Source organism: Streptomyces sp. SYSU D01066-1 (assembly GCF_054956795.1).
In genome coordinates this window covers 33,751-145,380 of the sequence record NZ_JBUDHV010000003.1, presented here as the reverse complement: position 1 = coordinate 145,380, position 111,630 = coordinate 33,751, and the positions used below count along the sequence as shown (strand labels likewise).

Here is a 111,630-nt window from a genome sequence, read left to right as displayed (position 1 = left end):
CGGTCTCCCCCGCCCAGCTCGCCACGGTCTCGCGGACGGTGACGACGTCCGGTACGGGAGCGGTGAAACGCGCCCCCCGCGAGCGGACCCTGCCGGTGATCCGCGACAGCCGGAAGACCCGCTCGGCACCGCGGTCCCGGTCGAAGCCCGCCAGGTACCAGTGGCCGCGCCAGCACTCCAGCGCCCACGGTTCGACATGCCGGGTCTCGGGGCGGGCGGCGGTGGCCTTGCGGTAGTCGAAGACGACCGGACGGCGGTCCCGGCAGGCCAGCATCAGCGGCTCGAACGCGGCCTCGTGCACGGGGATGCGCGGCTCCAGCGCGCTGTGCGCCTCATAGGGGTCGACGTCCTCCGGCAGCCCGGCGGCGCGCAGCTTCTGCAGGGCGCCGCTGGCCGCGCCGGCCAGCCGGGCCTGCTGCCAGACCTTGGCGGCCAGCCCCAGGGCGGCGGCCTCCTCGGCGTCCAGGGTGATGGCCGGCAGACGGTTGCTGTCGCGGCGGGCGAGGTAGCCGATCTCGCCGTCCAGGCTCTCGACGGTCTCGATGACCAGCCCCAGCTCGCGCAGGTCGTCCTTGTCCCGCTCGAACATGCGGTTGAAGGCGTCGTCGGAGCCCGGCGTGGTGTGCTCGGGTCCGAACGCCTCGACGTAGGCCTCGATGGACTCGCGCAGCTCGCGCTTGCTGAGCGGCCGGCGGGTGCCGAGCAGACACAGCGCCAGGTTCATCAGCCGCTCGGCCTTGGCAATGGCCATCGACGCCCTTCGCCTCCTTGTGATGCCTACGCCGATGACCGTACCGCCCCGCGGTGGCCTGGCAAAAGCCGAGGGCCCACGCCCACACGGGCGTGGGCCCCGAAGCGGTCGCGTCCGGTCGGATCCGTGCCGGCCCGGCCTCGACGAGGTCGGATCAGACGCCGAGCAGGTCGACGACGAAGATCAGCGTCTCGCCGGGCTTGATCGCCGGGGTCGGGCTCTGGTTGCCGTAGGCGAGGTGGGCCGGGATGGTCAGCTGGCGGCGGCCGCCGACCTTCATGCCCTGCACGCCCTGGTCCCAGCCCTTGATGACCCGGCCGCCGCCCAGCGGGAAGCGGAACGGGGCGCCGCGGTTCCAGCTGGCGTCGAACTCCTCGCCGGTGGAGAAGGCGACACCCACGTAGTGCACGGTGACGGTCTGGCCCGCCTGCGCAACGGGTCCGTCGCCCTCCCAGATGTCCTTGATCTCGAGGTCCGCCGGGGGCTCGCCGCCGGGGAAGTCGATCTCGGGCTTGTCGATGCTCACGTCTCTAGCTCCTGCTTGTCTGCGGAAAGGCAACGGTCCCAGTGTTTCATCCCCGCCGCGTCAGAGCTTCGCGAGGATGTCGACCGAGAAGACCAGCGTCGAGTCCTTCTTGATGCCGCTGCCCTCCGGGGGGTTGTCGCCGTACCCCAGGTCCGGCGGGACGACGATGAGGACGCGGCTGCCGACCTTCTTGCCGGTCAGCCCCTGCGACCAGCCCTTGACGACCTGCTGGAGGCCGAAGGAGGTCAGCTGCCCCCGCTTGTACGTCGAGTCGAACTCCTTGCCCCCGTCCCACAGCACGCCCTTGTACTGCACCAGGACGCTGTCCTCGGCCGCCACCTCGGCGCCGTCGCCCTCGATGACGTAGTTCGCCACGAGCTTCTCCGGCGCGTCGGCGGCGGGCACCTCGATGGAAGGCGCCTTGCCGTCGGTGTTGGTGCCCACCTTCGGCAGCGCGGTGTCGCCCTGGGCGACCTCCTCGCCCCTGGCCGACGACTTGGCGTTGTAGCTGTCCTTGAGGTCGAAGACGAACACCAGGGTGTCGTCCTTCTCCACCCCGAGCTGCTCGTTGCCCTGGTCGCCGTAGGCCCAGGCCGGCGGGACGGCGAAGAGGACGCGGCTGCCGGTCTTCCTGCCCGCGAGGGCGTACCGCCAGCCGTCGATGACGCTGCCCTGGGCGAGCTGGAAGACCAGCGGGCTCTTGGTGTCGTAGGAGTTGCCGAGCACCTTGGCGGAGGACCAGATCTGGCCCAGGTAGTCCGCGACCACGAAGTCGTTCTCGGCGACCGTCTTGCCGCTGCCCGCGACGGCCGTCTTGACCGCGAGCTGTCCGGACGGGTCGCCGCTGCCCTTGGCGACCGTCGGCTTCTCGCCGAACTCCGTGCCCGCCGTGATCGCCGGCAGCGGACCGTCGACGATCTTGGGGGCCGGCGCCGACGACGTGGCCGACGCCGAGGGCGTCTCACCGGCGTCGCCCGATTCGCCCCCGTCGTCGCCGCACGCGGCGAGGGTGGTCAGTCCAACGGGTACGGCGATGAGAAGTGAGCGTCGGCGCACGGTGAGGGCCTCGTAATCGGTCGATCATGGTTGATGGCGTGCGCGCAACTCTACGGCGTGAGAAGGGCGCCGTACGGAAAACGTACGGCGCCCGTGTGGCGTTCCGGTCATGTATTCGGAGCGCTACATGCCCGCGATCAGCTTCTCCACCCGGTCGTCGACGGAACGGAACGGGTCCTTGCACAACACGGTGCGCTGCGCCTGGTCGTTGAGCTTGAGGTGGACCCAGTCGACCGTGAAATCACGGCGCTGTTCCTGGGCCCGCCGGATGAAGTCGCCGCGCAGCCGGGCCCGAGTCGTCTGCGGGGGAACGGACTTGCCCTCGAAGATCTTCAAGTCGTTGCAGACCCGGGCGGCCTGGCCCTTCTTCTCCAGCAGGTAGTACAGGCCACGACGGCGGTGGATGTCGTGGTAGGCGAGGTCTATCTGCGCGACCCGCGGATGCGACATGGTCATGTTGTGCTTGGTCCGGTACCGCTCGATGAGCTTGTACTTCATGACCCAGTCGATCTCGGTGCCGATGCGGTCGAGGTCCTCGGCCTCGATCGCGTCCAGGGTGCGGCCCCACAGCTCCAGCACCCGCTCGACGGTGCCGGTGCGGATGCCGCGCCGCTCGCAGAAGTCCACGGCCTTCTCGTAGTACTCCCGCTGCACCTCCAGCGCGGACGCCTCCCGGCCGCTGGCCAGGCGCACCTTCCGCCGTCCGGTGATGTCGTGGCTGACCTCGCGGATCGCCCGGATGGGGTTCTCCAGGGTCAGGTCGCGCATCACCGTGCCGGCCTCGATCATGCGCAGCACCAGGTCGGTGGCGCCGACCTTGAGCAGCATGGTCGTCTCCGACATGTTCGAGTCGCCCACGATGACGTGCAGCCGGCGGTAGCGCTCGGCGTCGGCGTGCGGCTCGTCGCGGGTGTTGATGATCGGCCGGGACCGGGTCGTCGCCGAGGAGACGCCCTCCCAGATGTGCTCGGCGCGCTGGCTGACGCAGTACACGGCACCGCGCGGCGTCTGCAGCACCTTGCCGGCCCCGCACAGCAGCTGCCTCGTCACCAGGAACGGGATGAGGATGTCCGCGAGCCGGGAGAACTCCCCGTGCCGGGCCACCAGGTAGTTCTCGTGACAGCCGTAGGAGTTGCCCGCCGAATCGGTGTTGTTCTTGAAGAGGTAGACGTCGCCCGCGATTCCCTCCTCGTGCAGGCGTCGTTCGGCGTCCACCAGGAGTCCTTCGAGAATGCGCTCGCCCGCCTTGTCGTGCGTGACGAGCTCGGTGACGTTGTCACATTCGGGTGTCGCGTATTCCGGGTGCGACCCGACATCGAGATAGAGGCGGGCGCCGTTGCGCAGAAACACATTGCTGCTGCGGCCCCATGACACGACACGGCGGAAGAGGTACCGCGCCACCTCGTCAGGCGACAGGCGGCGCTGTCCCCTGAACGTGCACGTGACGCCGTACTCGTTCTCCAGCCCGAAAATGCGGCGGTCCATGACTGAACATTACGCCCGATCCCCTGAACTGAAACGGGGTTCGACGGCACGGTTTGGATCATTTTCCGATGAAGCCGCGACCACCGCCTGTCCGGCGGGAACCGCGAGGACCCGCCCGGTCGCCGTCAGCACCAGCAGGGAGACCGCTCCCGCGGCGCCCGGCAGGGCGAAGCCCCACAGCGCCCCGCCGGCCTCGACGACCGGCCCGGCGAGCCCCGTTCCGACCGACGCTCCCACGGTGAACGTGGTCACGAGCCAGGAGAACGCTTCGGTCACGGTCCCCCTGGGAGCGTGCCGGTCGACGAGCACGAAAGCACAGGCGATGGCCGGCGCCAGGAAGATCCCGGCCACCACGGCGAGCAGCACCATGCCGACCGCGCCCGGCATCGACATCAGCGGCAGGTAGCACACCGCCAGGAGCGCCACCAGCACCCGTAGTCTCCGCGCCGGATCACCGGCCCACCGCCGCGCCCCGTACACCGCGCCGCCCACCAGCGCCCCGAGTCCCAGCGCGGCCATCAGCCAGCCGTACACGGCGTCGCCGCCGTGCTCGTCGGCGTACGACACGGCCGCGACCGTGATCGACCCGAGCGCCGTCCCGACGAACAGGAAGGCGGCGAGCAGCGCCAGCAGCCCGGGCGAGCGCAGCGCGCCCAGCCAGTGCGCCTCGCGCGGAGCCGACCGCCACGCGCGCGAGGGAGGCGACACGACGACCGACAGCGCCCCGAGCACCCCGAGCACGTTGAGGACGAGCAGCGCGGCCTGCGCCGACCACAGGGACGCGCACAGCGTCACCAGCAGCGGCCCGACGGTGAACATCACCTCCTGCGCCACGGCGTCCATCGCGTACGCCGTGTGCACCTGCCCCTCCTCGCCCAGCACACCGGGCCACAGGGCCCGCAGACCGCCCTCCAGCGGCGGCGTGAACAGCCCCGCGCCCGCCACCGCCACGTAGGCGACCACGGCCGCGTCCGTGCCGGCGAAGGCGAAGACGGCCATCGCCAGACCCGACAGAACGGCCGCCGGAAGCTGCACCCGCGGCTGCCCGAACAGGTCCACGAGCCGCCCCAGCACAGGCTGTCCCACGGCGTTGGCGACCCCGTAGACGGCCGCCAGCGCCCCCGCGAGGCTGTAGGAACCGCCCTCGGCCCGCACGAACAGCACGACGGCGATCGCCGCGGTGGCGTTGGGCAGCCGCCCCACGAGCGTGCCGGCCAGCAACCGCGCGGCATGCCGCGCACGAAGAATCTCCAGATACCCCGCGGCCACGGCCGGCTCCCTTCCCCGCCATCGGACGTTTTACGTATAACTTGAGCGCGCTCATACGTACCATGACCGCTGTTCGGGAGTCCAGACGAAGGAGCGGGCCCACGGTGGCACGAGGCAGCACACGTCCGACGAGCCGGGACGTCGCCCGGGCCGCCGGCGTCTCCCAGGCCGCGGTCTCCCTGGTCCTGGGCGACAAGTGGCGCGGACGCGTATCGGAGACGACGGCCGAACGCGTACGCCGGGCCGCGCACGACCTCGGCTACCGCCCCAACCTGGCGGCCCGCAACCTCCGCCTCGGCCGCACCCGCACGGTCCTCCTCGTCGTACCGGCCCTGACCACGGAGTTCTTCGCGGGCGTCTACACGGGCGCCGCCCGCGTCGCCGCCGAACACGGTTTCGGCGTGGTCCTCTACCCCTCCCCCGAGGGCATCGGCCCGGCGAGGGACCCGTTCGCCTCCGCCCAGGCGGCCCTGGACGGCGTCATCGCCTCCTCCATGGCCGCCGACGCCCTCACCGCCATCCGGGGCGACCAGCTCCCGCTCGTGATGCTGGACAGCGACCCGGAGAGCAGCACGGGCGCGGCGACGGTCAACCTGGACATCTCCGACGGCGTCCGCCAGGTCGCGGACCACCTGCTGGCCCTGGGCCACCGCCGCTTCCTGCACCTCGCCGCGGACGTGGCCTCCTGGACCTTCGAGGTACGGGCCCGGGAACTGGCGGCACGGCTGGGCGCGGTGCCCGGCACCGAACTGCGCACCGCCCACACGCCCATCTCCATCGAGGACGCCCTGACCGCCACGGAGGCGGCCCTCTCCGCCCCCGGACCGCGCCCCACCGCCCTGGTCTGCGACGACGACAAACTCGCCGCCGGCGCCTACAAGGCGCTGCGCCGCCTGGGCCTGCGCGTCCCCGAGGACCTCTCCGTCACCGGCCTGGACGACCTCGCCCTCGCCACGGCGATCGACCCCGAGCTCACGACGGTCCGCCTCGACGCGGAGCTCTTCGGCGAACGGGGCATGCGGGCGCTGCTGGACGTCCTGGAGGACCGGGCGCCCCAGGGCGGCGACATCCCCGTACAGCTGATCGTCCGAGGCTCGACGGCACCGCCCCGCTGAGGCGAGCCGAGGAGGGCTGGGTGGCGCGACCCGGCGCTGATCCGTTGGCCGCGCCCACCATCCCCCACTCTCGGCTTCGCTCGAGCGGGGGACCCCCATCGCCCCTGGGGGTATCTCCCAGGCCGTTCAGGCACTGGGGGAGGCACGCCTGCCCGCGGTTGCGCGGCCTGGGCCGCCTGCGCGGCCCGCGGCGTCCGCGGTTGGACGGGATACGGACCCGCACCCGCGTACGGCGGGAAGGGGACGGGGCGGGGGTGTCCGCCCGCAGCGGTTGGCGCGTCAACCCGGGTAAGCCCCGTAGGAGACCGATTCCGCGCCGTTCCGAGGACGGACACCCCCCCACCCCGGCCCCGGCCATGAACCGCACCGTGGGCGCTGCGCGCACCCCCAGCGAACCCGCACAGGCGCCGCAGGCACCCCCCACTCAGCCGCTGCTGCTACTCCTCCTCGGCGCCCCCCGCACCACCGGACGCCGAGGACGCGTCCAGCAGCCTCGACAGCTGGCCCCCCGCGATGCGCCGGAACTTCCGCTTCTGCGGCCGCGTACGGTCCAGCACCGCCACCTCCAGCCGCTCCGCCGGAATCTCCCGCTCGCTGCCGTTGGTGTCCCGCGACAGCGCCTGCACCGCCAGCCGCAGCGCCTCCGCCAGCGTCATCCCGTCCCGGTGCCGCTGGTCCAGGTACGAGCTGATCTGCTCCGCGTTGCCGCCGACCGCCACCGAGCCGTGCTCGTCCACGATCGACCCGTCGTGCGGCAGCCGGTAGATCTGGTCGCCCTCGGGCGTCTCCCCGACCTCCGCGACGACCAGCTCCACCTCGTACGGCTTCTCCGCCGCGCTCGAGAAGATCGTGCCGAGCGTCTGGGCGTAGACGTTGGCCAGGCCCCGGGCCGTCACATCGTCCCGGTCGTAGGTGTAACCCCGCAGGTCGGCGTAGCGCACACCACCGATCCGCAGGTTCTCGTACTCGTTGTACTTGCCGGCGGCCGCGAAACCGATCCGGTCGTAGATCTCGCTGAACTTGTGCAGCGCACGGGACGGGTTCTCACCGACGAACACGATGCCGTCGGCATACTGCAGCACGACCAGGCTGCGACCGCGGGCGATGCCCTTGCGGGCGTACTCGGCCCGGTCGGCCATGGCCTGCTGGGGGGAGACATAGAACGGCGTCGACACCGGTCAACCGTCCCTTTCTGTCGAAGTCACTGGATCACCTGACAACAAAGCAACCGTGCCCGCCGCTACAGCAGCGCCGCCCGCGGACCGTCGGGCCGCTCCAGCCGCCGCTCCAGCACCGAGCGGGCGATCTCGGACGACTCGTCCTCGGTCAGCCGGCGGAAGCCGTCCTCGGTGATCACGGTGACGATCGGGAAGATCCGCCGGGCGACGTCGGGCCCGCCGGTCGCCGAGTCGTCGTCGGCCGCGTCGTACAGCGCCTGCACCACCAGCGTGGTGGCGTCGTCCTCGCTCAGGTCATCCCGGAAGAGCTTCTTCATCGCGCCGCGCGCGAACACCGACCCCGATCCCGTGGCGGCGAAGTTGCGCTCCTCGGACCGCCCGCCCGTCACGTCGTACGAGAAGATGCGGCCCTTGCCGCGGTCGACGTCGTACCCGGCGAACAGCGGGACGACCGCCAGCCCCTGCATCGCCATGCCGAGGTTGGAACGGATCATCGTCGACAGCCGGTTGGCCTTGCCCTCCAGGGACAGCTGCGCGCCCTCGACCTTCTCGAAGTGCTCCAGTTCCAGCTGGAAGAGCTTCACCATCTCCACGGCCAGCCCCGCCGTACCGGCGATGCCCACCGCCGAGTACTCGTCGGCGGGGAACACCTTCTCGATGTCCCGCTGCGCGATGACGTTGCCCATGGTGGCCCGGCGGTCACCGGCCAGCACGACACCGCCGTCGAACGTCACGGCCACGATCGTCGTGCCGTGCGGGGCCTCGATGACACCCTGGGTCGGCGGCAGCTGCCGGTTGCCCGGAAGGATCTCCGGCTGGTGTTCCGACAGGAAGTCCATGAAGGAGGACGATCCAGGTGTCAGGAAGGCAGCCGGCAGACGCCCGGTGCTACGAGTGTTGGCTTCCACGCGATTCCTTCCACATAAGCGGCAGCCCGCCTTATGGCATCGGGCCGGTCCTTGAACTGCCCCAGCGCCGCGTTGCAGCTGAAGCACAGTACGCCACGGACCCTACCTGTCTCGTGGCAGTGATCCACATGCTCAGCGGGGGCCGCGAGACAGATGCAGCAGACGCCCTGCTGCTCGGCGATCAGCCCGTCCAGTCCAGCCGGAGTCAGGCCGTACTTGCGCCGGAAGTAACTGATCCGGTTGCGCCCCGCACGGCATTCACGGCAGTAGCTGGACCAGCCGTCCGAGGACGACTTGTTCCGCTCCCACTCCGCGTACGGCTTCACCTGCTCGCACTGCGGACAGCGCTTGTGCCCTCCTGGTACCGGCACCTTGGCCCGAACCTTCTTGCCCTTGGCCTCCTGGCGCTGCCGGTAGTACTCAGCGGAGCACTCCCGGCAGTATGCCTGGAGACCGTCCGGCGCGGACTTGTTGCTCGCGAACGCCGATCGCGGCTTGCGTTCGGCGCAACGCGAGCACCGCCGCGGAGCCGTCTCTTCCTTCACCAACCCCCGCCTTCGTTTCGAAGGTCAAGCGACCTACTGGCCACCCTTCTGAACGAACGACCTCACGAAATCCTCAGCATTCTCTTCGAGCACATCATCGATCTCGTCCAGCACCGAGTCGACGTCGTCGCTCAGCTTCTCCTGCCGTTCCTTGAGGTCCTCCGACGCCTGCGCGTCCTGCGCCTGCTCCTCGACCTCCTCGGTGGAACGCGTGGCCTTCTGCTGCCCGCCGCCGGTGTCCTTGGTCGCCATAACCCTCACCCCGCTCGGTTCGCCCGACACAGTTCGCTCGTCAAGATCCGACCCTACAAGCCGGCTCTGACATCGGCCCCGCGGAATACAGAACGCGCGGGGACCACCTCGTTGATTCCCGGGCCGGGGGTTTTCACCCCGGCCCGGCTGACTTCGGCCGGGTACCCACTGCCCCGGATCATGCCTGGATCATGCCCGGAACACGCCCGGTTCACCCCCCGGCCAACACCCTGACCAGGTCTTCCGCGGTCCGGCAGCGGTCCAGCAGCTCCTTGACGTGATTACGCGTTCCGCGAAGCGGTTCCAGGGTCGGCACGCGCTGCAGCGAATCGCGCCCCGGCAGATCGAAGATCACCGAGTCCCAGGAGGCCGCCGCCACGTCGTCCGCGTACTGCTCCAGACAGCGCCCGCGGAAGTACGCGCGGGTGTCCTCGGGCGGCTTCGTACGGGCCCGCTCGACCTCCGCGTCGTCCAGCAGCCGCTTCATGCGGCCGCGGGCCGCCAGGCGGTTGTACAGGCCCTTCTCGGGACGTACGTCCGCGTACTGGAGGTCGACCAGGTGCAGCCGGGGGGCGTCCCAGTCGACCGCGTCGCGCCGCCGGTAGCCCTCCATGAGTTCCCGTTTGGCGACCCAGTCCAGCTCGCCGGCCAGGCTCATCGGATCGTTCTCCAGGCGGTTGAGGGTGTCCTCCCAGCGGGCCAGGACGTCCTTGGTCTGGTCGTCCGCGTCGGCGCCGTACCGCTCCTCCACGTATTTGCGGGACAGCTCGAAGTACTCCATCTGGAGCTGTACCGCCGTGAGCGTCCGTCCGCTGCGGAGGGTGACGAGCTGCTTGAGCGAGGGGTCGTGCGAGACCTGGTGGAGGGTGCGTACCGGCTGGTCGACCGCCAGGTCCACGGCGATGAAGCCGTCCTCGATCATCGACAGCACCAGGGCGGTCGTGCCCAGTTTCAGGTACGTCGAGATCTCCGACAGGTTCGCGTCACCGATGATCACGTGCAGCCGGCGGTACTTCTCCGCGTCCGCGTGCGGTTCGTCGCGCGTGTTGATGATCGGGCGCTTCAGGGTCGTCTCCAGGCCGACCTCGACCTCGAAGTAGTCCGCGCGCTGGCTGAGCTGGAAGCCGTGTTCGTGGCCGTCCTGGCCGATGCCGACGCGGCCGGCGCCGGTGACGACCTGGCGGGAGACGAAGAACGGCGTCAGGTGGCGCACGATGTCCGAGAAGGCGGTCTCCCGCTTCATCAGGTAGTTCTCGTGCGTGCCGTAGGACGCGCCCTTGTTGTCGGTGTTGTTCTTGTACAGGTGGATCGGCTGGGCCCCGGGCAGCTGGGCGGCCCGCTCGGCCGCCTCGGCCATGATGCGCTCGCCCGCCTTGTCCCAGAGCACGGCGTCCCGCGGGTTGGTGACCTCGGGCGCGCTGTACTCGGGGTGCGCGTGGTCGACGTAGAGCCGGGCACCGTTGGTGAGGATCACGTTGGCCAGGCCGATGTCCTCGTCGGTGAGCTGGCTGGAGTCGGCGGCCTCCCGGGCGAGGTCGAAGCCTCGCGCGTCCCGCAGCGGGTTCTCCTCCTCGAAGTCCCAGCGGGCCCGGCGGGCCCGGTGCATCGCCGCCGCGTAGGCGTTGACGATCTGGGACGAGGTGAGCATGGCATTGGCGTTGGGGTGACCGGGGACGGAGATCCCGTACTCCGTCTCGATGCCCATTACTCGCCGTACGGTCATGCGGCCCTCCTTGCCCGGCGGTGCCCACGGTCGTGGACGCCGCTCACGTACCGCTGGCGCTCCGGTGCGTGTGCGGTGCCCGTCCCCGCACTGCGCGACTCGGCGGTATGGAAGAGCCTAGAACGCCTTTGCGCTGGTGGGGAGATCATTTGCGTCATTGCCTTGCTCCAGCCGTGGCCCTGGAAAGCAGTCGGCTGCGGGTACCCGCTGAGGGACACCCGCAGCCGTCCGGTTTCTTACAGGTACTGACCGGTGTTCGCCACCGTGTCGATGGAGCGTCCGGTGTCCGCGCCCTGCTTTCCGGTGACGAGCGTACGGATGTACACGATCCGCTCGCCCTTCTTCCCGGAGATGCGGGCCCAGTCGTCCGGGTTGGTGGTGTTGGGCAGGTCCTCGTTCTCCTTGAACTCGTCCACACACGCCTGGAGGAGGTGGGAGACGCGCAGACCCTTCTGGTTCTTCTCCAGGAAGTCCTTGATCGCCATTTTCTTGGCGCGGCCCACGATGTTCTCGATCATGGCGCCGGAATTGAAGTCCTTGAAGTAGAGGACTTCCTTGTCGCCATTGGCGTAGGTGACCTCCAGGAAGCGGTTCTCCTCGGATTCGGCGTACATCTGTTCCACCGCCGTCTGGATCATGCTCTGGACGGTGGCCGCCTTGTCCTTGTCGTGCTCCTTCAGATCGTCCTCGTGGAGCGGGAGGCGCTCGGTGAGGTACTTGCCGAAGATGTCCTTGGCCGCCTCGGCGTCCGGACGCTCGATCTTGATCTTCACATCGAGCCGGCCGGGCCGCAGGATGGCGGGGTCGATCATGTCCTCACGGTTGGAGGCGCCGATCACGACCACGTTCTGCAGGCCCTCCACGCCGTCGATCTCGGCGAGCAGCTGGGGGACGATGGTGTTCTCCACGTCCGAGCTGACACCGGAGCCGCGGGTGCGGAAGAGGGACTCCATCTCGTCGAAGAAGACGATGACGGGGGTGCCCTCGCTGGCCTTCTCCCGGGCCCGCTGGAAGACCAGGCGGATCTGCCGCTCGGTCTCGCCGACGTACTTGTTCAGCAGCTCGGGGCCCTTGATGTTCAGGAAGAAGCTCTTGCCGGCGGCCTGGCCGGTGACCTCGGCGACCTTCTTGGCCAGCGAGTTCGCGACCGCCTTGGCGATGAGCGTCTTGCCGCAGCCGGGCGGGCCGTAGAGCAGCACGCCCTTGGGCGGACGCAGCTCGTGCTCCTTGAACAGGTCGGGATAGAGATACGGGAGCTCGACCGCGTCGCGGATCATCTCGATCTGTCCGCCGAGGCCGCCGATCTGCTCGTAGCCGATGTCGGGGACCTCTTCGAGGACGAGTTCCTCGACCTCGCTCTTGGGGACGACCTCGTAGACGTAACCCGAGCGGGGTTCGAGCAGGAGGGCGTCACCGGCGCGGATGGTGATGCCGCGCAATGGCTCGGCGAGCCGGACCACGCGCTCCTCGTCGGTGTGCCCCAGCACCAGGGCGCGCTCGCCGTCCTCCAGGACCTCCTTGAGGGTGACGATGTCGCCGACGCTCTCGAACGCCATGGCCTCGACCACGTTGAGCGCCTCGTTGAGCATGACTTCCTGGCCTCGGCGCAGGTCGTCCAGCTCGACGCTGGGGCTGACGTTCACCCGGAGCTTGCGGCCCCCGGTGAAGATGTCGGCCGTGCCGTCCTCGTTCGCCTGCAGGAAGACACCGAAGCCGGCCGGCGGCTGCGCCAACCGGTCGACCTCCTCCTTGAGGGCCACGATCTGGTCGCGGGCCTCGCGGAGTGTATTGGCCAGTCGCTCGTTCTGCGCGGATACGCCGGCCAGATTGGTCTGCAGCTCGACGATCCGCTCTTCGAGGATTCTCGTGTGCCGCGGAGAGTCGGCGAGCTTGCGTCGCAGGACGGCGATCTCCTGCTCAAGATAGGCGATCTGTCCGGTCGGGTCGTCGGACCCGTGTCCCGGGCGGATGCCGCGGTTCATGTCGTCGTCGTGGGCTGCCACGGTCCTCACCTCCTCCAAGGGGAGCTGGACGCTTCCAGACCCTACCTGGGTGGGTGTCGATTGAAACCCCTAGATCACAAAGACGGTCGGGGTGTGTCCGATCTTCACCCTTGCGCTCTCCCTCACGCCAGGGGAATACCCACGGAACACGTCGGGAAAGCAGGCGGCGGTAGGCTCGAAGTGTTCAACACCCGTCAGAGCTGGCCGGATTCCCGCCGCTCGGCGCAGAAACGGCAGGAGAGACGATCGTGCAACAGGAGGCCGGGGCCACCGCTGAGGCGCTGGAGGTCTGGATCGATCAGGACCTGTGTACCGGCGACGGCATCTGCGCGCAGTACGCGCCCGAGGTGTTCGAGCTGGACATCGACGGTCTCGCCTACGTCAAGGGCGGGGACGACGAGCTGCTGCGGGCCAAGGGGGCGACCACGCCGGTGCCGTTGCCGCTCCTGACCGACGTGGTCGACTCGGCGAAGGAGTGTCCGGGCGAGTGCATCCACGTACGTCGGGTTTCGGACAGCGTCGAGGTCTACGGACCGGACGCAGAGTGACCAAATCGCAACCTATTGCGTACAGTCCGTGACCGATGTCTGATGTCTCACCTTCGGACGGCGCCGTTCCCGCTCACACCGCGTGGGCCTCGGCGGGCGTGGAGCGGACGAACGCGCCGTTGTTCCAGCGCCACTTCGCGTCTTCCTCGACGTCCGGGCAGCAACTGGGTACGTCGGCCGACGAGTAGCCGAGGTACGTGGCGAGGACGGCGCCGCCGGTGACGGAGAGGTCGGTGACGGTCCGGCGCTCCTCGGGGCCGACCAGCGTCGCGACCACCCGGGGTTCGCCGTCGCCGCCCGAGGTGAGGACGTAGACGCCGTCGGGCGGGGTGCCCATGGGGGCGTCGCAGTGCACCACGGCGACCGTCTCCGGGCGGCCGTCGCCGTCCAGGTCGCCGGACGCCTTCTTCTGGACGACGGCCTTCACCGGGCCGCAGTCCAGGGGGAACGTGACGTCCGCGGGATCGGGCGGCGCGGCCTGGCTCCGGGCCTGCTGGGCCTTGGGGCGCGCCGCCTGGGCCGCTGTCGCGGCGTCGGGCTGCAGGACCGAGGAGAGGGCCACCACGGCGGCGACGGCGGTTGCGGTGGCGACCCAGTGGATCGGGCGGGTACGCGTGTGTGCCAGTTCCGGGACGGCGGGGTGCTGCACGAGGAGCGTCTCCTGTGAGGGCTGTGCCGGTGGGGTGTCCAGCATCGTGCCACACGTCACAGTGCGGGGGAACGGCGGGGTGGGTACCCGGGCGCGTCCCGGCCCGGCCGGTTCGTGATGGTGCCCTGTCAACGCGGCGACGCCGTGGTCGAGTTCCCGGACGGATCCGGGAACTCGACCACGGCGTCGCCGCGTTGGTACGGGTGGCGGGCCGGGTCAGCGACCGGTGCCCCCGTCGGCGTTGGGGCCGGTGTAGTCCTCGCCGTAGGCGCCCTTCGCGGGCCGGCGGCGGCGCATGGGCGGTTCCACGCCGTCGGCGAGGCGGCGGGCGGTGAGCAGGAAACCGGTGTGGCCGATCATCCGGTGGTCCGGGCGGACGGCCAGGCCCTCGACGTGCCAGTTGCGGATCATGGTCTCCCAGGAGGTCGGCTCGTTGAAGCAGCCGATCTCCCGGATGGACTCGACGGTCCGGGCGAGCTGGGTGGTGGTCGCCACGTAGCAGCACAGGATGCCGCCGGGGACGAGTGCCTTGGAGACGGCCTCCAGGCACTCCCAGGGGGCGAGCATGTCGAGGATGACGCGGTCGACGTCGGTGTCGGACAGGTTGTCCTGGAGGTCGCCGACGGTGAGCTGCCAGGCGGGGTGCGGGCCGCCGAAGTACCGCTCCACGTTGCCGCGCGCGATGTCGGCGAAGTCCTCGCGGCGCTCGTAGGAGTGCAGCATGCCCTGGTCGCCGATGGCGCGCAGCAGGAAGCTGCTCAGCGAGCCGGAGCCGACCCCGGCCTCCACGACGCGCGCGCCGGGGAAGATGTCGGCGAAGGCGAGGATCTGCCCCGCGTCCTTGGGGTAGACCACGGCGGCGCCGCGGGGCATGGACAGGACGTAGTCGGGGAGCAGGGGGCGCAGCGCGAGGTAGGCGACGTTCCCGGTGGTACGGACAACGCTGCCCTCGGGAGCGCCGATCAGCTCGTCGTGGGGGAAGGAACCCTTGTGGGTGTGGAAGTTCTTCCCGGCCTCGAGCGTGAACGTGTAGTGGCGGCCCTTGGGGTCGGTCAGCTGAACCTGGTCCCCGACCTTGAAGGGCCCGCGCCTGCGGGCGGCACCGGTCGGTTCGGACATGTGACCAGCCTACCGGTTGTCTGCCGGGGGCTTTACCGGCGAAGGGGGCGGGGGCGGGAGCGCACCGGGCGGCGCGGGCCGTGCGCGGTCGCTCGCGCGGTTCCCCGTGCCGCTCCGGGACGGGTTCAGCTCGGCCGGGCCATGGCCTTGACGAAGGCCCGTTCGACGTCGGCGGCGGACAGGACGCCGTAGATCTCGCCGGTCTCCTCGGTCACCAGGTACTCGGTGGCGGGGGTGGCGCGCAGGGCGTCCAGCAGTTCCTCGCCGGCCAGCTCGGCCGAGACGCGCATGCCCTCGGTGAGGTCCTGGGCGAGGCCGCTGACCGCGACCCAGGGGCGGCGGTGTTCGGGTACGCCGACGATGGCGGCCTCGCGGACCAGGGAGAGCGGGGCGCCCTCGGCGTCGACGACGACCAGGGCGCGGGCACCGGCCGCGTTGGCGCGGCGCAGCGCCTCGGAGAGGGGGGTGTCGGTCTCGACGGGGACCGCGCGCCGGGTGAGGTTGCGGGCGCGCAGCTCGGGGAGGTGTTCGCGCAGGCGGGCCATGCGCAGGCTGTTGCCGGCGCCGGTCCAGATGATCGCGGCGAGGATGGCGGCCAGCAGGGCGTCCATGACGGTGTCCATGCCGACGTTGTCCACGGCGTCGGAGCCGAGGGCGCCGGCCTGGGTGAGCAGGGGAAGGCCGATCAGGACGGAGACGGCGAGGAAGCGGCCCACCCAGGCGGCGGCGACCGTGCCGCTCATCGGTTTGCCGGTGATCTTCCAGACGACGGCGCGGAGCATGCGGCCGCCGTCCAGGGGGAGGCCGGGGAGGAGGTTGAAGACGGCCACGATGAGGTTGGAGATCATCAGACCGGCCAGCAGGACGCCGGGCACGGTACCGGGCTCGACGGGCAGCAGGGCGAGGTAGAAGACGCCGGCGAGGACGAGGGAGAGCAGCGGGCCGACGAAGGCCAGGACGAATTCGCGGCCGGGGGTCTCGGCCTCCTTCTCGATCTCGGAGACGCCGCCGAAGAACTGGAGCTGGATGCGGCGGACCGGGAGCTTGAAGCGGAGGGCGGCGACGGTGTGGGCGAGTTCGTGAACGAGGACGGAGGCGTAGAAGGCGACCGCGAAGAAGAGGGAGACCAGGTACCGGGCGGCGCCCAGCTCGGGCAGGACGCGGTCGAGCTGGCCGCCGAACACCCAGGTGATCAGGGCGGCGACCAGGAACCAGCTGGGAGCGACGTAGACCGGGACGCCGAACGGGCGGCCCATCAGCAGGCCGCCGCCGGGTTCGCGGGGGCGGCGCGGGGGGCGGGGGCCGGCCGGGGCCGCCGGGGTCTGTGGAGCCGCGGTTCCCGGTGCGCCGCCGGGCGGGGACGGGGCGGGGCGGTCGCCGGGAGCCGTACGGCCGGACCGGCCGCCGGGGCCGTCCCGGCGCGTGCCGTCCTCCTCCGCGCCCCCGCCGGGACCGTCCGGGTCCTGTGCCGCCGGGGCCCCCTCGGCGGAGGCGGGGCCGGGAGGAGGGGCGTCGGGGCGGTCGGGGCCGCCGTCCTGGGGCCGGCCGGGGCGCGCGGAGCCGGGGGACGGGGCCGTAGACCCCGGGTGGTGCTCGGCCGGCTCGTCGCTGCCGGACCGCGGCTGCCCGCTCCCGCCGCTCACGTCCACGGTTTCCCCTCGTTCGAAGCGTCTTCCGCTCCTGCCGGGCGGAAGGGTCTCATGTCGATGGTATGCGGCCCGCTCGCCCCCTTCCGCCCCGGCACCCCTGTGCTCCGCCTGCTCTCCTCCGCTCTCCACCGCTCCCGCGCGTCACGGGCGTCACCGGCGTGGCTGGGCCGGTGTCAGTGGCGGGCCGTAGGGTCTGTCGCATGGAGACGAGCATCGAGGGCGCGGTGGGAGGTCCCGCCGGTACCGCCGGTCCCACCGGTCCCGCACCGACGGTGGACCCGCCGGTACCGGCCGGACCGGCGGCGCCGGGGGTGGCAGCGGCGCCGGAGGCGGGGGCGGGCGAGGGAGTGGTGGCAGCGGCGCCGGAGGCGGGCGAGGGAGCGGCGGTCGCGGCGGCCTCGGCAGCCGCCGTGACCTCCGTGGCCTCCGTGGTGGAGCCCGCCGCCCCCTCCCCCCGGTCCGTCGCCGCACCTCCCGTCTCGCTCTCGCCCTCGCGGGCCGGCGACTTCATGCAGTGCCCGCTGCTGTACCGGTTCCGGGTGATCGACCGGCTCCCGGAGAAGCCGAGCGAGGCGGCGACCCGGGGCACGCTGGTGCACGCGGTGCTGGAGCGGCTCTTCGACGCCCCGGCGGCCGAGCGCACCCCGCCGCGTGCGAAGGCCCTGGTGCCCGGCCAGTGGGACCGGCTGCGGGAGACCAGGCCCGAGGTGGGGGAGCTGTTCGCCGACGACCCGGACGGCGAGCGGCTGGCGCGCTGGCTGGCCGAGGCGGAGCGGCTCGTGGAGCGCTGGTTCACGCTGGAGGACCCGAGCCGGCTGGAGCCGGCCGAGCGGGAGCTGTTCGTCGAGACGGAGCTGGAGTCCGGACTGCGGCTGCGCGGCATCATCGACCGGGTCGACGTGGCGCCCACCGGCGAGGTGCGGATCGTCGACTACAAGACGGGCAGGGCGCCCCGGCCGGAGTACTCCGAGGGCGCGCTGTTCCAGATGAAGTTCTACGCGCTGGTGGTGTGGCGGCTGAAGAAGGTCGTCCCCCGCCGGCTGCAGCTGGTCTACCTGGGCAGCGGTGACGTGCTGACGTACGACCCGGTCGTCGCCGACCTGGAGCGGGTCGAGCGCAAGCTGCTGGCGCTGTGGGACGCGATCCGGCTGGCGACCGAGACGGGCGAGTGGCGGCCGCGTCCCACCAAGCTGTGCGGCTGGTGCGACCACCGGGCGCACTGTCCGGAGTTCGGCGGCACTCCCCCGCCGTATCCGCTGCCGGTGGTGGCGGCCGGGCCGGGAGGGGGCGGCCGGGCGTAGCGCCCCGGCCGGGTCCGGCGCCTCGGCCGCAGGGCAGAATGGGGCCGGACTAGCGAAGGAGACTTACGTGGCCATCCGCGTCCTACTGGTCGACGACCAGCCGCTGCTGCGTACGGGCTTCCGGATGATCCTGGAAGCGGAGCAGGACATCGCGGTCGTCGGCGAGGCCGGGGACGGCCTCCAAGCTCTGGACCAGGTGCGGGCGTTGCAGCCCGATGTGGTCCTGATGGACATCCGTATGCCGCGGATGGACGGCGTGGAGGCGACCCGGCAGATCACCGGCCCCGGTCGGGACGGCCCGGCGAAGGTGCTGGTGCTGACCACCTTCGACCTCGACGAGTACGTGGTGGAGGCGCTGCGGGCCGGGGCCAGCGGCTTCCTGTTGAAGGACGCCCCGGCCAACGAGCTGGTACAGGCGATCCGGGTGGTGGCGGCCGGTGAGGCGATGCTCGCGCCGAGCATCACCAAGCGGCTGCTCGACAAGTACGCGACCCATCTGCCCTCGGGCGAGGAGCCGGTGCCGGACACCCTGCACACGCTGACCGAGCGTGAGGTGGAGGTGCTGAAGCTGGTGGCGCGCGGCCTGTCCAACGCGGAGATCGCCGCCGATCTGTTCGTCAGCGAGACGACCGTCAAGACGCATGTCGGGCACGTCCTGACCAAGCTGGGGCTGCGCGACCGGGTGCAGGCCGCGGTGTACGCGTACGAGAGCGGACTGGTGCGCCCCGGCGCGCAGTAGCCCGTTCGCGGCGGCACGGCGACACGAAGGGCGCCCCTCCCCGGAAGAGGAGGGGCGCCCTTTCGGTGTGCGGGTGGGCCCGCTCAGTCGCTGACGCCGCGGCCCAGCTCCCAGAGCTGGAGCGAGGAGGCGGAGTTGAGCAGGTAGGCGGTGCCGGTGATGTCGTCGCGGGTGGCGACGTACTGCTTGCCCTGCCACAGCGGCAGCAGTGGTACGTCCTCGGCGACGCGGTCCTGGATCTTCGTCAGGCTGTCGGTGGCGGACAGCCGGTCGGCCTCGCGGCGGGACTCCGGGATCAGCTTGTCGATGATCTCGCTGTTGGCGTACGGCAGGTACAGGGTGTTGTTCTTGTCGAGGAACGGCGCGATGAAGCTGTCGGCGTCCGGGAAGTCGGGGAACCAGCCCATGCCGAAGACGTCGTACTCGTGCTCCTTCTGCCCCTCCCGGTACTTGTCCCAGACGGTGCCCTTGATGTCGACGTCGAAGAGACCGCTGTCGTTGAGCTGCTTCTGCAGCTCCTCGAACTCCGTCTTGGCGGCCGCGCCGTAGTGGTCGGTGGTGTAGTGCAGCGTCAGCTTCACCGGCGTGCTGATGCCGGCCTGTGCCAGCTTCGCCTTCGCCTTGTCGACGCTCGGGTCGCCGTACGTGTTGAAGAACGAGTTGGAGTGGCCGGTGATGGTCGCCGGGACCATCGAGTACAGCGGCTCGGCCTGGGAGCCGTAGACCTTGGAAACCAGTTCGCTGCGGTTGATCAGCTGGGCCATCGCCTGGCGGACGGCCTTGTTCTTGACGGTCTCGGCCTCGGTGTTGAAGGCGAGGTAGCGGATCTCCAGGCCGGACACCTCGACCAGGTCGACGGCGCCGCCGGAGGCCTTGGACAGCGTGTCGATCTGGTCGGGCGTCATCGCACGCGTCATCACGTCGATGTCGCCGTTCTCGAGGTCGGTCCCCATCGTCTCGGCGTCGGCGTACGAGACCATCTCGACCTTGTCGTTGTTCACCGTCAGACTCCCCTTGTAGTTGGGGTTCTTGGTGAACACGGCCTTGGTCAGCTCGTCGCCCTCGGTCTCCGCCTTGAAGGTGTAGGGGCCGGAGCCGGAGATCTCGAAGCCCTCGCGCAGCTCGTCCTTGGCGTAGTCGTCGGAGTCGACGATGCCGGCGACGGGGGTCGACAGCTTGTACGGGAAGGTGGCGTCGGCGGTGTTGAGGTGGAAGATCACCTCGCGGTCGCCCTGCGTCTCGACGGTGTCGACGGTGGACAGCAGCGAGGAGACACCGGTGTCGGCCTGGATGGCGATGGCCCGCTCGATGGAGTACTTCACGTCGGCGGCGGTGATGGCGTCACCGTCGGCGAACTTCAGGCCGTCCCGCAGGGTGCAGGAGTACCGCTCGTTGCCCGTGTCGGTGAAGCCGCACTGCTCGGCGGCCTCGGGCACCGGCTCGCCGTCACCACGCGGCTGGATCATGAGCGTCTGCTGGGTCTGGCGCAGGATGTTCCAGAGACCGACGTCGTACGCCCACGCCGGGTCGAGGGGCGCGGGGGCCTCCTTCGTGGCGGTGAACCGGTCCGTGGTGCCGACGACGATCGCGTCTCCGCCGCCACTGCCGCTGTCGGAGCCGCCGCACGCGGCGAGCACCGGCGCGAGCAGGCCGACCACGGCCGGCAGCACCAAAGTCTTACGGTTCATGCTCGGGATTCTCCAGGGCTGTCGATTCCGTGCATCCGGCTTGCAGGGGTGTCGCGGCCGATCACGGGGGTAAGGGCTGGGGTTCTCGCGATGAGATTAGTCCGCGTCCGCACGGCAGTTCGCAGCCGCCGGAGCTGAGCCCCCATCACGCAGCGAAACCGGGCGTGGACACACCGAAAACCCGACAGTGGAAGGATTAGTGCAGGGTTTCACCAATCAGGACACATGGTCACCACGACATCCCGGGCCGTACGGCGGACAGCACAGGCACAGCCTTCTGTCGACCCCCGGGAGCGTGGGGAACGTCACACGGACAGGAGGGTTCCCGAGGCATTGAATTCAGCCGTCCGCAGACCGGGAATTACCCTTCGAAACCCCTCCGCCACGCTTCTTCTCGACCCTCCGGCGGGTGTTCCGCCAATTACCCCTCTTTCGCCGACGCACGCTGGGTGAACGCCTGGCGCGTGTGCGTCATCGACTCGCGTAGAAATGCCAGGTCGACCTGTTCCAGCGAGGACACGACAGTGCGCCGGGGGGCCGGTGCGATGGGGGCGACGGACGGAACCGCGACGACATGGCAGCCCGCGGCCTCGGCGGCGGCGACGCCGGTCGCGGTGTCCTCGATGACGGCGCATCTGTGGGGATCCGCGCCGAGTCCGGCGGCGGCGGTCAGGTACGGATCCGGGTACGGCTTGGTGCGCGGCACCTCGTCGCCCGCGACCGTCAGGGCGAAGTGGTGGGCGCCGAGCGAGGTGAGCACCCGGTCGATGATGCGCCGGTGGGAGGCGGAGACCAGGGCGGTGGGGATCTCGTGCTCGGTCAGCTCGGACAGCAGCCGCCGGGCGCCCGGCATGAGAGGCAGCGCCCGGTCGATGCGCTTCTCGAAGCCGTCGTTGAGCAGCACGGTGAGCTCGGCCAGCGGGATGTCGGCGCCGGTGGCCTCGATCAGGAAGCCCGCGCTGCGGGTCATGGGGCCGCCGACCACGACATGGCGCCAGGAGTCGTCCAGGGCGTACCCGAGCCCGGCGAAGACCTCCCGCTCCACGTCCCACCAGAAGCCCTCGGTGTCCACCAGGGTTCCGTCCATGTCCAGGAGCACGGCCTGGAGCGCGGGTCCTCCGGCCGTCGGGGTGTCCCCCGGCCGGACGGAGCCGAGAACGTGCGGAGGGGTACCCAGCGAGCGGGCCGTACTGGTCATCCACTTACCTCCTTGAGGGGCGATCAGGCCGGTTCCCGGGAGGGAACCGGCCTGCGGTGGACCGACCAGTGTACGTCGCCCGGGAGCCAAGCGCCCGACGGTGCCTCAGCGGGCGTTGAAGTACTTGGCCTCGGGGTGGTGGATCACGATGGCGTCGGTGGACTGTTCGGGGTGGAGCTGGAACTCCTCCGACAGGTGGACGCCGATCCGCTCCGGCTCCAGCAGGGCGGCGATCTTCGCCCGGTCCTCCAGGTCCGGGCAGGCGCCGTAGCCCAGGGAGAAGCGGGCGCCCCGGTACTTCAGCTCGAACATGCCCTGCATCTCGTCGGGGTCCTCGCCGGCGAAGCCCAGTTCGGAGCGGACGCGGGCGTGCCAGTACTCGGCGAGGGCCTCGGCGAGCTGGACCGACAGGCCGTGCAGTTCGAGGTAGTCGCGGTAGGCGTTGGCCTCGAACATGCGGGCGGTCTCCTCGCCGATGCGGGAGCCGACGGTGACGACCTGGAAGCCGACGACGTCCTTCTCGCCGGACTCCTCCGGGCGGAAGAAGTCGGCCAGGCACAGGCGCCGGCCGCGCCGCTGGCGGGGGAAGGTGAAGCGGGTGCGCTCGTTGCCGTCGTCGTCGAGGACGATGAGGTCGTCGTCCTTGGAGACGCACGGGAAGTAGCCGTAGACCACGGCCGCTTCCAGCAGGTTCTCCGTCTGGAGCCGGTCCAGCAGGCCGCGCAGCCGGGGCCGTCCCTCGCTCTCGACCAGTTCCTCGTACGACGGTCCGTCCCCGGTGCGGGCCTGCTTCAGCCCCCACTGGCCCTTGAACAGGGCGCCTTCGTCCAGCCAGGAGGCGTACTCCTTGAGCTGGATGCCCTTGATGACGCGGGTGCCCCAGAAGGGGGGCTCGGGGACCGGGTTGTCGACGGCGACGTCGGAGCGGACGTGTCCGGCCTCCGGGCGCTCCTCGACCTCCGCGGTCGCGGCCCGCACCCGGCGCCGGCGCAGCTCGGGGAGCTTGGCGCCGGGCACGCCGCGCTTGATGCCGATGAGCGCGTCCATCAGCCGCAGCCCCTCGAACGCGTCCCGCGCGTAGCGGACTTCGCCCTCGTAGATCTCGTGGAGGTCCTGCTCGACGTAGGCGCGGGTGAGGGCGGCGCCGCCGAGGATGACGGGGAAGTCGGCGGCCATGCCCCGCTGGTTGAGCTCCTCCAGGTTCTCCTTCATGATCACCGTGGACTTCACCAGCAGCCCGGACATGCCGATCACATCGGCCTTGTGCTCCTCGGCCGCCTCCAGGATCGCCGACACCGGCTGCTTGATCCCGAGGTTGACGACGTTGTAGCCGTTGTTGGACAGGATGATGTCGACCAGGTTCTTGCCGATGTCGTGCACGTCGCCGCGCACCGTGGCCAGCACGATCGTGCCCTTGCCCGCCTCGTCGGTCTTCTCCATGTGCGGTTCCAGGTACGCGACCGCGGTCTTCATCACCTCCGCGGACTGGAGGACGAACGGCAGCTGCATCTGGCCGGAGCCGAACAGCTCACCGACCACCTTCATGCCCTCCAGCAGCACCTCGTTGACGATCTCCAGCGCCGGGCGGGCCGCCAGCGCCGCGTCCAGGTCCGCCTCCAGACCGTTGCGCTCGCCGTCGATGATCCGCCGCTGGAGGCGCTCCTCCAGCGGCAGCGCGGCCAGTTCCTCGGCCTTGGACGCCTTCAGCGACTTGGCCGTGGCGCCCTCGAACAGCTGCATGAGCTTCTGCAGCGGGTCGTAGCCCTCGCGGCGCCGGTCGTAGATCAGGTCCAGGGCGGTGGTGACCTGCTCCTCGTCGAACCGCGCGATCGGCAGGATCTTCGAGGCGTGCACGATCGCGGAGTCCAGACCCGCCTTCACGCACTCGTCCAGGAAGACCGAGTTCAGCAGGATCCGGGCGGCCGGGTTGAGACCGAAGGAGATGTTCGACAGGCCGAGGGTGGTCTGCACCCGCGGGTGACGGCGCTTCAGCTCGCGGATGCCCTCGATGGTGGCCACCCCGTCCCGGCGGGACTCCTCCTGACCGGTGCAGATGGTGAAGGTCAGGCAGTCCACCAGGATGTCCTCCTCGCGGATGCCCCAGTTCCCGGTCAGGTCCGCGATCAGCCGTTCGGCGATCTCGACCTTCTTCTCCGCGGTGCGGGCCTGCCCCTCCTCGTCGATGGTCAGCGCGATCAGCGCCGCCCCGTGCTCCCGGGCGAGCGCGGTCACCTTCGCGAACCGGGACTCGGGGCCGTCGCCGTCCTCGTAGTTCACCGAGTTGATCACCGCCCGGCCGCCCAGCTTCTCCAGCCCGGCGCGGATGACGGGGACCTCGGTGGAGTCCAGCACGATGGGGAGGGTGGAGGCGGTGGCGAAGCGGCCGGCCAGCTCCTCCATGTCGGCGACGCCGTCCCGGCCGACGTAGTCCACGCACAGGTCCAGCATGTGCGCGCCCTCGCGGATCTGGTCCCGGGCCATCTCCACGCAGTCGTCCCAGCGGCCCTCCAGCATGGCCTCGCGGAACTTCCTCGACCCGTTGGCGTTGGTCCGCTCGCCGATGGCCAGGTAGGAGGTGTCCTGGCGGAACGGCACCGACTGGTACAGGGAGGCGGCGCCCGGCTCGGGGCGCGGATCGCGCTCGGCCGGGGCGAGCCCCCGGACCCGCTCCACGACCTGGCGCAGGTGCTCCGGCGTGGTCCCGCAGCAGCCGCCCACCAGCGACAGGCCGTACTCGCGCACGAACGTCTCCTGCGCGTCCGCCAGCTCGACGGCACCCAGCGGGTAGTGGGCGCCGTCCTTGCCCAGGACCGGCAGGCCGGCGTTGGGCATGCAGGACAGCGGGACGCGCGAGTGCCGGGCCAGGAAGCGCAGGTGCTCGCTCATCTCGGCCGGGCCGGTGGCGCAGTTCAGGCCGATCATGTCGATGCCCAGCGGCTCCAGCGCGGTCAGCGCCGCGCCGATCTCCGAGCCGAGCAGCATCGTGCCGGTGGTCTCGACGGTCACCGACACGATCACCGGCAGGTCGACGCCGAGGGCGTCCAGGGCGCGGCGGGCGCCGAGCACGGCGGACTTGGTCTGGAGCAGGTCCTGCGTGGTCTCCACCAGCAGGGCGTCGGCGCCGCCGGCGACCAGGCCCTCGGCGTTGCGCTGGTAGGCGTCGCGCAGTACTCCGTACGGGGCGTGCCCGAGGGTGGGGAGCTTGGTGCCGGGGCCCATGGAGCCCAGGACCCAGCGCTGCCGGCCGTCCCTCGCGGCGAACTCGTCGGCCACCTCGCGGGCCACCCGGGCGCCGGCCTCGGACAGCTCGTGGACCCGGTGCGCGATGTCGTACTCGCCGAGGGCTGAGTGGTTGGCGCCGAAGGTGTTGGTCTCCACGCAGTCCACGCCGACCGCGAAGTACTCCTCGTGGACCGAGCGGACGATGTCCGGCCGGGTCAGGTTCAGCACCTCGTTGCAGCCCTCCAGCTGCTGGAAGTCGTCCAGCGTGGGGTTCTGCGCCTGCAGCATGGTGCCCATCGCGCCGTCGGCGACCACCACGCGGGTGGCGAGCGCCTCGCGCAGGGCGGTGACACGGGTCCGGGTGTCGGCGGACGGGGTGGACGGCGACGAGGCCATGGACGGGCTCCCTAGGGTGCGACGGCTGTCGGCTTTGCGGCTTCCCGGGGGCATCGGTACACAACACACCGGGAGGGCGCACCTCGCCAGGGTAGCCGGGAGGCGGAGCCGGCGGTCGGGGCGTCCATGGGACGGACGAGGACGAGACGCGGCGCCGGGTCGGGGGCGTGCGCATCGCGGGGGCGGGGCGCCGGGCACCGAGGTGCCGGGATGCCGTAGTGCGAGGCGCCGGAGCGCCGCAGTGCGCGGGGCCGGGGCGTCGGGGCACCGCGCAGTGCGCGGGGCCGGGATTCCGAGGTGCCGGGGCGCCGCGGTGTGCGGGGGGCGGTGGCCGAAGGGCGCCGTGCGCGGCCGCGGTGGCGCGGACGCCCCTGGGGCGCCGCGGTGGGTGCCCACGTGGCCGAGGAGTGCCACAGTTGCGCACCGACCATTGGCGAGAGGTCAGCATGGACCGGTAGTGTTCGGCATTGCCGAACAGTGGAAGCGACGTCGCACGTCGACGGCAGGACGGGACGGAGGCGGGACGGCGATGGCACGGAACATCCAGTCGCTCGAACGGGCGGCCGCGATGCTGCGGCTGCTCGCGGGCGGCGAGCGGCGGCTCGGCCTGTCGGACATCGCCTCGTCACTGGGTCTGGCCAAGGGCACCGCCCACGGCATACTGCGCACTCTCCAGCAGGAGGGCTTCGTCGAGCAGGACCCCGCCTCCGGGCGCTACCAGCTGGGGGCGGAGCTGCTGCGCCTGGGCACCACCTACCTGGACGTGCACGAGCTGCGGGCGCGCGCCCTGGTGTGGGCGGACGACCTGGCCCGCTCCAGCGGCGAGAGCGTCCACCTGGGCGTGCTGCACCAGCGGGGCGTGCTGATCGTGCACCACGTCTTCCGGCCCGACGACAGCCGGCAGGTGCTGGAGATCGGCGCCATGCAGCCGCTGCACTCCACCGCGCTGGGCAAGGTGCTCTCCGCCTACGACCCGGTCGCGCACAGCGAGGCGCTGGACACCGAGCGCAAGGCGTTCACCGACCGGACGATCTGCGAGCCGGACGCCTTCGAGCACGTGCTGGACCTCACGCGCGCGCGTGGCTACGCGGCGGACATCGAGGAGACCTGGGAGGGCGTCGCCTCGATCGCCGCCCCCATCCACGACCGCCGGCGCATGCCGGTCGGCTCGGTCGGCATCACGGGCGCCGTGGAGCGGATCTGCCACGAGGGCGAGCTGCGCCCGGAGCTGATCGCGGCGGTGCGGGACTGCGCCCGCGCGGTCTCCCGGGACCTGGGCGCCGGGCGTTTCTGACGCTTGTCCGGACCGGCGGCGACCGGGGCGCCGAGGTGGCGCCCCGGCTGTTCGCCCACCCCTGAGACCGGGCAAATTTTGTCAAACTGCCCATATGGCGACACCTCCACCCGAAAGATCACCGAGAAGAACCGATCAATAACGATCGTGTTTTCGACAACAGGACTCTTGACGGGCGTGCGATGTCGGGATGAGACTCCGTCCATCGGTCGGCATTGTCGAACACCTACCGGCAATAAGCGTTAGAGTGGACGACGCCAAGGGCCGGCAACGCTCTCATTCCCATGAGGGCGCCAGAACACCCGGACGGACCCGGGGGTTCGGCTTCCCTGGACGAAGGACAAAGGAGTCGCGGGTGTCCAGCTCCGACATCTTCATCGGCGAGACCATCGGTACCGCCATACTCATCCTGCTCGGCGGCGGGGTCTGCGCCGCCGTCACGCTCAAGGCCTCCAAGGCGCTGAACGCCGGCTGGGTGGCCATCGCCCTCGGCTGGGGCTTCGCGGTCATGATGGGCGCCTACATCTCCGCCCCGCTCTCCGCCGCCCACCTGAACCCGGCGCTCACGCTGGCCCTGGCGATCAAGGACGGCAACTGGGGCGACGTCCCCGTCTACTGGGCCGGCCAGCTCCTCGGCGCCATGATCGGGGCGACCCTGGTGTGGCTCGCCTACTACGGCCAGTTCCACGCCCACCTCACCGACAAGGAGGTCGTCGGCGGCCCCGGCGCCCAGACCACCTCGGCCAAGTCGGTGGAGGCCCGGGAGAAGGGCGCGGGCCCGGTGCTCGGCATCTTCTCCACCGGCCCCGAGATCCGCAACACGTGGCAGAACATGACCACGGAGATCATCGGCACGTTCGTCCTGGTCCTCGCCATCATGACCCAGGGTCTGAACCAGAACGGCGACGGCCTCGGCGCGCTCGGCATCCTGATCACCTCGTTCGTGGTGGTCGGCATCGGCCTCTCCCTCGGCGGCCCGACCGGTTACGCGATCAACCCGGCCCGCGACCTCGGCCCGCGCATCGTGCACGCCCTCCTGCCGCTGCCCAACAAGGGCGGCTCCGACTGGGGCTACGCCTGGATCCCGGTGGCCGGTCCGCTGATCGGCGCCGCGATCGCCGCGGGCGTGTACAACGTCGCCTTCGCGTGAACCGCGCCGAACCCCACCGCCACCACCACGGACCCCAGGAGCACACAGTGACCGACACCCACACCGCCGGCCCCTTCATCGCCGCGATCGACCAGGGCACCACCTCCTCGCGCTGCATCGTCTTCGACCGCGACGGACGCATCGTCTCCGTCGACCAGAAGGAGCACGAGCAGATCTTCCCCAAGCCGGGCTGGGTCGAGCACGACGCCACCGAGATCTGGACCAACGTCCAGCAGGTCGTCGCCTCGGCCGTCGAGAAGGCCGGCATCACCCGCGACGACATCAAGGCCATCGGCATCACCAACCAGCGCGAGACCACGCTGATCTGGGACAAGAACACCGGCGAGCCCGTCCACAACGCCATCGTCTGGCAGGACACCCGCACCGACGCCCTCTGCCGGGAGCTGGGCCGCAACGTCGGCCAGGACCGCTTCCGCCGCGAGACCGGCCTCCCGCTGGCCTCCTACTTCGCCGGCCCCAAGGCCCGCTGGCTGCTGGACAACGTCGACGGCCTGCGTGAGCGCGCCGAGGCGGGCGACCTGCTCTTCGGCACCATGGACAGCTGGGTCGTCTGGAACCTGACCGGCGGCGTGGACGGCGGCCGGCACGTCACCGACGTCACCAACGCCTCCCGCACCCTGCTGATGAGCCTGCGCACCCTGGAGTGGGACGAGAGGATCTGCGAGTCGATCGGCGTGCCGACGCGGATGCTCCCCGAGATCCGCTCCTCCGCCGAGGTGTACGGCGAGATCAAGGGCGGCGCGCTGGGTGAGCTGCTCGGCGGCGTCCCGGTCGCCTCCGCGCTCGGCGACCAGCAGGCCGCCCTGTTCGGCCAGACCTGCTTCGCCGAGGGCGAGACCAAGTCGACGTACGGCACCGGCACCTTCATGCTGATGAACACCGGTGACAAGGTCATCAACTCCTACAGCGGCCTGGTGACCACCGTCGGCTACCAGATCGGCGACCAGAAGCCGGTCTACGCCCTGGAGGGCTCGATCGCCGTCACCGGTTCGCTGGTGCAGTGGATGCGCGACCAGATGGGCCTGATCTCCACCGCCGCCGAGATCGAGACCCTGGCGATGCAGGTCGAGGACAACGGCGGCGCCTACTTCGTCCCGGCCTTCTCCGGCCTGTTCGCCCCGTACTGGCGCTCCGACGCCCGCGGGGTGATCGCCGGCCTGACCCGGTACGTCACCAAGGCGCACCTCGCGCGCGCCGTGCTGGAGGCCACCGCCTGGCAGACGCGGGAGATCGCGGACGCCATGACGAAGGACTCCGGTGTGGAGCTGACCACCCTCAAGGTCGACGGTGGCATGACCTCCAACAACCTGCTGATGCAGACCCTCGCCGACTTCCTGGACGCGCCCGTGGTGCGCCCGATGGTCGCCGAGACCACCTGCCTCGGCGCCGCCTACGCCGCCGGCCTGGCCGTCGGCTTCTGGAACAGCACCGACGACCTGCGCGCCAACTGGCGGCGGGCCGCCGAGTGGACCCCCCGCATGGACGCGGACACCCGCGACCGCGAGTACAAGAGCTGGCTCAAGGCCGTCGAGCGGACCATGGGCTGGCTTGAGGACGAGGAGTAAGAACCACCATGACCACTCAGTCCACCCTGCAGTCCGTACCTGCCCTGGGCACGCACCCGGCGTCCGGCTCGAACCCGAGCCGCGCCGAGACCCGGGAGCAGCTCTCCCAGGCGTCGTACGACCTCCTCGTGATCGGCGGCGGCATCCTCGGCATCTCCACCGCCTGGCACGCCGCGCAGTCCGGCCTCAGGGTGGCTCTGGTCGACGCCGGTGACTTCGCCGGTGCCACCTCCTCCGCCTCCTCCAAGCTGCTCCACGGCGGCCTGCGCTACCTGCAGACCGGCGCGGTGAAGCTGGTGGCGGAGAACCACTTCGAGCGCCGTGCGGTCTCCCGCCAGGTCGCCCCGCACCTGGCCAACCCGCTCACCTTCTACCTCCCGGTGTACAAGGGCGGGCCGCACGGCGCGGCGAAGCTGGGTGCCGGTGTCTTCGCGTACTCGGCGCTCTCCGCGTTCGGCGACGGCGTCGGCCACCTGCTCTCCCCCGCCAGGGCCCAGCAGGACGTGCCCGAGCTGCGCACCGAGAACCTCAAGGCCGTGGCCGTCTACGGCGACGACCAGATGAACGACGCGCGCATGGCGCTGATGACCGTCCGCGCGGCCGTCGAGGCGGGCGCCGTGGTCCTCAACCACGCCGCGGTCACCGGACTGCGCTTCACCAGGGGCCGGGTCACCGGTGCCGAGCTGAAGGACCGGCTGACCGGCGAGGAGTTCGGCGTCGACGCCCGCCTGGTGCTCAACGCCACCGGCCCCTGGGTCGACCACCTGCGCAAGATGGAGGACCCGGGCGCGGCCCCCTCCATCCGGCTGTCCAAGGGCGCGCACCTGGTCCTGAAGCGCACCTCGCACTGGAAGGCCGCGCTGGCCACCCCGATCGACAAGTACCGCATCACCTTCGCCCTCCCCTGGGAGGACATGCTGCTGCTGGGCACCACCGACGAGGAGTACGAGGGCGACCCGGCCGACGTCGCCGTCAACGACAAGGACATAGCCCAGATCCTGGACGAGGCCGCGTTCTCCGTCCGGGACCAGCAGCTCGACCGTGACCTCATCACGTACGCCTTCGCGGGGCTGCGCGTCCTGCCGGGCGGGCCCGGGAGCACGGCGAAGGCCAAGCGCGAGACGGTCGTCACCGAGGGCCGGGGCGGCATGCTGTCCGTCGCGGGCGGCAAGTGGACCACCTTCCGGCACATCGGCCGCACCGTGATGCAGAAGCTCCAGGCGCTGCCGGGCCGCCCCCTCGGCGACGGCTTCGAGCCGGTCTCCTCGCTGCCGAAGAAGCTGCCGCTGCCCGGTGTCGCCAACCCCCGCGCCATCGCCCACCGGCTGCTGGTGGACGGTCCGGCGCCCGGCCCGCGGATGGCCGCCGACACCGCCAAGCACCTGGCGACGCACTACGGTTCGCTGGCCCTGGACATCGCCCGGCTCGCCAACGAGAGCCCGGAGCTGGCCGAGCGGATCCACCCCGACGCGCCGGAGATCTGGGCGCAGGTCGTCTGGGCCCGCGACCACGAGTGGGCCCAGACCCCGGACGACGTGCTGCGCCGCCGGACCACGCTGACCATCCGCGGCCTGGCCACGGACGAGGTGCGCGGCAAGGTGCAGGACCTGCTCGACAAGAAGTAGGCACGCGGCGGGAGGTGGTCCGCCCCGCCTCCATAATGGCCTGATACATCGGATGTCTGGGCGGCATCCGGCCGAAGGCAGCAGGAGGCCGAGCGTGGCAGTCACCGACGAGGCGATCGAGAAGATCAAGGGCATGATCGTCTCCGGCGCGCTGCGCCCCGGCGACCGGCTGCCCAAGGAGAGCCGGCTCGCCGACGAACTCGGCCTGTCCCGCAACTCGCTGCGCGAGGCCGTCCGCGCCCTGTCCCTGATCCGCATCCTGGACGTGCGCCAGGGCGACGGCACCTATGTCACCAGCCTGGACCCGCAGCTCCTGCTGGAGGCGCTGAGCTTCGTGGTCGACTTCCACCGCGACGACACGGTGCTGGAGTTCCTGGCCGTACGCCGCATCCTGGAACCGGCCGCGACCGCGATGGCGGCGGCGGCGATCAGCGAGCGGGAACTGGACGAGCTGAACGCCCAGTTGGACGCGCTCGGCGACGAACCGTCGGTGGAGCGCCTGGTCGCCTGTGATCTGGAGTTCCACCGGGGCATCGTGCGGGCGTCGGGCAACACCGTGCTGTGTTCGCTGCTGGACGGTCTGTCCGGGCCGACCACCCGGGCCCGGGTCTGGCGCGGTCTGACCCAGGAGGACGCGGTCGGCCGCACCCTGCGCGAACACCGCGCGATCCTCGCCGCGCTGCGCGACCGGGACGCGGAGGCGGCCCGCTCCTGGGCGACCGTGCACATCGCGTCGGTGGAGCAGTGGCTGCGCTCCACCTTGTGACCCCGCCCCGCCCTGTGACCCCACCGCGTGGCTCCGCCTCATGACTCCCCCTTGGGTTGCGCCCCATGGCTCCCCCCTGGGCTCCGCTCCGTGACTCCACCCCGGGCTCCGTCCCGCGTGGCCCCGCCCCGGACTCCACCCCGTGCTCCGTGCCGGGTGTTCGACCGTGGGGAACGGGGCAGTGATCCGTTCACTCCCCCGCGCAGGGGGCTGCGGACGCCCCCGCCGCACGCCGTAAGGTTGGGTCGTTAAGCGAGGGCACGTCGGAAGGAGGCGCTGGGTGATCGAGCTCGAGGGGGTTCCCGAGCTGATCGACCCGGTCATGGTGGCCGCGTTCGAGGGCTGGAACGACGCCGGTGACGCCGCCTCCACCGCGGTCGCGCATCTGGACCGGGAATGGAAGGGCGAGGTCTTCGCGGCACTGGACGCCGAGGACTACTACGACTTCCAGGTGAACCGGCCCACGGTGTTCATGGAGGCCGGGGTCCGCAAGATCACCTGGCCCACGACGCGGCTGTCCGTGGTCCGGGTCGGTGGCGACAAGCCGCGTGACCTGGTCCTGGTCCGCGGCATCGAACCGTCCATGCGCTGGCGCTCGTTCTGCAACGAGCTGCTGGGCTTCGCCCACGAGCTGGGCGTCGAGCTGGTGGTCATCCTGGGCGCCCTGCTCGGTGACACCCCGCACACCCGTCCGGTCCCGATCAGCGGTACCACGTCCGACGCCGACCTGGCCCGCCGCATGGACCTGGAGGAGACCAAGTACGAGGGGCCCACGGGCATCGTCGGCGTCCTCCAGGAGGCGTGCACCCACGCGGGCGTGCCGGCCGTGTCGCTGTGGGCGGCGGTGCCGCACTACGTGTCGCAGCCGCCCAACCCGAAGGCCACGCTGGCCCTCCTGAACCGTCTGGAGGACCTGATCGACGTACGCATCCCGCTGGGCGAGCTGGCCGAGGACGCGCGGGCCTGGCAGGTCGGCGTGGACCAGCTGGCCGCCGAGGACAGCGAGGTCGCGGAGTACGTCCAGACGCTGGAGGAGGCGCGGGACACCGCGGAGCTGCCGGAGGCGTCGGGCGAGGCGATCGCCCGCGAGTTCGAGCGGTACCTGCGGCGCCGGGACGGCGGCGGACCGGGCGGGCACGCGACGGCGGACGGCGGCGAGGCACCGCCCGGCCCGCCGTTCCTGCGGGACGGCCGGGACAGCCCCAGCGGGCGTCCCCGGCCGCCGAAGCCGCCGAAGGCCGGCGGCGACGACGAGGATTCCTCGGAGGAGTGACGGGGGCGGAGCGGTGCTCCGCGTCGCCACGCCCCCTGGCTCCCCGGCCCGGTCCACCGCTGCCGCGGCGGACTCGGCGCCGGGCCGCGGCGGGCCGGACGTCGAAGCGCGCGTCGGACGGATAGGGACGGCCCTCCCGGGCGGCGACCGTCGTCAAGGTGCGAAACCGCGGACCGGTGGTGCGGGTGACCGCGGCGCCCCGGATCCCGGCCGCGTCCAGCCGGAACACGTCGACGGCGTCCGGCCACCGCCGGCCGCGGCGGCCCCGGTGAGCGGGGTGCGACGCGCGAAGGGGCGTTCGACGGGTGCTTCGTCGAGTGCCACGGTGCGTCCTTCCGCGAAGGGACCGGCCGGCGTGGGGCCGGCCACCGGCCGAGGAGCACGACCCGGCACACGGAGGAGGGCCTCCGCGGCGGGTTGACCGCGGAAGCCCTCCGGTCGCTTCACCGGGGTGCGGGCACTACAGGGCGACGCCCAGCAGCGCGTCCACCGCGCGGGAGACCACACCGGGGGCACCGGTGTCCGTGCCGCCCGACTCCTGCTGGAGCGCGGCCCAGCGGTCGACCGCGGCGAGCGCGGCCGGGGCGTCCAGGTCGTTGGCGAGGGCCTCGCGCAACTCCTCGACCAGCGCCTCGGCGGGCGGGCCGTCGGGCCGGGAGACGGCGGCCCGCCAGCGCTCCAGCCGGGCCTGGGCGTCCCGCAGCACCTGGTCGGTCCACTCCCAGTCGGAGCGGTAGTGGTGGGCGAGCAGCGTGAGACGGATGGCGGCCGGGTCGACACCGGCGCGGCGCAGCTGGGAGACGAAGACCAGGTTGCCCCTGGACTTGGACATCTTCTCGCCGTCCAGGCCGACCATGCCGGCGTGGACGTACGCCTTGGCCATCGGGAACTCGCCGGTGAGCACCTGGGCGTGCGAGGCACCCATCTCGTGGTGCGGGAAGACGAGGTCGGAGCCGCCGCCCTGGACGTCGAAGCCCATGCCGAGGTGGTCCAGGGCGATGGCGACGCACTCGATGTGCCAGCCGGGCCGGCCGCGGCCCAGCGAGCCGCCGTCCCAGCTGGGCTCGCCCTCGCGGGCCGCCATCCACAGCATCGGGTCGAGGGGGTTCTTCTTGCCCGGCCGGTCCGGGTCGCCGCCGCGCTCGGCGGAGAGCAGCCGCATCGCCTCGGCGTCCAGGTTCGACACCTGGCCGAAGCGCGGGTCGGACTCGACGGAGAAGTAGACGTCCCCTTCCAGCTCGTAGGCGGCGCCCGCGTCGCGGAGCCGCTCGACCAGCGGGACGATGCCCGGTATGGCCTCCACGGCTCCTATGTAGTGCTTCGGCGGGAGCATCCGCAGCGCCGTCATGTCCTCCCGGAACAGGGCGGTCTCCCGCTCGGCGAGGGCGGTCCAGTCGACGCCGTCCCGGACGGCCCGCTCCAGGAGGGGGTCGTCCACGTCGGTGACGTTCTGGACGTAGTGGACCTGGCGCTTGGTGTCGAGCCACACGCGCTGTACGAGGTCGAACGCGTTGTACGTCGCCGCGTGCCCCATGTGGGTCGCGTCGTACGGCGTGATGCCGCAGACGTAGATACGGGCGACGGGACCGGGGTCGAGGGTGACCGGACCGCCGGTCGCGGTGTCGTGGATCCTCAGGTCGCGGCCCTGACCAGGCAGGGCGGGGACCTCGGAAGCGGGCCAGGCATGCATGACACGAGCGTAACCGGACCGATGTTCCGTACACGAACCGGACGACGGCGGATGACCGGTCAGGCGTTCTTGCCGATCGTCGCGGAGTGTGCTGCTCAGACCGGCGGCCAGGGGATGGCCGGCCACTCGCCGCCCGGCTCCGGATGGGTACCGGAGGCCAGCAAGGCGTCGACACGCGCGCGCGTGGCCTCCGTCTCGGCCGGGGCGATCAGCTCGCCCAGCCGGGTGGCCAGGCTCCCGCCGTCCTTCAGCGCCTCCCGCAGCGCCCCGAGCACCTCCAGGGCCTCCGCGGTGAGCGGCTCCCCCGCCCAGCCCCACAGCAGCGTGCGCAGCTTGTCCTCGGCGTGGAAGGTGACGCCGTGGTCGATGCCGTAGAGCCGGTCGCCGGCGGGCAGCAGGTGGCCGCCCTTGCGGTCGGCGTTGTTGATGACCGCGTCCAGGACGGCGAGGCGCCGCAGCCGCGCGTCGTCGGCGTGCACCAGGAGGGCGGTCTTCCCGTCCCCGGCCTCGGCGAAGCCGATCGCCTTCCAGCCGGGCTCCGGTTCCTCGCCGTCCACCAGGGCGAGGAGGTCGGCCTCTGGGGTGACGTCGATCCATTGCTGGACCATTCCCCGGCCGTAGGGCCCGTCGCGCAGCACGGTCACCGGCACCAGGCCCCAGCCGGTCGCCTCGGAGACCTCGTACGCGGCGACCTCCCGCTGGGCGAGGGTGCCGTCGGGGAAGTCCCACAGGGGCCGTTCACCGGCCACCGGCTTGTAGACGCAGGCGGCCTCACGGCCCTGGTGGGAGACGGTGCAGTACAGCGCCGCGTTGGAGGCGTCGCGGATACGGCCGCGGACCGTCAGCTCGCCCTCGGTGAGCAGGGTGGCGAGGGACGGTCCGGCGGACGCCGTGGCGGGCGGTCCGGCGGGCCTCTGCGCGGACGATGCGTCGGACGGCCCGCCGGGCGTCACGTCGGACGACCCGCCGGGCGTCAGGCCCCGCGGCGGTATCCGTTCTGGCGCGGACATACGTGTCCTTCCGGGTCGAGCGGGAGGCTGCACAGCGGGCACGGCGGCCGGCCCGCGTTGACGACGTCGAGGGCGCGTTTGGCGAAGGCCCTGGCCTGCGCGCCGGTGAGCCGGACCCGCAGCATCGGGGGGCCGTTCTCCTCGTCCTGGAGGAGCCGCTCCTCGGCCTCGGCGAGGTCCTCCTCGGAGTCGGCGTCCAGCTCCACCAGGGCCTGGGCCTCGACGATCATGCGCTGTTCGTCGCCGTCCCAGGCCAGCGCCATGGTGCCGACCCGGAACTCCTCCTCCACGGGGGCTTCCAGCGGGGCGGTGTCGGCGGGCTCGGTGGGGGCCATGGCGGGGACGGCGGCGCTGCCGCCGCTGCGCCGCACCACCTCGTCGAGCAGCTCGTCCATGCGTTCGGCGAGCGCGGCGACCTGTGTCTTCTCCAGGGCCACGCTGGTCACCCGGGGGCCGGCGGTGGCCTGGAGGAAGAACGTACGGCGCCCGGGCAGTCCGACCGTGCCGGCCACGAAGCGGTCCGGCTGGTCGTAGAGGAACACCTGACGGGACACGTCCTGTCTCCATTGGAAGTCGGGGTGGCTACTGCTGGGACCGCTTCACCCTACTGCGGCCGACGATCACGGTGCGCCCGCGCCGCCCCCGACCGTGGCGTCGTCGCCCTGCGGCTGCTCGGGAGGCGCGAGCGAACCGAGGTCGCCGGTGTCGCCGAGGCGGACCAGGAAGGGCCGCAGCCGGGTGTAGCGGATCGCCGTGACGGAGCACGGGTCGACGTGGATCCGCTGGAAGAGGTCGAGGTGGAGGCCGAGGGCGTCCGCGACGAGCGACTTGATGATGTCGCCGTGGGAGCACATGAGGTAGACGGCCTCGCCGCCGTGGTCGCGCTCCACGCGCGCGTTCCACTCGCGTACCGCCTCGGCGGCGCGGGTCTGCATGGCGCGCATGGACTCGCCGCCGGGGAAGGCCGCCGCGGACGGGTGCGCCTGCACGACCTCCATCAGCGGCTCGTCCTTCAGCTCGGCGAGCTTGCGGCCGGACCAGTCGCCGTAGTGGCACTCCCCGATCCGCTCGTCGGTGTGGACGCGCAGTTCGGGCCGGGCCTCCAGCAGCGGCCGGACCGTCTCCTGGCAGCGTTGGAGCGGACTGGCGACGACCTCGGCGATCGGCAGCGCGGCGAGCCGCGCGGGCAGGGCGGCGGCCTGGGCGGCACCGCGTTCGTCGAGGGCGACGCCGGGCGTCCAGCCGGCGAGCAGCCCCTCGGTGTTGGCGGTGGAACGTCCGTGCCTGACCAGGATCAGCGTGGGCATGCGCCAAGGGTAGGCGTACAGGACCGGGCACCGGCGTCCGGGCGAGGGGAGAATGGGTTCGTTGATCGTCGACTGTGCCATCTACCGGGAAGGGCACCGCACCGAGGGCCCGGAGGACTTCTCCGACGCGCTGGATCAGGCGCGGTCCGCGGGCGGTTTCGTGTGGATCGGGCTGCACGAGCCGACGGAGGAGGAGTTCGAGCACGTCACCCAGGAGTTCGGGCTGCATCCGCTGGCCGTGGAGGACGCCCTGAAGGCGCACCAGCGGCCCAAGCTGGAGGTGTACGACGACTCGCTCTTCGTGGTCGTCAAACCGGTGGTCTACGAGCCGCGCAGCGACACCGTCTCCTCCGGCGAGGTCATGGTCTTCCTCGGCGACGCCTTCGTGGTGGTCGTCCGGCACGGCGAGGGCGCCCCGCTCAAGGCGGTGCGGCAGCGGCTGGAACACGAGCCGGACCTGCTCGGCAAGGGCCCCACCTCGGTGCTGTACGCGATCGCCGACGCCGCCGTGGACCACTACCTGGAGGTGGCCACGGAGCTCCAGACCGACCTGGAGGAGCTGGAGGCGGAGGTGTTCTCCCCGGACGGCGGCGGCTCGCGGAACACGGCCTCGCGGATCTACACCTTCAAACGGCAGGTCCTGGAGTTCCGCCGGGCGACCGGACCGCTGGCGCTGCCGCTGGCGCGGCTGGCCGGCAACGGCGCGTTCGGCGGGGCCGTGCCGTTCGTGAACGACCGGGCCCGCCCGTTCTTCCGGGACGTGCACGACCACATCACGCGCGTGAACGATTCCGTGGAGGGCCTGGACCGGCTGGTCTCGGACATCCTGTCGGCGCACCTGGCGCAGATGAGCGTCCGGCAGAACGACGACATGCGGAAGATCTCCGCGTGGGCGGCCATGGCCGCGGTCCCCACCATGATCGCCGGGGTCTACGGCATGAACTTCGAGCACATGCCCGAACTGCGCTGGGTGTGGGCGTACCCGGCCGTGATCGTGCTCATGGCCGTCCTGGAGGTGCTGCTGTACCGGACGTTCAAACGCAGGGGCTGGCTGTGAACGCAGGGGGTGGCCGTAGTCGTCCGTCTCCCGCTCAGGCGGGCTCGGGGGCCGCGGAGGCTGCCGGGCCGCCGAGGACGTCGCGGCGTTCGGGCATCCTGAGGGTCACCATGCGGCGCCAGCCGACGAGCCGCTCGTAGGCGTACATCGCGCGGATGCCCGCCGCGAGCGCCGCCGACTTGGCGCGGGGCCAGCCGAGGACGCGGCCCATGTGCGCCATCACGGCGAGGCTGACGTCCCGGTAGACGGCGGTCTCGGCGAGCGCGCACTCGCGCAGGGTGCGCCGGATCAGCCGGCCGTGTCCGGCGGCGGCGAGGCGGAGCAGTTCCTCGTGGGAGTAGGCGAGGTGGTTGTCCTCGTCGTTCGAGATCACGCGGACCGCGTTGCCGACGTCCGGGTGGGAGGCGAAGTGCTTGCGGAGCATGAGCATCTGGTCGGCGGCCCGCTGCTCGGTGACCCTGCTGTGCGCCAGGTACGTGATGACGTCCCCGACGGTGAGCGGCCGGTCGGCCTTGAGCTTCTCGTGGGCCAGACCGATGCCGCGCTTCTCCAGGAGGGCGGTGTAGTCGGTCTCCGGGGGGACGCGCACGGGCTCCAGGCCGCGTTTCCTGAGCAGCGCGCGGAAGATGCGGCCGTGCTTGTCCTCGTCCGCACCGTGCCGGGTGATCTTGGGGGCGAGGGCGCGTTCGCTCGCCGGCACCAGCGCCGCGATCCGCGCGTTCTCCCAGCCGCCCTGGGACTCACCGCTGGCCGCGATGGAGCAGAACAGCCGGAACGACTCGTCGTGGTCGAGGATCTCCTGGAACAGACTCCTGGCCGACAGCATCACCGGTCACCTCTCCGCCTCCGCGCGGTTCCGAAGGTCCCGCGGAATTCCGCGCATACCGAGTCAAGTGCGGCACGCGAGGAACGGCAACAGGTGTGTCCGACAAATCAGCCGAACGAAGGACAGGCGAGCCCGTGAGCCGGCGTAACCACGCCCGCGTGGCCGCGTTGTTCCCCGTGACGGCCGTGGCGGGGAAGACCCCCGAGCCCCCACCACGGCCGTGAGACCTCTCCTCAGCCGAGCCCGGCGCGCTCGAGTGCCTCCGTGCCGGCCCGCAGTGAGGCGATCCGCTCCTCCAGGGTGAGGCCCGCCGGGGCCAGGGTCAGGGTGGTGACGCCGGCCGCGGCGTAGGCCCGCATCCGGTCGGCGATCCGGTCGACGGAGCCCAGCAGGGTGGTCTTGTCGATCAGGTCGTGCGGTACGGCGGCCGCGGCGCCGCGCTTGTCGCCTTCCAGGTACTTGTCCTGGATCTCGGCGGCCTCCTTCTCGTACCCCATGCGCCGGGCGAGCCGGTTGTAGAAGTTCTGCTTGCGGCTGCCCATGCCGCCGACGTACAGCGCGGTGTACGGGCGGAAGGTGTCGGCGAGCGCGGTGACGTCCTTGTCGTCGCCGACGGCGAGCGGGACGGTCGGGCAGACGTCGAAGCCGTCGAGGGCCTTGCCCGCCTTCTCGCGTCCGGCGCGCAGGTGCCGGATCGCGGTCTCCTCCAGGTGCTCGGCGGACGGGAAGATCAGCAGGGCGCCGTCGGCGATCTCCCCGGTCTGCTCCAGGTTCTTGGGGCCGATCGCGGCGATGTAGAGCGGGATGTGCTCGCGCTGGGGGTGGACGGTGAGCTTGATGGGCTTGCCGGGGCCGCCGGGGAGGGGGAGCGTCCAGTGCTCGCCGTCGTGGGTCAGGCGCTCGCGGGACATGGCCTTGCGGACGATCTCGACGTACTCGCGGGTCCGGGCGAGCGGCTTGTCGAACCTCACGCCGTACCAGCCCTCGGAGACCTGCGGGCCGGAGACCCCGAGGCCCAGGCGGAAGCGGCCGCCGGAGAGGGAGTCGAGCGTGGCGGCGGTCATCGCGGTCATCGCCGGCTGGCGGGCCGGGATCTGGAAGATGGCCGAGCCGACGTCGATGCGCCCGGTCTGCGCGGCGACCCAGGTGAGCACCGTGGCCGCGTCGGAGCCGTAGGCCTCGGCGGCCCAGCAGACGGCGTAGCCGAGGCGGTCGGCCTCCTGGGCGACGGCCAGATTGTCCGCGTCCATTCCGGCGCCCCAGTAACCGAGGTTGATCCCGAGCTGCATGGCCGATTCCCCTTACCGATCAGTAACGTCCCTGGCGCACCGACCTTAGCGGGCGGATCCGGTTGTCCGCAGGCCCCCACAGGCGAAGCCGTGGCCAGTAATCTCGGCGTTCATGGAGCAGAGGCATCTCGGCCGCACCGGCCTGCGCGTGTCCCGCATCGGCCTGGGCACCCTGACCTGGGGCCGGGACACGGACGAGCACGACGCGGCGGAGTGCCTGAAAACGTTCTGGGAAGCGGGCGGGACACTGGTCGACACCGCCGACGTCTACGGTGACGGCGAGGCCGAATACCTGCTGGGCCGGCTGATGGAGGGCCTGGTGCCGCGCCGGGATCTGGTGATCTCGACCAAGGCGGGCAGCGTTCCCGATCCCGACCGCCGCTTCGACGGCTCGCGCGGGCACCTGCTCTCCGCGCTGGACGCCTCGCTCTCCCGGCTCGGCACCGACCACGTCGACGTGTGGCACGTGCACGCCTACGACCCGCGCACCCCGCTGGAGGAGACGCTGCACGCCCTGGACCTGGCGGTGAGCAGCGGACGCGCCCGCTACGCCGGGGTCGCCAACTTCTGCGGCTGGCAGCTGGCCAAGGCCGCGACCTGGCAGCTGGCGGCGCCGGGCGTGCGCAACCGGCTGGCGAGCACGCAGCTGGAGTACTCGCTGGTCCAGCGCGGCGTCGAGCGGGAGGTGCTGCCGGCCGCCCTCGACCTGGGGATCGGGCTGCTGCCCTCCTCGCCGCTCGGGCGCGGGGTGCTCACCGGGAAGTACCGCGGCGGGGTGACTCCGGGCGACTCGCGCGGGGCCTCGGAGCACATGGCGCCGTTCGTCGCGCCCTACCTCGACGACGCGGCCGGGCGCATCGTGGACGCGGTCAGCACGGCGGCCGACGGGCTCGCGGTGACGCCGCTCCAGGTGGCCCTCGCCTGGGTCCGGGACCGGCCGGGGGTGGCCGCGCCGATCGTGGGCGCGCGCAACGCGCGGCAGCTCGCGGCGGCGTTGTCAGTGGAGGCGCTTAGTCTTCCTGACGAGATCTGCCGGGCGCTCGACGACGTGTCGGAGCCTGTGCACCGCTACCCCGATCACGACTGGAGCACGCTGTGAGCACGGAGCCCGAGCCGGCCGAGAACACCGGGGACGCCGTGGACGCCGGGCCGACGGCGCCGGGCGCCGCCGAGGGGGACGGCACCGCGGCGACGGGGGGCGGTTCCGACGGGGACGGGGGCGCTCCACAGGGGCCGGGCGGAGACGCGCAGAGGCCGGGCGGAGACGCGCCGGGCGCCGCCGAGGGGAACGGCACCGCAGCGACGGGGGGCGGTTCCGACGGGGACGGGGGCGCTCCACAGGGGCCGGGCGGAGACGCGCAGAGGCCGGGCGGAGACGCGCCGGGCGTCGAGGAGGGCGCTCCGGCGGCAGAGATCGACGACGAGGCACCGGCCGGGGCCGACGACGGTGGCGCCGGGGACGGCGGGACCGACGACGGTGGCTCCGGGGACGGCGGCACCGGGGACAGTGGCACCGGGGACAGTGGCACCGACGACGGCGGAGCCGGGGCCGTGGCCGAGGGGTTGTCCGAGGCCGAGGCCGAGCTGGCGGCCCAGCGGATCGAGCGGGAGCGGATCGAGCGGCGGAAGGCGGAGCGGAAGGCACCGGTGGCCGCCGGGGCCAAGCTCAGCGGCACGGCGGCCGACCTGCTCGCCGCCGTCCGGGCCGTGGAGAGCGGCGCGAAGCCGGTGGCGACGGTCTTCGCCGACCCGGAGCCCGCGCCCCGCCGCCCGTCGCCCGAGGCCGAGCCGGTACACCGTCCCCAGCCGGTGCCCGACCCGGTGCCCGACGCGGCCCCGCCGCCCCCGCCGGAGACGGTCCAGGCCGTGCGCCAGGTGCTGGCCCGGGGCGGCGCCCCCGAGACGCTCGCCGCGCCAGCCGCCACGCTCCTCGGCGAGGGGGCGGACGCCGCCCTGCGCGCGGACCCGTGGCAGTTGCTGCGGATCGCCGGGGTGCGGCCGGAGCAGGCCGACGGCTTCGCCCGGGCGCTGCTCGGGGCCGAGTGCCGCCCGGACGACGAGCGGCGCGGCCGGGCGGTCACCGTCTGGCTCCTGGAGCAGGCGGCGCTCGCCGGGCACACGGCGCTGGAGCTGCCCAGGCTCACCGCGGCCCTTGCCCAGCGGGGCGTGCCGGACCCGGACGCCGCCGTACAGAGCACGCTCGCCGAGGGCGAGGCCCTGGCCTTCCAGGACGCCCTGGAGGAAACCGGGGCCCCGGCCGCGCCACGGGCCGGGGCCGAGGAGGACGGGGACGAGACCGAGGAGCCTCCCGTCCGGATGCTGATCGGCCTGGAGCGGTACGCGCTCGCCGAGGAGAGCCTCGCCGACGGTCTGGCCAGGCTGGCCGGCTCGGTCCCGAAGGAGAGCGGTTCCCCGGCGGACTGGGAGCGGGCCGCCGCCTCGGCGCGGGGCTCGGCGGCCGAGCTGATCCGCGCGGCCGGGAGCCACGGTCTGGTCCTGCACACCGGTGGCGAGGCCTCCCTGGCCGAACCGGCGGCGCTGCTGCGCGCGGCGCACGGGCTGGGCCTGCGCGCGTGGGCGGCCACGCCCAGCCCGTCCGGCCGCGACCGCTTCCTCGCCCTGCTCGCGGCGGACGGCGCCCCACCGGTCACGACCGTCGCCGGTCTGCTGGCCGGGACGGAGGGCCCCGGCCGGGACGCGGAGGGCGCCCTCGACCTCGATCTGCTGGTCGTGTTCGACGCCCCGCAGGTGGACGTGGAGTCGGCCGCCCTGCTGACCGAGTCCCTGCCGGACGGGGCGCGGCTGGTGCTGGCCGGTGACCCCGCGGTGCTGTGGTCCGTGGGCCCGGGGCGGGTCTTCGCCGATCTGCTGGCGGCCCGGATCTGCCCGCAGATCGCTTCCCGGCGGCCGGACCCCGGCCCCCTGGGCGAACTGGTCTCCGGCATCGGCGTCGGCGAGTTGCAGCAGGTGCCGGCGCCGGGCAAGGAGATCGTGATCGTGCCGGTGCGGGACCCGGGCGAGGCCGTGCACCGCACCGTGCAACTGGTCTCGGACTCGGTGCCGCGGGCGATCGGCGTGCCCGCCGAGGAGACCCAGGTGATCACGCCGGGGCACGGCGGACCGGCCGGCACGCGCGCGCTCAACGCGGCGCTGAAGGAGCGGCTCAACCCGGGTCCGGGCCGCTTCGGCGGCTTCGACCCGGGCGACCGGGTCGCCTACACGCCCGTGCCCGGCCGTACGCTGCCGGGCCGCGTGGTCGGCGCCGGCGCCGACGGACTGCGCCTGTCCTGCGCGGGCGAGACCGTGGTCGTACCGAGGCAGTGGGTGGAGAGCCGGGTACGGCACGGGTGGGCGCTGACCGCGCACCAGGCGGCGGGCGGGCGGTGGCCCGCGGTGGTGGTGGTCCTGCCCGGTGACGCGGCGCAGGCGCTCAGCCGTCCCTGGGTGTACACGGCGTTCGGCCGGGCCGGGCGCCATCTGTCCGTCGTCCACGGCGTGGACCAGGCGCTTCCCCGGGCCGTGGCCGAGGTCCCGGCGGGGCCCCGGACGACCCGGCTGCCGGTGCTGCTCGCTCCGCGGGAGCCGGCGGCGGACTGACCGCACGGCCCTGACGGCGACGGCGGTGGCCCGGGAGGACAGCCCCGGGGCCACCGCCGTACGGCCCGTTCAGCGACGATCCGCGTCCAGTGGCTCCGGATCCTCGTCGTCCTCGTCCAGCCCCTCGTCGTCGGTGTCGGTCTCGATGTCGATGTCCTCGTCCACGATCCCGTCGACGTCCTCGTCCAGTTCCTCCGGGTCGAGGTCGTCGTCGATATCGTCGTCGGGCTCGTCGTCGAAGACCGAGCTGACGTCGAACCGGCACACCACCCGCTGCGGATCGACGTGTTCGAACGGCGCCTCCAGCCACTCACCGGCCTCGGCGGGTTCGTCCGCGGCCGTGACCCAGAGCGTGGAGTCGCCCTCCTCCAGACCGAACTCCTTGTGCCGGGAGGCGATCTCGTCGGGTTCGAACTCGCCGAAGAGCAGCCCCAGCGCCCCGTGCACCGTGCCGGAGGCGCCCGTGCCGGAGCCGCGCTCGCCGTCCGCGTCCTCGACCCGCCGGGCCTGTGCCAGCAGCCGATGCGGCTCCGCCACGGCGTAGTCACGGCGGATCAGTACGCTCACCGCGTTCGGTTCCTCGGGACCCGTGTACGGCGGCAGCGCGTCCTCCGCCGCGGGGATCTCGAAGGGAGTGACCTCGTCGTACCGGTCGTAGAGCAGCTCGTCATACGCCTCGGCGGCCGCTGCCACCTCGTTGAACGCCTCGTAGACGGCCGGGTCGTCGTCACCCGACCGTCGTTCGACCGCGGCCAGGTGACGGTCGAGCGCGGCCTTGACCGCCTCGGCGGCGGCGCGTACCTCGGCAGCGGTGGGCTGCACAGCATCAGACATACAGCAGACGCTATCCGTACCGGGCCCCAGCCCGCACAATAGATGCGATGCCGGAATACGAATTTGTCGACGTGTACGTACCGCGCGGGGTCTCCCGCAAGGAGACGGCACGTCTGCTGACGGACCACGCAGAGTACGGACACTGGGAGTTGTACCGCCTGAGCCTGCTGCGCGACGGCAGCCGCAGGGTGCGGCTGCGCCGCCGGATCATCCGACAGGTGCGCGCCACTTGGTGAGACGCGGCGGGCCGGTGGCGGTGGAGACGGAGCGGGCCCCGCCGGTGCGGCGGGCCCGCTCCGTCTCCACCGTGGGGAGCGTCACACCGAGGCGCGCGCCTTGCGGTACAGGACCGCGCCCGTGAGCAGCACACCCGCGCCCATCGGCAGGGCGAGGCCCAGCGGCAGGTCACTGCCGGTGGCCGCGAGCTGCGCCTCGGAGGCGGGCTGGGTGACGGACGGGCTGTCCGCGGTGCCGCCGCTCCGGCCGGTCGGGGTGCTCGGCCCACCCTGGTCGCCGGGGTCACCGGGGTCGCCCGGCTCCTTCGGGCCACCGGGGCTGTCCGGCTTTTCCGGGTCGCCGGGGTCACCCGGCTTCCCGGGGCCGCCGGGGTGGCCCGGATCACCCGGCTTCCCGGGGCCGCCGGGGTCACCGGGAGGCGTCTCCGTCCCGCCGCCCGGCGGGACGGTGGGGTGACCGCCGCCGTCCTGGCCGCAGCCGTTGCCGGTGGCCGGGTTGGCGACGCCGATGACGCTCACGTTGTTGCCGCAGACGTTCACCGGTGCGTGGACCGGCGCCTGGACATGGTTGCCGGAGCCGACGCCTGGTGAGTCGGTGGCGTGTCCGCCGGCGTGCGCGCCGCCACCGTGCGCCCCGTGGCCGCCGGACGCCCCGCCGGAGTGCCCGCCCTCTCCGTTGGCGCACGCGTTGCCCACCGCCGCGTTGAGGCCGCCGATGACGGTGACCGTGTTGCCGCAGATGTTCACCGGCGCGTGCACCGGAGCCTGCACCGAGTTGCCGCTGAGTACGCCCGGCGATCCGGAGGCGGCGCCCTGGGCGCCGGAGCCCGTCGCGTGGGCGGCGCCGCCGGCGGCGGCGAGCACGCCGGTGGCCGCCGCCATCGTCATCAGGCCCTTGCGGGTGACCTGTCGCATGTGCTGAATTCCCTGCCTTCGACCTTGTGCCGACGTTCCACGTTGTCCCACGTTCCGCGGTCCGCAGTTCGCGTCCCGCGTTCGTGTTCCGCGGTCCGTGTTTCGCGGTTCGCTTTTCACGTTCCGAAAGGCCGGTCGGCCCCGGAGCACACGGCGTGCGCTTCGGGGCCGACGGGCTCAAGCCCTCACCGGGCGAGGCACAACGTCACTTGTTGACGCAGGTGTTGCCGAAGGCGGGGTTCAGCAGGCCGATCACGTTGATCGTGTTGCCGCAGACGTTCACGGGGACGTGAATCGGCGCCTGGATGACGTTGCCGGAGAGCACACCCGGGGAGTGCGCGGCGGCACCCTGGGCGCCGGAGTCGGCGACGGCCAGACCCGCACCCGCCAGAACCAGTCCGCCGGTGGCAGCGGCAGCGGCGACGACCTTCTTGATCATTATTCCTCCTAGTTGGCAAGCGCGATCCAAATTGCGGATCACATGACCAGTAACGAGGAGGGAGTAATCGGGCTACGAGCTTATGGTCGCATTCACTCGTCCCGGTCGGCCCCCGCACACCCGGCCGATTAACGGAGTGTCGTTTCAGCGGCCCAATTCAGGACGCATCGATGAAGCGGTCCAGCACCCGCACCCCGAACTTCAGGCCGTCCACCGGCACCCGCTCGTCGACGCCGTGGAACATCCCGGCGAAGTCCAGCTCCGGCGGCAGCTTCAGCGGGGCGAAGCCGAAGCCGCGGATGCCGAGGTCGTCGAAGGACTTGGCGTCCGTGCCGCCGGAGAGCATGTACGGGATCGCCTTCGCGGCCGGGTCCTCCGCCACCAGCGCGGACTGCATCGCGGCCACCAGCGCCCCGTCGAAGGTGGTCTCCACGGCCTTGTCGGAGTGGACGTCCTCGCGCCGCACCCTCGGGCCGAGGATGCGGTCGAGGTCGGCGAGGAACTCCTCCTCGTGCCCGGGCAGGAACCGCCCGTCGACGTGCGCGGTGGCCTCGCCGGGGATGACGTTGACCTTGTAACCGGCCCCCAGCTGCGTGGGATTGGCGGTGTTGCGCAGGGTGGCGCCGATGAGCTTGGCGATGCCGCCGAGCTTGGCGAGGGTGCCCTCCATGTCCTCCGCGTCGAGTTCGACGCCCATCGCGTCGCCGAGTTCGTCGAGGAAGGCCCGGGTCGTCTTGGTGACCCGGATCGGGAACTGGTGCCGCCCCAGGCGCGCGACGGCCTCGGACAGCTCGGTGATGGCGTTGTCCCGGTGGATCATCGAGCCGTGCCCGGCGGTGCCGGCCACCGTCAGCTTCATCCAGTGCATGCCCTTCTCGGCCGTCTGGATCAGGTAGAGCCGGCGCTGCTCGCTCACCGTGAAGGAGAAGCCGCCGACCTCGCTGATGGCCTCGGTGACGCCCTCGAAGAGGTCCGGGTGGTGGTCGACGAGGTACCGGGCGCCGTACGTGCCGCCCGCCTCCTCGTCGGCGAGGAAGGCCAGGACGATGTCGCGGGGCGGCTTTCGCCCGCCGCGCAGCCGGTCGCGGACGACCGCGAGGGTCATCGCGTCCATGTCCTTCATGTCGACGGCGCCGCGGCCCCACACGCACCCGTCCGCGATCTCGCCGGAGAAGGGTCCGTGGGTCCAGTCGCCGGCGTTGGCCGGGACGACGTCGGTGTGGCCGTGGATGAGCAGCGCGGGCCGGGACGGGTCCTCGCCCTCGATCCGGGCCACGGTGGAGGCGCGCCCCGGGTGGGACTCGAAGATCCTCGGTTCGAGTCCCACCTCGGCGAGCTTCTCCGCGACGTACTCGGCCGCCTTGCGCTCGCCCGGTCCCGAGTGGTCGCCGTAGTTGCTGGTGTCGATCCGGATCAGGTCGCGGCAGAGGTCGACGACCTCGTCCTCGCCGGTGACGCTTCCGGTCGTGCCCGAGTCGCTCACGTGCTTCCTCCCGCTGTCACTGCTGGTGGGTCCCCCTCATCCTCCTCCCCCGGCGGACGGCGCCCAAGACGGGTCCCGGCCCGTCACACGCCGTTCACGCGGGAGCGGGGTGATCGGGCACCCCTGGAAGCCTGGTAATGTTTACGTCGTCGCCGCGGGAGAAACCCCGCACGACAGACACCTTGTCCGGGTGGCGGAATGGCAGACGCGCTAGCTTGAGGTGCTAGTGCCCTTTATCGGGCGTGGGGGTTCAAGTCCCCCCTCGGACACCAGATGAGACCCCTGCTCGCCAGGGGTCTTCTGCTTTCCCCCCTCGTCGGCGGGCGGCCGGGACCCGGCACAATGGCCGTCATGACCACGCGTACCTGCCCCTGTGGACTGCCCGAGGCGTACGAGAAGTGCTGCGGCCGGTTCCACGCGGGAGCCGCCGCGCCGACCGCCGAGGCCCTGATGCGCTCGCGCTACAGCGCCTTCACCCGGCTGGACGCGGGCCATCTGCTGCGCACCTGGCATCCGCGCACCCGCCCCGCCCGGCTCGACCTCGACCCGGGGACGCGGTGGACCGGGCTGGAGGTCCTGGACACCACGGGCGGTTCCGCCTTCCACTCCACCGGCACGGTGACGTTCCGGGCCTCCTACCGGGGCGGCTCGCTGCACGAGCGCAGCCGCTTCCAGCGGATCGACGGGGCGTGGGTGTACGTGGACGGTGAGTTCCCGGCCTGAGGGCAGCGCTACGGCGCCAGGACGTCCAGCTCCCGGAGGGCGCCGGCCGTGATCTCGCGGGTGAGCGCCTCCGCGCGCTCGGCGTCGCGCTCGCGCACGGCCTGTGCGAGGCGGACGTGGAGGGTGACGGCGGCCGGGTCGGGGTCCTCGAACATCACGGCGTGGTGGGTGCGGCCGGTGAGGACCTCGGCGACCACGTCACCGAGGCGGGCGAACATCTCGTTGCCCGAGGCGTCGAGGATGACGCGGTGGAAGGCCACGTCGTGGAGGAGGTACCGCTCCAGCCGGTGGCCGCTGGAGTTGGCGACCATGCCGAGGGCGCACTCGGTCAGCTCCGCGCACTGGCCCGGCGTGGCGTTGCGCGCGGCGAGGCCCGCGGCCACCGGCTCCACCGCCGAGCGCAGCACGGTCAGCGAACGCAGCTGCCGGGGCCGGTCGGCGCCCGCCAGGCGCCAGCGGATGACCTGGGGGTCGTAGACGTTCCACTCGCGCTCGGGCAGGACGGTCACGCCCACTCGGCGGCGGGACTCGACGAGGTGCATGGACTCCAGGACCCGTACCGCCTCGCGCATCACGGAGCGTGAGACGTCGAAGCGCTGCGCCAGTTCCTCGGTGCGCAGGACACTGCCCGGAGGGTACTCGCCGGCGGTGACGGCGGGGCCGAGGGTGTCCAGTACACGGCCGTGCAGGCCCCGGCCCGGTGTGCTCATGCACTCAGCGTACGCGCCGCATCACACCGGAAAAAGTCAGACTTATGCATCGCGAACTCTTGAATTCGTCATACCTAATGGGGTTCAGTTGCGTCGACACCACATGTCGGCGAAGACAGCAGACAGCGAGAGCACGATGCAGCAGCCGCAGATCCCCCCCGTCGTCGTGGTCATGGGCGTGGCGGGCACCGGGAAGACCACCGTCGGTCGCCTGCTCGCCGCCCGCCTCGGCGTTCCCTACGCCGAGGGCGACGACTTCCACCCGCCGGCCAACATCGCCAAGATGACGGCCGGCACCCCGCTCGACGACGACGACCGGTGGCCCTGGCTGGACGCCATCGGCGGCTGGGCGCACCAGCGGGCCGGGCTCGGCGGGGCGGTGAGCTGCTCGGCGCTGAAGCGGTCGTACCGCGACCGGCTGCGGGCCGCCGCGCCCGGTCTCGTCTTCGTCCACCTCACGGGCAGCCGCGAGCTGATCGAGGACCGGATGTCGCGCCGCGAGGGGCACTTCATGCCGACGGCGCTGCTCGACTCCCAGTTCGCCACGCTCCAGCCGCTCCAGCCGGACGAGGCCGGGGTCGCCGTGGACGTCTCCGGCGGCCCCGGGGAGATCGCCGGACGGGCCCTCGCCGCCCTCCGGGCCCTTGCCGGGCCCGCGTAGTCCTCTCCGGTCCCGGGCCCGGCCCTCCCGCGGTTCCGTCACCGCGGAGGAACCGCCGTGACCGGCGTCAGCGCCGAGACGCCGGCAGCGGACGCCGCCCGGCCGGCCGCGCCCGGCCGGGCGGCGCCGTGCCGCCGGGCGTCGCCGTCACCGCCCTGCTCCCGCGCCCGGCAGACGGCCCGAGTACCCCGGTGTCCGCCGGGTGCCCGGGCCGTCCTGCTTGGATGGACCCATGAGCGCCGCAGACGAGATCCTCGACGTCGTCGACGAGCACGACCGGGTCGTCGGCCGGTCCCCGCGCGGTGAGGTGTACGCCAAGGGGCTGCGCCACCGCTGCGTGTTCGTCCAGGCCCGGGACGCGCGGGGACGGGTCTTCGTCCACCGGCGCACCCCGCAGAAGCTGGTCTTCCCCTCCCTCTACGACATGTTCGTCGGCGGGGTGGTCGGCGCGGGCGAGTCCTACGACGACGCGGCGCTGCGCGAGGCGGAGGAGGAACTGGGGGTGAGCGGACTGCCGCGCCCCCGGCACCTGTTCACGTTCCTGTACGACGACGGGGGCGGGCGGAGCTGGTGGTCGGCGGTGTACGAGGTGCGCTGCGAGTCGGCCGTACGACCGCAGGCGGAGGAGGTGGCCTGGTACGGCTTCCTGCCGGAGGAGGAGGTGGTGCGTCGGCTGGACGAGTGGGAGTGGGTGCCCGACGGGCTGGCGGCGTACCGGCGGCTCACCGGGCGGGAAGGGGGAGCGGCGGCCCGATAGGGTCCCGCTCGTGATCGACTTCGCACGCAACGTCCGCCTGTGGTTCGCGCCCGACGCGGTCCGGCGGGAGGGGGGCACCCCCGACTACCGTTTCTCGCTGGCGAACGAGCGCACCTTCCTGGCCTGGCTGCGCACGGCTCTCGCCCTGATCGGCGGCGGGTTCGCGGTGGACCAGTTCCTCCCCGGCCTGCGCTGGGGCTGGCGCGTCGGCCTCGCGCTCGCGCTGCTGGCGTCGGGGGTGCTGTGCTCCTTGCGCGCCGTCAACCACTGGGTCCGCTGCGAGCGGGCGATGCGGCGCGGCGAGGACCTCCCGGTCTCCCGTTTCCCCGCGCTGCTCGGCGTCGTCGTCGCCGTGGTCGCCGTCGCCATGGTCGTGTTGGTCCTGGTCGGGTGGGAGGGGTGAGCGACGCCCGGCCGCCGGGGTGCGCCCCGGACGGCGCCGGCCCGCGCGAAGACCACGAACCGGACGCGCTCGGCCCGCCGGAAGACCACGCGCCGGGCACCGCCGGCCCTGTCCCGGCCCGGGACCGTGACCCGGGGCTCCAGCCCGAGCGCACCCGGCTCGCCTGGCGGCGCACCACCCTGGCGGGGGCCGTCGCCGCGGTGCTCGGTGCGAGGACCGCGCTGCGCGGCGGTGCCGCCGCCGTCTCCGTCACCGCCGGCGCCCTGGCCTGTCTGCTGTGGCTGTGCTTGCTGTTGCTCGCCCACCGCCGCGTCGCCGCCGTCGCGTCCTCGGACCGGCCCCCGGCGCTCGGTCCGCCGCACGCCACCGCCGTCGCCCTGTGCACGGTGGCGATGGCGGTGTGCGGGGCCGTCCTGATCGTGGGCTAGCAAACGGGCGTCCCGCTCAGTCCGGGTCGGTCGGACCAGCCGGGCCGACCGGGGCGACCGGGGCGACCGTGACCACGATCTTGCCGCGGGTGCGCCCCTCCTGGCCCTCCCGGTGGGCGTCCGCCGCGCGTTCCAGCGGGTACGTCCGCGCCACGTGCACCGTCACCACGCCCTGCTCGACCAGGTCCGCCAGGTGCCGCAGGTCGTGGGGGTCGGGGCGGACGAAGGCGTAGCGTCCTCCGTAGCCGAGGACGTCCGGGTCGGCGACCGAGGTCAGGCGGCCCTCGGGGGCCAGCAGGTTCGCGGAGACCTTGAGCGTGTCGCCGCCGACCGTGTCGAAGACCGCGTCCACGCCCTCGGGCGCCAGCCCCCGCACCCGTTCGGCCAGGCCCTCGCCGTACGTCACGGGCTCGCCGCCCAGCTCCCGTACGTAGTCGTGGTTGTGTCCGCTCGCCGTGCCGATGACCCGCGCCCCGAGGTGGCGGCCGAGCTGGACGGCGACCGAGCCGACGCCGCCCGCCGCCGCGTGCACGAGGACCGTCTCGCCCCGCTTCACCTGGAGCGACCGCGTCAGCACCTGGTACGCGGTCAGCCCGGCCAGCGGGAGGCCCGCCGCCGCCTCGAAGGACAGGTTGCGGGGCTTGCGGGCCAGGGCGCGCACGGGGGCGGCGACGTACTCGGCGAGGGTGCCGCGGGAGAGGAAGTCCTCGCGGCAGTAGCCGATGACCTCGTCCCCCGCGTCGAACTCCGTGACGGCCGGGCCCGGCCGCACCACGACCCCGGCGACGTCCCATCCCGGCACGACCGGGAAGACGGGTTCGAGGACCGCGTCCAGGTGCCCCTCGCGGCACTTCCAGTCCACGGGGTTGACGCCCGCCGCGCGCACCTTCACCAGGACCGCGTCGGGGCCCACCCTGGGGTCGGGGACCTCGCCCAGCTCCAGTACCTCGGGGCCGCCGTACCGCGCGTAGCTGATCGCCTTCATGGCTTCGACCCTCGGGGGTACCCGTGCGCCACGCAACCCGGAATGTACGGATACGCGCCATCGGCGTGGCAGCCTGGCCGGCGGAGGCCGCCCGCACCGGCCGCCCCGGACCGGCTCCGGTCCTCCTTCCGCCGCCCTTCCGCCGCCCTTCCGCCGCCCTTCCGTCGTCCTTCCCGAAGGTGAGCACCATGAGCACCCCGCACCAGGAACACCCCACCCACGCTCACGCCCACGGCCCGGCCTGCGGACACACCGAGGTGCCGCACGGCGACCACGTCGACTACGCGCACGACGGACACCTGCACCGCGAGCACTCCGGCCACTGGGACGAGTGCGAGACCACCGCGCACACCGCCCACGCGGGGCACGAGCACCGGCACGGCGAGACGTGCGGGCACGCGCGCGTGCGCCACGGCGACCACGTCGACTACCTCCACGACGGCCACCGGCACGCCGCGCACGACGGCCACTGGGACGATCACTGACGGCACGCCCCGCGGCCGGCCGGCGGCTCCCCGCGCACCCGCGCGGGGAGCCGCCGGCACGTGGTGGCGCGGATCACGTTCCGGTCCGCCCCCTGGACGACATACCGACCGGTCGGCATCATGATCTCGCCACTGTCCCCCTCGTCCACCCCGCCAAAGGAGCGCCGATGAGCACCGACCACCCGCCCGGACTCGATCCCGACCGGCTGCGCGGCCTGCTCGACCGGGAGCGGCCCGGCCTGGTGCGCGGCCCGCTGACGGGCCGGCTGATCGAGGGCGGACGGTCCAACCTCACCTACGCGGTCACCGACGGCGTCTCCCGCTGGGTGGTGCGTCGCCCGCCGCTCGGTCATGTGCTGGCCACCGCGCACGACATGCGGCGCGAGCACCGGGTGATCAGCGCCCTGCGCCCGACCGGCGTGCCGGTCCCCGGGGCGGTGCTGCTGTGCGAGGACGAGGAGGTGCTCGGGGCGCCGTTCTACGTGATGGAGTACGTCGAGGGCACGCCGTACCGCACGGCGGACCAGCTCGCCCCGCTGGGCCCCGAGCGCACCCGGGACGCCGTGCTGAACCTGGTGGACACCCTCGTCGAGCTGCACGCGGTGGACCCCGGCGCGGTGGGCCTCGACGGCTTCGGGCGGCCCGAGGGGTTCCTCGACCGCCAGCTGCGCCGCTGGGCCAAGCAGCTCGACGCCTCCCGCGACCGCGACCTGCCCGGCATCGACGAACTGCACGCCGCCCTCGGCCGGGAGCTGCCGCGCTCCCCCGCCCCCGCCGTGGTGCACGGCGACTACCGGCTGGACAACGTCCTGATCGGCGACGACGACCGGATCACGGCGGTGCTCGACTGGGAGATGTCCACGCTCGGTGATCCGCTGACCGACCTCGGACTGCTGGTGATGTACAGCCGGCCGCTCGGGCTGCCCGGCTCCCCCGTCTCCACCACCGCCGAGGCCCCCGGGCACCCCAGTCCCCGGGAGCTGGTCGAGCGGTACGCCGCGCGTTCGGGGCGCGATGTGTCGGCGGTCTCCTGGTACACGGCGTTCGCCTGGTTCAAGCTGGCCGTGATCCTGGAGGGCATCCACTACCGCTACACGCTGGGGCAGACGGTCGGGCGCGGCTTCGACCGCATCGGCGACCTGGTGCCCGTCTTCATCGAGCACGGACTGACCACCCTTCAGGAAGGCTGACCGGCATGGACTTCGCGTTCGACGCCCGCACCGAGGAACTCCGCGCCAGGCTGCTCGCCTTCATGGACGAGTACGTCTATCCGGCCGAGGCGGTGGCCCACGAGCAGCGCGCCCGGCTGGCGTCGCCCTGGCAGACCCCGCAGGTCGTCGAGGACCTCAAGGCCGAGGCCCGCCGCCAGGGCCTGTGGAACCTGTTCCTGCCCGACGCCGGACACGGCGCGGGGCTGACCAACCTCCAGTACGCGCCGCTCGCCGAGATCACCGGCCGCAGCCCGCAGCTGGCGCCGACGGCCACCAACTGCGCGGCGCCGGACACCGGGAACATGGAGGTGCTGGCCCAGTTCGGGAACGAGGCGCAGCGGAAGCAGTGGCTGGAGCCGCTGCTCGCCGGGGAGATCCGTTCCGCGTTCGCGATGACCGAGCCGGAGGTGGCCTCGTCCGACGCCACCAACATCACCACGCACATCCGGCGCGAGGGTGACGAGTACGTCGTCACGGGCCGCAAGTGGTACATCTCCGGGGCGATGAACCCGGACTGCAAGATCTTCATCGTGATGGGCAAGACCGACCCGGACGGCGACGACATCCGCCGCCAGCAGTCGATGGTGCTGGTGCCGCGCGACACCCCGGGTGTCACCGTCGTACGCGGCATGCGGGTCTTCGGCTACGAGGACCACTGGCACGGCGGGCACGCGGAGGTCGTCTTCGACCACGCGCGCGTGCCGGTGTCCAACCTGGTCGGGGAGGAGGGCGGCGGGTTCGCGATCGCCCAGGCGCGGCTCGGGCCCGGCCGCATCCACCACTGCATGCGGCTGATCGGCATGGCCGAGCGGGCGATCGAGCTGATGTGCCGGCGGGCCGCCTCCCGGACCGCGTTCGGCAAGGCGCTGGCCCGGCAGGGCGTCGTACAGAACTGGATCGCGGACGCGCGGGTGGCCGTCGAGCAGCTGCGGCTGCTGGTGCTGAAGACGGCCTGGATGATGGACACCGTGGGCAACCGGGGCGCGCACACGGAGATCCAGGCCATCAAGATCGCGACCCCGCGCACGGTCGTCGGCATCCTCGACCGGGCGATCCAGCTGCACGGCGCGGGCGGGGTGAGCCAGGACTTCCCGCTGGCCGAGCTGTACGCGGGCGCCCGGACCCTGATGCTGGCCGACGGGCCGGACGAGGTGCACCAGCGGTCGCTGGCGCGGCGGGAGCTGAAGAAGTACCTGTGAGGCGTGGTGGTGGGGCGGCACCGGTGGTGCCCGCCCCATCCCGCCGGGATCACCGGAGCGGTTTCCTCCCGCCCAGTCCGCGGGAGCGGTCCGGGCGGTCCCGGGGTGTCACGGTCGCAGCGCCCGCAGCAGCAGGCCGGCGAGGTGGTCGGCGAGTTCCTGGGGGCTGAGCGGGCCGTCGGGCCGGTACCAGGTGGACAGGTGGTGGACGGAGCCGAAGTGGTAGTCCACCACCAGGTCCGCCGGGGTCTCCTTGGAGAAGACCCCGGACCGCTGGCCCTCCTCGACCAGGGCCCGGAACCGTTCGTGGTAGCGGCGGCGCTCCGCCCGCACCTGCCGGTTCTTCTCCGGGCTCAGGTGGTGCATGGAGCGGAAGAAGATCGACGCGTCGTCGAGGTTGTCGATGGTGGTGACGACGACGTCGGCCGCCGCGTCCCGCAGCCGCTTCTCGACCGGTTCGTCGGCGTCCGCGAAGGTGTCCAGGCGTTCCTGCTGGAGGCGCAGCACGCGCGCGTACACCTCGTGCAGCAGGTCGTCCTTGGAACCGAAGTAGTGGTAGAGCGCGCCCTTGGTGACGCCGGCCGCCTCCACGATCTCCTGCACCGAGGTGCGGTCGTAGCCGCGCTCCGCGAAGAGCCGGGTGGCGGCGGCCAGGAGCCGCTGCGGCACCGGGGTGCCGCCCCCGTCCGTCGTCCTGGGCACTGCCGCCACCTGCCTTTCCGTGACACTGTCCTAGTCGTTGCGGGAACGCAGTTCCCGACGGAGGATCTTGCCACTCGCCGTTTTCGGCAGCTCGGGCAGGATCTCCACCTGGCGCGGGTACTTGTAGGCGGCCAGTCTCTCGCCGCAGTACGCGGCCAGCTCGCCGGGGTCCGCCTCCGCCCCCGGACGGAGGCTGATGTACGCCTTGACGGTCTCGCCGCGGTAGCCGTCGGGCACCCCGACAACGGCCGCCTCGCGCACCGCGGGGTGGGTGTAGAGGACGTCCTCGACCTCGCGCGGCCAGACCTTGAAGCCGGCGGCGTTGATCATGTCCTTCTTGCGGTCGACGACGTACAGCCAGCCGCGCGCGTCCATGAAGCCGATGTCGCCGGTGCGCAGCTCACCGCCGGGGAAGGTCTCGGCGGTGGCGTCGGGGCGGCGCCAGTAGCCGGGGACGACCTGAGGGCCGCTGACGACGATCTCGCCCTGTTCGCCGAAGGGCACCTCCTCGCCCCGGTCGTCGAGGACGCGGACGACCGTCTCGGGTCCGGGCACGCCGACCGCGAGGGTCCCGGAGACCGGGTCGACGGGCGCCTCCAGGTGGGGCGGTACGGAGGCGCAGGGGGCGGTGCACTCGGTGAGGCCGTAGCCGTTGCGGATGTACGGCCCGAAGCCGGCCCGGAACTTCTCCACCAGGGCGGGCGGCAGCGGGGCGCCGCCGGAGGAGATCACCGTGAAGGAGGCGAAGTGGTCGCGGGTGACGCCGGGGTGGGCGGCCAGGGCCATGAAGGCGGTGGAGGGGCCGACGGTGTAGTGCGGGCGGTGCTCGGCGAACGCGTCGAGGACGACGCCCGCCTCGAATCGGTAGGCCAGGACCAGCGTGCCCCCGCTGGTCAGACAGGCACCGAACTCGCAGACCAGGCCGGTGATGTGGAACAGCGGCGCCAGCGCGAAGTAGACCGGTGCCTCGGGCAGGCCGAGCCCGGTGCGCTGCCGTTCGGCGTTGTACATGATGTTGTGGTGGGTGTTGGTGGCGCCCTTGGGGGTGCCGCTGGTGCCCGAGGTGTAGCTGATCAGCGCGGTGTCACCGGCGGCCGGGTCGCGATCCGGCGGGGCCGGGTGGCCGGCGCGGGCCACCTCCGTGAGGTCGTCGGCGTCGGTCACGGGCCGGCGTGCGAAGGCCAGCACGCGCGCGTCCCCGCGGGTCTGGAAGTCCAGCTCGCAGGCGGTGAGCGCGATGCGCACCGGGGAGCCGGCGGCCGTGTCGCGCAGATACGCCTCCCAGGCCCGGTCGGAGCAGATCAGCGCACTCGCCCCGGCGTCCCGCAGGACGTGCCCGGTCTCCCCCGACTTGTACATGGGGTTGACGGGAACCACGATCCCGCCCGCCTTCCAGGCGCCGAGGACGGCGAGGACGAAGTGCGGGGAGTTCTGGAGGACGACGGCGACGCGGTCGCCGCGCTCCAGGCCGCGGGCGGCGAGGTGGCCGGCGACGGAGTCGCTCAGCTCGTCCGCCTCGCGGTAGGTGAGGCGGCCGTCGAAGTAGGCGAGGAAGACGCGGTCGGGGGTCGCGGCGACGGCCCGGCGCAGGGCGTGCACCAGGGAGGTGTCCGGGTGCAGCGGGGCCTTCTGGGCGTCGGTGAGCAGCTCCAGCCAGGGCTTGGCCGCGTACCGGGAGCCGGGGGCGGTCATCGGGCGCTCCCCTCCTCCCACTGGCGCTGGAGGCGGTTCATGCCGCGCAGCCAGCGCTCCGGTTCGGCGGCGCGGGCCTGGTAGTACGCGGCGACCCCGGGGTGCGGGAGGATCAGGAAGCGGTCCTCCTCGATGCCCTTGAACAGGGCGTCCGCCACGTCCTGCGGCTCGATCGCGGTCGGCGCGAGGACCAGGTCGCCCGCGCTGCCGCTGGCGGTGAGCATGTCGGTGCGCACGCCCTGCGGGCAGATGGCGTGCACCTTGATCCCGCGGTGGCGGTAGGTCAGCGACAGCCACTCGGCGAAGGCGTGGGCGCCGTGCTTGGTGACGCTGTAGGGGGCGGCGCCGATCATGGTGAGCAGGCCGGCGGCGGAGACGGTGGAGACGAACCGGCCCCGGCCGCGCTCCAGCCAGCCGGGCAGCAGGGCGCGGGCGGCGCGGACATGGGCCATGACGTTGACGTCCCAGGCCAGCGCCCAGACGGACTCGTCGGCGGCCTCGCTGCCGCCGGAGCCGACGCCCGCGTTGGCGCAGTAGACGTCGACCGTGCCGCCGAGCGCCTCGCGGGCCTCGTCGACGACGGCCGAGGCGTCGCCGGGTACCGCGATGCCGCCGATCTCCTCGGCGACCGCCTTCGCCTTGCCGGGGTCCAGGTCGTTGACGACGACGCGGGCGCCCTCGGCGGCGAAGCGGCGGGCCAGCGCGGCCCCGATGCCGCCCCCCGCTCCGGTGACGACGACACCCGCGTCCTGCACGGCTTCCACCATCGGTCTCCTTCGACGCGACGCCAACTGGCGGTGACAGACTAACCAGTCGGTATGTCGTGCGGAAGGGTCTTCCGCGGTCCGCCTCGTTCCGCCGGGCCGGGCCGCGCACTAGCGTGCTTGGGCATGACACTGTCCAGACGGACCTTGCTCACCACGACGACGGCGACGGCGACCGCGACGGCGGTCTCCCCCGGTACCGCGCGGGCGTCCGCCGGTACCGCGCGGGTGTCCGCCGGGCGCCGGACGCGGACCGGCTTCGAGCGCCTGGCCGCCGACGGGTACGCCCTGCTGGCCGGCGCCCGGGTCGGCGTTGTCACCAATCCGACCGGCGTCACCCGGGACGCGCGGCACATCGTCGACGTCATGCACGCCGACGACCGGGTGGACCTGGCCGCCGTCTTCGGCCCCGAGCACGGCTTCCGCGGCACCGCCCAGGCGGGCGGCTCCGAGGGCCGGTACGACGACCCGGCGACCGGGCTGCCGGTCCACGACACGTACCTCAAGAGCGGGCAGCCGCTCGCGGACGTCTTCACCGCGTCCGGCGTGGACACCGTCGTCTTCGACATCCAGGACGTGGGGGCGCGCTTCTACACGTACATCTGGACGCTGTACGACTGCATGGAGGCCGCCGCGCTCGCCGGCAAGCGGTTCGTGGTCCTGGACCGGCCCAACCCGGTGACCGGGCGGGCCGCGCTGGGACCGGTGCTGCACCCGGAGTTCGCCACCTTCGTCGGCCGGCGGCCGATCGCGCAGGCGCACGGCATGACCGTCGTGGAGCTGGCCCGGCTGTTCGACGGGGAGTTCCTGACGACGCCCGTCGCCCTGGAGACCGTGCCGATGACCGGCTGGCGGCGGTCCGACTTCTACGACGCCTCCGGCCTGCCCTGGGTGCCGCCGAGCCCCAACATGCCGACCCCGGAGACGGCGCTGGTGTACTCCGGGACCTGTCTGTTCGAGGGCACCAACCTGTCCGAGGGGCGCGGCACCACCCGCCCGTTCGAACTGCTGGGCGCGGAGGGGATCGACGGGGCGTGGGCCGCCGCAGCGAACGGACTGGGGCTGCCGGGGGTGCGGTTCAGGGAGGCGTACTTCGCGCCCGTCTCCTCCAAGTTCCAGGGCCGGACGGTCGGGGGCGTGCAGCTCCACGTGCACGACCGCGCGGCGTTCGATCCGGTGCGTACGGGGATCGCGCTCCTGGTGACCGCCAAGCGGGTCTGGGACGGGTTCGCCTGGCGGTCCGACCGGTGGATCGACAAGCTGACCGGTTCCGCGCGGGTGCGCACGGTGATCGACGCGGGCGCGGACACCGACGAGGTGGTGGCGGGCTGGCGGGCGGAGCTGGAGGCGTTTTGCCGGGTGCGGGAGCGGTACCTCGTCCACCGCTGACCGCCCGCCGCCCGCCCTGACTCATCTGTGGGACGTGAACTCCACCACCTGCTGGTAGGTGGGGCGGTTCTGCCAGCTGACCGGGCCGTGCTCGATGCCGCCCAGGGTGCGGTGGACGATCGCGTCGGCGCACCACTGGTCGCCCGCCGCGCAGCTGTCGTCGCCGGGGTAAACCTGCGCGGGCGTCTTCGCCGCCGCCTCCTTCAGGGTGGCGACCAGCGTGTTCCGGCAGGCCGCCGGGTCGCCGCCGCCGCAGTAGGTCCGGGCGAGGGGGCCGCGTACGGACTCGCCGAGCACCGCCCGCAGGTCCTTGTCGACAAAGCTCCACCAGCCGTACTGGAAGGCGCTGCCGGCGTGTCCGCCGGTCGGGCCGTGGGCGGCGGACGGGGACTCGTCGACGGGGAGGTTGGCGGTGAAGGCGTCGTACAGGCCGCTGCCGAGGCCGGGTTCGAAGACGGCCCGCACCAGCAGCGGCCACCAGGCGTCCATGGTGCGGACGGCGTCGGCGTGGGCGTACGTCCTCGAACCGGCCGAGGTCTCGGTGCGTTCGCCTCCCGCCGCCAGCCAGGCCCGGAGCCGGTCGACGGCCGTCCTGACGGCGGAGTCGGTCACCGGGGCGGTGTCGATCACCTTGAGCAGGTCCGGCAGGACGTCCTCGGCCCGCAGGTCGGTCAGGCCCGCGTCGGCCATCGCCCGGACGAGCGAGGCGCGCGTGACTCCGCCCTGCTCGACCAGTTTCCGCACCCGGTCGTCGAGCAGGTTCCCGCGGTGGACCGGGCCGTTGCCCCAGGAGGCGACCGAGTAGCCCTTCGCCACCTTGTTGTTCCAGGAGACGTAGTAGTCCTGGTCGGTCGACTGGGGGTGCTCGGAGGCCGGGGTGTAGTCGGCGGTGTTGGCCGCCGGGTCCCAGCCCCGCCACTCCCCTTCCGGGCGGGCCCAGACGGGGAAGTCGGCGTCCACGCCGTCGGCCCGTACCGGGTTGTCGCCGCTGTTGTAGTACGCGGTGTGCTCGGCGTCGGCGTAGAACCAGTTGAAGGTGTAGTTGATGTGCTGGACGGCGCGCTGGAAGTCCTGCGGGCCTCGGACGTAGTCGGGGTCGTTCAGCATCTGGAAGCCGATGATCGAGTCCGCCTCGTGCAGGAAGGACGAGCGCAGGGAGACGTAGGCCACCTTCTTGCCGCCGACGGTCGCGCGGTGCTCCACCGGGCCGTACTCGGTGCGCCAGACCCGCAGGGTGTACGAGCCGGCGGCGGTGGGGTCGGCCGTGGTCGGGGTCCAGGCGTTCTTGCGCTCGACCTTCTCCATGGGGGTGCAGGTGCCCCGGTGGAGGTAGTGGAAGTCGTCCTGGCACAGCTCGACGGCGTACGTGTCGATGATGTCCTGGCCGGACGTGGTCGCGCTCCACGCGTAGTCCTGGCCGCGGCCCAGTTCGACGTACATGCTCAGGCCCGCGAAGGAGGCGCCGCGGGCGCTGAGGCCGGGGCCCTGGATCTCCTGGAGCATCAGGAGCTGGGGCGCGAAGTAGCCGGTCTGCGGCCCGAAGACGGCGACGGGGTGTCCGCTCGCGGTGTGGTCGCCGCTGACGACGAGGGCGTTGGACATGCCGCGCCGGGCGGAGGAGAGGGCGGCGGTGGCGGCGGTGGCCTGCTCGGCCGCGCTGCCCGTGCGGTCGTGCACGAGGGGTTCGGCCGTCACCGAGCCGGCGTCGGGCAGGGCCCGGTGCCGCGGGTCGGCGGGCGGGGTGAGGTACGGGAAGGCGCCGTCCTGGACGGTGAGGGCGGCCTCGGGGTCGTCGCGCCGACGGAAGGACTCCCAGACCTTCGTGCCCTCGGTCACGCCGTACTTCTCCTGGGCGGCGAGCAGGGACAGGGCGTTGTTCACCTCTCCCCCGCCGCCGGAGCCGAACAGGGCGCCGATGACGGAGGCGAGGGCGACCAGGTCGGCGGGTTCGAAGTGCTCGATGGTGCCGGCGTTGGTGAGCGCGTCCTTGTGACCGGTCAGGACGTACTCGCCGGGGAAGGTGCGGGCCTGGTCGGAGGCATCGATGTAGGCGTTGACGCCGGCGACGTAGGCCTCGACGTCGGCCAGGGCCTGCGCGCCGCGTTCGCCGGCCTTCGCGGCGGCGCTGTCGATCTGCGCCTCCAGCTCGGCCTCGGTGTACGGGGCAGCACGCCAGAACTGCTGCTCCAGGCCCTGGTTGGCGGGGGCGCCGCCCGCGAAGGAGGTCAGCTCGCCGCGGCCGACGTGGCGGAAGAGGTCCATCAGCCAGAGGCGGTCCTGGGCGGCGGCGTAACCGGCGCCGAACTCGGTGCCGTAGCGGGTGGTTCCCGTGATGTGCGGCACGCCGGTCCTCTTGTCGCGGACGATCGTCACGTCGGTGCGGCCGGCCGGGCGGACGGTGGAGGCGACCTGGTCGGCGGGGACGCCGAACGAGGCGTCGTTGAAGAAGGTCTCGATCGTGTCGTCGGTGAGGGTGCGGTGGCCGGTGGCGAGGTCCGCGTAGGGGCCGAGCTGGTCCCCGGCGTGCGCGGGCTGGGTGCCGAACGCCTGGTTGAGCAGGATCTGGGCGAGGGTGGCGTTGCCGTTCTGGCCGGGCGGCAGGATGTCGGAACACTGTCCGCCGCAGTGGTCGTCGGCCGCCGCGGTGACGGCCGCGGCGGCCGGGGAAAGCGGTGACAAAAGACCGGCAATGAGGACGCATAGCGACGCGCTCTTCAGGAACCCGTGGATTCCGCGGGGAGTTCTCAGTCTGTCGAAGGCCGTGCGTGGGGTGCGCCGTGACATGGGGCGGCTCCTCCCGACGGGGACGCGCCGGATGTTACCGGCGGTATCCCCGGGATTGAAGATGAACATGCGTCACTTTTCAGCGTCAGCACAGTGGAGCGGCACAGCGGACACACAGGTCACGGGAGTCGACTCGGGAGGCGGTCCGGCCCGCTTATGGGGGCCATCGGAAATCGGATGGAGCCGAATCGTGTGTCGATACGTCTATTCGGCGACGTCCGTACGACGACGCCGAAGTGACCGGAATACAGGTGCAGGTGTGACGGAGGTGCAGGGCGATGGCCGGTTTCCGGAGTCTGGCGAGACAGGTCCGCGATCCGCGGTCCGACCTGGCGCTGCGGCGCTACTCGCTGCGCAAGTGCCTTGAGCGGTTCGCCCCTTACGGACACAGGGCGACCTGGGACCACCTGTGCTCCCGCTGGGGGTTCGGGCCGGAGGACAGGTCCCCGGACCCGGCGCGGCTGGTGGCCGCGCTGGAGGAGCTGGAACAGGCGCGGTCGGTGTGGCTCGCCTACGAGGTGGAGTTCGCCGAGCGCCGCAGGAAGGAGAAGCACGACGGGCTGCGCCGGCCCTGCAGTGTGGACGACTGGCACCGGCTGACCTGGGGCGGTTTCGGTGTGGCGTGGTGCGACGACCCGCGGGTGCATCCCCGTGAGCCGCTGGCCGAGGTACTGCGCCGGCTGATCGCCGCGTTGGAGCGCGAGCCGGGGACGGCGTGCCCGGTGTGCGCGGGCGAGCGGCTCGTCTGGAGGTACGACCTGGACCATGAGCCGTCGGCCGGTCCGGTCTGCGCGGACTGCGGCATCCTGGTGCCGCGGCCCGTACTGACGCCGGAGGCCCTGTCGGCCATCCGGCGGGGGCGGTTGCTGGTCTCGGCCTGAGCCGGCGTGAGGTACGGCGCGATGACGTGCAAGGGGGGTGGTGCGGCACGGCCCGGAGACGCCGGGGCGCCGCACCGCCTGGACCCCTGGCGGGAACATGCGGCGGCATGCGGTCGCCGCCGGTGCCGGTGACAATGACGCGGCGTCACCACGGACGGCCGGAGCCGCTCGCGCCCCCGCCCTGGAGCCAGAGGCTTGCGGAGCGGTCCACGGGCAGCACCGCCTGAGCCCCTGGCGAAAAGCATGGGACGGTGTACGTTCGCCGCCGACGCCGGCGCCGGTGACGATGACGCGGCGTCACCACGGACGGCCGGAGCCGCTCGCGCCCCCGCCCCGGGGACAGGGGCTTGCGGAGCGGTCCACGGGCAGCACCGCCTGGACCCCTGGCGAAAACATGGGGCGGCGTACGTTCGCCGCCGGTCGCCGTCCCGCGGACGGCGCAGCGAGGCCCACGCCGGCCGGCTTCTCGGGCAGACAGCGTCAAGCCCCACGCCGGCCGCCGCCTCACGGACAACAGCCCCACCACACCCACCACCGGCCGCCGCCCCACGGACAACAGCCCGTTAAGCCCCGCGTCCGCCGCCGTCCCGTTCCACCATCAGGCGGGACCCGGCCCGGCTCTCGCCGAAGACGTCGTCCGGGTTGGACAGTACGCAGGTGTCCAGGGACAGGCACCCGCAGCCGATGCAGTCGGTGAGGTGGTCGCGCAGCCGGTTGAGCTGGTTGATGCGCTCGTCCAGCTCGGAGCGCCAGGCCTCGGAGAGGCGGGCCCAGTCGTCCCGCGTGGGCGTGCGCTCCTCGGGCAGTTCGGCGAGCGCCGCGCGGATCGTGGCGAGCGGGATGCCGACCCGCTGGGCGGCCCGGACGAAGGCGACCCGCCGCAGCGTGTCCCGGCTGTAGCGGCGCTGGTTGCCCGGGGTGCGGCGACTGCTGATCAGACCCTTGGACTCGTAGAAGTGGAGGGCGGAGACGGCGACGCCGCTGCGCGCGGCGACCTGGCCGACCGTGAGTTCGTGGATCTTCTCTGGTATCTGGGGCACCCCCCGGAGACTACCCACCCCACGCTCCGCCCGGTCCGTTGACAGGGGCCGCGCCGCCCACCATGCTAAGCAGTTGCTTAGTAGGGACGACACGGCACACGCGGGAGGCCGGGACATGGCAGAGCCGAGGATCTTCACCTCCGCCGACGAACTGAAGGCGGCGGTGGGCGAGCGACTGGGGTACACCGACTGGCTGGAGATCGACCAGAAGCGGATCGACCTGTTCGCGGAGGCGACCGGCGACCACCAGTGGATCCACGTCGATCCGGAGAAGGCCGCCTCCGGTCCGTTCGGCACCACGATCGCGCACGGCTATCTGACCCTGTCGCTGCTGCCCCTGTTCGGGCCGCAGCTCCTCACCGTCGAAGGCGTGAAGATGGGGGTCAACTACGGCACCAACAAGGTCCGTTTCCCCTCCCCCGTACCGGTCGGCTCGCGGCTGCGGGCGACCGGGACCCTCGTGAACGCCGAGGACGTGACCGGGGGCGTCCAGATCACCGTCGCCTTCACCGTGGAGCGCGAGGGCGGGGACAAGCCGGTGTGCGCGGCGGAGTCGGTCTCGCGGTACTACTTCTGACGCTCCTTCGCGCCCACCATCCGCAGCACGAGGTCGGCGTAGAGCGCGCCGACCTCGTCGGGCGTGCGGGCGCCGTCGACGTTGAACCAGCGGGCCACGTCGATGCAGAGGGACAGCACGGCCAGCGTGGTGCCCTTGAGGTCGAGCACCTCGAACTCGCCGGTGGCCACGCCGTCCTCGATGATGCCGCGCACCTCGGCGTCGCACTGGCGGCGCAGCGCGACGATCTCCGCGCGGGCGTCCGGGCCGAGCGCGTCCAGTTCGTACTGGACCACCCGCGCGGTGGTGCGCCGTCCCGCGTGCCAGCGGACGAAGGAGCTGACGGCGTCGGCGAGCCGCTCGGTGGCGCCGCCCTCGCCCCGGGCCGCCGTACGCAGGATGTCCAGCGCCCGGTCGTGGCCGATCCGGCTGATGCGGTGGAGCAGCTCCTCCTTGGTCTTGTAGTGGATGTAGAGCGCGGCCGGGCTCATGCCGGCCCGCCCCGCGATGTCCCGGGTGGTCGTGGCGTGGTAGCCGCGCTCGGCGAAGGCCTCCACGGCGGCCACCAGCAGCCGCCGGGCCGCGTCAGGGGTGACCTCGCCCCAGGGCTCGGTGTCGCCGCCCCTGGTCTCCTCCGCCGTACTCATCGCCTTCTCGCCCCTCTCGGTGACAGGAGGACCACCATACCGCCGAAGCTGAGCGCTCGCTTAGAGCGCTCGCCTCACAGCTTCTGGAAGGGGTCGTGCGCGGCGAGCAGCTGCTCCACCCGCGCCTGGTCGACCCGGCTGACGATCTGCCCGGCCTCCTGCCGGTCGCGGATGATCTTCGCCAGGGTGAAGGACGAGGTGACGAGGTACAGGACGGCGATCCCGAGGAAGGCGCGCACCCAGGCGTCGGCCTCCAGGTTGAGGATGCCGACGGTGGTCGCGGCCATGGCGACCGCGAAGGACGCGACGGCCTGCCCGTAGAAGGCGGCCGTGCTCTGCTGCTTGACCGGTGTGTCGTTCATGGGGACAAGCGTCGGCGGACGTGGCCGCGGCCACATCCGCCGACGTACTCAGTCCGCGCGCCCCGGCGTACTCAGAACGCCGACACGCCCGTCAGCGCCCGCCCGATGACCAGCTTCTGGATCTGGCTGGTGCCCTCGTAGAGGGTCATCACGCGGGCGTCGCGCAGCAGCTTGCCCGCCGGGTACTCGTCGATGTAGCCGTAACCGCCGAAGACCTGCAGGGCGTTGTTGGCGGCGCGGACGGCGGCCTCGGAGGCGAACAGCTTGGCCTTGGAGGACTCGACGGCGAACGGCCGCCCGCGGTCGATCAGGTCGGCGACCCGCCAGGTCAGCAGGCGGGCGGCGTCCACGTCGACGGCGATGTCGCTGATCAGCTCCTGGACGAGCTGGTGGCCGGCGATGGGCTTGCCGAACTGCTCGCGCTCCCCGGCGTACCGCACGGCCGCGTCCAGCGCGGCCTGGGCTATGCCGACGCAGCCGGCCGCGACCGACATCCGGCCCTTGGCCAGCGCCGACATGGCGACCGAGAAGCCCTTGCCCTCGGGGGCCAGCATCGCGGACGCGGGCACGCGGACGTCCTGGAGGACCAGTTCGGCGGTGGCCTGGCCGCGCAGGCCGAGCTTGCCGTGGAGGGTGCGGCGGGACAGGCCCGGGGTGTCGGCGGGGACCAGGAAGGCGGAGACGCCCTGGTGGCCGGGGGCGTCCGTGGAGCGGGCGAAGAGCAGCACGACGTCGGCCCAGGTGCCGTTGGTGATGAACATCTTGGTGCCGTTGATCACGTAGTCCCCGCCGTCGCGGACCGCCCGCGTGGCGAGGCCGCCCGCGTCCGACCCCGTACCGGGCTCGGTCAGGCCGAAGCAGCCGACGTACTCGCCGGAGGTCAGGCCCGGCAGCCAGCGGCGCCTCTGCTCCTCGTCGCCCCAGGCGGCGATCGTCTTGGCGACCAGGCCGAGGGAGACCGACACGATGCCGCGCACGGAGGAGTCGCCGCGCCCCAGCTCCTCCGTGACCAGGCAGTACGCGAGGTGGTCGCCGCCCGAGCCGCCGTACTCCTCGTCGATCGTGAGCCCGAGGAAGCCGACCTCGCCGAGCTTCTTGACGACGGCGCGGTCCACGCCCTCCGCGCGGTCCCAGGCGGCGGCGTACGGGGCGATCTCGCGGTCGACGAAGTCCCGGGCCAGCTGCCGGACGGCACTCTGTTCCTCGCTGAGCTCCAGGTTCACGCCGCGCCACCTCACAGACGGACAGACATTAATTAGCACCGCTAGTTTCTTGTCGCAGCCCTACTATGTGCGCCATGGCCCGACCGCGCAAGCCCCTGCTCAGCACCGAACGGATCGTCACGGCGGCCCGTGCGCTGGTGGACGCGGAGGGCCTCGCGGCCGTCTCCACCCGCCGGCTCGCCGCCGAACTGGGCGTCAGCGGCCCCTCGCTCTACAACCACTTCCGCACCAAGGACGAGATCCTGGAGGCGGTCGCCGACTCGGTGAGCGGACAGGTCGACCTGTCGATGTTCGAGGACGGTCGGCCCTGGCGGACGGCTCTGCACGACTGGGCCGTCTCCTACCGGGCCGCCCTGCGCGACCATCCCAACATCGTCCCGGTCCTCGCCCACGGCCCCGGCCACCGCCCGGCCGCCCTGCGCCTGGCGGACGCCGTCTACGGCGCGATGGTCGAGGCGGGCTGGCCCCCGGCGCAGGCCACCTCGATCGGCGCGCTGATGCGGTACTTCGTGATGGGCTCCGCGCTGGGCTCGTTCGCCGGCGGCTTCCCCGCCGAGCCCGGCGCCTACGACCCCGCCGACTACCCCCACCTCCAGCAGGCCCACCGGCTCGCCGAGCAGCAGGAGAAGATCGACGAGCGGGCCTTCGAGACGGGGCTCGCGGCGCTGCTGGACGGGCTGGCCCTCCAGTACGAGCAGGTCGGGCGGGGCGGCTGAGGGGGTTCGGCGCCCGCCGAAGTGTCCGTGCCGCATGCTGGTGCCATGACCTCCAAGGACCCCGGTGCGGCCGGGCTCGCCCGGCTGGCCGGGCTGATCGCCGACGAGACGCGGGCCACCTGTCTGCTGGCGCTGCTCGACGGGCGGGCGTGGACCGCGGGTGAGCTGGCCCGGCACGCGGGGGTCGCGCCGTCCACGGCCAGCGAGCACCTGGGCAAGCTGGTCGCGGGCGGTCTGCTGGCCGAGGAGCGGCAGGGGCGGCACCGGTACGTACGGCTGGCCGACGACCGGGTGGCGCAGCTCGTCGAGGACCTGACCGCGCAGGTGGCGCCCGAGGCCGCGGCACGGCGTCCGCGCTCGCCGGCCGCGGCGGGCGCCGGGTCGGCGATGGCCCGGGGGCGCACCTGTTACGACCACCTCGCCGGGCGGCTCGGGATCGCGGTGACCGACGCGCTGACCGCCCGGGGGCTGCTGCGGCAGGACACCGGGTTCGCGCTCACGGACGCGGGGCTGGCCTGGTTCGACGCGACCGGCATCGGGCTCGCCCGCACCGGGCGCCGGCCGCTGGCCCGGGCCTGCCTCGACTGGACCGAACGCCGCCCCCATCTCGCCGGTGTCGCGGGCGCCGCGCTGTGCCGGCACGCCCTGGACGCGGGCTGGTGCGTGCGCATCGGCAGCGGACGGGCGGTGAAGGTGACGGCGGCGGGGGCGCGGGCGCTGTCGCGGCTGCTGGGCGTGACGGCGGACGCCTTGCGCTGAGCGCCGATGGCCTGTCCGGCGAACGCCGGCTTCCACCCCGGTCCTTCCCGCCCGCTGCTCCTTCCCGCTCTCTGGTCCCTTCCCGCCCTCCGGTCCGGTCTCCTCTCCGGTCCTTCCTCCTCTCCGGTCCCTCCTCCCCTCCGGTCCTTCCTCCTCTCCGGTCCCTCCTCCCCTCCGGTCCCTCCTCCCCTCCGATCCCTCCTCCCCCCCCTGGAGCATGATGTCCCCCTCCCGGTCGGCGACCGGTGCCGCCGCGGTCACCGTCGTCCTGTGGGCCTCCGCCTTCGTCTCCATCCGCAGTGCGGGTGACGCCTATTCGCCGGGCGCGCTGGCGCTCGGCCGTCTGCTGTCCGGGGCCCTGGTGCTGGGGCTGATCTGCCTGGTGCGGCGGGAGGGGGTGCCGCCCCGGCCGGCCTGGCGGGGCATCGCGCTGTCGGGCGTGCTGTGGTTCGGCTTCTACATGGTCGCCCTCAACTGGGGCGAACAGCGGGTGGACGCCGGTACGGCCGCCCTGGTCGTCAACGTCGGCCCGATCCTCATCGCGCTGCTCGGCGCGCGGCTGCTCGGGGACGCCGTGCCGCCCAGGCTGGTGGCCGGGATGGCGGTGTCGTTCGCCGGGGCGGTGACCGTGGGGCTGTCGATGTCGGGCGAGGGCGGCGCCTCGGTGCTCGGGGTGGTGCTGTGCCTGCTGGCCGCGGTGGCGTACGCGGGCGGGGCCGTCGCCCAGAAACCGGCCCTGGGCCGGGCGAGCGCGCTCCAGGTGACGACGTGGGGGTGCCTGGTCGGGGCCGTGGTCTGCCTGCCGTTCGCGGGGCAGTTGGCCCACGAGGCGGCCGACGCTCCCTTGTCCGCGACCCTCAACATGGTCTACCTGGGCGTCTTCCCGACCGCGCTGGCGTTCACGACCTGGGCGTACGCGCTGGCCCGCACGACCGCCGGCCGGATGGGCGCGACCACCTACGCGGTTCCCGCGCTGGTCGTCCTGCTGTCGTGGCTGGCGCTGGCCGAGGTGCCGGGTCCGCTCACCCTGGTGGGCGGGGCGCTGTGCCTGGGGGGTGTGGCGGTGTCGCGGTCCCGGACGCGGGCCGCCACCGCAAAAAGCGGCGCGGAACGGCGGCCCGGGAGCAGCTCCTCGCGGCCCTAGAAGACCACCAGCGCCCGTCCGCCCTTGCCCGCCAGCATGTTGTCGAAGGCCGCCGGGATGCCGTCCAGGGCGATGCGTTCGGTCACCAGGGCGCCGAGGTCCAGGCGGCCGGCGCGGACGTGTCCGGCGAGGACCGGGAGGTCGCGGGCCGGGTCGCTGTCACCGTAGACGCAGCCGGTCAGGGTGCGGCCCCAGTGGAAGATCTCCAGGGCGTTGAAGGTGACCTGCTGGTCCTTGCCGCCGATGCCGACGACCGTGGTGCGTCCGCCGCGCCGGGTGGACTCCCAGGCGGTGCGGATGGTGACCGCGCGGCCCACGCACTCCACGGCCACGTCGACGCCCTGTCCGCCGGTGCGGGCGCGGATCTCGCGGGCGGTGGTGCCGGAGGCGAGGACGTAGTCGGTGGCGCCGGCGGCGCGGGCCAGTTCCTCCTTCTCCGGGGAGACGTCCACGGCGACGATCTTCGAGGCGCCCGCGATCCGGGCCGCCTGGAGGGTCGCGAGGCCCACTCCCCCGACGCCGAAGACGGCGACCGTCTCGCCCTCCCGCACCCGCGCCGAGTGGTGGACGGCGCCGTAGCCGGTGAGGACGGCGCAGCCGAGCAGGGCGGCGTCGGCGAGCGGAACGCCGTCGGGGGCGGGCAGGACGCAGGCCGCGTCGACGACCGTCTCCTCGGCGAACGCGGCGACGTTCAGCCCGGGGTGCAGTCGGGTGCCGTCGTCGGCGCGGCGGGCGTGCGTGTTCGCGGCGCCGGACAGGGCGTTCGCGCACAGCCAGACCTCACCGAGCGAGCAGGCGTGGCAGGTGCCGCAGGACGGCGCCCAGTTGAGGACGACGGCGTCGCCGGGGGCGAGGCGCTCGACGCCCTCGCCGACGCCGACGACCGTGCCGGCGCCCTCGTGGCCGAGGACGGCGGGCAGCGGCACCCGCATGGTGCCGTTGGACAGGGACAGGTCGGAGTGGCAGACCCCGGCGGCGGCGAGCCGGATCCGGACCTGGCCGGGCCCGGGGTCGGGCAGTTCTATCTCGGTGATCTCCAGCGGAGAACCGACGGCGGGTACTACGGCGGCACGGACGGCCATGGCGGGCGGACTCCCCTGCGACTCGGCGCTCAGCGGCTCGGAACGGGCTCGGAACGGCTCAGAACTGGAGGGACTTGGTCTGGAGGTACTCGGTCAGGCCGTGCCGGCCCAGTTCGCGGCCCACGCCGGACTGCTTGTACCCCCCGAACGGGGCCAGCGGGTTGAACCGGCCGCCGTTGATGTCGACCTGGCCGGTCTCCATCCGGCGGGCGAAGGCGACCGCCTCCGCCTCGTCCCCGGCCCAGACTGCGCCGGCCAGCCCGTAGACCGTGCCGTTGGCGATCCGCAGGGCGTCGTCCTCGTCCTCGTACCGCAGCAGGCACAGCACCGGGCCGAAGATCTCCTCCTGGGCGATGGTCATGCCCTCGGTGACATCGGCGAAGACGGTGGGCCGGACGTAGTAGCCGCGCTCGCGCGGGGCGTCGGGGCCGCCCGCGACCAGCCGGGCGCCCTCGGCGACGCCCTTCTCGATGTAGCCGCGCACCCGCTGGCGCTGCCCGTCGTTGACGAGCGGTCCGATGCGCTCGCCGTACTTGGCGGCGGCGGCCGAGGCCAGCTCGACGGCCTCGTCGTACTGGTCGCGGTGGACCAGCATCCGGGTCCAGGCGCTGCACGTCTGGCCGGAGTTGGACATGACGTTGGCGACCCCGACGTTGACCGCCCTGGCCAGGTCGGCGCTGGGCAGGATCACGTTGGCGGACTTGCCGCCCAGTTCCAGGGCGACGCGCTTGACGGCGGCGCCGGCCGCCGCGCCGATCCGGCGTCCGACGGCGGTGGACCCGGTGAAGGAGACCAGGTCGACACCGGGGTGCTCGGCGAGGGCCTGGCCGGCGACCGGGCCGACCCCGGTGACCAGGTTGAACACGCCCGCCGGGAGACCGGCCTCGTGCACCGCCTCCGCGAAGAGCTGGGCGACCAGCGGGGTGTCCTCGGCGGGCTTGAGCACGACGGTGCAGCCCGCCGCGAGTGCCGGGGCGACCTTGGCGACGACCTGGTGCAGCGGGTAGTTCCAGGGCGTGATGGCGCCGACCACGCCGACCGGCTCCAGGTACACGGTGGAGTTGCCGACCCTCTCCTCGAAGGCGTACGTCGTCGCCAGCTCGGCGTAGGAGCCGGTCACGGCGATCGGGGTGCCCGCGTGCACGGTCTGGGAGAACTTCAGCGGGGACCCCAGCTCGGCGGTGACCGTCTCGGCGATCTCGTCCTTGCGGGCCAGCAGGACGTCCCTGAGCGCGGCCAGCCGGGCGCCGCGCTCGGCCGGCTCGGTGGCGGCCCAGCCCGGCAGGGCGGCGCGGGCGGCCCGCACGGCGGTGTCGACGTCCTGCGCGTCCCCGGCCGGGACCCGGCCGATCACCCGCTCGTCGGCCGGGTTCACGACCGCGATCGTGTCCCGGCTCGCGGCGGGCCGCCAGGCGCCGTCGATGTACATGCCGTCTTGTGCCTTCATCGCGTTCGCGTTCCTTCCGGCCGGGCGGTCTCCGTCGTCCGGAGCCCAAACTAGCGCCGTTAGTTTTCCGGCACCAGGGGCCGCCGCCATGGCACGGCTCACCTTGTCCGGCGACGGGTCAGAAGTCGGCGCCGCCCCGCAGATCGACGCGGCCCACGGACTCCTGGCCGAAGGTCTTCTCGTACGCCCGGCGGATCTCCTCGATCTTGCGGTCGCTCGGGCCCGCCTCGGCGACCGGGTACAGCAGGACCAGCTCGTACGACCGCTCCTTCTCGATGGTGCCGGTCGCGTCCCGCCACTGCCCGTGCCCGCTCTGCACGGTCAGCCCGTCGGGGAAGTCCGGGGTGACCTCGTCGTCGACGAACTCCATGAACTGCCGCTCGGTGACGGCCGGTCCGCCGTCGGGGCGTTCGGTGCCGAAGAAGAGCTGGGTCTCCACGTACGGGGTGCCGCGCGCCGGTGCCGGGGAGGCCGCGGCGAGGGCGGCGGCCCCGGTGCCGCCGGCGCCGCCGGTGTCACCGGGGCCGAAGGCGGCGTACGCGGCGGGCGCGGCGACGGTCAGCAGGAGTCCGGCCGCGGCGAGGGCCGTTCGGCTCCGCAGGGGAGACCGGGTCCGCGTACGGGGGCGGGGGCGGGGGCGGGGGAGGTCCGTGAGGCTCATGGCCCCCTTTCCTACCGGGTCTCACTCCTCCCGGCCGGGCAGCCGCGCCGGGGCGGACGCGCTCGCCCCGTCGGCCCGGCCGACGGGACGAGCCGGGTGCGGGGCGGCGGCCGGGCGGGGGGCGTGCAGGGCCACGCCCGAGGAGAGCAGGAGCAGGGCGCCGAGCATGACGAAGGGAGCGGCCACGCCCGCGACCCCGGCGATCAGGCCGGCCGCGGCGGGGGCGGCGACCTGGCCGAGGCGGTTGCCGGTCAGGCGCAGGGCGAGGGCGGTGGAGCGGGCCTCGGCCGGGGCCGCCTGGACGACGGTCGTCATGGACAGCGGCTGGCCGACGCCCAGGCAGAAGCCGAGGACGACCAGGAGCAGCCCCAGCGCCCACACCGGCAGGGGCAGGGCGACGCCCGCGCAGAGCAGGGCGGCGAGCAGGCAGGTGACGGTGAGCAGCGCGGTGCGGCCCAGCAGCCGCAGCAGCGGCGTCAGCACCAGCCGGCAGGCGATGGTGGCCGCGGCGCGCAGGCTGAGCAGGACGCCGATCACCGAGGGGGCGATGCCCCGGTGCTCGCCGACCACCGGCAGGTAGGCGGTGAGGATGTCGGTCGCGGAGAGCACGGACAGGCTGATCAGCATGCCCGCGGGCACGCCCCGGGCCCGCAGGATGCGGCCCACGGGGACCCGCGCGCCCGGCGCCGCGGCGGACTTCACGGCCGTACGGTGCTCCGTGCGCCACAGCGACGTCAGCGCGACCGCGCCGCCCGCGCCCGCCACCACCAGGGCCACCGCGCTGCTGTGCGCCATGTCGGCCCCGTCGACGACCGCGCCGGCCGCGACCGGGCCGACGAGCTGGCCCAGCGAGGCGCCGATGGTGAAGTGGCCGAAGTTGCGGTCCTGTTCGTGCGGCGCCGACTGGCGGGCCACCAGCGACTGCGACCCGATCACGAAGCACAGGTGTCCCAGGCCCATCACGCCGCTCCACAGTGCCATCGTCCACAGGGACCCGGCGACGCCGCTGAGCGCGCAGCCGCCGGAGATCAGGACGACCCCGAAGGGCAGCAGCGGGGCGCAGCGGCCGTGGTCGGTACGGCGGCCCAGGGGGACGGCGACGAACAGCGGCAACAGCGCGTAGACGCCCGCGATCACACCGACCGCCCGTTCGTCCGCGCCCAGCGCCAGCGCCCGGTACGAGACGGCGGGCCGCGCCATCGACACCGCCGCCTGCGCGAACGAGAGGGCGATGACGAGGCGGAGCAGCCAACCGCGGTTTCCTCCGGCTCTCATGGGCGAATCCTCCACTGCGCGGGTCAGACGATGCCGAACAGGATGCCAGCCGCGAGGACGGCCAGGCAGGTCAGGGCCGCCCACTTCACGACGAACCGGGTGTGGTCGCCGAACTCCACCTTCGCCATGCCGACCAGCACGTACACGGCGGGGACCAGCGGACTGGACATGTGCAGCGGCTGGCCGACGATCGAGGCGCGGGCGATCTCCAGGGTGGACACGCCGTGGGCCTGGCCCGCCTCGGCGAGGACCGGCAGGACACCGAAGTAGAAGCCGTCGTTGGACATGAAGTAGGTGAGCGGCAGGCTCAGCAGACCGGTGACCAGGGCCATGTGCGGGCCCATGCCGTCGGGGATGGCGCCGACCAGCCAGTCGGCCATGTGGTCGACCATGCCGGTGCCGGTGAGGACGCCGGTGAAGACGGCGGCGGCGAAGACCATGCCGGAGACGTTGAGGACGTTGTCGGCGTGGGCGGCGATCCGGGCCTTCTGGTCGGGCATGTGGGGGAAGTTGACGGTCAGCGCGAGCGCGGCGCCGAGCAGGAACAGCACCGGGATCGGCAGCAGCTCCATGATCATGGCGGCGAGCAGGGCGACGGTGAGCAGCGCGTTGAACCAGTAGAGCCCGGGGCGCAGGGTGGGGCGGCGCGGGTCCAGTCCCTGGAAGCCGTCGTCGTCGGCCCGGCCGGCGGCGGCGCTCGGGGCCTTCGCGGCGCCGCCGGTCGAGGCCTTCGCGGCGCCGCCGGTCGCGAACTCCGCGCCGTCGCCTCCGCCCGCGGCGCCCGTGCCGACCAGGACGGTCTCCTTCTCCTCCGCCTTCTCCTCCACCGGCACCTCGTCCAGGGTGAGCGTGCCGACCCGCTTGCGCTCGCGCAGGCCGAGGACGTAGGAGAGGACCAGGACGAAGAGCAGGCCGACGGCGAGGGCCGGGATCATCGGGACGAAGATGTCCGTGGCGTCCACCTTGAGCGCGGTGGCGGCGCGGGCGGTGGGGCCGCCCCAGGGCAGCGTGTTCATCACCCCGTTGGCCATCGCGGCGACGCCGGTCATCACCACCAGGCTCATCTTCAGCCGTTTGTACAGCGGGTACATGGCCGAGACGGTGATCATGAAGGTGGTCGAGCCGTCGCCGTCCAGGGAGACGATCGCGGCGAGCAGCGCGGTGCCGACGACGATCCGCATCGGGTCGGCCTTGCAGAACCTCAGGATCGCCCGGACGACCGGGTCGAAGAGCCCGACGTCGATCATCACGCCGAAGTAGACGATCGCGAACATGAGCATCGCCGCCGTGGGGGCGAGGCTGGAGACGCCGTCGATGACGTAGTCACCGAGGTGGGCGCCCTTACCGACGATGACGCAGAACAGCGCGGGGATCAGCACGAGCGCCGCGATCGGCGACATCTTCTTCATCATGATCAGGACCAGGAAGGTCGCGATCATGGCGAAGCCGAGGATGGTCAGCATGAGTGAGTACCTAACGTTCGCCCTTGAACATCCCACCTGGGACCGGCGGTGCGACGACGTTAGGTGCCGCAGGACGGCGTTAACAAGATGTTGACAGGCGAGCAATAAGCGCAGAACTCCAGGTCACCGCGTGGCGGCGAGGGCGACGGGGACGCCGTTGAGCACCGCGTCGCCGATCACCGGGTCGTCCGCGGCGGCCGGATCGGCGCCACCGGTGCCGCCATCGGTGACGGTGACGGCACCGGTGCCGGTGCCGGCGAGGACCGGCCGGGCCATGATCCCGGTCTCGGCCATGCGGCCGGGCTCCAGGGGGACGGCCGTCGCGGCCGTCCGCTCTGGGGGCCGGGCCGTCGGCGGCCCCGGGCCGGCCGTGGGGCGGGACGCCCGCGCGGGGGTGACTGCCGTCGGAGTCAGTCGAGCACGCGGGCCAGATACGCCCGCAGCAGTTCCCGCGCCTCGTCGATGATCTTCTGGTCGCCGTCCGGCGCGACCCGGAAGGCGAGCTGGACCAGGGTGTCGGCGGTCTCCACGGCGATGAGGAAGACCCGGCGCAGGTCGTCGTCGGGGCGGCGGCCGAGGGAGCCGGCGAGCAGGTCGGTGAGGCGGTCGGCGACGCGGTGGTTGGGCGCGGCCTGGCGGTCGCCGACGGGTATCTGGTTGCCGAAGTCGACCAGGCAGAAGCCGGGCGCGGTCCGCTTCATCGCCAGGTACTCGTCGAGGACCGTGTCCAGCGCCGTGCGCCAGCCGCCGTCGCCGGCCCGTTCCAGGCGCTCGGTCACGCTCTGCGCGAAGCGCTCCAGGTTGCGCTGGGCCAGCGCGTCGGCCATCTGCCGCTTGTTGCCGAAGAAGCGGTACACCGAGCCGATGGGGACGCCGGCCCGCTGGGCGACGGCGCGGGTGCTCAGCTCCTCGTAGCCGACCTCGTCGAGGAGGTCGGCGCAGGCGTCGAGGATCCGGGTCAGCCGTTCGGCACTGCGCCGCTGGACGGGGGCGCGGCGGAGCGAGGTCGCGTGGGGCACGCCGTTCATGATGCCTGCTCGCCCCGCTCCGGTGAACCGGGGCCCGCGGTACGGTGCCGGCCGCCCGGGGAAGCGGTGGCCGCCGCGGAACCCGTGACCGGCGCGGAGGCCGTGGCCGTCGGGTCCGAGGCCGATCCCGTGGCCGTCGGGTCCGAGGCCGTGGTGTCCGCCGTGTTCTCGACGGGTTCGCCGTCCACGGCCCACGCCGTGCCGTCGTCGGCGTGCAGGCGGGCGGTGACGTGGTGGGTGCCGCGGGGGACGGGGCGGGCGGGGAGGCGGTGGCCGGGGGTGCGCAGCCGGCTGACGAGCGCGCCGTCGACGTGGAGGTACGCCAGTCCCCGGCCGGCCACCGCGGTGGCCGGTGTGCCGGCGGGCGAGAGGCGGAGACCGCGGACGGTCAGCCGTACGTCCCAGTCGCCGTCGGCCTCCGGCTGCGCCTCGACGCCGGCCTCCGGGGCGTCCTCGCGGCCGACTTCCCGCAGGCGCCCCTCCCCGTCGGTCCCGTCGAGGAGCCGGCCCGCGGACGCCGACGGCCGGTCCGGCTCGTCCGTCCCCCTGGTACCGCACGCGGATCCGGTCAGCGGCAGGACACAGACCGCGAGCGCGGTGAGACCGCTCCGCGTCCACGACATGTCCGCGAGCGTAGGACAGGAGTCCGGCCCGCCGGATCCCCGGGAGGACGGGTTCCGGTCATCCCGCGGGCCTCTTGCGTGCCCGCGTCCCCAATCCTACGGTTCTGCGGAGGAATCGGTTCGGTTCGTGCCGGGGCCTGGTCTGCGAAGGAGCGATCATGAGCGGGGACGCGCGGAAGACCGCCGCCGGTCTGGACCACCTGTCCGGCTTCGGCAACGAGCACAGTTCCGAGGCCGTGCCGGGCGCCCTGCCGGAAGGCCGGAACTCGCCGCAGCGGGCCCCGCTCGGCCTGTACGCGGAGCAGCTGAGCGGTACGGCGTTCACCGAGCCGAGGGCGCGCAACCGGCGCTCGTGGCTGTACCGCATCCGCCCGTCGGCCGCGCACCCGGCGTTCACCCGCGCGGACAACGGCGCGCTGCGCACCGCGCCGTTCACCGAGTGCGTCCCCGACCCCAACCGGCTGCGCTGGGACCCGCTCCCCGCGCCGCCGGCCGGCACGGACTTCCTCGCGGGCCTGTGGACCCTCGGCGGCAACGGCGACGCGACCCGGCGCACCGGCATGTCCGTGCACCTCTACCACGCGGACGCGGACATGACCCGGGTCTTCGGCGACGCCGACGGCGAGCTGCTGATCGTCCCGGAGCGCGGCGGCCTGCTGCTGCGCACCGAGTTCGGGGTGCTGGCCGCCGAGCCGGGGCACATCGCGCTGGTCCCGCGCGGGGTGCGCTTTTGCGTGGAGCTGCTGGACGCCACCGCCCGCGGCTACGTCTGCGAGAACCACGGCGCCCCCTTCCGCCTCCCCGACCTCGGCCCGATCGGCGCCAACGGGCTCGCGAACCCGAGGGACTTCCACGCCCCGGTGGCGGCGTACGAGGACGTCGAGGGGCCGGTGGAGGTGGTCAACAAGTTCTGCGGCAACCTCTGGACGGCGGTCTACGACCACTCCCCGCTCGACGTCGTCGCCTGGCACGGCAACCTGGTCCCGTACGTCTACGACCTGCGCCGCTTCAACGCCCTCGGGTCGATCTCCTACGACCACCCCGACCCGTCGGTCTTCACCGTGCTGACCTCCCCGTCCGACACCCCCGGCCTCGCGGACGTCGACTTCGTGGCCTTCGTACCGCGCTGGCTGGTGGGCGAGGACACCTTCCGGCCGCCGTACTTCCACCGCAACGTGATGAGCGAGTACATGGGGCTGGTCGAGGGCGCCTACGACGCCAAGGCCGCCGGTGAGGGCGGTTTCGTGCCGGGCGGCGGCTCGCTGCACAACATGATGTCGGCGCACGGTCCGGACCGCGAGACGTTCGACCGGGCGAGCGCGGCCGAGCTGCGTCCGCAGAAGCTCGACGACGGGCTGGCGTTCATGTTCGAGACGCGGTGGCCGGTGACGCTGACGCCCGCCGCGGCCGGGGCGCCGCATCTGCAACGGGGTTACGACGACGTGTGGCGGGGTCTGGAGCGGCACTTCCGCCCATGACGTCCATGTCCACGCCGCCCCCGCCCCCGCCCCCGCCCTCTCCGCCCCCGTCCCCGCCGTCCCCGCCGTCCCTGTCCTCCCCGTCCACGTCTTCGCCGTCCACGTCTTCGCCGTCCCCGCCCCCGTGCTTCGCCCCGGACTCCCTCGTCCTGAACCGCAAGCTGCCGCTGTGGTACCAGGTGTCGCGGTCGCCGCGCGCCTCCCTGCTCGGCCGCGCCCCGCGGGACCCGCTGCGCCTGCCCACCGGGGAACGGCTCGCCGGGCACTACGGCGTCAGCGTGCTCACCATGCGGCAGGCGCTGAAGGAGTTGGAGGAGGAGGGGCTGATCACCCGGCACCGCCGGCGCGGCACCTTCGTCGAGCCGCACGCGGTACGGTCCGCGCCGGTGCGGCTGCTGGGCTGGGTGGACGCGATCGTGGCCCAGCGGCCCGGGACGCGCGGCGAGTTGCTGGCGCACGGGAGCCGCCCGGTGCCCGCCGGGCTCGCCGGCTGCTTCCCGGACCTGGCCGAGGTGACGGCGTACCACCGGCTGCGCCGGGACGCGGGGACCGGCGAGCCGACCGACCACGCCCGCGACCGGGTCCGTCCCGAACTGGCCGCCCGCGTCGCCCCGGACGACCTCGCCCGGCTGCCGATGACGAGGGTGCCGCGGGACGTGGTGGGCGTGGCGATCGGCCGGATCACGGACACGGTGGAGGCGCGGCTCGCGGACCCGGAGACGGCCCGGCTCCTCGGCGTCCCGCTGCTCAGCCCGATCCTGCACCGCACGGGCGTCAAGCGGGACCCGGCGGGACGGGTGCTGGACGTGGCGGTCATCCACTACCGGGGCGACCGCTTCTCGTTCGGCGTCACCCTGGACGCCCCCTGAGCCGGGCGGGGAGCGTCGTACGATGCCCAGCGTGACGCACGACGACGCTCCGCCGCTGGCGGACCTGATGCCGTGGTCCGTCGCACCGCCCCGGCTCGGCCGGGGCTGGCCGACGGCGCCCGACGCGGCGTCCCTGAGGGCCCGTTGGGACGCGCTGATGAAGGCCGACGGGCCGGACCGCGCGGCCCTGTTCGAGCCGACGCGGGCCCGCTCGCCGCGTACCGCGGTCGGGCAGTTGCCGGGCGTCGCCGCGGGCACGGAGCGGCTGGAGCGGGCCTCGGGGCCGTGCCCGGAGCCGGTACGGGTGCTGCGCGCGCCGTTCGACGAGCAGTGGCTGATCCCCGACCACCGGCTGATCGACGCGGCCCGCCCCGAGCTGTGGCGGGTGGCCGACGCCCACCAGGTCTTCGTCGTCGAGTCGCCCGACACCCCGGGCGCGCTGCTGGCCACCTCGCTGCTCCCGCTGTTCGGCCCCGGCCGGGTCCGCCCGCTGCACCGCCGTCCCGGCGGCACGGAACCGAACCTGGCCCCGGGCCTGCTGGAGCACCTGGCGGCCCGGCTGGGCACCCGTCCCGGCCCGCTGGACGTGCTGGCCTGGATACTGACGGCGGTGCGCGCGGACCGGACGGTTCCGCTCACCTCGGACCCCGGCCTGTGGGAGCACGGCGTCCGGCTGGGCCGGCGCGCGCTGTGGCTGCTGCGGCGCGACGGTGAGCGCCCCAGGCTGCCCGGCGGCCGCCGCCCGTACGTCCGTGCCCCGCTGCCGCCGCGCCCGCAGGCCCTGCGCTACGACCGGAACGAGGAGGTCCTCCACCTCGACGAGGGCCGGATCTCCCCGGTGCCGCCGGAGGCCTGGGAGTTCGAGGCGGGCGGGGTACGGGTGCTGGAGCGCTGGTTCGCGGCGCGCGCCGCCGGGGGCGAGCCGGGCACGCTGTCCGCGATCCGCCCGGCCGGCTGGCCGCAGACCTGGACCTCGGAGCTGCTGGAGCTGATCACCGTACTGGCCCTGCTGGCCGAGGTCCGCGCCGAGCGGGCCGGGTTCACGGTGACCGACCCGGTCACCGCGGGCGACCTGCGCGCGGCGGGCGTCCTCCCCGTCCCCCGCCCGGCCCGCGCCCCGGCCTCCGTGCTGGACTCCCGCGAGGAAGGCCCCGAGGGGCAGCTGGCCCTGCTGTGAGCGCGCGCGTCACCCGAACCCGTTCAGCACCCGCCGCAGGGCCTCCTCGAACACCGCCTCCAGATCGATCGGCCCGGCGTCCTCGGCGAAGGCCGCCGCCAGCCGCGGATAGGCGCCGCCGGCGATCCGGGAGCCGAGGTAGGCGATCCGCGCCCGCTGCTCCTCCTCGGGGGACCAGGGCAGGGAACGGGCGCGCTCGGCGGTGGCCAGTTCGTTGCCGACGTAGGTCGTCACCACACCGTTCACCAGCGCGATCAGCTGCATCTTGGTGCCGTAGGACTCCTCCAGCGGGTCCAGGCAGGCCAGGCAGTGCTCCAGGTAGCGCAGGGCGTTGGGGCTGAAGCCGTAGACCGGGGACATCAGGCGCGGCAGCCAGGGGTGGGCGTGCATCAGCGCCCGGGTGTCGCGCGCGACCCGGAACATGTCCGCCCGCCAGTCGCCCGTCGGCTCCCACCGCGCGTGCTCACCGCTGACGGCGTCCACCATCAGCTCGTGGAGGTCCTCCTTGCGGGGGACGTAGTTGTACAGCGACATGGTGCCGCAGCCCAGTTCGGCCGCGACGTGGCGCATGGAGACCGCGTCCAGTCCCCCGGCGTCCGCGAGCCGTACCGCGGCGGACGCGATGTCGGCGCGGGTGTGGCCGGGCCTTGGTCCGCGGCCGGTGCGCTCGGGGCGCGCCCAGATCACTTCGGGTACGGCCGCTCGGCCCGCCATCGGTCATCACCTCGGCCACCATTTTAGTTACGTACACCGTACGTAGTGCGCTATGGTCGCTCCATGACTACTACGTACGCTGTACTTAGTGAGGGGCTGGAGAAGCGCTTCGGCGAGGTACGCGCGCTGCGGGGGCTGGATCTGGCGGTGGCCGAGGGCACGGTGTGCGGGCTGCTCGGGCCCAACGGGGCGGGGAAGACGACGGCGGTGCGGCTGCTGACCACGCTGCTGCGCCCGGACGCGGGGTCGGCGCGGATCGCCGGCCTGGACCTGGTGCGCCAGGCGGCGGCGGTACGCCGCCGGATCGGCGTCACCGGCCAGGACGTGTCGGTCGACGGGGACCTGACCGGGCGGGAGAACCTGCGCCTGTTCGCCCGGCTGCACCGGGTGCGGGACGCGGCGGGCCGGGCGGACGCGCTGCTGGAGCGGTTCGGGCTGTCCAGGGCCGCCGACCGGCCGGTGTCCACCTGGTCGGGCGGCACGCGCCGCCGCCTGGACCTGGCGGCGAGCCTGGTCCGGCGCCCCGACGTCCTGTTCCTGGACGAGCCGACCACCGGCCTCGACCCGGCCGGCCGCAACCGCGTCCGGGAGGCGGTGCGCGAACTGCGGGAGGAGGGCACGACCGTGCTGCTCACCACGCAGTACCTGGAGGAGGCGGACCGGCTCGCCGACGACATCGTCCTGATGGACCGGGGCCGGGCGGCCCGCACCGGGCCGCCCGCCGAACTGAAGGCACTGGTCGGGGCGCGCGCGGAGGCGGTCGTCACGGGCCCCGACGCGATGGCCGGGGCGGCGGCCGTCCTCGACCGCCTCACGGGCCGCGAACCCGTCCTGGACCACGAACGGCTGGCCGTCGCCGCGGTCAGCACCGATCCGACCCTGACCCTGCCCCGCCTGGTGCGGGCGCTGGACGCGGCGGGCGTGCCGCTGGCCGACGTGAGTCTGCGTCCGCCCACCCTGGACGACGTCTTCCTGCGCCTGACCGGCGCCACCGAGAAGGAGTACGCGCCATGAGCACCCTGACGTACGACGGCGCCGCCCTCCTGGGCCGCCACCTGCGCCGGGCCCGGAACAACCCCGGGCTGCTGGTCCTCACCCAGACGATGCCCGTCTCCATGCTGCTGTTCTTCGGCTACGTCTTCGGCAGCGCGCTGGCGGTTCCGGGCGCCGCGTACCGGTCGTTCCTGGTGCCGGGGCTGCTGGCGGCCACGGCGGCGGGCGGGATCATGACGGGCATGTTCCAGGCGGCCCAGGACACCCACCGGGGCGTGACCGACCGGCTGCGCACCCTGCCGGTGAGCCGGGCGGCGGTGCCGCTCGCCCAGGCGGTCGCGGACGTGGCGCTGACGGCCGCGGGGACGGTCCCGTTCCTGCTGGTGGGGCTCGCGGTGGGCTGGCGGGTGGAGGGCGGCGCGCTCGGCGCGGCGGGCGCCCTCGCGCTGCTGCTGCTGTTCCGGTTCGCGTGCGTGTGGGCCGGGATCTTCCTGGGCCTGCTCACCCGGAACGAGGAGGCGGCCGGCCAGCTCGGCGGAGCGACCTTCCTGCTGCCCCTGCTGTCCAGCGCCTACATCCCGGCCGAGGGACTGCCGGACGGACTGCGGACGGTCGCCGAGTGGAACCCGATCAGCGCCGTCACGACCGCCCTGCGGGACCTGTTCGGCAACGCCCCCGTGCCCGAGGGCGCCGCCTGGCCGGTGGCGCACCCGGTCGCGGGGTCGCTGGCGTGGTGCGCGGTGCTGCTGGCCGTCTTCGTGCCGCTCGCCGTACGCCGGCACGCGCACGGGGAGCGCTGAGACCCCGGCGTCGGGGCCGGGGCGAGTTACGGACCCAAGGGGGAAGTTCAGGGGGAGCCTGGGGGGAAAGCCCAGGGAAGGGCTTCTCCTGGGAGACGGCCTTCTCCGGTGGCCGGGTGCTGTTCGCCGGGGGCCGGGAGTGCCCGGTCCGCTTCAGGAGCCGCTGGGGCGGCTCGTACATCGGCGGCTCGCAGCCGTCGGGCGGGGCGGTTCCCCGCCCGGCGCCCTCGGCCCACCCGTCGCCTCCGTCTTGGGATGCCGGGGCGGAGGCGACGGGGAACCCGGCCGTGCCGGACCCGATGCCGAACCGGGCCTTCTCCGGGAAGCCGGTCCGGGTGAGGGAGGAGCCCCCCGCGCGGGACCGGCTCGGCGCGCTCCCGGGTCCCGTCGGCCGAGGCGGCCGGCACGGACGGGCACCGACGGTCAGGGCGGCGGCGCCGGCCGCGCCCGGTGACCGCGTGGTCCGGCACCCGCCGGTGCCGGTGCCGCTCGTGGGCGTCGCCATCCTGGTCGCGCGGGCCGCGCGGACGCGCTTCCGGACGGGACCGGGCGCGGCGGCGGGGCACGGCGGCCGGTCACGGCGGGGACGGTCAGCGGCCCTGAGCCCGGACGATCACCCGGTCGGTGGGCGGGCGCGAAACACGTGTCACCGCGGCGGGGTGGAGCACCGGGGAGGGAAACGGGAGTGCCCGCGCTCGGGAACACACCGGAGCGTCACCGCGGCCGTGGGGATGACGGACGACGGGTGCGCGGCACGACGCCGGACGGTGCGGTCCTTCGAGCGCGGGCCTCAGCTGCCGCCGAACAGCGAACGACGCAGTCGGCGCAGTGGCGCGAAGAGCGAGACCCGGCGGACCCGGGCACGCCTGGCGCTGTGCTCACGCACGGGCTCCCGGGCGATCAGCTCCCGCATCAGCGAGGCCGCCTCCACCGTCTCGCGCCGGGGCACGGCGGGACCGCCGAGCACCGCGAGATGGCGGTCGAGACGCGAACTGGTCGCACTGCTCCCGCAGGTGATCGCAGGGACCCTGGCCCTGCTGCGCACTGTTATCTGTTCCATGTCACTCCCCACCCGTAACGAGTCCACCCGGCCCGGGCAGGCTAACCCTATCTCCCCCGCGCGGCTCCCGCGCATCGCGGTCGCAGGAGTCACCTACCCCGCAAGGGTGTTGTCGATTACTCTGCGAATTCAGCAGTTTTCAGGGCGAGTTGGACAATCGGTCGGCCGGGGGGCGCGGGGAGCCGCCGGTGAATCCCGCGGTCGCGGCCCGTGCTGACGCGGATCGGCCGAGGCCGGGGGCGACGTGGGCGTGTCGCCGTCGAAGAGCCCCGGGGAGCGTGGCCGCGCGCCGGGGAGCGCGGCCACGCCCCGGGGAGCGCGGGCCGCGACCGGTGCACGCGGTCGCCCGGCGAAAGCGTCTCGTCCGCCCGGCGTCACGACCGCGCCCCCTCGCGGACGGGGACGGGCCGGGGGCGAGGGGGCGGCAACGGTGACGACGGCGGTACGCCGTCCCCGACCCCGTCCCCGTCCCCGCCCCCGACCCCGTCCCCGTCGCAGTCGGTCGGGGTCGAGGTCGAGGTGCCGGGCTTGCACACCGAGCACACGGGGGCTTGCCCGCCGCCCGGGGCAGAGGCGCCCGCGTTCACGGCGACGTTCCGGGTGGAGCGGCTGCCGGCCACGGTCGTCTGCCGCCGGGCGACGCCGGACGGCGCGCTGTCCGGGCAGGGCTGGAAGACCCCGTCCTTCCCGGCGGACGGCGGCCGGGAGCGGCAGGACACGGCGGTGGTGACGGCGTACGACGGGAGCGGCACGGCCGAGGGAGAGATCGGGGTGGAGGTGCGGGAGCCGGTGGACGACGCCTCGGCCCCGCTGCCGTTCTCGGTGACGTGCGAGGGGGAGGCCCCGACGCACGGGACCTCCCCCTCGCCTTCCGCTTCCCCGTACGCCCCCTGACGGGGTGCCGGGTCAGGCGGCGCCGTTCAGGGCCGGCAGGTAGCCGCCCGACTGGCCCGCGGCCGTCGGGTGGTAGGACTCGCCGATGTTGAGCCAGTTGACGCTGTGCAGCCAGGAGCTGCCGGAGCAGATCTCGTGGCCGGTGAAGGGGCCGCGGACGTCGGCGAAGGTGAAGCCGTGGGCGGCGGCGCGGCGGGCGACCACCGTGTTGAGCAGGTCGGAGGCGTCGTTGATCGCCTTCCGCTTGGTCTCGGACAGGCCGAGGCAGGTGGTGCCGAGCTGGTAGAAGCGGGGGTAACCGAGCACCACGACGCGGGCGTTGGGGGCCTTGCCGCGGATCCCGGAGTACACGCTGTCCAGGTTGCCGGGCAGCGTGGAGTCGACGTAGGCCCGCGCGGTGGCGATCCGCGAGAGGCAGCCGCTGTCGGACTGGAGCACACAGGTCGTCATGACGTCGGCGAACCCGGCGTCGTTGCCGCCGACGCTGATGGAGACCAGCCCGGTGGAGGAGTCGAGGGGGCCGAGCTGCCCGGCGAGGACATCACCCGTACGGGCACCGGAGCAGGCGGTGAAGTCGAAGGAGGAGGGCGAGTTGGCGTCGGCCCAGAGCTGGGGGTAGGCCAGGGTGCTGCGCTTGCAGTCGCCGCTCTCGGCGGTGTAGCTGCCCGCGCCCACCCCGGAGGAGTAGGAGTCGCCGAGGGCCACGTAGCCGGTGGCGGCGGCCGATCCGGCGGCCTGCGCGGTGGCGGCCCCGGTGAGAGCGGCGCAGGCGGCGAGGAGTGCGGAAGCAAGGAATCCGACAAGTCGGGAACGTCTCATGGAGCCTCCCATTAGCAGGTCCTCGGCAGGTTCTCTGCCACAACCGTGGTAACAGCTACGCGTGTTGACAGGAAGTGCTCATGCCAAAAATGACCCGAACGGCGGGCCAACAGAAGGCCGTCTTGACGGTTTCCGCCGGTCTGCGCGACATTGAGGCCGCTGAATGACAGGCAAACCAACAAAAACGTGAGGGCTCGTTCCAGGCCTTGCCATACGGGTTCAATCGTCAATACCGTCATACATCTCACCCGCATCGGTACCGTCGGCAAGCGGCTCAGGGGAGGGCTCACGACCGCGGCGGTCCGGGCGGGGCGCGGTAGGGGGGTGCCGTGCTCGGTGACCGATCCACCAGCCGAGCCGGTCGTGCCGCGCGGTCGGCTGCCGTTTTCCGGGGTCGGCCAGTTTCGCCAGCTCACTGGCGTGCACGGAGCGTTGTGGACGCCGTGCCGTGGGTGGGACCAACCCCCCTTTCGAACCGGACACACAGCCGGACCGCCCCCGGGGCGGGCGGTCCGCCGGACGAGAGGGACCAGACTCATGAGCTCAGTTCTGCAGCCGCCGGCCACCGGCAACGACCCGTCGGGCGCCGCGACGTACCGGCCGATCTCCTCGCATCTGGCCATCGCGCCGCCGGTGAGCGTGGTCATCCCGGCGATGAACGAGGCGGAGAACCTGCCGTACGTCTTCAAGACGCTGCCCGACTGGATACACGAGGTCGTCCTGGTGGACGGCAACTCCACCGACGACACCGTCGCGGTCGCCCGTGAACTGCGGCCGGACGTCAAGGTGGTGGAGCAGCGCGGCAAGGGCAAGGGGGACGCGCTGATCACCGGTTTCCAGGCGTGCACCGGCGACATCATCGTGATGGTCGACGCCGACGGCTCGGCCGACGGGCAGGAGATCGTGTCGTACGTCTCCGCCCTGGTCTCCGGCGCCGACTTCGCCAAGGGCTCGCGCTTCGCCAACGGCGGCGGCACCGACGACATGACCTTCGTCCGCAAGATGGGCAACGCCGCCCTGTGCGCGGTCGTCAACCGCAAGTTCGGCGCCCGCTACACCGACCTGTGCTACGGCTACAACGCGTTCTGGCGGCACTGCCTGGACAAGATCGAACTGGACTGCACGGGCTTCGAGGTCGAGACCCTGATGAACATCCGGGTCGTCAAGGCCGGCCTGAAGGTCCAGGAGATACCCAGCCACGAGTACCTGCGCATCCACGGCGCCAGCAACCTGCGGGCGGTGCGGGACGGGCTGCGGGTGCTGAGAGTCATCCTCCAGGAGCGCTCCAACCGGCGTGAGCTGCGCGGCAGCCGCGACCGGTCGCCGGTGCTCGGCACGGTTCCCGCCCGTGGCGTCCGGGGGAAGGTGTCTTGAGCGCTCCGGACATCTCCGTGGTGATCTGCGCCTACACCGAGGACCGCTGGGAGGACATCCTCGCGGCGGTCGACTCGGTGCGGGCGCAGTCCCGGCCGGCCCTGGAGACGCTGCTGGTCGTCGACCACAACGAGGCGCTGCGGGACCGGCTCGGCAAGGAGTACGAGGAAGCCGGGGACGTGCGGGTGCTCGCCAACGCGGGCCCCCGCGGGCTGTCCGCGGGCCGCAACACCGGCATCGCCGCCGCGCGCGGCGAGGTGATCGCCTTCCTCGACGACGACGCCGTGGCCGAGCGCGACTGGCTGCTGCACTTCGCCGGGGCGTACGACGATCCGAGCGTCATGGCGGTCGGCGGGCGCACGGTGCCCGTCTGGGCGTCGGGGCGGCGGCCCCTCTGGTTCCCCGAGGAGTTCGACTGGGTGGTGGGCTGCACCTACCGGGGCCTGCCGCCCGGCCGGGTCCGGGTGCGCAACGTGCTCGGCGGCAACGCCTCCTTCCGGCGCGAGGCGTTCGACGCGGCGGGCGGCTTCGCCACCGGCATCGGACGGGACGGCGACAGACGCCCGCTGGGCTGCGAGGAGACGGAGCTGTGCATCCGGCTCGCCCGGGCCCGGCCGGACGCCGTGCTGCTGATCGACGACCGGGCGGTCATCCACCACCGGGTGCCCGGCCCCCGCGAGCACTTCGCCTACTTCCGCACCCGCGCCTACGCCGAGGGCCTGTCCAAGGCGCTGGTGGCGCGCAGCGTCGGCGCGGACAAGGGGCTGGAGTCGGAGCGGCGGTACGCCTCCCGCGTGCTGCCCGCCGGGGTGGCGCGCGGGCTGCGGGACGCGGTGCTGGCCCGGCCGGGCGGCGCGGGCCGGGCGGGCGCGATCGTCGCCGGGGCGCTCACGGCGGCGGGCGGCTACGTGGTGGGCAGCCTGCGGGCGCGGCGGGGCGCGGTGACGTTCTCGTCGGCGCCGATCGGGGGTGACGGCCGTGACTGACGCGCGGGTGCCGGACGGAGGCGGCGCACATGGCTGATCCACGCGTGCCGATCCTCATGTACCACGCCGTCGCCGCCGAACCGAACGACGCGACCCGCGCGCTGTCGGTGACCCCGGAGGCGTTCGCGGAGCAGATGGCGGTGGTGGCGGACCGCGGGTTCACCCCCCTGACCACCGCCGAGCTGGCCGCGGCCTGGCGCTCGGGCCGCCCGCTGCCCGCCCGGCCGGTGCTCGTCACCTTCGACGACGGCTACGAGGGCGTGCACCGCCACGCCCTGCCGGTCCTGGCCGAGCACGGCTTCCCGGCCACGCTGTTCGTCTCCACCGGCTGGCTGCGCGGCCCGTACGACACCGGGGGCGCCCTGGACACCATGCTCGACTGGGACCAGGTGCGCGAACTGGCGGGCGCCGGCGTGGAGATCGGCGGGCACAGCCACACCCACCCGCAGCTCGACCAGTTGCGCGCCGGGGACCTGCGGCACGAGCTGATCCACTGCAAGGAGATCGTCACCGACCAGGTGGGCACGGCGCCGGTCTCCTTCGCCTACCCCTACGGCTACTCCGACCGCCGGGTGCGGGCGGCGGTGCGCGAGACGGGGTACGCGCAGGCGCTGGCGGTGGGCAACGGGCTGGCCCGCCGCGCCCAGGGACCGTACGCCCTGCGCCGGGTGACGGTGCGCCGCGGCACCGGGGCGGAGGAGTTCGCCCGGCTGGTCGAGGGCCGGGCGATCGCCCGTGCCTTCGCCCGGGACCGGGCGCTCACCAAGGGGTACGCGGTGGTCCGCCGGGCGCGGCGGTTGCGCGGGAGGTCCTTCGCCGGCGCGGGCCGCTGAGCGCCGGGGCGGCGCGCGGCGGGAAACCGGGTGCACGCGCCGCCCCCGTGCCGGATCATGGCGGCATGTCAGTCAACCCGCACGACGCGCTGCCGATCCGGCTCCACGTCGACGACAGCGACTCCCCGACCGACATCGTCGACGCGCTGTTCCTCGGCCGCTTCGCCACGGGCGAGCAGCCTTTCTCGCACGCGGTCAACATCGACCGGGTGCGCTCCGGCGTGACGCTGCTGCCGCCCGGCGCCAAGGTGCTGCGCGCCGCCCGCGACGGCGACCGCAGCGCGACGCTGGCCGAGGGCGACGGCTGGACCCTGCTGGTCTCCCGCTGGAACCGGGGCGCCGACGTCACGGTGACGGCGACCAGCGCCGGCCTGGCCGAGCAGGTCCTCGGCCAGGCCACCGACGGCGCGGCCGACGAACCGGAGCCGCAGCCGGAGAACGTGACGATGGGGTTCTGGTACGTCTCCCCGCGCCGCGGCCCGCACCGCACCACCCGGCAGATCTCCGCCGGTACGTGGGAGGAGGTGCGGCCCAACTACACGGCGCCGGTGGCGGACGCGATGGACCGGCTGATGAAGACCGGCCCCGAGGACATCGCCGGCCGGCTGCTCCTGCTGCACGGCCCGCCGGGCACCGGCAAGACCTCCGCGCTGCGCACCCTGGCCCGGTCCTGGCGGGACTGGTGCCAGGTGGACTGCGTCCTCGACCCCGAGCGGCTCTTCTCCGACGTCGGCTATCTGATGGACATCGCCATCGGCGAGGAGGACGCGGCGGGCAGGGACCGCTGGCGGCTGCTGCTCCTGGAGGACTGCGACGAACTGATCCGCGGCGAGGCCAAGCACACCGCCGGGCAGGCCCTGTCCCGGCTGCTCAACCTCACCGACGGCCTGCTCGGCCAGGGCCGCAACGTGCTGGTCGGCGTGACGACCAACGAGGACCTGGAGCGCCTGCACCCCGCCGTGGTCCGCCCCGGGCGCTGTCTGGCCCGGATCGAGGTGGGCCCGCTCACCCGGCCGGAGGCGGTGAGCTGGCTGGGCACGGAGGAGGGCGTCGGACGCGAGGGCGCGACGCTGGCGGAGCTGTACGCGCTGCGCCGGGGCACGTCACCGACCGCGCTGCCGGAGCCCCGGGAGGGCGCGGACGCGGGACTGTACCTGTGACGGGGCCATGACCCGGTCCCCCGCGCGTTCGCCCGCGCGGCGCTCAGCCGGTGAACGCCGCCCGCAGGGCGTCCCGCACCGCCGCCAGCGCCTCGTCCCGCGTCTGCCCCAGCCGCCGGGCCCGCGCGGCGAACTCCTGCGCCGCCGCGGCCAGCTCCCGCTCCGCCGCCGCCCCCGCCGCGGCGACGAACGTCCCGTTGCGCCCCCGCGTCTCGATCACCCCGTCCCCCTCCAGCGCCCGGTACGCCTTGGCGACCGTGTTCGCGGCCAGCCCCAGGGACTCGGCCAGACCGCGCACGGTGGGCAGCCGGTACCCCACCGGCAGCACACCCTGCCGGGCCTGCTCGGAGATCTGCGCGCGCACCTGCTCGTAGGGCGCCGCACCGTCGTCGATGTAGATCTTCAGGGTCACAAGACGATTGTCCCGTACCCGCGGAAAACGAGAGGCGGCCGACCGCGTTCCCCCGTAGCGTGCGCGCACATGACCGTCTCCGCACACGATCCGCGCCCCGACGTCCGCCCCGCTGCCTTCACCGCCGCCCACACGGACGGCGGCGGCCGGTACGCGACGGCGATGACCGGCACCGCCCGCGCCCACCGCGGCCGTGGTCTGGCCAGGCTGGTCAAGAACACCTCCCTGCGCCACACCCGCGCGGCCGGGTGCGCCGAGGCGTCCACGGGCAACGACACCGGCACCGGCCCGGTGCCGGCCGTCAACAAGTGGTCCGGGTACGAGGTCCGCGCGACGCAGGTGCGGTATGTCCGCGAACTCGGCTGACGCCGGAGGGGAGACGGGCGGTCCGGTGGACGTGGTCCTGGTCAAGGGCGGCCGTACGAAGATCCGTTACCGGGCCGTGCTCCTGGGCGACGACGGCACCCGGATCACCGTCCGCGCCCCGTGGGCCGGCGCCGGCGTCCGGGACTTCGGCTTCGTACGGTTCGAGCCCGGGGACGTCTTCACCGAGCACTACTGGCGCGACCGCTGGTACTCGGTGAAGGAGGTCCGCGCGGGAACGGGCGCCCTGAAGGGCTGGTACTGCGACATCACCCGCCCGGCCGTGCGCACCGGCGCCGAGCTGGTCGTCGAGGACCTCGACCTGGACCTGTGGCGCTCCGCGGACGGCACGGACGTACGCCGGCTGGACGAGGACGAGTTCGCCGAGAGCGGCCTGGCGGACCGTGACCCCTCCGCCGCTGCCGCCGCGATCGCCGCGCTGGCCGACCTGGAACGGCTCGCCCGCGCGGGCGGTTTCGGGCCTTTGCTGGTCTAGAGGGCGACGACCGCCGCGTACCGCTCGTCGTCCGCCTCCTTCCCCCACAGCAGCGGATCGTCCGACAGCGGCTCCACGCGCACCTGCCCGGCGAGCGGAGCGAGGAGAGCGGTGAGCCGGGCGGCACAGATGCCGGCCGGCGCCACGCTTCCCCATACGCCCTCGACGAGGACCGGCCGCCCGCCCGGACGCAGCGGCCCCCGCCAGTGCCGCGGCACCCGGCCGGGGCCGGGCAGCGTCCACAGGACGTGCCGGGCCAGGACGACGTCGAAGCACCGCTCCCCCACGGGCGGCGCCGAGGCGTCACCGGTCGGGAACAGGGCGTCACGCCCGGCCGGTTCGGCCCGGGCCCGCTCCAGCATCGCCGGGGACGGGTCGACGCCCGTGACCCGGTGCCCCTGCTCGGCCGCGAGGAGCGCGAGGCTGCCCGTGCCGCACCCCAGGTCGAGGACGTCGGCCGCCCGTCGGGACAGCCAGGAGCGCATACGGTCGGCCCAGGCGCGGCGCACCCGGGGATCGCGCGGCCCGTGGTCCGGCTCGGTGTCGAAGCGGGGGCCTCGGCGTCCCGGTGGACACGTGGCGGAGCCGGTCCGTCACTCCCGTATGACATGGCCCGAGGGTGACACCCGCCGCTGGCAGTCGAATCGTGACAGTGGCCACTGACAGATCCGTGCCGATGAGGAACTCTCGCGGAAAGGGTCTGCCCCCGTGAGATCGCGGAACCCGGTGGATCCGTGAGGAGGCAGCCATGCGCCGTGTGACCGTGCACAAGCCCCTGGACCCGAAGAAGAAGACGGACGCCCGCCGGATCCGGGAGGAGGCCGACGCGCGCCGCGCCGGCCGGCCCGAGATCCGCGAGGACATCGCACGCACCTGGTGGCCGGACGCCTGAGCGGGCCGGGCCGCTCAGGCGATCCGCCGGGGCAGCCGCTTGCGGTAGTGGACGCGGTCGTAGGGCCCGTCCGCCCGGCGTTTCACGGCCTCGTAGCCGTAGCGCGGATACAGCTCCTGGTTCTCCCACATCATCGCGTTGGTGCAGAGCCTGACCTCGGGCAGGCCCAGCGCACGCGCGCGTGCCTCCACGAAGGCGAGCAGCCGCCGCCCCACGCCCCCGCCGCGGGCGTCGGGGCGGACGGCGACGCTCTCCAGGAACAGGTGGTCGGCGAACGCCTCGACCACGACCACCCCCGCCACCGGCTCACCGGTGACGAACACCTTCCCCGCGGTCACGTCCGCCGCGTGATCGGCCGCCATGGGCGCCGGCACCACGCCGATGCGCGCGACGTACGGCCGGTAGGCGGCGTCGGTGACGGCCGCCACCGCGGGCACGTCACGCGCGTCGGCCGGTCTGATCGTCCCGTCGGTCATGATCATGCCGTCGACGGTAGCCACCTGAGCCCAGCCTGAGCACCCCCTTAACGCGACCATAAGGATCCCCGCCGCCGGCCTCCAGCAGGCGTTCCCACGGTTTTCCGGGGCTAGCGTGCTGGCACCCCCACGGGTTCCGGACCGCCTTTGCCAGAAACCGTTTCCGAGGAGTTCGCCATGCCCGCACCCCGCAGAGCCGCCGCCGTCGCCGCCGCAGGCGCCCTCCCCCTCGCCCTGACCGTGCTGACGGCCGCGCCCGCGTCCGCGCACGGCACGATGGGCGACCCGGTCAGCCGGGTCTCGCAGTGCTACGCCGAGGGTCCCGAGAGCCCCGACTCGGCGGCGTGCCAGGCGGCGGTCGCGGCCGGCGGCACCCAGGCGCTCTACGACTGGAACGGCATCCGCATCGGCGACGCGGCCGGACAGCACCAGCAGCTGATCCCGGACGGCAAGCTGTGCAGCGCGAACAACGAGGAGTTCAAGGGTCTCGACCTGGCCCGCGCCGACTGGCCGGCCACCGGCGTGAGCAGCGGCTCGTACACCTTCAAGTACCGCGTGACGGCCCAGCACAAGGGCACCTTCACCGTCTACATCACCAAGGACGGCTACGACCCGGCCCAGCCGCTGGCCTGGGACGACCTCGACCTGTCCGCGCCGGTGGCGACGGCCACCGACCCGGTCGCCGCCGACGGCTTCTACACCTTCTCCGGCAGTCTCCCCGAGCGCACCGGCAAGCACCTGCTGTACGCCGTCTGGCAGCGCTCGGACAGCCCGGAGGCGTTCTACTCCTGCTCGGACGTCACCTTCGGCGGCACGACCGCCGCGCAGGGCGAGGACTCCACGGACGCCGAACCGGCCGCCGCCCCTACCGCGTCCGCCCCCACCGCGTCCGCCCCCTCCGAGGAGCAGATCGAGGCCGGGGCCGACAAGTCGACGGTCGGGCACCACGGGCACGGCGACCTCCCCCACTCCCGGCTCCGCTCGGACGGGGGGACCCCCGTCGCCACCACCACGACCGGCCCGGCCACCGCGAGCGAGGGGACGACGGCCGACGGCAGCAGCCGGCTCACGGCCGCGGGCGGCGCCACCGACCTCGCCGAGACCGGCGGGGACGGCACCACCCCGTACCTCGCGGTCGGCGGCACGGCCGCCCTGGCCCTGGGCGCGGCCACCCTCTTCGCCTCGGTCCGCCGCCGCACGGCCCACGACGGCACCCGCTCCGGCCGCTGACCGGACGGGGACCGCGCCGCCCGCGCCCCCGGCGGCGCGGTCCCCGCCCTGCTCGGCGAGGGCCTCACCCTCGCCGAGCAGGGCGGGGACGCCCTTGCCGGCCGCGGCGGCCGACAGGGTCCCGGGGACGGCGGACGCCGGAGTCCCACCGGCCTCCACGCTCCCGAGCGCGGCCCCCGCTCCTCGCTCCCGCCCCGGTGCGGACTCGCGGAGCGGACGCTCCGGGCGAGGAACCCGTCAGCGGAGAGTGAGGTCTAGTCCTGTCGGGATTCCCCCTCTTGCGCTCCGCCGCCCTGGTGTGCGTCTACGCGCGGTGGCCCGCTCCGCGCGGCCTCCGGCGGGACCGCCTGCTGCGCCCGTTCCAGGAACCGCAGCAGTTCCACCGGGAAGGGCAGGACGAGCGTGGAGTTCTTCTCGGCGGCGACCGCCACCACCGTCTGCAGCAGTCGCAGTTGCAGCGCGGCCGGCGTCTCGGACATCTCCTTGGCCGCCTCGGACAGCTTCTTCGACGCCTGGAGCTCGGCGTCGGCGTTGATGACCCGGGCCCGCCGCTCCCGGTCGGCCTCGGCCTGCCGGGCCATCGAGCGCTTCATGGTCTCGGGCAGGGAGACGTCCTTGATCTCGACGCGGTCGATCTGCACGCCCCACCCGATGGCCGGGCTGTCGATCATCAGCTCCAGGCCCTGGTTGAGCTTCTCCCGGTTGGACAGCAGGTCGTCCAGGTCGCTCTTGCCGATGATGGAGCGCAGCGAGGTCTGTGCCATCTGCGAGACCGCGAAGCGGTAGTCCTCCACCTGCACCAGGGCGTTCGCCGCGTCCACGACCTTGAAGTAGACGACCGCGTCGACCCGCACGGTCACGTTGTCCCGGGTGATGCCCTCCTGGGCGGGGACCGGCATCGTCACGATCTGGAGGCTGACCTTGTGCAGCCGGTCCACGAACGGGACGACCAGGGTGAAGCCGGGGCCGCGCACCTGCGGCCGGAGCCGGCCGAGCCGGAAGACCACACCCCGTTCGTACTGCTTGACGATCCGCGCCGCGGCCATCGCGTACACCGCCGCCGCGGACGCGACCGCCGCTCCCGCCGCCATCAGCTCCTCGACCATCACGGCCCCCAGGGTCCGAAGTGGGCGCATCGAGTGCTCTTTGTGCGCTCTTCGACGGTAACGCCGGTTCCGTACGAAAGGGAGCCCCCGCACGGCAACTGCCGTGCGGGGGCTCGTGATGCGGCCGGCCGCGCCCGCCGGGGCGGGATCGGTGTGAGGATCAGTAGACGCTGACGCCGTAGGCGCTCAGGGCCTCCGTGACGGGCTGGAAGAAGGTCGTGCCGCCGGAGGTGCAGTCGCCGCTGCCGCCCGAGGTCAGACCGTACGCGACGCCGTTGCTGCCGTAGAGCGAACCGCCGGAGTCGCCGGGCTCGGCGCAGACCGTGGTCTGGATCAGCCCGTAGACGATGTCGCCGCTGCCGTAGTTCACGGTGGCGTTGAGGGCGGTGACACGGCCGCTGTGGGTACCGGTGGTGGAACCGTCACGGATGACGGTGGTGCCCACGCTCGGGGTCCCGGCGCTGGTGATGTCCACGCCGTTGGCGGTGCCGGGGCGGGAGACGGACCCGGTGTACTGGACGATGCCGTAGTCGTTGGTCGGGAAGCTGGAACCCACGGTGGTACCGATGGCGCTGGTACGCGCGGAGTTGGAGTACCAGGTGCCCGCGCCGTCGGTGCAGTGCCCGGCGGTCAGGAAGTACTGGGTGCCGCTGCTGCTCTGCACGTTGAAGCCGAGGGAGCAGCGCCAGCTGTCCGCGTAGATGGCGTCGCCGCCCTGGATCAGCTTGTTGAACGTGCCGTTGGTGCGCTTGATCGTGAGCGCGCCGGCCTTGTCACCGGCCTGCTCCTTGATCTTCGCGATCTCGGCCTGGGACACCGTCTCGTCGATGGTGACCAGGACCTTGCCGCTCTTGCTGTCGACGGCCCAGGCGGTGCCGGGGATGTCGGCCTTCAGCACCGAGTCGCTGGCGCTCTTGAGCTCGGCGGAGCTGAAGGTGGCGGGGGTGTCGGCCGCGGTCGCGCTGGGGACCGCGATCGCGGCGGCGGCCACGAGACCGGTGGAGACGGCGATCAGCCGGGTGCGTCTCGTGATACCGCTGCGGGGGGTGGTGCGCTTGATCCTCACTTTTCGTTCCTCCACGGGGGAAGTAGGGGGCCCGTTCGTGGGGTCGCAGGGCCCGTGAGGCGCAGCCAGGGGACCCCGGATGTCCGGATTCCGGAAACGGCGTGCTCCTGACAAGCGCTGAGTGGGAGTATTCGGCCGAACGAACGGTCGGCGCAAGGGTGCCTTTCGGCCGTCACCACTAGTACGACCGGTGCGGCCACCTCACTCAGCGCACCCGGCGCGGCCACCCCTCCCCCGGCTCGGCGCCGACGCCGAGCGGGCTGCCCGACGGCGGGAAGGGCGGAAAGGACAGAAGGGCGGGAGGGGACGGACGGGGGACGGGGGGACGGAGCGGACGGGGCCGATCGGCGAAGGCGCACGGCGGCGGCTGCGCGCGGTTGGGGCCCGCCGCCGTCCGCCCGCCGATGTCCGCCCGCCGCCGCCCGCCATCCGCCCGCCGGCGCCCGCCCGCCGATGTCCGCCCGCCGCCGGGTGCAGGAACCGGGAGTGGCGACCGCCATGAGCACGGGTGGCGTCCGCGGACACCGCCCGCGGCCGGCCGTCCGCCCCCACGGCCTCCTGGAGCGCCGGCCCCGCCCGGTCGGGGCGAAGGCCGCCTCCCCACCGGGCCCGAGGCCGTGCCCCCGCCCGTCGGCGCCGGACCCCCGCACGCCGCGGCCTTCGCCGGCGCGGGGGACGAGGCGCCCCGGGGCGCCGGGAAGCCGCCCGCCGGGGCGATCGGCCGGCCCGGAAGTCCCCCGGGCCGACCGGACACCGGGGGAGGCGCCGGTCAGCGCGCACGGGCCGGAGCCGTACGCGACGGCCGGCGGGGCCCCTCCGGTCCGCATCCCCGTCAACATCGATATGGGCGGTCCGTCCCACTTGGGCGTGATCCGCACGGACTCTCCGTATTCCCCGTGCGCAGCGGGGCACGATCCGCACGAGCGCGCCGCCCGCCGGCCGGCGGACCCCTCCCCGAACCCGCGCCGGAAGGAGGTTCGGTGATGCCCGGGCACACCACTCGGCGGCCCCTCGCGCGACGCTGAGCTGCGGTGTCGGACCGACCGCCGGGTTCACCCGTACGCCCCGCTCCTCACCCGTCCGCCGGGAAGAATCATATTTCACTCATAGTCAGGGGCCGTTTGGGAAACGGCCCTTGGGACACATGGACTCTCGACGGATCCGCTGTGCACCAGTACCGTCACAAACCCCCCGCGCGGCGTCTATCCACTTGGCGCGACGTCCGCATCATGGACGACGATAGGGATGCGGAAAGAACGGAAGACCGCTTGAGAGGAGGCGTCCATGGGATCGGTACGCAAGGCGAGTGCGTGGCTCGGCCTCGTCGACGACAACGAAGACGAGCGCTACTACGACGACGACTACTCCGAGGGCAACGAACCCGCGGACGCCTGGGTCACGGACCCCCGGGTCAAGGTGGCCTCGGACACGGCCGAGGAGAGGGGCCGCCGCATCGGCACGGTCACCCCGGACAGCTTCCGGGACGCCCGCGCCATCGGCGAGCTGTTCCGGGACGGGGTCCCGGTCATCGTGAACCTCACGGCCATGGAGGCCGGCGACGCCAAGCGCGTGGTCGACTTCGCGGCCGGGCTGATCTTCGGTCTGCGCGGCTCGATCGAGCGGGTGTCCAGCCGGGTGTTCCTGCTGAGCCCGTCCGACACCCAGGTCATCAACGGCGAACCGGCCGCGCACCGCACGGACGGTTTCTTCAACCAGAGCTGAGGCAGGGCCGCCCCCGTCGGCCCTGCACCCGCGCTCCACCCGGCACTTACCGGAACGCGTCGAGTCCGGTGAGCGCCTTGCCCAGCACGAGCTGGTGCATCTCGACGGTGCCCTCGTAGGTGAGCACCGACTCCAGGTTCGTCGCGTGCCGCATCACGGGGTACTCCAGGGAGATCCCGTTGGCGCCGAGCACCGTCCGCGCCGTACGGCAGATCTCGATCGCCTCCCGTACGTTGTTCAGCTTGCCGAAGCTGACCTGCTCGGGACGGAGCCGTCCCGCGTCCAGGCGCCGCCCGAGGTGATGGGCGAGCAGAATCCCCTTGTGCAGCTCGACCGCCATGTCGGCGAGCTTGGCCTGGGTGAGCTGGAAGCCGCCGATGGGCCGCCCGAACTGCTCCCGCGTCCTCGCGTACTCCACCGCCGTCTCGAAGCAGGTGCGCGCCGCCCCCATGGCACCCCACACGATCCCGTACCGGGCGTGCGTGAGGCAGCTGAGCGGCCCGCGCAGCCCCGTGACCTCCGGCAGCACCGCGTCGGCGGGCAGCCGTACGTCGTCGAGGACGAGTTCGCTGGTGACCGAGGCCCGCAGGGACCACTTGTGCTTGATCTCCGGCGCGGAGAAACCGGGCGTGCCGGCGGGGACGAGGAACCCGCGGATGCCGTCGCCGGTCCGCGCCCACACCACGGCCACACCCGCCACCGACCCGTTGGTGATCCACGTCTTGCGGCCGTTCAGCACCCAGTCGGTGCCGTCGCGCCCGGCGTGCGTGCGCATCGCGGCGGGGTCGGAGCCGTGGTCGGGCTCGGTGAGCCCGAAGCAGCCGATGACCTCGCCGGCGGCCATCCCGGGCAGCCAGGTCCGCTTCTGCTCCTCACTGCCGAAGCGGTGGATCGCGTACATGGCGAGGGAGCCCTGGACGGAGACCAGGGAGCGGATACCGGAGTCCGCGGCCTCCAGCTCCAGACAGGCGAGGCCGTACTGCACGGCGCCGGCTCCCGCGCAGCCGTACCCGGTGAGCGACATCCCGAGCGCCCCGATGCCGCCGAGTTCGCGGGCCAGTTCCCGGATGCCGGGCAGCTCGCCGCGCTCGTACCAGTCGGCGACGTACGGCAGGACGCGGTCGGCGGCCCAGGACCGCACGGTGTCCCGGACCGCGAGGTCCTCCGGGGAGAGCAGGTCGTCGACGCCGAGGGGGTCGGCGGGGTCGAACGCGGGCATGGTCTTCCCTCCAGGACACTCGACCAGCACCGCTGGTCACGGCTCCCGGCCGACGTTACGGTGCGCCACGACACGCGTCCAGGGCCTCCCGCCGGAAGCCCCCCGCCGGGCCGCGGCCGCCGGCGGCGACGGCGACCGGGCCCCACGGGGCGGCGTCCACCCGTCGACCGGCGGTGAACGGGTGGTGCGCGGCCGGGAGGGCGGCACGCTCACACCGGGACACGGGTCTGCGCGGCCTCCCTGGGCGAAGGCACCCCCGCCTCCCCCTCCCCCTCGCACCGCGTCCCCCGGGGCAACCGCAACGCCATCCCGGCCCCCGCCGACAACAACCCCGCGCTCACCACCAACGTCACGTGCAGCCCGTGCACGAACGCCCCCTCCGCCGCCGACCGCAACGCCGCCCCGCCCGGTCCCCCGAGCCGCGCCGCGACCTCGTACGCCTCCCCCAGCGAATGCCCCGCCGCCGCCGACGCCGCCGCCGGCACCCCCTCGACGTCCGCCAGTCCGGGCGCGTACGCCGCGTTCATCACCGTACCGAGCAGCGCGATCCCGATCCCGGCGCCCAGCTGGTAGGAGGTCTCGCCGATCGCCGCCGCCCCGCCCGCCTGTTCCGCCGGCGCCACGCTCAGCATCGACTCGTACGCCCCGAACAGCGTCGTCTCCAGGCCGAACCCGAGCAGCACGAACCCGCCGAGCATCAGCGCCCACGCGTCGGTCCGGCCCAGCGCCGTCAGCAGCAGCACCGCCCCGGCCGTCAGGCAGAACCCGGAGCACACCATCCGGCGCGGCCCCAGCCGCCGCAGCATCCGCGCCCCCGCCAGCCCGGCCGCCATCGCCGCCAGGGTCAGCGGCAGCAGCCGCAGCCCCGTCTGCAGCGGCGACAGTCCGAGCACCAGCTGCAGGTACTGCGCCGCGATCAGTTCGAGCCCGACCAGCGCGAGCATCGCCAGCACGATGCACCCCACCGACGTGCTGAACGCCGGCTGCCGGAACATCCGCAGGTCCACCAGCGGATGGGCCCGCCCCCGCTGCCGTCGCGCGAACAGCACGAGCAGCGCGGCCCCCGCCACCAGCGGCACCACCGTGAAGGCGCTCGCCGCCGGCTCCCCGCCGCCGAGCCGCTTGACGCCCAGCACCACCCCGAACAGCCCGGCCGCCGCCAGCAGCGCGCCGACCGCGTCCCAGGGCCCCTGTCCCACGCCCTGGGACGCGGGCTTGGACTCGGGCAGCAGCAGCCGCCCCACCGGCAGGCTGACCAGCATCAGCGGAATGTTGACCAGGAAGACCGAGCCCCACCAGAAGTGCTCCAGCAGGAAACCGCCGAGCAGCGGCCCGACCGCCGCGCCCACGGCCGCCACCGCGCTCCACACGCCGATGGCGAGGGCCCGCTCCCGCCGGTCGGGGAAGACCTCCCGCAGCAGCGACAGCGTCGCGGGCATGATCATCGCACCGCCGGCACCGAGCAGCGCGCGGGCCGCGATCAGCACCTGGGCGCTGTCGGCGCAGGCCGCGAGCGCCGAGGCGACGCCGAAGAGCGCGTACCCCAGCAGCAGGACGCGCCTGCGGCCCACCCGGTCGCCCAGCGTGCCGAACAGGATCAGCAGCGAGGCGCAGACCAGGGGGTAGACGTCGACGATCCAGAGCAGTTCGATCGCGCCGGGCCTGAGGTCCTCGGTGACGGCGGGCACCGCCACGTGCAGCACGGTGGCGTCCAGCGCCACGAGCAGCAGGCTGACGCAGAGGACGACCAGGACCACCCAGCGGTTGGCACCGGCCCCGGCCGCCCGGCGGCGCGGCGACGCGACGGCCGCGGTCGTCCCGGACATGTACGTACCTCCCAGACGTTCCCTCGCGTGCGGCGGGCCCGCGGGGCGGGGAACTCCCGCGACTCGGCCGGAGCGGAGCGGTGGCCCCCGGCCCGCGCGACGACGGCGAGTGGCTCGTCAGAGTACGCGAGTCCACGCGCGCCTCACGTGGCACACCTCTCACCGGCCCCGGTCACGGGTGTGGCGTGCGCCACTGTCCGGTCGGCCCGACCGGCCGGCGGCTCACGCACCACGCCGATAATCGAGCCCGTGACCGTGACCGTGACCGATCCCGAGGCGCGCGCGGCGCCGGGCCGTCCGGGCGCCCTGCGCCGGGCCGCCCCGGCGCTCCTGGGCCACGCGGCCGTACGCGCCCTGGGCCTGATCGTCCTGGCCCTGTGGAGCGCCGCGCGCGACAAGAGCGCGTACACGCTGCTGACCGCCCGCTGGGACTCCCTGTGGTACTCCAGGATCGCCGCGGGCGGCTACGGCCACCAGGTGCGGCTGCCGAACGGTGACGTCCACTCCGACCTGGCCTTCTTTCCGCTGCTGCCCTGGCTGGAGCGGTTCGGCGCGGCGGTGTCGCCGCTGTCGCACGCGGACGCCGGTTTCGTGGTGAGCCTGCTCGCCTCCCTCGCGGCGGCCTGGGGGATCTTCGCCGTCGGTGACCAGGTGTACGGCCGCCGCGCCGGGATCCTCCTGGTGCTGCTGTGGGCGGTGCTGCCGGTCGGGATCGTGCAGTCGATGGCGTACAGCGAGTCGCTGTTCACGGCGCTGGCCGCCTGGTCGCTGTACGCGCTGCTCACCGGCCGGTGGACGACGGCGGGGGCGCTGGCGCTGGCGGCCGGGCTGACGCGTCCGGTGGGGCTCGCGGTCGCGGCGGCGGTGTGGGCGGCCGGCGCCGCCGCGTTCGTGCGAACCCGTGGCCCGGCTGCCGCGCACGGCGCGCTCGCGTCCGCGCGCGCCCCCGGCGAGGGCGCGCGGTGCGTGTTCGGGTTACTGATCGCGCCCCTGGGCGCCGCCGGATACGTCCTGTGGGTCGGCCACCGCACCGGCGACGGCCCGTTCGGTTACCTGGACGTCCAGGCGGGCTGGCGCAACGGCTTCGACGGCGGCTGGGCCTTCGCCCGCTTCACCGCCGGGAAGTTCACGTCGTTCCCGTCGGCCCTGGCCGGCGCGGGGCTGGTCCTCGGCGTCGCCCTGGTGGTGTGGCTGTACGTCGCCGGCGTACGGCGGCGCCTGCCGCTGCCGCTGCTGGTGTACACGGGGGCCGTCACCGCGCTGGCCCTGTGCGCCTCGGGCTACTTCGGCTCGAAGCCGCGGCTGCTGCTGCCCGCCTTCCCGCTGCTGCTGCCGCTGGCCGCGGCCCTCGCCCGGGCGCGCGCCTCCAGGGCGGCGGCGGTGGTGGCGGGGGCCGCCGTGGCGTCGGCGCTGTACGGGGCGTTCTGGCTGAACGGCTCCGGTCCGCCGTGACCGGCCGCGACCACCCCCGGTGAGCACCGGGAGAATTCCACACCAGCATCCGGTGAACTAATTCATAAGCACGATAAAACCGCCGCCTGGAATGATCAAAAGAAATGAAGGCCGCGATCGGCATGGTCCGCCGAATCCAGGGAATTAGGACCGGTTCCTGAGAGGAATCCCACATCACATCGTCATCACAAAGCCGTTGATTCGTCGGAGATGCGAGCTCACTCGCTGTAACGTCGATTGGGTGCGTACCGAACGGAACCTCACCCGTCTGGACCGGGTGTTCGCGAGGCTGGACCGGGAGCCGGAACGGCCGGCCCATCTCGACGTGCCGAAGATGAGCCGGCACAGAATCGCGTTGCTCGTCGGATCCCTGGCGTTCTACGTCGCGATCGTGTGGGCCGTGGTGATCACCTCCTGGCTGGTCCGGCTCGACTGGCGGGTCATGTTCTTCCGGCCGTACCAGCAGTGGTCGGAGATCCACGCGTTCGTCGACTACTACGTGGTGCTGGGCCAGCGCGGCCCCACCGCCGTGATGGTGGCCGCCTGGCTCGGCTGGCGCTCCTGGCGGCAGCACACGCTGCGTCCGCTGCTCGCGCTCGGCGTCTCGCTGCTGCTGCTGAACGTGACCGTGGGCGCCGCCAAGTACGGCATGGGCCGCCTCGGCCCGCACTACGCGGTCACGGTCGGGGCCAACGAGATGTGGTCCGGCGGCGATATATTTCCGAGCGGTCACACCGCCAACGCCGTGGTGACCTGGGGCATCCTGGCCTATCTGGCCTCCACGCCCCGGGCCCGCCGCTGGCTGTCCGCCCTGTCCGCGGTCACCTCGCTGGGCGTCGGGATGTCCACCGTGTACCTCGGTACGCACTGGCTGAGCGATGTCGTCCTCGGCTGGGTCGCGGGACTGCTGATCCTGCTGGCGCTGCCCTGGTTCGAACCGCCGATCGCCCGTGCCGAGGCCTGGCTCCTGGGTCTGCGCGACCGCTGGGCGGCCCGGCCCGGGCGGGCGGCCCCCTCGGCCGGTCCCGTGGCGCCCGCCCCGGTCGCCGCCGGCCAGGACGCCCCGGCCCGCGAGCCGGTCGCCACGACCCGTTCCGCCCGGGCGCCGGTCTACCTGGCCCCGGGCCCGCACAGCACCCGCGCGGAGCGCTCACCGGTCACCCCGGCCGGCAGCCGCCGCCCGCCGCACTCCGACCGCCATCCGCGGGGCACGGCCTCGCCCGCCCGCCCCGTCTCGGGCGGCTGACCGACCCGGTACGCACACGCCGGCCCCGGTCCCCCCGCGGGGGGAGCGGGGCCGGCGCCGTTCCCCGGCGCTTCCTCAGCCCTTCCAGGCCCGCGCGACGCGGCCGTCGCGCACCTCGAAGTTGAGCCGGCCCGCGCGGTACTCCATGGTGATGACCGCGCCGGGCGGCAGGGACCGCACGGACGTCCATCCCCGTTCCCGCGCCCGCTCCTCGGCCGCGTCCTGGCCGAGGCCGAGGTATGCGTCCGGACTGTCCTGGGGTTCGCCCGAAGGTGACGGAATCGGTGCCATGAGGCCACGCTATGCCCTGACTCCCGGCTGCGGAAGCCCGGATCGGTAACCGGTCCGCGGCCCGCCTCCCGTCACACTTCTGTCACAGATCGCGGGAAGCTTTTTGGCCGAACTCCGTCACCCGGACGAGCGGTTCCATACGACCGCATCAGGCATGTACCGGGAATTCCCACGAGTCCGCGTACGCGCCGCCCCGGCCCTTCGAATAACCGCGCGAAAAGGGCCGGACAAAATCCCCCGGCAGCCCCGGGGCGCCCTCCCGCATTCCGGCCGTGGACGGCCTTCTCGGCATGCCCGTGAATCTCCGGGCGGCCCTGGCCGGACACGGACCGCCACGACCGGGCGGGGACAGACAGGGCCCGGCACGGGCAGGGACGGGCGGGGACAGGGACGGGCGGGGACAGGGACGGGCACGGGCCGCCACGGCCGGGCAGGAACAGGCAGGCCCCGGCACAGACACGGGCAGGTACGGGCACGGGCAGGAAACAGGGGCAGGGGCAGGGACAGGCAGGACCCGGCAGGGGCAGGGGCGCGAGCCCGGGCGCGGGGCACATCACCGTCGTACGCCCCCTGTCGCCCGGCCCGCGGCGCGAGCATCATGGCGTGGGCGCGCGGGAGGGACCGGCGGGGCCGGGAGGCGACGACGACGGAGGGCGGGCGAGTGAGGGGAACGGAGACCGTGGGGGCCACGGCGGAGCCGGTGCGGGCCGGGCGGCGGGGCCGGGTGGTGGTGGACTGGCTGACCACCACCGACCACAAGAAGATCGGCCACCTCTATCTGATCACGTCGTTCGTCTTCTTCCTGATCGCCGGCGTCATGGCCCTGATGATGCGGGCCGAGCTGGCCCGGCCGGGGCTCCAGCTCGTCGACAACCAGCAGTTCAACCAGCTCTTCACGATGCACGGCACGATCATGCTGCTGCTGTTCGCGACCCCGAGCTTCGCGGGCTTCGCCAACGAGCTGATGCCGCTCCAGATCGGCGCCCCCGACGTCGCCTTCCCCCGGCTGAACATGCTCTCGTACTGGCTCTTCCTCTTCGGCGGCCTGATCGTGCTCGGCTCGCTGCTGGTGAGCGGCGGGCCGGCCGCCTTCGGCTGGTTCGCCTACGCGCCGCTCAACAGCCAGGCGCACTCCCCCGGCATCGGCGCCGACCTGTGGATCATGGGGCTGGCGCTGTCGGGGTTCGGGACGATCCTCGGCGCGGTCAACTTCCTCACCACCATCATCGGGATGCGCGCCCCGGGCATGACGATGTTCCGGATGCCGATCTTCGTCTGGAACACCCTGTTCACGTCGATCCTGATCCTGCTGGCGTTCCCGGTGCTGGCCGCGGCCCTGCTGGTGCTGGAGGCGGACCGGCGGTTCGGCAGCCAGGTGTTCGCCGCGGACAACGGCGGCGCGCTGCTGTGGCAGCACCTGTTCTGGTTCTTCGGGCACCCCGAGGTGTACATCATCGCGCTGCCGTTCTTCGGGATCATCAGCGAGATCATCCCGGTCTTCGCCCGCAAGCCGCTGTTCGGCTATCTGACGCTGGTGGCCGCGACGATGGCGATCACCGGTCTGTCGGTGGTGGTGTGGGCGCACCACATGTTCGTCACGGGCGCGGCGCTGCTGCCGTTCTTCTCCTTCCTCAGCTTCCTGATCGCGGTGCCGACGGGCGTGAAGTTCTTCAACTGGACCGGCACCATGCTCAAGGGCTCGCTCTCCTTCGAGACACCGATGCTGTGGGCGACGGGTTTCCTGGTGTCGTTCCTGTTCGGCGGGTTGACCGGCGTGATCCTGGCCTCGCCGCCGCTGGACTTCCACGTCAGCGACACCTACTTCGTCGTCGCCCACTTCCACTACGTCGTCTTCGGCACCGTCGTCTTCGCGACCTTCGCGGGCTTCTCCTTCTGGTGGCCCAAGTTCACCGGGAGGATGCTCGACGAGCGGCTCGGCAAGATCCACTTCTGGACGCTGTTCACCGGCTTCCACCTCACCTTCCTGGTGCAGCACTGGCTGGGCGCCGAGGGCATGCCCCGCCGGTACGCCGACTACCTCGCCGCCGACGGCTTCACCGCGCTGAACACGCTCTCCACCATCGGCGCCTTCCTGCTCGGCGTCTCCACACTGCCGTTCCTCTACAACGTCTGGAAGACCGCCAAGTACGGCCGGAAGGTCGACGTCGACGACCCCTGGGGCTTCGGCCGCTCCCTGGAGTGGGCGACCTCCTGCCCGCCGCCCCGGCACAACTTCACCGCGCTGCCCCGCATCCGCTCGGAGTCGCCGGCCTTCGACCTGCACCATCCGGCGTACGCGGGACAGGCTCCGCAGCCCGAGCCGAAGCGGCACCAGGCCGGCTCTCAGCAGCCCTGACCCCGCCCGCACGGCCGTTCGACACCACCTCGGGCGCCGACGATTTCCGGCACCCGTTTCATTCCCCGATTTCCTGATTTGTCGACCAGTCGCCGAGGCGGCGTACGACCCGCCTCACCACGTCAACTCACCGACTACGCACGGAAGTTGACGGAAAACGCGGGTTCCGGCCGACGACCGGCGGCGCGCTCCGGCCGGTTCGATTCCGTGCGCCACCGGGCGTGACTCCCGCGACGGGTAGCCCGTTGTCTTCTTCATGAGCCGGGGACCCACCCGGACCACGGGCCGGGGGAACCCCCGGCTTTGCCACGCACCGCATCCCGAGGGAGCCACCCGTGCCGCGCATGCTCGACGTCAGCGACGAGGTACGCGCCGAGATCGGCGACGAAGAAGCCGAGCGCCTGCTCGCCGGAGAGACCGCCCCGGGCAGTTACGACTGCACGTCCTGCCGCACCCCGGGCGACTGCGAGCAGGAGCGCACCAGCACCGTCCTGTTCATCGGCGAGGAGACCGCCGTCCTGGCCTTCGCCCACGCCGGCTGCCTGCCCTCGCAGGTCGTCAAGGTGACCGAGGAGCAGCTCCAGGGAGCCGTGAAGTCCATCAGCGGCGGCGGCCCGCTCGGCGGCGCCGGGGAACCCGAGAAGGCCGTGCCCGAGCAGGCCGTGCTGGGTGTGACCAGCGGACTGGTCCTGATCGCCGGGGAACTGCACCCGGCCCTGGTCGTGGAGCCGACCGCGCCCGTCGTCCGGCCCGGCACGACCGGTTCCGGCGACGAGTTCCTGCCGCTGCTGATCGAGCAGGGGTTCATGCCGGTCACCGAGCTGTCCGCGGTCCCGCCCGTGCTGCACGGCTGGTCCGTGCTGCTCGCCGTGGGCCAGCTGCACGCGGTGCTCCAGCCGGGGACGGACGACGGGCGGCCGGTGGCCTGGTGGCAGGCGCACCAGCCGCTCCAGGTGACCGACGGCTGGCGCACCGCCGCCAACAAGCACCAGCAGGTCCTGATGTTCGCCGCACCGGTCGGCTCGGTCGGGCATCAGCCGCGCGAGGACCTGCTGCGGGACGCGCTGGACAAGGCGGCGGCGGGCGGGCGGCTGGTCGCGGCGGCGCTGCCGCTGGCCGGCACCTGAGCGCGCCCCCGAGGCCCCGCGCCGGCGGCCCCCGCCGCTCTCACGTCCTTGCGCCCCCGCCCCCGCGTGCCCGGCCGTCACGGCCCCGTGCCCCCGAAGACGCACTGCTCAGCCGCATCCCTTCGGCCGCGGGGTCGTTTGCACGAATGTGTACACATACGACGCCTTCCACCGCCGAGGCGGCCCCTCGGCCACGCCGATCTACGACGCGCTCTACGCCGAGTACGTCAGGTCCTTCCGCGCACTGCCGGGCGACCGCAGCGGCGAGGAGCATCTGGGGTTCGTCTCCTTCCGGTACATCCAGCGGGGCAGGGGCTCGTACAGCGCCTACGGCGCCGGGACCCACAGCGCCCGGTTCGGTGTGCGCCACGTCCCGGCCGCCTTGCCGCCGGCCCCGCGCCGGGGCGTCTGACAGCGGGCCGGGTGAAGGGGGCGGACCCGGTGGCCGGGTCCGCCCCCTTCACCCGGCCGTCGCGGTCACTTCTTCGCGCCGCGCTTCTCGCGCACCCGCACCGAGATGTGGATCGGCGTCCCCTCGAAGCCGAACTCCTCGCGCAGCCGGCGCTCGATGAACCTGCGGTAACCCGCCTCGATGAACCCGGACGCGAACAGCACGAACCGCGGCGGCCTGGTGCCCGCCTGGGTGCCGAACAGGATCCGCGGCTGCTTGCCGCCCCGCACCGGGTGCGGGTGGGCGGCGACCAGCTCGCCCAGGAAGGCGTTGAGCCGGCCGGTCGGCACCCGGGTCTCCCAGCCCGCCAGGGCCGTCTCGATCGCGGGGACCAGCTTCTCCATGTGCCGTCCGGTGCGCGCCGAGACGTTGACCCGCGGGGCCCAGGCGACCTGGCCCAGCTCGGTCTCGATCTCCCGCTCCAGGTAGTAGCGGCGCTCCTCGTCGAGGGTGTCCCACTTGTTGAAGGCGAGGACGACCGCGCGGCCCGCCTCCACGGCCATGGTGACGATCCGCTGGTCCTGCACCGAGATGTTCTCGGACGCGTCCAGCAGGATCACGGCGACCTCCGCCTTCTCCACGGCGGCGGCGGTGCGCAGCGAGGCGTAGTAGTCGGCGCCCTGCTGGAGGTGGACCCGCTTGCGGATACCGGCGGTGTCGACGAACTTCCAGGTCACGCCGCCCAGTTCGATCAGCTCGTCGACCGGGTCGCGGGTGGTGCCGGCCAGCTCGTTGACGACGACGCGCTCCTCGCCCGCCACCTTGTTCAGCAGCGAGGACTTGCCCACGTTCGGGCGGCCGATCAGGGCGATGCGGCGCGGGCCGCCGACCGCCGTGCCGAAGGTCTGCTCCGGGGCCTCGGGCAGCGCCTCCAGGACCTTGTCCAGCATGTCGCCGGTACCCCGGCCGTGCAGCGCGGAGACCGGGTACGGCTCGCCGAGGCCCAGCGACCACAGGTACGACGCGTCGGCCTCGCCGCTCGGGCCGTCGACCTTGTTGGCGCACAGCACGACCGGCTTGCCGGCCTTGCGCAGCAGCCGTACGACCGCCTCGTCGGTGTCGGTGGCGCCGACCTTGGCGTCCACCACGAAGACGACCGCGTCGGCCGCCTCGATGGCGTACTCGGCCTGGGCCGCGACGGAGGCGTCGATGCCGAGGACATCCTGCTCCCAGCCGCCGGTGTCGACGACCTTGAAGCGGCGGCCGGCCCACTCGGCCTCGTAGGTGACGCGGTCGCGGGTCACGCCCGGCTTGTCCTCGACGACCGCCTCGCGGCGGCCGATGATCCGGTTGACCAGGGTCGACTTGCCGACATTGGGGCGGCCGACGACGGCGAGGACGGGCAGCGGGCCGTGCCCTGCCGCCTCGATCGCGCCCTCGACGTCCTCGACGTCGAAGCCCTCTTCCGCGGCGAGCTCCATGAACTGCGCGTACTCGGCGTCGCCGAGCGCCCCGTGGTCGTGCTCCCCGCCCGAGCCCTCGGAGTGGATGTCGTCGTTCATGAAGTCCGTACCTCGTTCATCGTGGTGATCGGTGGCCACCCTGTCTGTCCCGGGTGATCCACTACTCAAGTGCTGCCTGGGGCCTGCTGTCTGGATCATGTCGCAGGCGCGGGTCCGGCACGCGCGTTTGCGGCGTCGCCGTCGGTTGCCGGTGCTTCGCGTCGGCACCCTCCTCCGCCTCGCCGCCGTACGCGCCGGACCCCGCTCACCAGTATCGGCCAGACGCCGTGGTTTTCCGCGACCTGGTCCAGACGGCAGACCCTAGCGCCCGGTGAGGCGCCTGGCGTGCTCCAGGTGCGCGGTGAGCTGTTTCTGGATGCGCTCGGTGGCCTCGTCCAGCGCCTTGCGGGTGCGCCGCCCGCTGCCGTCGCCCGCCTCGAAGGGGTCGCCGAAGACGACGTCGATCCGCGAACGCAGCGGGGGCAGCGCCTTTATCAACCGTCCGGGCCGGTCGGAACTTCCCAGCACGGCCACCGGCACGATCGGCGCCCCGCCGCGGACCGCGAAGTAGGCGAGTCCGGCGCGCAGCGCGGCGAAGTCGCCCTCGCCCCGGGTGCCCTCCGGGAAGATCCCGAGGACCCCGCCGGCCGCCAGCACGTCCAGTGCCCGGGTGATCGCCGTACGGTCGGTGGTGGCGCGGTCCACCTCCAGCTGGCCGATGCCGGTCAGGAAGGGGTCCAGCGGGCCGACGAACGCCTCCTTCTTGATCAGGAAGTGCGTCGGTCGCGGGGCCACGCCCATGACCATCGGGCCGTCTATGTTGTGCGAGTGGTTGACGGCGAAGATCAACGGGCCGGCGGCGGGCACCTTCCAGGCGCCGAGCACCCGCGGCCGGAAGAGCCCGTACATCAGGCCGACGCCGATGCGCCGCCCGACCTCGGCGCCCCGCTCGGAGGGCTGTGTCACTTGGCCGCCCGCTTCTCCTCGACGAGGGTGACGACACACTCGACGACCTGCTGGAGGGTGAGGTCGGTGGTGTCGACCTCCACGGCGTCGTCGGCCTTGGCCAGCGGGGAGGTCTTCCGGCTGGAGTCGGCCGCGTCCCGCTTGACCAGCGCCTCCTGGGTCGCCTTGAGGTCGGCGTTCTTCAGCTCGCCGCTGCGGCGGGCGGCGCGGGCCTCGGCGGAGGCGGTGAGGAAGATCTTGAGGTCGGCGTCGGGCAGCACGGTGGTGCCGATGTCCCGGCCCTCGACCACGATGCCGGTCACCGCGGCGGCGGCGATCGCCCGCTGCAGCTCGGTGATCCGGGTCCGGATCTCCGGGACCGCGCTGACCGCGCTGACCCTGGAGGTGACCTCCTGGGTGCGGATCGGGCCGGCCACGTCCACGCCGTCGACCGTGATGGTGGGGTGCTCCGGGTCGGTGCCGGAGAGGATCTCGGGCTTCTCGGCCGCCGCCGCGACGGCCCGCGGGTCGTCGGTGTCGATGCCGTTGGTCACCATCCACCAGGTGATCGCCCGGTACTGGGCACCGGTGTCCAGATAGCTGAGGCCGAGCTGCGCGGCGACGGCCTTCGACGTGCTCGACTTGCCCGTGCCGGAGGGGCCGTCGATGGCGACAATCACTGCCGGGGCGGTCGGGGCGGCGCCGTTTTCCACGAGGGGACACCTTCCTGGTGCGGTGGGGCGGGGCTGACGGGGGGTCGCGGGGGGACGCGCGCGCCCCCGCCCCACGGTGCTGGCGCGCCCCCGCGCCGCCGCGCCGCCCCCCCGCCGCGCACCGCCGGCGCGCCCCCCCCCGCCC

Annotated in this window: 106 protein-coding genes, 1 tRNA gene and 1 pseudogene (1 of these 108 only partly in view); 49 read left to right on the top strand and 59 right to left on the bottom strand. The window is 73.0% G+C overall.

Annotation, left to right across the window (positions count from 1 at the left end):
- The 5 genes from ACY1JF_RS04355 to ACY1JF_RS04335 form a co-directional block, all read right to left on the bottom strand.
- Positions 1–751, bottom strand: the 5' portion of a protein-coding gene (locus ACY1JF_RS04355) for a helix-turn-helix transcriptional regulator (protein ID WP_462703614.1). 227 nt of this gene lie to the left of the window's left edge; 751 of the gene's 978 nt are visible here — the first part of the coding sequence; the start codon lies at positions 749–751; its stop codon lies beyond the left edge, outside the window.
- Between the two features lie 154 nt (positions 752–905).
- Positions 906–1,277, bottom strand: a complete 372-nt coding sequence (locus tag ACY1JF_RS04350; protein ID WP_189418682.1) for an FKBP-type peptidyl-prolyl cis-trans isomerase — start codon at positions 1,275–1,277, stop codon at positions 906–908.
- Positions 1,278–1,337: 60 nt separating this feature from the next.
- Positions 1,338–2,333, bottom strand: coding sequence for an FKBP-type peptidyl-prolyl cis-trans isomerase (locus ACY1JF_RS04345; RefSeq protein WP_462703613.1), 996 nt, complete (start codon positions 2,331–2,333; stop codon positions 1,338–1,340).
- A 123-nt stretch (positions 2,334–2,456) separates the two neighbouring features.
- The gene (gene pafA, locus ACY1JF_RS04340) at positions 2,457–3,818 is read right to left on the bottom strand and encodes a Pup--protein ligase (protein ID WP_462703612.1); all 1,362 of its coding nucleotides are present in this window, start codon (positions 3,816–3,818) and stop codon (positions 2,457–2,459) included.
- A 9-nt stretch (positions 3,819–3,827) separates the two neighbouring features.
- Positions 3,828–5,087: an MFS transporter gene (locus ACY1JF_RS04335; protein ID WP_462703611.1), complete on the bottom strand. Its 1,260-nt coding sequence runs from the start codon at positions 5,085–5,087 to the stop codon at positions 3,828–3,830.
- A 62-nt stretch (positions 5,088–5,149) separates the two neighbouring features.
- On the opposite strand from ACY1JF_RS04335, the gene ACY1JF_RS04330 reads away from it, so the two are divergent.
- Positions 5,150–6,202, top strand: a complete 1,053-nt coding sequence (locus tag ACY1JF_RS04330) for a LacI family DNA-binding transcriptional regulator (RefSeq protein ID WP_462703610.1) — start codon at positions 5,150–5,152, stop codon at positions 6,200–6,202.
- A 437-nt stretch (positions 6,203–6,639) separates the two neighbouring features.
- On the opposite strand, the gene prcA is transcribed toward ACY1JF_RS04330, so the two are convergent.
- The 6 genes from prcA to arc all read right to left on the bottom strand — a co-directional run bounded on the left by prcA (position 6,640) and on the right by arc (position 12,811).
- A complete protein-coding gene (gene prcA / locus ACY1JF_RS04325; RefSeq protein ID WP_462703609.1) occupies positions 6,640–7,377 on the bottom strand; it encodes a proteasome subunit alpha in 738 nt (245 codons plus the stop codon).
- A 65-nt stretch (positions 7,378–7,442) separates the two neighbouring features.
- Positions 7,443–8,288 carry a proteasome subunit beta gene (prcB, locus tag ACY1JF_RS04320; protein WP_462703608.1) on the bottom strand — a complete coding sequence of 282 codons (846 nt, stop codon included), beginning with the start codon at positions 8,286–8,288 and terminating at the stop codon, positions 7,443–7,445.
- On the bottom strand, positions 8,240–8,833 hold the full coding sequence (locus ACY1JF_RS04315) for an endonuclease VII domain-containing protein (protein ID WP_462703607.1): 594 nt from the start codon (positions 8,831–8,833) through the stop codon (positions 8,240–8,242). Before ACY1JF_RS04315 ends, prcB begins: the two co-directional genes overlap by 49 nt.
- Before the next feature lie 33 nt (positions 8,834–8,866).
- Positions 8,867–9,085 carry a ubiquitin-like protein Pup gene (locus tag ACY1JF_RS04310; protein WP_016325855.1) on the bottom strand — a complete coding sequence of 73 codons (219 nt, stop codon included), beginning with the start codon at positions 9,083–9,085 and terminating at the stop codon, positions 8,867–8,869.
- A gap of 211 nt (positions 9,086–9,296) precedes the next feature.
- Positions 9,297–10,808, bottom strand: coding sequence for a depupylase/deamidase Dop (gene dop, locus ACY1JF_RS04305; RefSeq protein ID WP_462703606.1), 1,512 nt, complete (start codon positions 10,806–10,808; stop codon positions 9,297–9,299).
- Between the two features lie 236 nt (positions 10,809–11,044).
- Positions 11,045–12,811, bottom strand: a complete 1,767-nt coding sequence (gene arc, locus ACY1JF_RS04300) for a proteasome ATPase (RefSeq protein WP_462703605.1) — start codon at positions 12,809–12,811, stop codon at positions 11,045–11,047.
- A 248-nt stretch (positions 12,812–13,059) separates the two neighbouring features.
- Here arc and ACY1JF_RS04295 point away from each other — a divergent pair, with 248 nt between their 5' ends.
- On the top strand, positions 13,060–13,359 hold the full coding sequence (locus ACY1JF_RS04295) for a ferredoxin (protein ID WP_462703604.1): 300 nt from the start codon (positions 13,060–13,062) through the stop codon (positions 13,357–13,359).
- A gap of 73 nt (positions 13,360–13,432) precedes the next feature.
- Here ACY1JF_RS04295 and ACY1JF_RS04290 read toward each other — a convergent pair whose 3' ends face one another.
- From ACY1JF_RS04290 to ACY1JF_RS04280, 3 genes are all read right to left on the bottom strand, one after another.
- The gene (locus ACY1JF_RS04290; protein WP_462703603.1) at positions 13,433–14,008 is read right to left on the bottom strand and encodes a hypothetical protein; all 576 of its coding nucleotides are present in this window, start codon (positions 14,006–14,008) and stop codon (positions 13,433–13,435) included.
- Between the two features lie 216 nt (positions 14,009–14,224).
- Positions 14,225–15,127 carry a tRNA (adenine-N1)-methyltransferase gene (locus ACY1JF_RS04285; protein ID WP_215170740.1) on the bottom strand — a complete coding sequence of 301 codons (903 nt, stop codon included), beginning with the start codon at positions 15,125–15,127 and terminating at the stop codon, positions 14,225–14,227.
- Between the two features lie 125 nt (positions 15,128–15,252).
- Positions 15,253–16,776, bottom strand: a complete 1,524-nt coding sequence (locus ACY1JF_RS04280) for a site-2 protease family protein (RefSeq protein ID WP_462703602.1) — start codon at positions 16,774–16,776, stop codon at positions 15,253–15,255.
- A 200-nt stretch (positions 16,777–16,976) separates the two neighbouring features.
- Between ACY1JF_RS04280 and ACY1JF_RS04275 the strand changes: the two genes are divergently transcribed.
- Together ACY1JF_RS04275 and ACY1JF_RS04270 are read left to right on the top strand one after the other, a co-directional pair.
- On the top strand, positions 16,977–18,077 hold the full coding sequence (locus tag ACY1JF_RS04275) for a RecB family exonuclease (RefSeq protein ID WP_462703601.1): 1,101 nt from the start codon (positions 16,977–16,979) through the stop codon (positions 18,075–18,077).
- Between the two features lie 67 nt (positions 18,078–18,144).
- On the top strand, positions 18,145–18,816 hold the full coding sequence (locus ACY1JF_RS04270; protein ID WP_320775720.1) for a response regulator transcription factor: 672 nt from the start codon (positions 18,145–18,147) through the stop codon (positions 18,814–18,816).
- Positions 18,817–18,899: 83 nt separating this feature from the next.
- On the opposite strand, the gene ACY1JF_RS04265 is transcribed toward ACY1JF_RS04270, so the two are convergent.
- From ACY1JF_RS04265 to metH, 3 genes are all read right to left on the bottom strand, one after another.
- Positions 18,900–20,504 carry an ABC transporter substrate-binding protein gene (locus tag ACY1JF_RS04265; RefSeq protein WP_462703600.1) on the bottom strand — a complete coding sequence of 535 codons (1,605 nt, stop codon included), beginning with the start codon at positions 20,502–20,504 and terminating at the stop codon, positions 18,900–18,902.
- Positions 20,505–20,925: 421 nt separating this feature from the next.
- Positions 20,926–21,702 carry an HAD family hydrolase gene (locus ACY1JF_RS04260; protein WP_462703599.1) on the bottom strand — a complete coding sequence of 259 codons (777 nt, stop codon included), beginning with the start codon at positions 21,700–21,702 and terminating at the stop codon, positions 20,926–20,928.
- A gap of 105 nt (positions 21,703–21,807) precedes the next feature.
- Positions 21,808–25,320: a methionine synthase gene (gene metH, locus ACY1JF_RS04255; RefSeq protein WP_462703598.1), complete on the bottom strand. Its 3,513-nt coding sequence runs from the start codon at positions 25,318–25,320 to the stop codon at positions 21,808–21,810.
- A gap of 529 nt (positions 25,321–25,849) precedes the next feature.
- On the opposite strand from metH, the gene ACY1JF_RS04250 reads away from it, so the two are divergent.
- The 6 genes from ACY1JF_RS04250 (at position 25,850) to ACY1JF_RS04225 (ending at position 33,014) form a co-directional block, all read left to right on the top strand.
- Positions 25,850–26,614, top strand: a complete 765-nt coding sequence (locus ACY1JF_RS04250) for an IclR family transcriptional regulator (RefSeq protein WP_462703597.1) — start codon at positions 25,850–25,852, stop codon at positions 26,612–26,614.
- A 355-nt stretch (positions 26,615–26,969) separates the two neighbouring features.
- Positions 26,970–27,764, top strand: coding sequence for an MIP/aquaporin family protein (locus ACY1JF_RS04245; RefSeq protein ID WP_462703596.1), 795 nt, complete (start codon positions 26,970–26,972; stop codon positions 27,762–27,764).
- Between the two features lie 47 nt (positions 27,765–27,811).
- A complete protein-coding gene (gene glpK, locus ACY1JF_RS04240) occupies positions 27,812–29,350 on the top strand; it encodes a glycerol kinase GlpK (RefSeq protein WP_462703595.1) in 1,539 nt (512 codons plus the stop codon).
- 8 nt (positions 29,351–29,358) lie between these two features.
- Complete coding sequence (locus tag ACY1JF_RS04235) at positions 29,359–30,975, top strand: glycerol-3-phosphate dehydrogenase/oxidase (protein ID WP_462703594.1); 1,617 nt, start codon at positions 29,359–29,361, stop codon at positions 30,973–30,975.
- A 94-nt stretch (positions 30,976–31,069) separates the two neighbouring features.
- On the top strand, positions 31,070–31,741 hold the full coding sequence (locus tag ACY1JF_RS04230; RefSeq protein ID WP_462703593.1) for a FadR/GntR family transcriptional regulator: 672 nt from the start codon (positions 31,070–31,072) through the stop codon (positions 31,739–31,741).
- 280 nt (positions 31,742–32,021) lie between these two features.
- Complete coding sequence (locus ACY1JF_RS04225; RefSeq protein ID WP_462703592.1) at positions 32,022–33,014, top strand: PAC2 family protein; 993 nt, start codon at positions 32,022–32,024, stop codon at positions 33,012–33,014.
- Positions 33,015–33,474: 460 nt separating this feature from the next.
- Here the strand turns inward: ACY1JF_RS04225 and mshC are convergent, their stop codons facing one another.
- From mshC to ACY1JF_RS04205, 4 genes are all read right to left on the bottom strand, one after another.
- The gene (mshC, locus tag ACY1JF_RS04220; RefSeq protein WP_462703591.1) at positions 33,475–34,704 is read right to left on the bottom strand and encodes a cysteine--1-D-myo-inosityl 2-amino-2-deoxy-alpha-D-glucopyranoside ligase; all 1,230 of its coding nucleotides are present in this window, start codon (positions 34,702–34,704) and stop codon (positions 33,475–33,477) included.
- Between the two features lie 95 nt (positions 34,705–34,799).
- Positions 34,800–35,714 carry an SCO1664 family protein gene (locus ACY1JF_RS04215; protein ID WP_462703590.1) on the bottom strand — a complete coding sequence of 305 codons (915 nt, stop codon included), beginning with the start codon at positions 35,712–35,714 and terminating at the stop codon, positions 34,800–34,802.
- Entirely contained in the window at positions 35,678–36,268 is a 591-nt protein-coding gene (locus ACY1JF_RS04210) for a DUF3090 domain-containing protein (RefSeq protein ID WP_462703589.1), read from the bottom strand. Before ACY1JF_RS04210 ends, ACY1JF_RS04215 begins: the two co-directional genes overlap by 37 nt.
- Positions 36,269–36,334: 66 nt before the next feature.
- On the bottom strand, positions 36,335–37,021 hold the full coding sequence (locus ACY1JF_RS04205; protein ID WP_462703588.1) for a histidine phosphatase family protein: 687 nt from the start codon (positions 37,019–37,021) through the stop codon (positions 36,335–36,337).
- Between the two features lie 61 nt (positions 37,022–37,082).
- Between ACY1JF_RS04205 and corA the strand changes: the two genes are divergently transcribed.
- Positions 37,083–38,078, top strand: a complete 996-nt coding sequence (gene corA / locus ACY1JF_RS04200; RefSeq protein WP_462703587.1) for a magnesium/cobalt transporter CorA — start codon at positions 37,083–37,085, stop codon at positions 38,076–38,078.
- A 34-nt stretch (positions 38,079–38,112) separates the two neighbouring features.
- Here corA and ACY1JF_RS04195 read toward each other — a convergent pair whose 3' ends face one another.
- Entirely contained in the window at positions 38,113–38,904 is a 792-nt protein-coding gene (locus tag ACY1JF_RS04195; RefSeq protein ID WP_462703586.1) for a ferritin-like domain-containing protein, read from the bottom strand.
- A 233-nt stretch (positions 38,905–39,137) separates the two neighbouring features.
- A complete protein-coding gene (locus tag ACY1JF_RS04190) occupies positions 39,138–40,193 on the bottom strand; it encodes an LLM class F420-dependent oxidoreductase (RefSeq protein WP_462703585.1) in 1,056 nt (351 codons plus the stop codon).
- Positions 40,194–40,305: 112 nt separating this feature from the next.
- On the opposite strand from ACY1JF_RS04190, the gene ACY1JF_RS04185 reads away from it, so the two are divergent.
- Positions 40,306–41,292 carry an aldo/keto reductase gene (locus tag ACY1JF_RS04185; RefSeq protein ID WP_462703584.1) on the top strand — a complete coding sequence of 329 codons (987 nt, stop codon included), beginning with the start codon at positions 40,306–40,308 and terminating at the stop codon, positions 41,290–41,292.
- Entirely contained in the window at positions 41,289–43,790 is a 2,502-nt protein-coding gene (locus ACY1JF_RS04180) for a helix-hairpin-helix domain-containing protein (RefSeq protein WP_462703583.1), read from the top strand. Before ACY1JF_RS04185 ends, ACY1JF_RS04180 begins: the two co-directional genes overlap by 4 nt.
- Positions 43,791–43,859: 69 nt before the next feature.
- On the opposite strand, the gene ACY1JF_RS04175 is transcribed toward ACY1JF_RS04180, so the two are convergent.
- Positions 43,860–44,624, bottom strand: coding sequence for a hypothetical protein (locus ACY1JF_RS04175; protein ID WP_462703582.1), 765 nt, complete (start codon positions 44,622–44,624; stop codon positions 43,860–43,862).
- Positions 44,625–44,671: 47 nt separating this feature from the next.
- Between ACY1JF_RS04175 and ACY1JF_RS04170 the strand changes: the two genes are divergently transcribed.
- On the top strand, positions 44,672–44,860 hold the full coding sequence (locus ACY1JF_RS04170; RefSeq protein WP_030244084.1) for a DUF5703 family protein: 189 nt from the start codon (positions 44,672–44,674) through the stop codon (positions 44,858–44,860).
- Between the two features lie 81 nt (positions 44,861–44,941).
- Here the strand turns inward: ACY1JF_RS04170 and ACY1JF_RS04165 are convergent, their stop codons facing one another.
- From ACY1JF_RS04165 to ACY1JF_RS04155, 3 genes are all read right to left on the bottom strand, one after another.
- Positions 44,942–45,775 carry a chaplin gene (locus ACY1JF_RS04165; RefSeq protein ID WP_462703581.1) on the bottom strand — a complete coding sequence of 278 codons (834 nt, stop codon included), beginning with the start codon at positions 45,773–45,775 and terminating at the stop codon, positions 44,942–44,944.
- Positions 45,776–45,980: 205 nt separating this feature from the next.
- On the bottom strand, positions 45,981–46,214 hold the full coding sequence (gene chpH / locus ACY1JF_RS04160; RefSeq protein WP_462703580.1) for a chaplin ChpH: 234 nt from the start codon (positions 46,212–46,214) through the stop codon (positions 45,981–45,983).
- A gap of 157 nt (positions 46,215–46,371) precedes the next feature.
- Positions 46,372–47,697, bottom strand: coding sequence for a M20/M25/M40 family metallo-hydrolase (locus tag ACY1JF_RS04155; RefSeq protein ID WP_462703579.1), 1,326 nt, complete (start codon positions 47,695–47,697; stop codon positions 46,372–46,374).
- Positions 47,698–47,881: 184 nt separating this feature from the next.
- Between ACY1JF_RS04155 and ACY1JF_RS04150 the strand changes: the two genes are divergently transcribed.
- A tRNA-Leu gene (locus ACY1JF_RS04150) sits at positions 47,882–47,969 on the top strand.
- Positions 47,970–48,048: 79 nt separating this feature from the next.
- Positions 48,049–48,420 (top strand): YchJ family protein, encoded by a 372-nt coding sequence (locus ACY1JF_RS04145; RefSeq protein ID WP_462703578.1) that lies wholly within the window; start codon positions 48,049–48,051, stop codon positions 48,418–48,420.
- 8 nt (positions 48,421–48,428) lie between these two features.
- On the opposite strand, the gene ACY1JF_RS04140 is transcribed toward ACY1JF_RS04145, so the two are convergent.
- Positions 48,429–49,130, bottom strand: coding sequence for a FadR/GntR family transcriptional regulator (locus tag ACY1JF_RS04140; protein ID WP_462703577.1), 702 nt, complete (start codon positions 49,128–49,130; stop codon positions 48,429–48,431).
- A gap of 136 nt (positions 49,131–49,266) precedes the next feature.
- Between ACY1JF_RS04140 and ACY1JF_RS04135 the strand changes: the two genes are divergently transcribed.
- From ACY1JF_RS04135 to ACY1JF_RS04120, 4 genes are all read left to right on the top strand, one after another.
- Entirely contained in the window at positions 49,267–49,791 is a 525-nt protein-coding gene (locus ACY1JF_RS04135) for a gluconokinase (protein WP_462703804.1), read from the top strand.
- 232 nt (positions 49,792–50,023) lie between these two features.
- Positions 50,024–50,548 carry an NUDIX hydrolase gene (locus ACY1JF_RS04130; protein WP_462703576.1) on the top strand — a complete coding sequence of 175 codons (525 nt, stop codon included), beginning with the start codon at positions 50,024–50,026 and terminating at the stop codon, positions 50,546–50,548.
- 10 nt (positions 50,549–50,558) lie between these two features.
- Positions 50,559–50,951, top strand: a complete 393-nt coding sequence (locus tag ACY1JF_RS04125) for a YidH family protein (protein WP_462703575.1) — start codon at positions 50,559–50,561, stop codon at positions 50,949–50,951.
- Entirely contained in the window at positions 50,948–51,379 is a 432-nt protein-coding gene (locus tag ACY1JF_RS04120) for a DUF202 domain-containing protein (protein ID WP_462703574.1), read from the top strand. Before ACY1JF_RS04125 ends, ACY1JF_RS04120 begins: the two co-directional genes overlap by 4 nt.
- A gap of 16 nt (positions 51,380–51,395) precedes the next feature.
- Here the strand turns inward: ACY1JF_RS04120 and ACY1JF_RS04115 are convergent, their stop codons facing one another.
- Positions 51,396–52,364, bottom strand: coding sequence for an NADP-dependent oxidoreductase (locus ACY1JF_RS04115; RefSeq protein ID WP_462703573.1), 969 nt, complete (start codon positions 52,362–52,364; stop codon positions 51,396–51,398).
- 188 nt (positions 52,365–52,552) lie between these two features.
- On the opposite strand from ACY1JF_RS04115, the gene ACY1JF_RS04110 reads away from it, so the two are divergent.
- From ACY1JF_RS04110 to ACY1JF_RS04100, 3 genes are all read left to right on the top strand, one after another.
- Positions 52,553–52,849, top strand: coding sequence for a hypothetical protein (locus ACY1JF_RS04110; RefSeq protein WP_462703572.1), 297 nt, complete (start codon positions 52,553–52,555; stop codon positions 52,847–52,849).
- Between the two features lie 167 nt (positions 52,850–53,016).
- Positions 53,017–54,039, top strand: coding sequence for a phosphotransferase family protein (locus tag ACY1JF_RS04105; RefSeq protein ID WP_462703571.1), 1,023 nt, complete (start codon positions 53,017–53,019; stop codon positions 54,037–54,039).
- A gap of 5 nt (positions 54,040–54,044) precedes the next feature.
- Positions 54,045–55,259 carry an acyl-CoA dehydrogenase family protein gene (locus tag ACY1JF_RS04100; protein WP_462703570.1) on the top strand — a complete coding sequence of 405 codons (1,215 nt, stop codon included), beginning with the start codon at positions 54,045–54,047 and terminating at the stop codon, positions 55,257–55,259.
- 108 nt (positions 55,260–55,367) lie between these two features.
- Here the strand turns inward: ACY1JF_RS04100 and ACY1JF_RS04095 are convergent, their stop codons facing one another.
- Genes ACY1JF_RS04095 through ACY1JF_RS04085 form a run of 3 tightly spaced genes read right to left on the bottom strand, consistent with a single transcriptional unit; the run spans position 55,368 to position 58,420 of the window.
- Positions 55,368–55,961: a TetR/AcrR family transcriptional regulator gene (locus ACY1JF_RS04095; RefSeq protein WP_462703569.1), complete on the bottom strand. Its 594-nt coding sequence runs from the start codon at positions 55,959–55,961 to the stop codon at positions 55,368–55,370.
- Between the two features lie 30 nt (positions 55,962–55,991).
- Positions 55,992–57,653: a class I adenylate-forming enzyme family protein gene (locus ACY1JF_RS04090; protein ID WP_462703568.1), complete on the bottom strand. Its 1,662-nt coding sequence runs from the start codon at positions 57,651–57,653 to the stop codon at positions 55,992–55,994.
- On the bottom strand, positions 57,650–58,420 hold the full coding sequence (locus ACY1JF_RS04085) for an SDR family oxidoreductase (RefSeq protein ID WP_462703567.1): 771 nt from the start codon (positions 58,418–58,420) through the stop codon (positions 57,650–57,652). Before ACY1JF_RS04085 ends, ACY1JF_RS04090 begins: the two co-directional genes overlap by 4 nt.
- A 123-nt stretch (positions 58,421–58,543) precedes the next feature.
- Here ACY1JF_RS04085 and ACY1JF_RS04080 point away from each other — a divergent pair, with 123 nt between their 5' ends.
- Positions 58,544–59,806 carry an exo-beta-N-acetylmuramidase NamZ family protein gene (locus ACY1JF_RS04080; protein WP_462703566.1) on the top strand — a complete coding sequence of 421 codons (1,263 nt, stop codon included), beginning with the start codon at positions 58,544–58,546 and terminating at the stop codon, positions 59,804–59,806.
- A 21-nt stretch (positions 59,807–59,827) separates the two neighbouring features.
- On the opposite strand, the gene ACY1JF_RS04075 is transcribed toward ACY1JF_RS04080, so the two are convergent.
- The gene (locus ACY1JF_RS04075; protein ID WP_462703565.1) at positions 59,828–62,590 is read right to left on the bottom strand and encodes a penicillin acylase family protein; all 2,763 of its coding nucleotides are present in this window, start codon (positions 62,588–62,590) and stop codon (positions 59,828–59,830) included.
- Positions 62,591–62,868: 278 nt separating this feature from the next.
- Here ACY1JF_RS04075 and ACY1JF_RS04070 point away from each other — a divergent pair, with 278 nt between their 5' ends.
- Positions 62,869–63,471: a hypothetical protein gene (locus tag ACY1JF_RS04070; RefSeq protein ID WP_462703564.1), complete on the top strand. Its 603-nt coding sequence runs from the start codon at positions 62,869–62,871 to the stop codon at positions 63,469–63,471.
- A gap of 563 nt (positions 63,472–64,034) precedes the next feature.
- Here the strand turns inward: ACY1JF_RS04070 and soxR are convergent.
- The gene (gene soxR / locus ACY1JF_RS04065) at positions 64,035–64,511 is read right to left on the bottom strand and encodes a redox-sensitive transcriptional activator SoxR (protein WP_462703563.1); all 477 of its coding nucleotides are present in this window, start codon (positions 64,509–64,511) and stop codon (positions 64,035–64,037) included.
- Positions 64,512–64,626: 115 nt separating this feature from the next.
- Here soxR and ACY1JF_RS04060 point away from each other — a divergent pair, with 115 nt between their 5' ends.
- Positions 64,627–65,088: a MaoC family dehydratase gene (locus ACY1JF_RS04060; protein ID WP_462703562.1), complete on the top strand. Its 462-nt coding sequence runs from the start codon at positions 64,627–64,629 to the stop codon at positions 65,086–65,088.
- Here ACY1JF_RS04060 and ACY1JF_RS04055 read toward each other — a convergent pair.
- The 3 genes from ACY1JF_RS04055 to ACY1JF_RS04045 all read right to left on the bottom strand — a co-directional run bounded on the left by ACY1JF_RS04055 (position 65,079) and on the right by ACY1JF_RS04045 (position 67,299).
- Positions 65,079–65,714 carry a TetR/AcrR family transcriptional regulator gene (locus ACY1JF_RS04055; protein WP_462703561.1) on the bottom strand — a complete coding sequence of 212 codons (636 nt, stop codon included), beginning with the start codon at positions 65,712–65,714 and terminating at the stop codon, positions 65,079–65,081. The genes ACY1JF_RS04060 and ACY1JF_RS04055 overlap by 10 nt on opposite strands.
- 74 nt (positions 65,715–65,788) lie before the next feature.
- Entirely contained in the window at positions 65,789–66,076 is a 288-nt protein-coding gene (locus ACY1JF_RS04050) for a YiaA/YiaB family inner membrane protein (protein ID WP_462703560.1), read from the bottom strand.
- 71 nt (positions 66,077–66,147) lie between these two features.
- Positions 66,148–67,299, bottom strand: coding sequence for an acyl-CoA dehydrogenase family protein (locus ACY1JF_RS04045; RefSeq protein ID WP_462703559.1), 1,152 nt, complete (start codon positions 67,297–67,299; stop codon positions 66,148–66,150).
- A 74-nt stretch (positions 67,300–67,373) separates the two neighbouring features.
- Here ACY1JF_RS04045 and ACY1JF_RS04040 point away from each other — a divergent pair, with 74 nt between their 5' ends.
- The 3 genes from ACY1JF_RS04040 to ACY1JF_RS04030 all read left to right on the top strand — a co-directional run bounded on the left by ACY1JF_RS04040 (position 67,374) and on the right by ACY1JF_RS04030 (position 69,918).
- Positions 67,374–68,015: a TetR/AcrR family transcriptional regulator gene (locus tag ACY1JF_RS04040; RefSeq protein WP_462703558.1), complete on the top strand. Its 642-nt coding sequence runs from the start codon at positions 67,374–67,376 to the stop codon at positions 68,013–68,015.
- A 45-nt stretch (positions 68,016–68,060) separates the two neighbouring features.
- Entirely contained in the window at positions 68,061–68,774 is a 714-nt protein-coding gene (locus ACY1JF_RS04035) for an ArsR/SmtB family transcription factor (protein ID WP_462703557.1), read from the top strand.
- 217 nt (positions 68,775–68,991) lie between these two features.
- Positions 68,992–69,918, top strand: coding sequence for a DMT family transporter (locus ACY1JF_RS04030; protein WP_462703556.1), 927 nt, complete (start codon positions 68,992–68,994; stop codon positions 69,916–69,918).
- Here the strand turns inward: ACY1JF_RS04030 and ACY1JF_RS04025 are convergent.
- From ACY1JF_RS04025 to ACY1JF_RS03990, 8 genes are all read right to left on the bottom strand, one after another.
- The gene (locus tag ACY1JF_RS04025; RefSeq protein ID WP_462703555.1) at positions 69,915–71,000 is read right to left on the bottom strand and encodes a zinc-binding dehydrogenase; all 1,086 of its coding nucleotides are present in this window, start codon (positions 70,998–71,000) and stop codon (positions 69,915–69,917) included. The two genes, ACY1JF_RS04030 and ACY1JF_RS04025, sit on opposite strands and share 4 nt — an antisense overlap.
- Before the next feature lie 58 nt (positions 71,001–71,058).
- Entirely contained in the window at positions 71,059–72,447 is a 1,389-nt protein-coding gene (locus tag ACY1JF_RS04020) for an aldehyde dehydrogenase family protein (protein WP_462703554.1), read from the bottom strand.
- A 118-nt stretch (positions 72,448–72,565) separates the two neighbouring features.
- Complete coding sequence (locus ACY1JF_RS04015) at positions 72,566–73,108, bottom strand: DUF3574 domain-containing protein (RefSeq protein WP_462703553.1); 543 nt, start codon at positions 73,106–73,108, stop codon at positions 72,566–72,568.
- 21 nt (positions 73,109–73,129) lie between these two features.
- Positions 73,130–74,383 carry an MFS transporter gene (locus tag ACY1JF_RS04010; protein WP_462703552.1) on the bottom strand — a complete coding sequence of 418 codons (1,254 nt, stop codon included), beginning with the start codon at positions 74,381–74,383 and terminating at the stop codon, positions 73,130–73,132.
- A 23-nt stretch (positions 74,384–74,406) separates the two neighbouring features.
- A complete protein-coding gene (locus ACY1JF_RS04005; RefSeq protein ID WP_462703551.1) occupies positions 74,407–75,846 on the bottom strand; it encodes a CitMHS family transporter in 1,440 nt (479 codons plus the stop codon).
- 123 nt (positions 75,847–75,969) lie between these two features.
- Positions 75,970–76,140, bottom strand: a complete 171-nt coding sequence (locus tag ACY1JF_RS04000; protein WP_462703550.1) for a hypothetical protein — start codon at positions 76,138–76,140, stop codon at positions 75,970–75,972.
- Positions 76,141–76,256: 116 nt separating this feature from the next.
- Positions 76,257–76,874 carry a TetR family transcriptional regulator gene (locus tag ACY1JF_RS03995; protein WP_462703549.1) on the bottom strand — a complete coding sequence of 206 codons (618 nt, stop codon included), beginning with the start codon at positions 76,872–76,874 and terminating at the stop codon, positions 76,257–76,259.
- Positions 76,871–77,497: a hypothetical protein gene (locus ACY1JF_RS03990; protein WP_462703548.1), complete on the bottom strand. Its 627-nt coding sequence runs from the start codon at positions 77,495–77,497 to the stop codon at positions 76,871–76,873. The genes ACY1JF_RS03995 and ACY1JF_RS03990 overlap by 4 nt, the downstream gene beginning before the upstream one ends.
- 158 nt (positions 77,498–77,655) lie before the next feature.
- On the opposite strand from ACY1JF_RS03990, the gene hmgA reads away from it, so the two are divergent.
- From hmgA to ACY1JF_RS03975, 3 genes are read left to right on the top strand one after another with little or no spacing between them, the layout of a single operon-like run.
- Entirely contained in the window at positions 77,656–78,975 is a 1,320-nt protein-coding gene (gene hmgA, locus ACY1JF_RS03985) for a homogentisate 1,2-dioxygenase (RefSeq protein ID WP_462703547.1), read from the top strand.
- A gap of 5 nt (positions 78,976–78,980) precedes the next feature.
- Complete coding sequence (locus ACY1JF_RS03980; RefSeq protein WP_462703546.1) at positions 78,981–79,844, top strand: GntR family transcriptional regulator; 864 nt, start codon at positions 78,981–78,983, stop codon at positions 79,842–79,844.
- Between the two features lie 22 nt (positions 79,845–79,866).
- Positions 79,867–81,021 carry a type ISP restriction/modification enzyme gene (locus ACY1JF_RS03975; protein ID WP_462703545.1) on the top strand — a complete coding sequence of 385 codons (1,155 nt, stop codon included), beginning with the start codon at positions 79,867–79,869 and terminating at the stop codon, positions 81,019–81,021.
- 9 nt (positions 81,022–81,030) lie between these two features.
- On the opposite strand, the gene ACY1JF_RS03970 is transcribed toward ACY1JF_RS03975, so the two are convergent.
- Entirely contained in the window at positions 81,031–81,735 is a 705-nt protein-coding gene (locus ACY1JF_RS03970) for a TetR/AcrR family transcriptional regulator (RefSeq protein WP_462703544.1), read from the bottom strand.
- A gap of 63 nt (positions 81,736–81,798) precedes the next feature.
- On the opposite strand from ACY1JF_RS03970, the gene ACY1JF_RS03965 reads away from it, so the two are divergent.
- Positions 81,799–82,749, top strand: a complete 951-nt coding sequence (locus tag ACY1JF_RS03965) for an ATP-binding cassette domain-containing protein (protein ID WP_462703543.1) — start codon at positions 81,799–81,801, stop codon at positions 82,747–82,749.
- Complete coding sequence (locus tag ACY1JF_RS03960; protein WP_462703542.1) at positions 82,746–83,528, top strand: ABC transporter permease; 783 nt, start codon at positions 82,746–82,748, stop codon at positions 83,526–83,528. The genes ACY1JF_RS03965 and ACY1JF_RS03960 overlap by 4 nt, the downstream gene beginning before the upstream one ends.
- Before the next feature lie 790 nt (positions 83,529–84,318).
- On the opposite strand, the gene ACY1JF_RS03955 is transcribed toward ACY1JF_RS03960, so the two are convergent.
- Positions 84,319–84,588 (bottom strand): hypothetical protein, encoded by a 270-nt coding sequence (locus ACY1JF_RS03955; RefSeq protein ID WP_462703541.1) that lies wholly within the window; start codon positions 84,586–84,588, stop codon positions 84,319–84,321.
- A gap of 528 nt (positions 84,589–85,116) precedes the next feature.
- On the opposite strand from ACY1JF_RS03955, the gene ACY1JF_RS03950 reads away from it, so the two are divergent.
- A complete protein-coding gene (locus tag ACY1JF_RS03950) occupies positions 85,117–85,482 on the top strand; it encodes a hypothetical protein (protein WP_462703540.1) in 366 nt (121 codons plus the stop codon).
- A gap of 12 nt (positions 85,483–85,494) precedes the next feature.
- On the opposite strand, the gene ACY1JF_RS03945 is transcribed toward ACY1JF_RS03950, so the two are convergent.
- On the bottom strand, positions 85,495–86,301 hold the full coding sequence (locus ACY1JF_RS03945; RefSeq protein ID WP_462703539.1) for an SGNH/GDSL hydrolase family protein: 807 nt from the start codon (positions 86,299–86,301) through the stop codon (positions 85,495–85,497).
- A gap of 537 nt (positions 86,302–86,838) precedes the next feature.
- Between ACY1JF_RS03945 and ACY1JF_RS03940 the strand changes: the two genes are divergently transcribed.
- From ACY1JF_RS03940 to ACY1JF_RS03925, 4 genes are all read left to right on the top strand, one after another.
- The gene (locus ACY1JF_RS03940; protein WP_462703538.1) at positions 86,839–87,675 is read left to right on the top strand and encodes a glycosyltransferase family 2 protein; all 837 of its coding nucleotides are present in this window, start codon (positions 86,839–86,841) and stop codon (positions 87,673–87,675) included.
- Positions 87,672–88,661 carry a glycosyltransferase family 2 protein gene (locus ACY1JF_RS03935; protein ID WP_462703537.1) on the top strand — a complete coding sequence of 330 codons (990 nt, stop codon included), beginning with the start codon at positions 87,672–87,674 and terminating at the stop codon, positions 88,659–88,661. The genes ACY1JF_RS03940 and ACY1JF_RS03935 overlap by 4 nt, the downstream gene beginning before the upstream one ends.
- 29 nt (positions 88,662–88,690) lie before the next feature.
- Positions 88,691–89,494: a polysaccharide deacetylase family protein gene (locus ACY1JF_RS03930; protein WP_462703536.1), complete on the top strand. Its 804-nt coding sequence runs from the start codon at positions 88,691–88,693 to the stop codon at positions 89,492–89,494.
- Positions 89,495–89,559: 65 nt separating this feature from the next.
- Positions 89,560–90,654: a DUF5925 domain-containing protein gene (locus ACY1JF_RS03925; protein ID WP_462703535.1), complete on the top strand. Its 1,095-nt coding sequence runs from the start codon at positions 89,560–89,562 to the stop codon at positions 90,652–90,654.
- A 43-nt stretch (positions 90,655–90,697) separates the two neighbouring features.
- Here the strand turns inward: ACY1JF_RS03925 and ACY1JF_RS03920 are convergent, their stop codons facing one another.
- Complete coding sequence (locus ACY1JF_RS03920) at positions 90,698–91,066, bottom strand: GntR family transcriptional regulator (RefSeq protein ID WP_462703534.1); 369 nt, start codon at positions 91,064–91,066, stop codon at positions 90,698–90,700.
- Positions 91,067–91,165: 99 nt separating this feature from the next.
- Here ACY1JF_RS03920 and ACY1JF_RS03915 point away from each other — a divergent pair.
- Both ACY1JF_RS03915 and ACY1JF_RS03910 read left to right on the top strand, forming a co-directional pair.
- Positions 91,166–91,432 (top strand): annotated as a pseudogene (locus ACY1JF_RS03915) (GNAT family N-acetyltransferase); the annotation flags it as partial.
- Positions 91,413–91,925 (top strand): ribonuclease FAU-1 family protein, encoded by a 513-nt coding sequence (locus ACY1JF_RS03910; RefSeq protein ID WP_462703533.1) that lies wholly within the window; start codon positions 91,413–91,415, stop codon positions 91,923–91,925. The pseudogene ACY1JF_RS03915 and the gene ACY1JF_RS03910, both read left to right, overlap by 20 nt.
- Here ACY1JF_RS03910 and ACY1JF_RS03905 read toward each other — a convergent pair.
- The gene (locus tag ACY1JF_RS03905; protein ID WP_462703532.1) at positions 91,922–92,434 is read right to left on the bottom strand and encodes a class I SAM-dependent methyltransferase; all 513 of its coding nucleotides are present in this window, start codon (positions 92,432–92,434) and stop codon (positions 91,922–91,924) included. The genes ACY1JF_RS03910 and ACY1JF_RS03905 overlap by 4 nt on opposite strands.
- A gap of 239 nt (positions 92,435–92,673) precedes the next feature.
- On the opposite strand from ACY1JF_RS03905, the gene ACY1JF_RS03900 reads away from it, so the two are divergent.
- Entirely contained in the window at positions 92,674–92,817 is a 144-nt protein-coding gene (locus tag ACY1JF_RS03900) for a hypothetical protein (protein WP_403544464.1), read from the top strand.
- 14 nt (positions 92,818–92,831) lie between these two features.
- On the opposite strand, the gene ACY1JF_RS03895 is transcribed toward ACY1JF_RS03900, so the two are convergent.
- The gene (locus ACY1JF_RS03895) at positions 92,832–93,293 is read right to left on the bottom strand and encodes a GNAT family N-acetyltransferase (protein ID WP_462703803.1); all 462 of its coding nucleotides are present in this window, start codon (positions 93,291–93,293) and stop codon (positions 92,832–92,834) included.
- A 177-nt stretch (positions 93,294–93,470) separates the two neighbouring features.
- Here ACY1JF_RS03895 and ACY1JF_RS03890 point away from each other — a divergent pair, with 177 nt between their 5' ends.
- Positions 93,471–94,523 carry a lytic polysaccharide monooxygenase auxiliary activity family 9 protein gene (locus ACY1JF_RS03890; RefSeq protein WP_462703531.1) on the top strand — a complete coding sequence of 351 codons (1,053 nt, stop codon included), beginning with the start codon at positions 93,471–93,473 and terminating at the stop codon, positions 94,521–94,523.
- A 254-nt stretch (positions 94,524–94,777) separates the two neighbouring features.
- Here ACY1JF_RS03890 and ACY1JF_RS03885 read toward each other — a convergent pair whose 3' ends face one another.
- Positions 94,778–95,629, bottom strand: a complete 852-nt coding sequence (locus tag ACY1JF_RS03885) for a slipin family protein (RefSeq protein WP_462703802.1) — start codon at positions 95,627–95,629, stop codon at positions 94,778–94,780.
- A gap of 160 nt (positions 95,630–95,789) precedes the next feature.
- Positions 95,790–96,695 carry a S1 family peptidase gene (locus tag ACY1JF_RS03880; RefSeq protein ID WP_462703530.1) on the bottom strand — a complete coding sequence of 302 codons (906 nt, stop codon included), beginning with the start codon at positions 96,693–96,695 and terminating at the stop codon, positions 95,790–95,792.
- A gap of 1,284 nt (positions 96,696–97,979) precedes the next feature.
- Between ACY1JF_RS03880 and ACY1JF_RS03875 the strand changes: the two genes are divergently transcribed.
- Positions 97,980–98,417: a cell division protein SepF gene (locus ACY1JF_RS03875; RefSeq protein WP_462703529.1), complete on the top strand. Its 438-nt coding sequence runs from the start codon at positions 97,980–97,982 to the stop codon at positions 98,415–98,417.
- 46 nt (positions 98,418–98,463) lie between these two features.
- On the opposite strand, the gene ACY1JF_RS03870 is transcribed toward ACY1JF_RS03875, so the two are convergent.
- Both ACY1JF_RS03870 and ACY1JF_RS03865 read right to left on the bottom strand, forming a co-directional pair.
- Complete coding sequence (locus ACY1JF_RS03870) at positions 98,464–99,636, bottom strand: acyl-CoA dehydrogenase family protein (protein ID WP_462703528.1); 1,173 nt, start codon at positions 99,634–99,636, stop codon at positions 98,464–98,466.
- Positions 99,637–99,845: 209 nt separating this feature from the next.
- Complete coding sequence (locus ACY1JF_RS03865) at positions 99,846–101,462, bottom strand: MFS transporter (RefSeq protein ID WP_462703527.1); 1,617 nt, start codon at positions 101,460–101,462, stop codon at positions 99,846–99,848.
- 261 nt (positions 101,463–101,723) lie between these two features.
- Here ACY1JF_RS03865 and ACY1JF_RS03860 point away from each other — a divergent pair, with 261 nt between their 5' ends.
- Together ACY1JF_RS03860 and ACY1JF_RS03855 are read left to right on the top strand one after the other, a co-directional pair.
- Positions 101,724–102,914: a hypothetical protein gene (locus ACY1JF_RS03860; RefSeq protein ID WP_462703801.1), complete on the top strand. Its 1,191-nt coding sequence runs from the start codon at positions 101,724–101,726 to the stop codon at positions 102,912–102,914.
- Positions 102,915–103,155: 241 nt separating this feature from the next.
- The gene (locus ACY1JF_RS03855) at positions 103,156–104,160 is read left to right on the top strand and encodes a phosphatase PAP2 family protein (RefSeq protein ID WP_462703526.1); all 1,005 of its coding nucleotides are present in this window, start codon (positions 103,156–103,158) and stop codon (positions 104,158–104,160) included.
- A gap of 75 nt (positions 104,161–104,235) precedes the next feature.
- Here ACY1JF_RS03855 and ACY1JF_RS03850 read toward each other — a convergent pair whose 3' ends face one another.
- On the bottom strand, positions 104,236–104,451 hold the full coding sequence (locus ACY1JF_RS03850; protein ID WP_462703525.1) for an I78 family peptidase inhibitor: 216 nt from the start codon (positions 104,449–104,451) through the stop codon (positions 104,236–104,238).
- A 679-nt stretch (positions 104,452–105,130) separates the two neighbouring features.
- On the opposite strand from ACY1JF_RS03850, the gene ctaD reads away from it, so the two are divergent.
- From ctaD to ACY1JF_RS03835, 3 genes are all read left to right on the top strand, one after another.
- On the top strand, positions 105,131–106,807 hold the full coding sequence (gene ctaD, locus ACY1JF_RS03845; protein WP_462703524.1) for an aa3-type cytochrome oxidase subunit I: 1,677 nt from the start codon (positions 105,131–105,133) through the stop codon (positions 106,805–106,807).
- A gap of 335 nt (positions 106,808–107,142) precedes the next feature.
- Positions 107,143–107,934, top strand: a complete 792-nt coding sequence (locus tag ACY1JF_RS03840; protein WP_462703523.1) for a hypothetical protein — start codon at positions 107,143–107,145, stop codon at positions 107,932–107,934.
- Between the two features lie 148 nt (positions 107,935–108,082).
- Positions 108,083–108,346 (top strand): hypothetical protein, encoded by a 264-nt coding sequence (locus ACY1JF_RS03835; protein ID WP_462703522.1) that lies wholly within the window; start codon positions 108,083–108,085, stop codon positions 108,344–108,346.
- Positions 108,347–108,411: 65 nt separating this feature from the next.
- Here ACY1JF_RS03835 and der read toward each other — a convergent pair whose 3' ends face one another.
- The 3 genes from der to cmk form a co-directional block, all read right to left on the bottom strand.
- Positions 108,412–109,887: a ribosome biogenesis GTPase Der gene (der, locus tag ACY1JF_RS03830; protein ID WP_462703521.1), complete on the bottom strand. Its 1,476-nt coding sequence runs from the start codon at positions 109,885–109,887 to the stop codon at positions 108,412–108,414.
- A 261-nt stretch (positions 109,888–110,148) separates the two neighbouring features.
- Positions 110,149–110,736, bottom strand: coding sequence for a lysophospholipid acyltransferase family protein (locus ACY1JF_RS03825; RefSeq protein ID WP_462703800.1), 588 nt, complete (start codon positions 110,734–110,736; stop codon positions 110,149–110,151).
- Between the two features lie 53 nt (positions 110,737–110,789).
- Positions 110,790–111,485: a (d)CMP kinase gene (gene cmk / locus ACY1JF_RS03820; protein ID WP_462703520.1), complete on the bottom strand. Its 696-nt coding sequence runs from the start codon at positions 111,483–111,485 to the stop codon at positions 110,790–110,792.
- Positions 111,486–111,630: the final 145 nt, after the last annotated feature.

Excerpts from the sequence above, each read along its gene's own strand:
- ACY1JF_RS04145 (WP_462703578.1), top strand. The coding sequence starts at position 48,049 with ATGACCACGCGTACCTGCCCCTGTGGACTGCCCGAGGCGTACGAGAAG.
- ACY1JF_RS04115 (WP_462703573.1), bottom strand. The coding sequence starts at position 52,364 with ATGAAGGCGATCAGCTACGCGCGGTACGGCGGCCCCGAGGTACTGGAG.
- ACY1JF_RS04055 (WP_462703561.1), bottom strand. The coding sequence starts at position 65,714 with ATGAGTACGGCGGAGGAGACCAGGGGCGGCGACACCGAGCCCTGGGGC.
- ACY1JF_RS04025 (WP_462703555.1), bottom strand. The coding sequence starts at position 71,000 with ATGGCCGTCCGTGCCGCCGTAGTACCCGCCGTCGGTTCTCCGCTGGAG.
- ACY1JF_RS03885 (WP_462703802.1), bottom strand. The coding sequence starts at position 95,629 with ATGGTCGAGGAGCTGATGGCGGCGGGAGCGGCGGTCGCGTCCGCGGCG.
- hmgA (WP_462703547.1), top strand. The coding sequence starts at position 77,656 with ATGAGCGGGGACGCGCGGAAGACCGCCGCCGGTCTGGACCACCTGTCC.
- ACY1JF_RS03865 (WP_462703527.1), bottom strand. The coding sequence starts at position 101,462 with ATGTCCGGGACGACCGCGGCCGTCGCGTCGCCGCGCCGCCGGGCGGCC.
- ACY1JF_RS04175 (WP_462703582.1), bottom strand. The coding sequence starts at position 44,624 with ATGTCTGATGCTGTGCAGCCCACCGCTGCCGAGGTACGCGCCGCCGCC.
- ACY1JF_RS03930 (WP_462703536.1), top strand. The coding sequence starts at position 88,691 with ATGGCTGATCCACGCGTGCCGATCCTCATGTACCACGCCGTCGCCGCC.
- ACY1JF_RS04110 (WP_462703572.1), top strand. The coding sequence starts at position 52,553 with ATGAGCACCCCGCACCAGGAACACCCCACCCACGCTCACGCCCACGGC.
- ACY1JF_RS03925 (WP_462703535.1), top strand. The coding sequence starts at position 89,560 with ATGTCAGTCAACCCGCACGACGCGCTGCCGATCCGGCTCCACGTCGAC.
- der (WP_462703521.1), bottom strand. The coding sequence starts at position 109,887 with ATGAACGACGACATCCACTCCGAGGGCTCGGGCGGGGAGCACGACCAC.
- ACY1JF_RS04105 (WP_462703571.1), top strand. The coding sequence starts at position 53,017 with ATGAGCACCGACCACCCGCCCGGACTCGATCCCGACCGGCTGCGCGGC.
- ACY1JF_RS04185 (WP_462703584.1), top strand. The coding sequence starts at position 40,306 with ATGGAGCAGAGGCATCTCGGCCGCACCGGCCTGCGCGTGTCCCGCATC.
- ACY1JF_RS03945 (WP_462703539.1), bottom strand. The coding sequence starts at position 86,301 with ATGAGACGTTCCCGACTTGTCGGATTCCTTGCTTCCGCACTCCTCGCC.
- ACY1JF_RS03875 (WP_462703529.1), top strand. The coding sequence starts at position 97,980 with ATGGGATCGGTACGCAAGGCGAGTGCGTGGCTCGGCCTCGTCGACGAC.
- ACY1JF_RS04080 (WP_462703566.1), top strand. The coding sequence starts at position 58,544 with ATGACACTGTCCAGACGGACCTTGCTCACCACGACGACGGCGACGGCG.
- ACY1JF_RS03995 (WP_462703549.1), bottom strand. The coding sequence starts at position 76,874 with ATGAACGGCGTGCCCCACGCGACCTCGCTCCGCCGCGCCCCCGTCCAG.
- ACY1JF_RS04000 (WP_462703550.1), bottom strand. The coding sequence starts at position 76,140 with ATGGCCGAGACCGGGATCATGGCCCGGCCGGTCCTCGCCGGCACCGGC.
- ACY1JF_RS04265 (WP_462703600.1), bottom strand. The coding sequence starts at position 20,504 with ATGAACCGTAAGACTTTGGTGCTGCCGGCCGTGGTCGGCCTGCTCGCG.
- ACY1JF_RS04285 (WP_215170740.1), bottom strand. The coding sequence starts at position 15,127 with ATGTCCGAACCGACCGGTGCCGCCCGCAGGCGCGGGCCCTTCAAGGTC.
- ACY1JF_RS04165 (WP_462703581.1), bottom strand. The coding sequence starts at position 45,775 with ATGCGACAGGTCACCCGCAAGGGCCTGATGACGATGGCGGCGGCCACC.
- ACY1JF_RS04260 (WP_462703599.1), bottom strand. The coding sequence starts at position 21,702 with ATGACCAGTACGGCCCGCTCGCTGGGTACCCCTCCGCACGTTCTCGGC.
- ACY1JF_RS03965 (WP_462703543.1), top strand. The coding sequence starts at position 81,799 with ATGACTACTACGTACGCTGTACTTAGTGAGGGGCTGGAGAAGCGCTTC.
- ACY1JF_RS04005 (WP_462703551.1), bottom strand. The coding sequence starts at position 75,846 with ATGCTGACCATCCTCGGCTTCGCCATGATCGCGACCTTCCTGGTCCTG.
- chpH (WP_462703580.1), bottom strand. The coding sequence starts at position 46,214 with ATGATCAAGAAGGTCGTCGCCGCTGCCGCTGCCACCGGCGGACTGGTT.
- ACY1JF_RS04060 (WP_462703562.1), top strand. The coding sequence starts at position 64,627 with ATGGCAGAGCCGAGGATCTTCACCTCCGCCGACGAACTGAAGGCGGCG.
- ACY1JF_RS04075 (WP_462703565.1), bottom strand. The coding sequence starts at position 62,590 with ATGTCACGGCGCACCCCACGCACGGCCTTCGACAGACTGAGAACTCCC.
- ACY1JF_RS03910 (WP_462703533.1), top strand. The coding sequence starts at position 91,413 with ATGTCCGCGAACTCGGCTGACGCCGGAGGGGAGACGGGCGGTCCGGTG.
- ACY1JF_RS04070 (WP_462703564.1), top strand. The coding sequence starts at position 62,869 with ATGGCCGGTTTCCGGAGTCTGGCGAGACAGGTCCGCGATCCGCGGTCC.
- ACY1JF_RS03970 (WP_462703544.1), bottom strand. The coding sequence starts at position 81,735 with ATGGCGGGCCGAGCGGCCGTACCCGAAGTGATCTGGGCGCGCCCCGAG.
- ACY1JF_RS04275 (WP_462703601.1), top strand. The coding sequence starts at position 16,977 with ATGGAGACGAGCATCGAGGGCGCGGTGGGAGGTCCCGCCGGTACCGCC.
- ACY1JF_RS04205 (WP_462703588.1), bottom strand. The coding sequence starts at position 37,021 with ATGCCCACGCTGATCCTGGTCAGGCACGGACGTTCCACCGCCAACACC.
- metH (WP_462703598.1), bottom strand. The coding sequence starts at position 25,320 with ATGGCCTCGTCGCCGTCCACCCCGTCCGCCGACACCCGGACCCGTGTC.
- ACY1JF_RS04090 (WP_462703568.1), bottom strand. The coding sequence starts at position 57,653 with ATGACCGCCCCCGGCTCCCGGTACGCGGCCAAGCCCTGGCTGGAGCTG.
- ACY1JF_RS03940 (WP_462703538.1), top strand. The coding sequence starts at position 86,839 with ATGAGCTCAGTTCTGCAGCCGCCGGCCACCGGCAACGACCCGTCGGGC.
- ACY1JF_RS04100 (WP_462703570.1), top strand. The coding sequence starts at position 54,045 with ATGGACTTCGCGTTCGACGCCCGCACCGAGGAACTCCGCGCCAGGCTG.
- ACY1JF_RS04085 (WP_462703567.1), bottom strand. The coding sequence starts at position 58,420 with ATGGTGGAAGCCGTGCAGGACGCGGGTGTCGTCGTCACCGGAGCGGGG.
- ACY1JF_RS04030 (WP_462703556.1), top strand. The coding sequence starts at position 68,992 with ATGATGTCCCCCTCCCGGTCGGCGACCGGTGCCGCCGCGGTCACCGTC.
- ACY1JF_RS04215 (WP_462703590.1), bottom strand. The coding sequence starts at position 35,714 with ATGTCCGCGCCAGAACGGATACCGCCGCGGGGCCTGACGCCCGGCGGG.
- ACY1JF_RS04310 (WP_016325855.1), bottom strand. The coding sequence starts at position 9,085 with ATGGCGACCAAGGACACCGGCGGCGGGCAGCAGAAGGCCACGCGTTCC.
- ACY1JF_RS03955 (WP_462703541.1), bottom strand. The coding sequence starts at position 84,588 with ATGGAACAGATAACAGTGCGCAGCAGGGCCAGGGTCCCTGCGATCACC.
- ACY1JF_RS04040 (WP_462703558.1), top strand. The coding sequence starts at position 67,374 with ATGGCCCGACCGCGCAAGCCCCTGCTCAGCACCGAACGGATCGTCACG.
- ACY1JF_RS04250 (WP_462703597.1), top strand. The coding sequence starts at position 25,850 with ATGGCACGGAACATCCAGTCGCTCGAACGGGCGGCCGCGATGCTGCGG.
- ACY1JF_RS04020 (WP_462703554.1), bottom strand. The coding sequence starts at position 72,447 with ATGAAGGCACAAGACGGCATGTACATCGACGGCGCCTGGCGGCCCGCC.
- ACY1JF_RS03975 (WP_462703545.1), top strand. The coding sequence starts at position 79,867 with ATGCCCAGCGTGACGCACGACGACGCTCCGCCGCTGGCGGACCTGATG.
- ACY1JF_RS03960 (WP_462703542.1), top strand. The coding sequence starts at position 82,746 with ATGAGCACCCTGACGTACGACGGCGCCGCCCTCCTGGGCCGCCACCTG.
- ACY1JF_RS04130 (WP_462703576.1), top strand. The coding sequence starts at position 50,024 with ATGAGCGCCGCAGACGAGATCCTCGACGTCGTCGACGAGCACGACCGG.
- ACY1JF_RS04010 (WP_462703552.1), bottom strand. The coding sequence starts at position 74,383 with ATGAGAGCCGGAGGAAACCGCGGTTGGCTGCTCCGCCTCGTCATCGCC.
- ACY1JF_RS03980 (WP_462703546.1), top strand. The coding sequence starts at position 78,981 with ATGTCCACGCCGCCCCCGCCCCCGCCCCCGCCCTCTCCGCCCCCGTCC.
- ACY1JF_RS03890 (WP_462703531.1), top strand. The coding sequence starts at position 93,471 with ATGCCCGCACCCCGCAGAGCCGCCGCCGTCGCCGCCGCAGGCGCCCTC.
- ACY1JF_RS04330 (WP_462703610.1), top strand. The coding sequence starts at position 5,150 with ATGACCGCTGTTCGGGAGTCCAGACGAAGGAGCGGGCCCACGGTGGCA.
- pafA (WP_462703612.1), bottom strand. The coding sequence starts at position 3,818 with ATGGACCGCCGCATTTTCGGGCTGGAGAACGAGTACGGCGTCACGTGC.
- ACY1JF_RS03850 (WP_462703525.1), bottom strand. The coding sequence starts at position 104,451 with ATGGCACCGATTCCGTCACCTTCGGGCGAACCCCAGGACAGTCCGGAC.
- ACY1JF_RS04050 (WP_462703560.1), bottom strand. The coding sequence starts at position 66,076 with ATGAACGACACACCGGTCAAGCAGCAGAGCACGGCCGCCTTCTACGGG.
- ACY1JF_RS03895 (WP_462703803.1), bottom strand. The coding sequence starts at position 93,293 with ATGACCGACGGGACGATCAGACCGGCCGACGCGCGTGACGTGCCCGCG.
- ACY1JF_RS03870 (WP_462703528.1), bottom strand. The coding sequence starts at position 99,636 with ATGCCCGCGTTCGACCCCGCCGACCCCCTCGGCGTCGACGACCTGCTC.
- ACY1JF_RS03825 (WP_462703800.1), bottom strand. The coding sequence starts at position 110,736 with ATGTACGGGCTCTTCCGGCCGCGGGTGCTCGGCGCCTGGAAGGTGCCC.
- ACY1JF_RS04015 (WP_462703553.1), bottom strand. The coding sequence starts at position 73,108 with ATGAGCCTCACGGACCTCCCCCGCCCCCGCCCCCGCCCCCGTACGCGG.
- ACY1JF_RS04035 (WP_462703557.1), top strand. The coding sequence starts at position 68,061 with ATGACCTCCAAGGACCCCGGTGCGGCCGGGCTCGCCCGGCTGGCCGGG.
- ACY1JF_RS03900 (WP_403544464.1), top strand. The coding sequence starts at position 92,674 with ATGCGCCGTGTGACCGTGCACAAGCCCCTGGACCCGAAGAAGAAGACG.
- ACY1JF_RS04195 (WP_462703586.1), bottom strand. The coding sequence starts at position 38,904 with ATGCTGTCGGCCAGGAGTCTGTTCCAGGAGATCCTCGACCACGACGAG.
- ACY1JF_RS03990 (WP_462703548.1), bottom strand. The coding sequence starts at position 77,497 with ATGTCGTGGACGCGGAGCGGTCTCACCGCGCTCGCGGTCTGTGTCCTG.
- dop (WP_462703606.1), bottom strand. The coding sequence starts at position 10,808 with ATGACCGTACGGCGAGTAATGGGCATCGAGACGGAGTACGGGATCTCC.
- ACY1JF_RS04135 (WP_462703804.1), top strand. The coding sequence starts at position 49,267 with ATGCAGCAGCCGCAGATCCCCCCCGTCGTCGTGGTCATGGGCGTGGCG.
- ACY1JF_RS04170 (WP_030244084.1), top strand. The coding sequence starts at position 44,672 with ATGCCGGAATACGAATTTGTCGACGTGTACGTACCGCGCGGGGTCTCC.
- ACY1JF_RS04140 (WP_462703577.1), bottom strand. The coding sequence starts at position 49,130 with ATGAGCACACCGGGCCGGGGCCTGCACGGCCGTGTACTGGACACCCTC.
- mshC (WP_462703591.1), bottom strand. The coding sequence starts at position 34,704 with ATGCATGCCTGGCCCGCTTCCGAGGTCCCCGCCCTGCCTGGTCAGGGC.
- ACY1JF_RS04190 (WP_462703585.1), bottom strand. The coding sequence starts at position 40,193 with ATGCAGCTCGGGATCAACCTCGGTTACTGGGGCGCCGGAATGGACGCG.
- ACY1JF_RS04235 (WP_462703594.1), top strand. The coding sequence starts at position 29,359 with ATGACCACTCAGTCCACCCTGCAGTCCGTACCTGCCCTGGGCACGCAC.